The organism is Pseudomonas sp. RAC1 (assembly GCF_030658255.1).
GTDB lineage: Bacteria > Pseudomonadota > Gammaproteobacteria > Pseudomonadales > Pseudomonadaceae > Aquipseudomonas > Aquipseudomonas boreofloridensis.
In genome coordinates, this window is the sequence record NZ_JAUTXS020000038.1 from 341,275 (window position 1) to 456,135 (window position 114,861).

Annotated in this window: 101 protein-coding genes (2 of these 101 cut by a window edge); 64 read left to right on the forward strand and 37 right to left on the reverse strand. The window is 61.9% G+C overall.

The window, feature by feature from the left end; genetic code table 11:
- A protein-coding gene (locus tag Q7C30_RS18900; RefSeq protein WP_317872380.1) for an ATP-binding cassette domain-containing protein crosses the window boundary here: on the forward strand, window positions 1-1,846 show its 3' portion. The gene continues 86 nt to the left of window position 1, outside the view; 1,846 of the gene's 1,932 nt are visible here — the last part of the coding sequence; the start codon falls outside the window, past its left edge; its stop codon occupies window positions 1,844-1,846.
- Between the two features lie 57 nt (window positions 1,847-1,903).
- Here the strand turns inward: Q7C30_RS18900 and Q7C30_RS18905 are convergent, their stop codons facing one another.
- Window positions 1,904-2,344, reverse strand: a complete 441-nt coding sequence (locus tag Q7C30_RS18905; protein WP_317872381.1) for a universal stress protein — start codon at window positions 2,342-2,344, stop codon at window positions 1,904-1,906.
- 107 nt (window positions 2,345-2,451) lie between these two features.
- Between Q7C30_RS18905 and Q7C30_RS18910 the strand changes: the two genes are divergently transcribed.
- From Q7C30_RS18910 to Q7C30_RS18940, 7 genes are all read left to right on the forward strand, one after another.
- Window positions 2,452-2,889 carry a hypothetical protein gene (locus Q7C30_RS18910; protein ID WP_317872382.1) on the forward strand — a complete coding sequence of 146 codons (438 nt, stop codon included), beginning with the start codon at window positions 2,452-2,454 and terminating at the stop codon, window positions 2,887-2,889.
- A gap of 466 nt (window positions 2,890-3,355) precedes the next feature.
- Window positions 3,356-5,503, forward strand: coding sequence for a fatty acid oxidation complex subunit alpha FadB (gene fadB / locus Q7C30_RS18915; RefSeq protein WP_317872383.1), 2,148 nt, complete (start codon window positions 3,356-3,358; stop codon window positions 5,501-5,503).
- A gap of 31 nt (window positions 5,504-5,534) precedes the next feature.
- On the forward strand, window positions 5,535-6,710 hold the full coding sequence (gene fadA / locus Q7C30_RS18920) for an acetyl-CoA C-acyltransferase FadA (protein WP_039578792.1): 1,176 nt from the start codon (window positions 5,535-5,537) through the stop codon (window positions 6,708-6,710).
- A gap of 77 nt (window positions 6,711-6,787) precedes the next feature.
- Window positions 6,788-7,039, forward strand: a complete 252-nt coding sequence (locus tag Q7C30_RS18925; protein WP_317872384.1) for a DUF1653 domain-containing protein — start codon at window positions 6,788-6,790, stop codon at window positions 7,037-7,039.
- 100 nt (window positions 7,040-7,139) lie between these two features.
- On the forward strand, window positions 7,140-9,749 hold the full coding sequence (gene topA / locus Q7C30_RS18930) for a type I DNA topoisomerase (protein WP_317872385.1): 2,610 nt from the start codon (window positions 7,140-7,142) through the stop codon (window positions 9,747-9,749).
- A 121-nt stretch (window positions 9,750-9,870) separates the two neighbouring features.
- Window positions 9,871-10,392 (forward strand): DUF6586 family protein, encoded by a 522-nt coding sequence (locus tag Q7C30_RS18935; protein ID WP_317872386.1) that lies wholly within the window; start codon window positions 9,871-9,873, stop codon window positions 10,390-10,392.
- Window positions 10,393-10,443: 51 nt separating this feature from the next.
- Window positions 10,444-10,677: a hypothetical protein gene (locus tag Q7C30_RS18940; RefSeq protein WP_029613032.1), complete on the forward strand. Its 234-nt coding sequence runs from the start codon at window positions 10,444-10,446 to the stop codon at window positions 10,675-10,677.
- Window positions 10,678-10,725: 48 nt separating this feature from the next.
- Here Q7C30_RS18940 and sulA read toward each other — a convergent pair whose 3' ends face one another.
- Window positions 10,726-11,202, reverse strand: coding sequence for an SOS-induced cell division inhibitor SulA (sulA, locus tag Q7C30_RS18945; RefSeq protein ID WP_317872387.1), 477 nt, complete (start codon window positions 11,200-11,202; stop codon window positions 10,726-10,728).
- A gap of 13 nt (window positions 11,203-11,215) precedes the next feature.
- A complete protein-coding gene (lexA, locus tag Q7C30_RS18950) occupies window positions 11,216-11,824 on the reverse strand; it encodes a transcriptional repressor LexA (RefSeq protein WP_317872388.1) in 609 nt (202 codons plus the stop codon).
- A gap of 241 nt (window positions 11,825-12,065) precedes the next feature.
- Between lexA and Q7C30_RS18955 the strand changes: the two genes are divergently transcribed.
- Window positions 12,066-12,779, forward strand: a complete 714-nt coding sequence (locus Q7C30_RS18955; RefSeq protein ID WP_317872389.1) for a TetR/AcrR family transcriptional regulator — start codon at window positions 12,066-12,068, stop codon at window positions 12,777-12,779.
- Window positions 12,780-12,961: 182 nt separating this feature from the next.
- On the forward strand, window positions 12,962-13,960 hold the full coding sequence (gene nagZ, locus Q7C30_RS18960) for a beta-N-acetylhexosaminidase (RefSeq protein ID WP_317872566.1): 999 nt from the start codon (window positions 12,962-12,964) through the stop codon (window positions 13,958-13,960).
- A 39-nt stretch (window positions 13,961-13,999) separates the two neighbouring features.
- Here nagZ and Q7C30_RS18965 read toward each other — a convergent pair whose 3' ends face one another.
- The 3 genes from Q7C30_RS18965 to mfd are packed head-to-tail and all read right to left on the reverse strand — an operon-like array spanning window position 14,000 to window position 21,344.
- Window positions 14,000-17,296, reverse strand: coding sequence for a DEAD/DEAH box helicase (locus Q7C30_RS18965; RefSeq protein ID WP_317872567.1), 3,297 nt, complete (start codon window positions 17,294-17,296; stop codon window positions 14,000-14,002).
- A 13-nt stretch (window positions 17,297-17,309) separates the two neighbouring features.
- Window positions 17,310-17,885, reverse strand: a complete 576-nt coding sequence (locus Q7C30_RS18970; protein ID WP_317872390.1) for a CsiV family protein — start codon at window positions 17,883-17,885, stop codon at window positions 17,310-17,312.
- A 9-nt stretch (window positions 17,886-17,894) separates the two neighbouring features.
- Complete coding sequence (gene mfd, locus Q7C30_RS18975; RefSeq protein WP_317872391.1) at window positions 17,895-21,344, reverse strand: transcription-repair coupling factor; 3,450 nt, start codon at window positions 21,342-21,344, stop codon at window positions 17,895-17,897.
- Between the two features lie 166 nt (window positions 21,345-21,510).
- On the opposite strand from mfd, the gene Q7C30_RS18980 reads away from it, so the two are divergent.
- Window positions 21,511-22,974: a glyceraldehyde-3-phosphate dehydrogenase gene (locus Q7C30_RS18980; RefSeq protein ID WP_295482145.1), complete on the forward strand. Its 1,464-nt coding sequence runs from the start codon at window positions 21,511-21,513 to the stop codon at window positions 22,972-22,974.
- Window positions 22,975-23,226: 252 nt separating this feature from the next.
- Complete coding sequence (gene sthA / locus Q7C30_RS18985; RefSeq protein ID WP_029613024.1) at window positions 23,227-24,621, forward strand: Si-specific NAD(P)(+) transhydrogenase; 1,395 nt, start codon at window positions 23,227-23,229, stop codon at window positions 24,619-24,621.
- A gap of 48 nt (window positions 24,622-24,669) precedes the next feature.
- Here sthA and Q7C30_RS18990 read toward each other — a convergent pair whose 3' ends face one another.
- Together Q7C30_RS18990 and Q7C30_RS18995 are read right to left on the reverse strand one after the other, a co-directional pair.
- Window positions 24,670-25,386 (reverse strand): glycerophosphodiester phosphodiesterase, encoded by a 717-nt coding sequence (locus tag Q7C30_RS18990; protein ID WP_317872392.1) that lies wholly within the window; start codon window positions 25,384-25,386, stop codon window positions 24,670-24,672.
- Window positions 25,387-25,418: 32 nt separating this feature from the next.
- Window positions 25,419-26,003: a PilZ domain-containing protein gene (locus tag Q7C30_RS18995; RefSeq protein WP_317872393.1), complete on the reverse strand. Its 585-nt coding sequence runs from the start codon at window positions 26,001-26,003 to the stop codon at window positions 25,419-25,421.
- A gap of 93 nt (window positions 26,004-26,096) precedes the next feature.
- Between Q7C30_RS18995 and Q7C30_RS19000 the strand changes: the two genes are divergently transcribed.
- Genes Q7C30_RS19000 through Q7C30_RS19010 form a run of 3 tightly spaced genes read left to right on the forward strand, consistent with a single transcriptional unit; the run spans window position 26,097 to window position 29,338 of the window.
- On the forward strand, window positions 26,097-27,347 hold the full coding sequence (locus Q7C30_RS19000) for a lipoprotein-releasing ABC transporter permease subunit (RefSeq protein ID WP_039578767.1): 1,251 nt from the start codon (window positions 26,097-26,099) through the stop codon (window positions 27,345-27,347).
- A gap of 7 nt (window positions 27,348-27,354) precedes the next feature.
- The gene (lolD, locus tag Q7C30_RS19005; RefSeq protein ID WP_317872394.1) at window positions 27,355-28,038 is read left to right on the forward strand and encodes a lipoprotein-releasing ABC transporter ATP-binding protein LolD; all 684 of its coding nucleotides are present in this window, start codon (window positions 27,355-27,357) and stop codon (window positions 28,036-28,038) included.
- A 55-nt stretch (window positions 28,039-28,093) separates the two neighbouring features.
- A complete protein-coding gene (locus tag Q7C30_RS19010) occupies window positions 28,094-29,338 on the forward strand; it encodes a lipoprotein-releasing ABC transporter permease subunit (RefSeq protein ID WP_295482138.1) in 1,245 nt (414 codons plus the stop codon).
- A 19-nt stretch (window positions 29,339-29,357) separates the two neighbouring features.
- Here the strand turns inward: Q7C30_RS19010 and Q7C30_RS19015 are convergent, their stop codons facing one another.
- Window positions 29,358-30,695, reverse strand: coding sequence for a heavy metal sensor histidine kinase (locus Q7C30_RS19015; protein ID WP_317872568.1), 1,338 nt, complete (start codon window positions 30,693-30,695; stop codon window positions 29,358-29,360).
- Window positions 30,692-31,372 carry a heavy metal response regulator transcription factor gene (locus Q7C30_RS19020; protein WP_029613018.1) on the reverse strand — a complete coding sequence of 227 codons (681 nt, stop codon included), beginning with the start codon at window positions 31,370-31,372 and terminating at the stop codon, window positions 30,692-30,694. Before Q7C30_RS19020 ends, Q7C30_RS19015 begins: the two co-directional genes overlap by 4 nt.
- Before the next feature lie 192 nt (window positions 31,373-31,564).
- On the opposite strand from Q7C30_RS19020, the gene Q7C30_RS19025 reads away from it, so the two are divergent.
- Both Q7C30_RS19025 and queF read left to right on the forward strand, forming a co-directional pair.
- The gene (locus tag Q7C30_RS19025) at window positions 31,565-32,035 is read left to right on the forward strand and encodes a cupredoxin family protein (protein ID WP_116888621.1); all 471 of its coding nucleotides are present in this window, start codon (window positions 31,565-31,567) and stop codon (window positions 32,033-32,035) included.
- A 68-nt stretch (window positions 32,036-32,103) separates the two neighbouring features.
- Window positions 32,104-32,934: an NADPH-dependent 7-cyano-7-deazaguanine reductase QueF gene (gene queF / locus Q7C30_RS19030; protein ID WP_317872395.1), complete on the forward strand. Its 831-nt coding sequence runs from the start codon at window positions 32,104-32,106 to the stop codon at window positions 32,932-32,934.
- Between the two features lie 41 nt (window positions 32,935-32,975).
- Here queF and Q7C30_RS19035 read toward each other — a convergent pair whose 3' ends face one another.
- Together Q7C30_RS19035 and Q7C30_RS19040 are read right to left on the reverse strand one after the other, a co-directional pair.
- Window positions 32,976-33,239 carry a DUF4404 family protein gene (locus Q7C30_RS19035; protein WP_317872396.1) on the reverse strand — a complete coding sequence of 88 codons (264 nt, stop codon included), beginning with the start codon at window positions 33,237-33,239 and terminating at the stop codon, window positions 32,976-32,978.
- Between the two features lie 122 nt (window positions 33,240-33,361).
- Entirely contained in the window at window positions 33,362-33,925 is a 564-nt protein-coding gene (locus tag Q7C30_RS19040) for a hypothetical protein (protein WP_029613014.1), read from the reverse strand.
- 199 nt (window positions 33,926-34,124) lie between these two features.
- Between Q7C30_RS19040 and Q7C30_RS19045 the strand changes: the two genes are divergently transcribed.
- The 3 genes from Q7C30_RS19045 to rssC all read left to right on the forward strand — a co-directional run bounded on the left by Q7C30_RS19045 (window position 34,125) and on the right by rssC (window position 36,844).
- Window positions 34,125-34,832, forward strand: coding sequence for a VacJ family lipoprotein (locus Q7C30_RS19045; RefSeq protein ID WP_317872397.1), 708 nt, complete (start codon window positions 34,125-34,127; stop codon window positions 34,830-34,832).
- Window positions 34,833-35,180: 348 nt separating this feature from the next.
- Window positions 35,181-36,365, forward strand: a complete 1,185-nt coding sequence (gene rssB, locus Q7C30_RS19050; RefSeq protein WP_039578750.1) for a two-component system response regulator RssB — start codon at window positions 35,181-35,183, stop codon at window positions 36,363-36,365.
- Window positions 36,362-36,844 carry an anti-sigma factor antagonist RssC gene (rssC, locus tag Q7C30_RS19055; protein WP_029613011.1) on the forward strand — a complete coding sequence of 161 codons (483 nt, stop codon included), beginning with the start codon at window positions 36,362-36,364 and terminating at the stop codon, window positions 36,842-36,844. Before rssB ends, rssC begins: the two co-directional genes overlap by 4 nt.
- A gap of 10 nt (window positions 36,845-36,854) precedes the next feature.
- On the opposite strand, the gene Q7C30_RS19060 is transcribed toward rssC, so the two are convergent.
- The 3 genes from Q7C30_RS19060 to dusA form a co-directional block, all read right to left on the reverse strand.
- Window positions 36,855-38,756, reverse strand: a complete 1,902-nt coding sequence (locus tag Q7C30_RS19060; RefSeq protein ID WP_317872398.1) for an alkaline phosphatase D family protein — start codon at window positions 38,754-38,756, stop codon at window positions 36,855-36,857.
- A gap of 61 nt (window positions 38,757-38,817) precedes the next feature.
- On the reverse strand, window positions 38,818-39,744 hold the full coding sequence (tal, locus tag Q7C30_RS19065; protein ID WP_029613010.1) for a transaldolase: 927 nt from the start codon (window positions 39,742-39,744) through the stop codon (window positions 38,818-38,820).
- A 138-nt stretch (window positions 39,745-39,882) separates the two neighbouring features.
- Complete coding sequence (gene dusA / locus Q7C30_RS19070; protein WP_317872399.1) at window positions 39,883-40,887, reverse strand: tRNA dihydrouridine(20/20a) synthase DusA; 1,005 nt, start codon at window positions 40,885-40,887, stop codon at window positions 39,883-39,885.
- 822 nt (window positions 40,888-41,709) lie between these two features.
- Between dusA and Q7C30_RS19075 the strand changes: the two genes are divergently transcribed.
- Window positions 41,710-43,155: a hypothetical protein gene (locus tag Q7C30_RS19075; RefSeq protein WP_317872400.1), complete on the forward strand. Its 1,446-nt coding sequence runs from the start codon at window positions 41,710-41,712 to the stop codon at window positions 43,153-43,155.
- Window positions 43,156-43,398: 243 nt separating this feature from the next.
- Here the strand turns inward: Q7C30_RS19075 and Q7C30_RS19080 are convergent, their stop codons facing one another.
- From Q7C30_RS19080 to Q7C30_RS19110, 7 genes are all read right to left on the reverse strand, one after another.
- Window positions 43,399-43,986, reverse strand: coding sequence for a nucleosidase (locus tag Q7C30_RS19080; protein WP_317872401.1), 588 nt, complete (start codon window positions 43,984-43,986; stop codon window positions 43,399-43,401).
- Window positions 43,987-44,020: 34 nt separating this feature from the next.
- The gene (locus Q7C30_RS19085) at window positions 44,021-45,385 is read right to left on the reverse strand and encodes an ATP-binding protein (protein WP_317872402.1); all 1,365 of its coding nucleotides are present in this window, start codon (window positions 45,383-45,385) and stop codon (window positions 44,021-44,023) included.
- 59 nt (window positions 45,386-45,444) lie between these two features.
- On the reverse strand, window positions 45,445-46,113 hold the full coding sequence (locus Q7C30_RS19090) for a response regulator (protein ID WP_317872403.1): 669 nt from the start codon (window positions 46,111-46,113) through the stop codon (window positions 45,445-45,447).
- Window positions 46,114-46,129: 16 nt separating this feature from the next.
- On the reverse strand, window positions 46,130-46,993 hold the full coding sequence (locus Q7C30_RS19095; protein WP_317872404.1) for a hypothetical protein: 864 nt from the start codon (window positions 46,991-46,993) through the stop codon (window positions 46,130-46,132).
- A 1-nt stretch (window position 46,994) separates the two neighbouring features.
- The gene (locus Q7C30_RS19100; protein WP_052192094.1) at window positions 46,995-48,122 is read right to left on the reverse strand and encodes a spermidine synthase; all 1,128 of its coding nucleotides are present in this window, start codon (window positions 48,120-48,122) and stop codon (window positions 46,995-46,997) included.
- The gene (speD, locus tag Q7C30_RS19105) at window positions 48,119-48,604 is read right to left on the reverse strand and encodes an adenosylmethionine decarboxylase (protein WP_029613004.1); all 486 of its coding nucleotides are present in this window, start codon (window positions 48,602-48,604) and stop codon (window positions 48,119-48,121) included. The genes Q7C30_RS19100 and speD overlap by 4 nt, the downstream gene beginning before the upstream one ends.
- Before the next feature lie 324 nt (window positions 48,605-48,928).
- On the reverse strand, window positions 48,929-50,479 hold the full coding sequence (locus Q7C30_RS19110; RefSeq protein WP_317872405.1) for a PAS domain-containing protein: 1,551 nt from the start codon (window positions 50,477-50,479) through the stop codon (window positions 48,929-48,931).
- A 311-nt stretch (window positions 50,480-50,790) separates the two neighbouring features.
- Between Q7C30_RS19110 and Q7C30_RS19115 the strand changes: the two genes are divergently transcribed.
- On the forward strand, window positions 50,791-52,854 hold the full coding sequence (locus Q7C30_RS19115; protein ID WP_116888569.1) for a TonB-dependent receptor: 2,064 nt from the start codon (window positions 50,791-50,793) through the stop codon (window positions 52,852-52,854).
- Here Q7C30_RS19115 and Q7C30_RS19120 read toward each other — a convergent pair.
- Together Q7C30_RS19120 and Q7C30_RS19125 are read right to left on the reverse strand one after the other, a co-directional pair.
- Window positions 52,838-54,949 (reverse strand): EAL domain-containing protein, encoded by a 2,112-nt coding sequence (locus Q7C30_RS19120; protein ID WP_317872406.1) that lies wholly within the window; start codon window positions 54,947-54,949, stop codon window positions 52,838-52,840. The two genes, Q7C30_RS19115 and Q7C30_RS19120, sit on opposite strands and share 17 nt — an antisense overlap.
- A 215-nt stretch (window positions 54,950-55,164) precedes the next feature.
- A complete protein-coding gene (locus tag Q7C30_RS19125; protein WP_317872407.1) occupies window positions 55,165-55,683 on the reverse strand; it encodes a hypothetical protein in 519 nt (172 codons plus the stop codon).
- A gap of 394 nt (window positions 55,684-56,077) precedes the next feature.
- Here Q7C30_RS19125 and Q7C30_RS19130 point away from each other — a divergent pair, with 394 nt between their 5' ends.
- A complete protein-coding gene (locus Q7C30_RS19130) occupies window positions 56,078-57,319 on the forward strand; it encodes a M20/M25/M40 family metallo-hydrolase (protein ID WP_317872408.1) in 1,242 nt (413 codons plus the stop codon).
- A gap of 17 nt (window positions 57,320-57,336) precedes the next feature.
- Here the strand turns inward: Q7C30_RS19130 and Q7C30_RS19135 are convergent, their stop codons facing one another.
- From Q7C30_RS19135 to Q7C30_RS19155, 5 genes are all read right to left on the reverse strand, one after another.
- Window positions 57,337-57,663 carry a hypothetical protein gene (locus tag Q7C30_RS19135; RefSeq protein ID WP_029612039.1) on the reverse strand — a complete coding sequence of 109 codons (327 nt, stop codon included), beginning with the start codon at window positions 57,661-57,663 and terminating at the stop codon, window positions 57,337-57,339.
- Window positions 57,664-57,672: 9 nt separating this feature from the next.
- A complete protein-coding gene (locus Q7C30_RS19140; RefSeq protein WP_039578721.1) occupies window positions 57,673-58,455 on the reverse strand; it encodes a DUF4253 domain-containing protein in 783 nt (260 codons plus the stop codon).
- A 178-nt stretch (window positions 58,456-58,633) separates the two neighbouring features.
- Window positions 58,634-59,146, reverse strand: coding sequence for a hypothetical protein (locus Q7C30_RS19145; protein WP_317872409.1), 513 nt, complete (start codon window positions 59,144-59,146; stop codon window positions 58,634-58,636).
- 93 nt (window positions 59,147-59,239) lie between these two features.
- A complete protein-coding gene (locus Q7C30_RS19150) occupies window positions 59,240-60,871 on the reverse strand; it encodes a methyl-accepting chemotaxis protein (RefSeq protein WP_317872410.1) in 1,632 nt (543 codons plus the stop codon).
- Between the two features lie 133 nt (window positions 60,872-61,004).
- Entirely contained in the window at window positions 61,005-61,718 is a 714-nt protein-coding gene (locus tag Q7C30_RS19155) for an SOS response-associated peptidase family protein (protein WP_317872411.1), read from the reverse strand.
- A 92-nt stretch (window positions 61,719-61,810) separates the two neighbouring features.
- Here Q7C30_RS19155 and Q7C30_RS19160 point away from each other — a divergent pair, with 92 nt between their 5' ends.
- From Q7C30_RS19160 to Q7C30_RS19215, 12 genes are all read left to right on the forward strand, one after another.
- Window positions 61,811-62,239, forward strand: a complete 429-nt coding sequence (locus Q7C30_RS19160) for a S24 family peptidase (RefSeq protein WP_317872412.1) — start codon at window positions 61,811-61,813, stop codon at window positions 62,237-62,239.
- Window positions 62,229-63,506, forward strand: coding sequence for a Y-family DNA polymerase (locus Q7C30_RS19165; RefSeq protein ID WP_317872413.1), 1,278 nt, complete (start codon window positions 62,229-62,231; stop codon window positions 63,504-63,506). Before Q7C30_RS19160 ends, Q7C30_RS19165 begins: the two co-directional genes overlap by 11 nt.
- 140 nt (window positions 63,507-63,646) lie before the next feature.
- Window positions 63,647-65,776 carry a TonB-dependent siderophore receptor gene (locus Q7C30_RS19170; RefSeq protein ID WP_317872414.1) on the forward strand — a complete coding sequence of 710 codons (2,130 nt, stop codon included), beginning with the start codon at window positions 63,647-63,649 and terminating at the stop codon, window positions 65,774-65,776.
- Between the two features lie 118 nt (window positions 65,777-65,894).
- A complete protein-coding gene (locus Q7C30_RS19175) occupies window positions 65,895-66,554 on the forward strand; it encodes a DUF2491 family protein (protein WP_317872415.1) in 660 nt (219 codons plus the stop codon).
- Between the two features lie 12 nt (window positions 66,555-66,566).
- Window positions 66,567-66,992 carry a DUF350 domain-containing protein gene (locus Q7C30_RS19180; RefSeq protein ID WP_029612047.1) on the forward strand — a complete coding sequence of 142 codons (426 nt, stop codon included), beginning with the start codon at window positions 66,567-66,569 and terminating at the stop codon, window positions 66,990-66,992.
- A gap of 17 nt (window positions 66,993-67,009) precedes the next feature.
- A complete protein-coding gene (locus Q7C30_RS19185; RefSeq protein ID WP_317872416.1) occupies window positions 67,010-67,744 on the forward strand; it encodes a DUF1190 domain-containing protein in 735 nt (244 codons plus the stop codon).
- Window positions 67,745-67,746: 2 nt separating this feature from the next.
- Complete coding sequence (locus tag Q7C30_RS19190; protein ID WP_317872417.1) at window positions 67,747-68,904, forward strand: glutathionylspermidine synthase family protein; 1,158 nt, start codon at window positions 67,747-67,749, stop codon at window positions 68,902-68,904.
- 318 nt (window positions 68,905-69,222) lie between these two features.
- Entirely contained in the window at window positions 69,223-69,705 is a 483-nt protein-coding gene (locus Q7C30_RS19195) for a formate dehydrogenase subunit gamma (RefSeq protein ID WP_039578702.1), read from the forward strand.
- Window positions 69,702-71,252: an NADH-ubiquinone oxidoreductase-F iron-sulfur binding region domain-containing protein gene (locus Q7C30_RS19200; RefSeq protein ID WP_317872418.1), complete on the forward strand. Its 1,551-nt coding sequence runs from the start codon at window positions 69,702-69,704 to the stop codon at window positions 71,250-71,252. The genes Q7C30_RS19195 and Q7C30_RS19200 overlap by 4 nt, the downstream gene beginning before the upstream one ends.
- Window positions 71,249-74,137, forward strand: coding sequence for a formate dehydrogenase subunit alpha (gene fdhF, locus Q7C30_RS19205; protein ID WP_317872419.1), 2,889 nt, complete (start codon window positions 71,249-71,251; stop codon window positions 74,135-74,137). The genes Q7C30_RS19200 and fdhF overlap by 4 nt, the downstream gene beginning before the upstream one ends.
- On the forward strand, window positions 74,134-74,337 hold the full coding sequence (locus Q7C30_RS19210) for a formate dehydrogenase subunit delta (RefSeq protein ID WP_029612051.1): 204 nt from the start codon (window positions 74,134-74,136) through the stop codon (window positions 74,335-74,337). The genes fdhF and Q7C30_RS19210 overlap by 4 nt, the downstream gene beginning before the upstream one ends.
- Window positions 74,338-74,457: 120 nt before the next feature.
- Entirely contained in the window at window positions 74,458-76,269 is a 1,812-nt protein-coding gene (locus tag Q7C30_RS19215; RefSeq protein ID WP_317872420.1) for an ABC transporter ATP-binding protein/permease, read from the forward strand.
- A gap of 87 nt (window positions 76,270-76,356) precedes the next feature.
- On the opposite strand, the gene Q7C30_RS19220 is transcribed toward Q7C30_RS19215, so the two are convergent.
- On the reverse strand, window positions 76,357-78,021 hold the full coding sequence (locus Q7C30_RS19220) for an electron transfer flavoprotein-ubiquinone oxidoreductase (RefSeq protein ID WP_039578690.1): 1,665 nt from the start codon (window positions 78,019-78,021) through the stop codon (window positions 76,357-76,359).
- A 544-nt stretch (window positions 78,022-78,565) separates the two neighbouring features.
- Between Q7C30_RS19220 and Q7C30_RS19225 the strand changes: the two genes are divergently transcribed.
- From Q7C30_RS19225 to Q7C30_RS19265, 9 genes are all read left to right on the forward strand, one after another.
- Window positions 78,566-79,315 carry an electron transfer flavoprotein subunit beta/FixA family protein gene (locus Q7C30_RS19225; RefSeq protein WP_116888555.1) on the forward strand — a complete coding sequence of 250 codons (750 nt, stop codon included), beginning with the start codon at window positions 78,566-78,568 and terminating at the stop codon, window positions 79,313-79,315.
- 1 nt (window position 79,316) lies between these two features.
- Complete coding sequence (locus Q7C30_RS19230; protein ID WP_295485105.1) at window positions 79,317-80,246, forward strand: FAD-binding protein; 930 nt, start codon at window positions 79,317-79,319, stop codon at window positions 80,244-80,246.
- A 94-nt stretch (window positions 80,247-80,340) separates the two neighbouring features.
- On the forward strand, window positions 80,341-81,162 hold the full coding sequence (locus Q7C30_RS19235; protein ID WP_295485107.1) for a transporter substrate-binding domain-containing protein: 822 nt from the start codon (window positions 80,341-80,343) through the stop codon (window positions 81,160-81,162).
- Between the two features lie 9 nt (window positions 81,163-81,171).
- Window positions 81,172-81,525, forward strand: a complete 354-nt coding sequence (locus tag Q7C30_RS19240; protein ID WP_029612056.1) for a DUF4398 domain-containing protein — start codon at window positions 81,172-81,174, stop codon at window positions 81,523-81,525.
- A complete protein-coding gene (locus Q7C30_RS19245; protein ID WP_317872421.1) occupies window positions 81,522-82,334 on the forward strand; it encodes an OmpA family protein in 813 nt (270 codons plus the stop codon). Before Q7C30_RS19240 ends, Q7C30_RS19245 begins: the two co-directional genes overlap by 4 nt.
- A 157-nt stretch (window positions 82,335-82,491) precedes the next feature.
- A complete protein-coding gene (locus Q7C30_RS19250) occupies window positions 82,492-83,934 on the forward strand; it encodes a PLP-dependent aminotransferase family protein (protein ID WP_039578677.1) in 1,443 nt (480 codons plus the stop codon).
- 60 nt (window positions 83,935-83,994) lie between these two features.
- Window positions 83,995-84,504 (forward strand): hypothetical protein, encoded by a 510-nt coding sequence (locus Q7C30_RS19255; protein WP_317872569.1) that lies wholly within the window; start codon window positions 83,995-83,997, stop codon window positions 84,502-84,504.
- A 106-nt stretch (window positions 84,505-84,610) separates the two neighbouring features.
- Window positions 84,611-84,865, forward strand: a complete 255-nt coding sequence (locus Q7C30_RS19260; protein ID WP_029612058.1) for a YkgJ family cysteine cluster protein — start codon at window positions 84,611-84,613, stop codon at window positions 84,863-84,865.
- Between the two features lie 31 nt (window positions 84,866-84,896).
- Window positions 84,897-85,502 carry an START domain-containing protein gene (locus tag Q7C30_RS19265; RefSeq protein ID WP_295485125.1) on the forward strand — a complete coding sequence of 202 codons (606 nt, stop codon included), beginning with the start codon at window positions 84,897-84,899 and terminating at the stop codon, window positions 85,500-85,502.
- A gap of 54 nt (window positions 85,503-85,556) precedes the next feature.
- On the opposite strand, the gene Q7C30_RS19270 is transcribed toward Q7C30_RS19265, so the two are convergent.
- From Q7C30_RS19270 to gltA, 3 genes are all read right to left on the reverse strand, one after another.
- The gene (locus Q7C30_RS19270) at window positions 85,557-86,168 is read right to left on the reverse strand and encodes a hypothetical protein (RefSeq protein WP_317872422.1); all 612 of its coding nucleotides are present in this window, start codon (window positions 86,166-86,168) and stop codon (window positions 85,557-85,559) included.
- Window positions 86,169-86,188: 20 nt separating this feature from the next.
- Window positions 86,189-86,935 carry a hypothetical protein gene (locus Q7C30_RS19275; RefSeq protein WP_317872423.1) on the reverse strand — a complete coding sequence of 249 codons (747 nt, stop codon included), beginning with the start codon at window positions 86,933-86,935 and terminating at the stop codon, window positions 86,189-86,191.
- A 172-nt stretch (window positions 86,936-87,107) separates the two neighbouring features.
- The gene (gene gltA, locus Q7C30_RS19280) at window positions 87,108-88,397 is read right to left on the reverse strand and encodes a citrate synthase (RefSeq protein ID WP_029612062.1); all 1,290 of its coding nucleotides are present in this window, start codon (window positions 88,395-88,397) and stop codon (window positions 87,108-87,110) included.
- A 351-nt stretch (window positions 88,398-88,748) separates the two neighbouring features.
- Here gltA and sdhC point away from each other — a divergent pair, with 351 nt between their 5' ends.
- From sdhC to brnQ, 10 genes are all read left to right on the forward strand, one after another.
- The gene (gene sdhC, locus Q7C30_RS19285) at window positions 88,749-89,135 is read left to right on the forward strand and encodes a succinate dehydrogenase, cytochrome b556 subunit (RefSeq protein ID WP_116888551.1); all 387 of its coding nucleotides are present in this window, start codon (window positions 88,749-88,751) and stop codon (window positions 89,133-89,135) included.
- Window positions 89,129-89,497 carry a succinate dehydrogenase, hydrophobic membrane anchor protein gene (gene sdhD, locus Q7C30_RS19290; RefSeq protein ID WP_039578662.1) on the forward strand — a complete coding sequence of 123 codons (369 nt, stop codon included), beginning with the start codon at window positions 89,129-89,131 and terminating at the stop codon, window positions 89,495-89,497. The genes sdhC and sdhD overlap by 7 nt, the downstream gene beginning before the upstream one ends.
- Before the next feature lie 3 nt (window positions 89,498-89,500).
- Window positions 89,501-91,273: a succinate dehydrogenase flavoprotein subunit gene (gene sdhA, locus Q7C30_RS19295; protein ID WP_317872424.1), complete on the forward strand. Its 1,773-nt coding sequence runs from the start codon at window positions 89,501-89,503 to the stop codon at window positions 91,271-91,273.
- 11 nt (window positions 91,274-91,284) lie between these two features.
- Window positions 91,285-91,989 carry a succinate dehydrogenase iron-sulfur subunit gene (locus tag Q7C30_RS19300; protein ID WP_029612065.1) on the forward strand — a complete coding sequence of 235 codons (705 nt, stop codon included), beginning with the start codon at window positions 91,285-91,287 and terminating at the stop codon, window positions 91,987-91,989.
- Window positions 91,990-92,230: 241 nt separating this feature from the next.
- On the forward strand, window positions 92,231-95,062 hold the full coding sequence (locus tag Q7C30_RS19305) for a 2-oxoglutarate dehydrogenase E1 component (RefSeq protein ID WP_317872425.1): 2,832 nt from the start codon (window positions 92,231-92,233) through the stop codon (window positions 95,060-95,062).
- A 42-nt stretch (window positions 95,063-95,104) separates the two neighbouring features.
- Window positions 95,105-96,334 (forward strand): 2-oxoglutarate dehydrogenase complex dihydrolipoyllysine-residue succinyltransferase, encoded by a 1,230-nt coding sequence (gene odhB, locus Q7C30_RS19310; RefSeq protein WP_317872426.1) that lies wholly within the window; start codon window positions 95,105-95,107, stop codon window positions 96,332-96,334.
- Between the two features lie 96 nt (window positions 96,335-96,430).
- On the forward strand, window positions 96,431-97,867 hold the full coding sequence (lpdA, locus tag Q7C30_RS19315) for a dihydrolipoyl dehydrogenase (protein ID WP_029612067.1): 1,437 nt from the start codon (window positions 96,431-96,433) through the stop codon (window positions 97,865-97,867).
- Window positions 97,868-98,037: 170 nt separating this feature from the next.
- On the forward strand, window positions 98,038-99,204 hold the full coding sequence (gene sucC / locus Q7C30_RS19320) for an ADP-forming succinate--CoA ligase subunit beta (protein ID WP_029612068.1): 1,167 nt from the start codon (window positions 98,038-98,040) through the stop codon (window positions 99,202-99,204).
- Window positions 99,204-100,088: a succinate--CoA ligase subunit alpha gene (gene sucD, locus Q7C30_RS19325; protein ID WP_016393102.1), complete on the forward strand. Its 885-nt coding sequence runs from the start codon at window positions 99,204-99,206 to the stop codon at window positions 100,086-100,088. The genes sucC and sucD overlap by 1 nt, the downstream gene beginning before the upstream one ends.
- A gap of 367 nt (window positions 100,089-100,455) precedes the next feature.
- Entirely contained in the window at window positions 100,456-101,769 is a 1,314-nt protein-coding gene (brnQ, locus tag Q7C30_RS19330; protein WP_029612069.1) for a branched-chain amino acid transport system II carrier protein, read from the forward strand.
- 283 nt (window positions 101,770-102,052) lie between these two features.
- Here brnQ and Q7C30_RS19335 read toward each other — a convergent pair whose 3' ends face one another.
- Window positions 102,053-102,328 (reverse strand): hypothetical protein, encoded by a 276-nt coding sequence (locus Q7C30_RS19335; protein ID WP_029612070.1) that lies wholly within the window; start codon window positions 102,326-102,328, stop codon window positions 102,053-102,055.
- 151 nt (window positions 102,329-102,479) lie between these two features.
- On the opposite strand from Q7C30_RS19335, the gene Q7C30_RS19340 reads away from it, so the two are divergent.
- The 5 genes from Q7C30_RS19340 to Q7C30_RS19360 all read left to right on the forward strand — a co-directional run bounded on the left by Q7C30_RS19340 (window position 102,480) and on the right by Q7C30_RS19360 (window position 107,284).
- Window positions 102,480-102,971 (forward strand): PaaI family thioesterase, encoded by a 492-nt coding sequence (locus Q7C30_RS19340; protein ID WP_317872427.1) that lies wholly within the window; start codon window positions 102,480-102,482, stop codon window positions 102,969-102,971.
- The gene (locus Q7C30_RS19345; RefSeq protein WP_317872428.1) at window positions 102,968-103,426 is read left to right on the forward strand and encodes a PaaI family thioesterase; all 459 of its coding nucleotides are present in this window, start codon (window positions 102,968-102,970) and stop codon (window positions 103,424-103,426) included. The genes Q7C30_RS19340 and Q7C30_RS19345 overlap by 4 nt, the downstream gene beginning before the upstream one ends.
- Window positions 103,427-103,511: 85 nt before the next feature.
- Window positions 103,512-105,419, forward strand: a complete 1,908-nt coding sequence (gene htpG / locus Q7C30_RS19350) for a molecular chaperone HtpG (RefSeq protein ID WP_317872429.1) — start codon at window positions 103,512-103,514, stop codon at window positions 105,417-105,419.
- A gap of 63 nt (window positions 105,420-105,482) precedes the next feature.
- Window positions 105,483-106,208 (forward strand): dienelactone hydrolase family protein, encoded by a 726-nt coding sequence (locus tag Q7C30_RS19355; RefSeq protein ID WP_029612074.1) that lies wholly within the window; start codon window positions 105,483-105,485, stop codon window positions 106,206-106,208.
- A gap of 71 nt (window positions 106,209-106,279) precedes the next feature.
- Complete coding sequence (locus Q7C30_RS19360) at window positions 106,280-107,284, forward strand: amidohydrolase family protein (protein ID WP_317872430.1); 1,005 nt, start codon at window positions 106,280-106,282, stop codon at window positions 107,282-107,284.
- A 64-nt stretch (window positions 107,285-107,348) separates the two neighbouring features.
- Here the strand turns inward: Q7C30_RS19360 and Q7C30_RS19365 are convergent, their stop codons facing one another.
- A complete protein-coding gene (locus Q7C30_RS19365) occupies window positions 107,349-108,044 on the reverse strand; it encodes a type 1 glutamine amidotransferase domain-containing protein (protein ID WP_317872431.1) in 696 nt (231 codons plus the stop codon).
- Window positions 108,045-108,395: 351 nt separating this feature from the next.
- Between Q7C30_RS19365 and Q7C30_RS19370 the strand changes: the two genes are divergently transcribed.
- From Q7C30_RS19370 to Q7C30_RS19390, 5 genes are all read left to right on the forward strand, one after another.
- On the forward strand, window positions 108,396-108,710 hold the full coding sequence (locus Q7C30_RS19370; RefSeq protein ID WP_317872432.1) for a DUF3077 domain-containing protein: 315 nt from the start codon (window positions 108,396-108,398) through the stop codon (window positions 108,708-108,710).
- 132 nt (window positions 108,711-108,842) lie between these two features.
- The gene (locus tag Q7C30_RS19375; protein WP_317872433.1) at window positions 108,843-109,358 is read left to right on the forward strand and encodes a hypothetical protein; all 516 of its coding nucleotides are present in this window, start codon (window positions 108,843-108,845) and stop codon (window positions 109,356-109,358) included.
- A gap of 187 nt (window positions 109,359-109,545) precedes the next feature.
- Window positions 109,546-110,805, forward strand: a complete 1,260-nt coding sequence (codB, locus tag Q7C30_RS19380; RefSeq protein WP_317872434.1) for a cytosine permease — start codon at window positions 109,546-109,548, stop codon at window positions 110,803-110,805.
- A gap of 136 nt (window positions 110,806-110,941) precedes the next feature.
- Window positions 110,942-112,183, forward strand: coding sequence for a cytosine deaminase (codA, locus tag Q7C30_RS19385; RefSeq protein WP_317872435.1), 1,242 nt, complete (start codon window positions 110,942-110,944; stop codon window positions 112,181-112,183).
- 158 nt (window positions 112,184-112,341) lie between these two features.
- Complete coding sequence (locus Q7C30_RS19390; RefSeq protein ID WP_295483089.1) at window positions 112,342-113,079, forward strand: hypothetical protein; 738 nt, start codon at window positions 112,342-112,344, stop codon at window positions 113,077-113,079.
- A 63-nt stretch (window positions 113,080-113,142) separates the two neighbouring features.
- Here the strand turns inward: Q7C30_RS19390 and fabB are convergent, their stop codons facing one another.
- Entirely contained in the window at window positions 113,143-114,363 is a 1,221-nt protein-coding gene (gene fabB, locus Q7C30_RS19395) for a beta-ketoacyl-ACP synthase I (protein ID WP_039578624.1), read from the reverse strand.
- 11 nt (window positions 114,364-114,374) lie between these two features.
- Window positions 114,375-114,861, reverse strand: partial view of a 3-hydroxyacyl-[acyl-carrier-protein] dehydratase FabA gene (gene fabA / locus Q7C30_RS19400; protein WP_029612079.1) — the 3' portion only. It continues 29 nt past the right edge of the window; 487 of the gene's 516 nt are visible here — the last part of the coding sequence; the start codon falls outside the window, past its right edge; its stop codon occupies window positions 114,375-114,377.

Sequence of the window (114,861 nt, forward strand, 5' to 3'; positions counted from 1 at the left end):
CGAGCGGGTGTGCATCATCGGTCGCAATGGCACTGGCAAGTCCAGCATGCTGCGCCTGGTCAAGGGTGAGCAAAAACCCGACGAAGGTGACATCTGGCGTGCCCCCGGGCTGAAAATTGGCGAGCTGCCGCAGGAACTGCCGGTGGCCGACGACCGCAGCGTGTTTGACGTGGTGGCCGAGGGTCTGGATGGCGTTGGCGCCTTGCTCGCTCAATACCATCACCTGAGCCAGAACATCCAGGGCGACGACGACCTGGACAAGCTGATGCACGTCCAGCACGAGATCGAGGCCCGCGATGGCTGGCGTCTGCAACAGGTCGTGGAAAGCACCCTGAGTCGCCTGCAACTGCCGGCGGACAAGACCCTCGCCGAGTTGTCCGGCGGCTGGCGTCGACGTGTCCTGCTGGCTCAGGCCCTGGTGTCCGAGCCCGATCTGCTACTGCTCGATGAGCCGACCAACCACCTGGACATCGGCGCCATTGCCTGGCTGGAAGAGGCCCTGAATGGCTTCAACGGTGCCGTGCTGTTCATCACCCACGACCGTTCCTTCCTGCAGAACCTGGCCACCCGCATCCTCGAACTGGACCGTGGCGGACTGATCGACTGGAACGGCGACTACGCCAGTTTCCTGGTGCACAAAGAAGCGGCGCTGGCCGCAGAAGAGACCGCCAACGCGCTGTTCGACAAGCGTCTGGCCCAGGAAGAGGTCTGGATCCGCCAGGGCATCAAGGCCCGGCGTACCCGCAACGAAGGGCGGGTGCGCGCCCTCAAGGCGCTGCGCGTGGAGCGCGGTGAGCGTCGTGAGCGCCAGGGTCGGGCGAACATCCAGATCGAGGTCGCGGACAAGTCTGGCAAGCAGGTAATGCTGCTGGACAACGTCAGCTTCGCCCATCCCGAAGGCCCCAAGCTGGTCAAGGATTTCTCGATGGTGCTGCAGCGTCAGGACCGCATTGGCCTGCTCGGCGCCAACGGCACTGGCAAGACCACCTTGCTCAAGCTCATGCTCGGCGACCTGGAGCCCACCAGTGGCAAGGTCGAGCGCGGCACCAAGCTGGAGGTCGCCTACTTCGATCAGATGCGTCACCAACTCGACCTCGAGAAGACGGTGATCGATAACCTGGCCGAGGGCCGCGACTTCATCGAAATCGATGGTCAGAACCGGCATGTGCTGAGCTACCTCGGCGACTTCCTGTTCAGCCCGCAGCGTGCGCGCACACCGGTCAAGGCCTTGTCTGGCGGCGAACGCGCACGGCTGCTGCTGGCCAAGCTGTTCAGCAAACCGGCGAACTTGCTGGTGCTGGACGAGCCGACCAACGACCTGGATGTGGAAACCCTGGAGTTGCTCGAAGAGGTGCTGGCCAACTTCAAGGGCACCGTGCTCATGGTCAGCCACGACCGGGCCTTCCTCGACAATGTGGTGACCAGCACCCTGGTGTTCGAAGGGCAGGGCAAAGTGCGGGAGTATGTCGGGGGCTACGAGGACTGGATTCGTCAGGGCGGCTCGCCCAAGTTGCTGGGGGTGGCCGAGAGCAAGGGCGGCAAGTCCGCGCTCAATAGCGCTGTGGTGGAGAAGGTCGAGGTGGCTGACGTGCCCGAACCTGCTGTCGCCCAAACCGCCGACAGCGGCAAGAAAAAGCTCAGCTACAAGCTGCAGCGCGAACTGGAGATGCTGCCTGGGCAGATCGATGCACTGGAGCAGAAGATGGCTGTCCTGCAGGAGCAGGTAAGTGCTTCGGACTTCTACCAGCGGCCGATTGCTGAAACCTCGCAGGTGCTGGCCAAGCTCGAACAGTTGCAGGCTGAGCTTGACGCGCTGGTCGAGCGCTGGGCTGAACTGGAGGGCTGAGCGGACCCTGGCACTGCATTCGCGACCTGAGTCACGAGGGCAGTGCCAGCACGGGCATCAGTCCTTTTTCAGCAGTCGCACGGCCAGCACATCGCACGGTGCGCCGTGCAGGACGTCATTGGCCGTGGAGCCCAGCAGCAGCGCCAGGCCATGACGGCCATGGCTGCCGACCACGATCAGGTCGCAGGCTTCATCGGTGGCCAACTGGTGGATCTCCTGGCGAGGCTGGCCATATTTCAGGTGCGAATCACCGCGATTGATGTCGGGATACTTGGCGTACAACCGGTCCATGCGCTCCTTGGCCTGGTCGAACTGCTGCTGTTGCAGTTGCGACAGGTCCATCGGTACGTCGCCACCGAATGCCATGGCCATGGGCTCTACGATATGCACCAGCGACACCTTGGCGCCGGTCGGTTCGGCGAGCTTCATGGCGCGCTTGATCACCGGGTCGCATTCCTCGGTCAGGTCGACGGCGACCAGAAGATGTTCGTAGGACATGAGCGGGACTCCTGAAAATCGCGATAGTAAAAGTATGGTCGCTTTCTGGCCCGGCGAGATGAAATGACCAAGCCGCGCCTGTGCAACGCATTATGGGGGATACAGATATGACGGTATGGCTGGTGGTGTCAATCCTTGCGCTGATTCTCAGCCCGCTGGCCTGGCTGCGTCCCTCGCGCAAGCAGAGCGAGCAAATGAACCTGCGGCTGGAGGGCCGGCGCATGGGTCTGGCCATGCAGCTCAGCCCGCAGAAATGGCCGCATTGGCTGGAAAGCGAGCCGCCCAGTCCATGCCCCCAATACCACCGTGCGCGGCGCAGAGGGCATGAGGATACCTGGTGCTACTGGCAGGTGAGCCCCGGCGTGTGGCTGAACACCTGGCGTGAGCCCTGCGAGGAACCGCGCTTGGCACAATGCTTCGCGCGCTTGCCTGCCACCGTCTATAAGGTGGAGGCTGATAGCCGCATGATCGCGCTGTGCTGGAGTGAGCGTGGCGACACGGCTGTTCTTCAGGACATCGCGCATACCCTGGAAGCACTCGCCTGAACCTTTCCCCAGTCCTGGCAGCCACGTCGATCCCGCTGATCCTCAGGGCAAAAAGGCCAGGCTTGCGCCCCGTCAACAGCGAAAGCGCCTGCAACTTCATCGGCGCGTTCATGCTTTCGTCTGAGCTGACTTCTTTTCCTACGCCATTTTCACCGCATCACGCCTGAATTGCCGTGATGAATGGTGAGCAATCAGGCTCATCCTGTTTTTTCAAATCTGTAACAAAATGACTGGAAAGTCGCTTTTTTCGGGGGCTTGTGGGTATTTGACAACTTCGGCCTTTTCGGAGAATGTGTGCGGACCCAAATCAAACGGGCGTATGAATTGAGCGTTTGTATGTTCACATCGCTCGTCCAGAATCCCGACCAGCGCGCTGACGGGTGTGCCTGGCAGTAGGTCTTGCAAGCGACCCGGCTGCCAGCGTTCGGCGTGTACAGTTCAGCTTCCATATCGTGGAGATCAGTTGATGATTTACGAAGGTAAAGCCATCACGGTTAAGGCTCTTGAAAGCGGCATCGTCGAACTGCGCTTCGACCTCAAGGGTGAGTCCGTCAACAAATTCAATCGCCTGACCCTGAACGAGCTGCGCCAGGCAGTCGATACGATCAAAGCCGATGCGTCCATCAAGGGCGTCATCGTCAGCAGCGGCAAGGACGTGTTCATCGTCGGTGCCGATATCACCGAATTCGTCGATAACTTCAAGCTGCCCGAGGCCGAACTGGTCGCCGGTAATCTGGAAGCCAACCGCATCTTCAGCGACTTCGAAGACCTGCAGGTCCCGACCGTGGCCGCGATCAACGGCATCGCTCTGGGCGGCGGTCTGGAGATGTGCCTGGCCGCCGACTACCGCGTAATGGCCAGCAGCGCCAAGATCGGCCTGCCGGAAGTCAAGCTGGGCATCTACCCAGGCTTTGGCGGCACCGTGCGTCTGCCACGGCTGATCGGCTCGGACAACGCCATCGAGTGGATCGCCTCGGGTAAGGAAAACCGCGCCGAAGACGCCCTGAAAGTGGGCGCCGTCGATGCCGTGGTCGCGCCTGAACTGTTGCAGGCCGGTGCCCTGGACCTGATCAAGCGCGCCATCAGTGGCGAGCTGGACTACAAGGCCAAGCGCCAGCCAAAGCTTGAGAAGCTCAAGCTCAACGCCATCGAGCAGATGATGGCCTTCGAGACGGCCAAAGGCTTCGTCGCCGGCCAGGCTGGGCCGAACTATCCAGCGCCGGTCGAGGCCATCAAGAGTATCCAGAAAGCTGCCAACTTCGGCCGTGACAAGGCCCTGGAGGTTGAAGCCGCCGGTTTTGCCAAGTTGGCCAAGACCTCGGTGGCCGAGAGTCTGATCGGGCTGTTCCTCAACGATCAGGAACTCAAGCGCAAGGCCAAGGCCCACGACGAGATCGCCCACGATGTGAAGCAGGCGGCCGTGCTCGGCGCCGGCATCATGGGTGGCGGCATCGCCTACCAGTCGGCGGTCAAAGGTACGCCGATCCTGATGAAGGATATCCGCGAGGAAGCGATCCAGTTGGGCTTGAGCGAAGCCTCCAAGCTGCTCGGCAACCGCGTCGAAAAAGGTCGTCTGACCTCGGCGCAGATGGCCGAGGCGCTCAACGCCATCCGCCCGACCCTGTCCTACGGCGACTTCGCCAACGTCGACATCGTCGTCGAGGCCGTGGTCGAAAACCCGAAGGTCAAGCAGGCGGTGCTGGCCGAGGTGGAAGGGCAGGTCAAAGACGATGCCATTCTGGCCTCCAATACCTCGACCATCTCCATCAACCTGCTGGCCAAGGCGCTCAAACGCCCGGAAAACTTCGTCGGCATGCACTTCTTCAACCCGGTGCACATGATGCCGCTGGTCGAAGTCATCCGCGGCGAAAAGTCCAGTGACGTGGCGGTCGCCACCACCGTGGCCTACGCCAAGAAGATGGGCAAGAACCCGATCGTGGTCAACGACTGCCCGGGCTTCCTGGTCAACCGCGTGTTGTTCCCTTACTTCGGCGGCTTCGCCAAGCTGGTCAGCGCAGGCGTGGACTTCGTGCGCATCGACAAGGTCATGGAGAAGTTCGGCTGGCCCATGGGCCCGGCCTACTTGATGGATGTGGTCGGCATCGACACCGGCCACCACGGCCGCGATGTGATGGCCGAGGGCTTCCCCGACCGCATGAAAGACGAGCGTCGCTCCGCCGTCGATGCCCTGTACGAGGCCAATCGCCTGGGTCAGAAGAACGGCAAGGGCTTCTACGCCTACGAAACCGACAAGCGCGGCAAACCAAAGAAGGTCGCCGATGCGTCGGTCCTGGAAGTGCTCAAGCCCGTGATCTACGAGCAGCGTGAAGTCAGCGACGAAGACATCATCAACTGGATGATGGTGCCGCTGTGCCTGGAGACCGTGCGCTGCCTGGAAGACGGCATCGTCGAGACGGCCGCCGAAGCGGACATGGGCCTGGTCTACGGCATTGGCTTCCCTCCCTTCCGTGGCGGCGCGCTGCGCTACATCGACTCGATCGGTGTGGCCGAGTTCGTTGCCTTGGCCGACCAGTATGCCGATCTGGGTCCGCTGTACCACCCGACTGCGAAGCTGCGTGAAATGGCCAAGAACGGTCAGCGTTTCTTCAACTGAACGGCCACTGAGCTAGAGCGAGAATATTGATATGAGCCTCAATCCAAGAGACGTGGTGATTGTCGACTTCGGTCGCACGCCCATGGGTCGTTCCAAGGGCGGCATGCACCGCAACACCCGCGCCGAAGACATGTCGGCGCACTTGATCAGCAAGCTGCTGGAGCGCAACGACAAGGTCGATCCGAAGGAAGTCGAGGATGTGATCTGGGGATGCGTCAACCAGACCCTGGAGCAAGGCTGGAACATCGCGCGCATGGCCTCGCTGATGACCCCGATTCCGCATACCAGCGCTGCGCAGACCGTCAGCCGACTGTGCGGTTCGTCGATGAGCGCGTTGCACACTGCCGCCCAGGCGATCATGACCGGGAACGGAGATGTGTTCGTGGTCGGCGGTGTCGAGCACATGGGGCACGTCAGCATGATGCACGGGGTCGATCCTAACCCGCATCTGTCACTGCATGCGGCCAAGGCCTCCGGCATGATGGGCCTGACTGCCGAAATGCTCGGCAAGATGCACGGCATTACTCGCGAGCAGCAAGACCTGTTCGCGCTGCGCTCGCATCAGTTGGCTCACAAGGCTACGGTCGAGGGCAAGTTCAAGGACGAAATCATCCCGATGCAGGGGTACGACGAGAACGGTTTCCTCAAAGTCTTCGATTACGACGAGACCATTCGTCCGGAAACCACCCTCGAAGGTCTGGCGGCGCTCAAGCCTGCGTTCAACCCCAAAGGCGGTACGGTCACCGCTGGCACGTCGTCGCAGATCACCGATGGTGCTTCGTGCATGATCGTCATGTCCGGCCAGCGCGCCATGGACCTTGGCATCCAGCCGTTGGCGGTCATCCGCTCGATGGCCGTGGCCGGTGTCGACCCTGCGATCATGGGTTACGGTCCGGTGCCATCGACCCAGAAAGCCCTCAAGCGCGCGGGCCTGAGCATCGGCGACATCGACTTCTTCGAGCTCAACGAAGCCTTCGCCGCACAGGCACTGCCAGTGCTCAAGGATCTGAAAGTGCTCGACAAGATGGATGAGAAGGTTAACCTGCACGGCGGCGCCATTGCCTTGGGCCATCCGTTCGGTTGCTCCGGTGCACGGATTTCCGGCACCCTGCTCAACGTCATGAAGCAGAATGGCGGCACGCTGGGCGTGGCCACCATGTGCGTCGGCCTGGGCCAGGGCATCACCACTGTCTTCGAACGCGTCTGATCGCGTCGCAGGACAGCAGCCGGGGCCCTGTGCCCCGGTTTTGTTTTTTACAGGGTTTGTGCGCGAGAGGACGTGACATGCAGATACAGCCAGGTGTGTACCGGCATTACAAAGGGCCTGAGTACCGTGTCTTCAGTGCCGCGCGGCATTCCGAGAGCGAAGAGTGGATGGTCTTCTACCAATGCCTGTATGGTGATTACAGCTTTTGGGTGCGGCCTCTCTCGATGTTTCAGGAGTCGGTCGAGGTTGACGGCGAGCAGGTGCCGCGCTTTGCTCTGCTCAGGGCTGAAGACGGGCTCTTGGCACGGGGTGCAAAGGCCGTCGAGTGATCGACCGCGCTTGACCTCACTCCTACGCCACTATATATAGCGGTGCCGCGTGCGGCACCTGACGCGTTTTTCATCTTCAGATTCAGGAATACTCCGATCCATGGGCAAATCGCTGGTCATTGTGGAATCCCCGGCCAAGGCCAAGACCATCAACAAGTACCTGGGCAACCAGTACGTGGTGAAGTCGAGTATCGGCCATATCCGAGACCTTCCCACCAGCGGTTCGGCCAGTACGGCCAAGGAGCCGGCTGCCAAGCGCGGCAAGACCGCTGCTCAGGCGTCGACCCTGACGCCGAAGGAGAAGGCTCGCCGGCAACTGGTGGCGCGCATGGGTGTCGATCCGGAGGCGGGCTGGAAAGCTCAGTACGAGATCCTTCCCGGCAAGGAAAAGGTGATCGACGAACTGCGCCGTCTGGCCAAGGATGCCGACACCATCTATCTCGCAACCGACTTGGACCGCGAAGGGGAAGCCATTGCCTGGCACCTGCGCGAAGCCATCGGTGGTGATGACAGCCGCTACAAGCGCGTGGTGTTCAACGAGATCACCAAGAAGGCCATCCAGGAAGCGTTCTCGCAACCGGGCGACCTCGACATCGACCGTGTCAATGCCCAGCAGGCGCGTCGCTTCCTCGATCGCGTGGTCGGCTACATGGTGTCGCCGCTGCTGTGGTCGAAAATCGCCCGCGGCTTGTCTGCCGGTCGTGTGCAGTCGGTGGCCGTGAAGCTGGTGGTCGAGCGTGAACGCGAGATTCGTGCCTTCAATCCCGAGGAGTACTGGGAAATCCACGCCGATCTCGGTACCGCGAAGAACGCCAAGGTGCGCTTCGAGGTCGCCCGTGAACGCGGCGAGGCCTTCAAGCCGCTGAATCAAGCCCAGGCCATGGCCGCGCTGGAGAAGCTCAAGGCTTCCAGCTACAGCGTGATCAAGCGTGAAGACCGTCCGACCAGCAGCAAGCCCTCGGCGCCGTTCATCACCTCCACGCTGCAGCAGGCTGCCAGCAACCGCCTCGGTTTCGGGGTGAAGAAGACCATGATGATGGCCCAGCGTCTTTACGAAGCGGGCTACATCACTTACATGCGAACCGACTCCACCAACCTCTCCACCGATGCGGTGGAGATGGCGCGCAGCTACATCGAGAGCGAGTTCGGCAAGCAGTACCTGCCAGCGGCGCCGATCGTGTATGGCAGCAAGGAAGGTGCCCAGGAGGCGCACGAAGCCATCCGGCCTTCCGACGTCACGACCCATCCCACCAAACTCAGTGGCATGGAGCGCGATGCCGAGCGCCTGTACGAGCTGATCTGGCGCCAGTTCCTCGCTTGCCAGATGCCGCCTGCGCAGTACCTGTCCACCAGCGTCACCGTTGCTGCCGGTGAGTTCGAGCTGCGCGCCAAGGGTCGCATCCTCAAGTTCGATGGTTACACCCGTGTGCAGCCCCAGCAGACCAAGCCGGGCGAAGACGATGTGTTGCCGGACATGGCCCAGGGCGAGTCGCTGGCGTTGCTTCAGCTCGATCCTAGCCAGCATTTCACCAAGCCGCCTGCGCGCTTCACCGAAGCGAGCCTGGTCAAGGAAATGGAGAAGCGCGGTATCGGTCGCCCTTCGACCTATGCAGCCATCATTTCCACCATTCAGGATCGCGGCTACGTGACGTTGCACAACCGCCGCTTCTACTCCGAGAAGATGGGCGACATTGTCACCGAGCGCCTGTCCGAGAGCTTCTCCAATCTGATGGACTATGGCTTCACCGCCGGCATGGAGGAGAACCTCGATGACGTCGCCCACGGCGAGCGTGACTGGAAGAACGTGCTTGATGAGTTCTATGGCGACTTCAGCACGAAACTGCTGACGGCCGAATCCAGCGAGAATGGCATGCGGGCCAATCAGCCGACCCTCACCAACATTCCGTGCAAGGAATGCGGGCGGCCGATGATGATTCGCACCGCTTCCACTGGTGTGTTCCTGGGCTGCTCGGGCTACAGCCTGCCGCCGAAAGAGCGCTGCAAGGCGACCGTCAACCTGGTTCCAGGTGATGAGATTGCCGCAGACGACGAGGGTGAATCCGAATCCTTGGTGCTGCGCGGCAAGCATCGCTGCCCGATCTGTTCGACGGCGATGGATGCTTACTTGCTGGACGAGAAGCACAAACTGCACATTTGCGGCAACAACCCAGACTGCCCGGGCTACGAAATCGAAGAGGGCAGCTACCGGATCAAGGGCTACGAAGGCCCAAGCCTGGAATGCGACAAGTGCGGCAGCGAGATGCAGCTCAAGACCGGCCGCTTCGGCAAGTTCTTCGGCTGCACCAATCCGGCCTGCAAGAACACCCGTAAGCTGCTCAAGAATGGCGAGGCCGCGCCACCGAAGATGGACAAGGTGGACATGCCTGAGTTGCGCTGCGAGAAGGTCGACGATACCTATGTGTTGCGCGACGGCGCCTCCGGGTTGTTCCTGGCTGCCAGCCAGTTCCCGAAGAACCGCGAAACCCGCGCGCCCCTGGTCCTGGAAATCGTGCCGCACAAGCATGAGATCGACCCCAAGTACCATTTCTTGTGCGAAGCGCCGCAGAAAGACCCGGACGGCCGCCCGGCAGTGATCCGCTACAGCCGCAAGACCAAGGAGCAGTACGTTCAATCCGAAGTCGACGGCAAGCCGACCGGTTGGAAAGCGTTCTATGACGGCAAGGCGTGGAAGGTCGAAGACAAGCGCTGATGCTTCGATGACATGGAGGGGCCGCTTGTGTGCCTGTCACGGATGACGTGATGAGCGCGCTCGCGGCCCCGATCATTTATGATGCAAGCCCATTGCCTTGCAGTCAGGGAGGTCATTGAACATGGCCCAGGAACTCTACACGCGCACCAATCAGAAGCTGTTCTTCGCGGGGCTTGCCCTGGAATCCATGGCCAAGGCTGAGCAGAGCGGCGCGATGAACGCTCAGGGGCTGATCCAGGCAGAGCGTGAGTCTGCGCTCTTTCATTTGTATGGCGCGCTTTTAGGGCTGTGCCACGAAATCGCCGGATTCTACCGCCTGCCTCAGGCCGCAGCACCGCGTGCCGAACTGTTGCTCAGCGATGAAACGCTGAGCGCTGTGGCCATTCCGGAAATGGCCGAGATGCTGGAACTGGCACGCCAGCCGCAGACTTGGTTAGCCCAATTGCTTAGCGCTTATGCCGATTTGTTCCAACCACCGGTCGAGAGGAAAATCGCCAAGATTGATGTGACTCAGCCTTTGATTCAGGCGGTCAATCTCGACGATTGCGAGGAAGTTGCGGTTTCGCGCGTTGAGTTGGAAAGATGGCGTCAGGCGTTGAAAGGGCTTGCAAGACGTTTCCGCGACGCGTTGAGTGAGTGCTGACAGACTGCGTGGCTGGTACACTACTCGCCTTTCGTGAACAGCAGGCCCCTTATGTCAACGTCCTTTCTAGAAATTGTCGAATTGCCTGATGGTCGCATCGAGCTGCGTCGTGCCGAGGACGAAGGTTCGTTGGTCACTCTGGATTTTTCCGAGGATGCCAAGGTGTTCTTGCAGGGGCAGCACGTTGAAGTGGCCAAGGCGATGCTCAGCGTGGGCGTGCAGATGGCTGGTAAATTGATTGAGGGTGAGTTCGAACGCGATGAAGGGCCGCGCGTTCTCCACTGAACCTTGACTCAGCCGTCATCAAAATCTCACACAGTCAAAGCCTGAACATTAGCCGAGGCGGATGTTCAGGCTTTGTGCGTTTCCACAGGTGGCTGCGTGAATGAGCTGCTGGCGGTTGCTGGCATTGATGTTGCCAAGCCAACTGACCACGGTATGGCTGTGACCCAGGCGCAAGGCCTCACAGGCTAATTGCAGTGCGCTTTGGCTGTTGCCAGGTTGCAGCAGCAGGATCCGCTCCCGGTTGAGCCCAGCATGGCGTAGCCAGGCCTGAGTCAAGCTCGAGGGCGGCGCGATCAGGGTGAGCCAGCGCGCATCATCCACATCGCTCAGTTCGCGAAGGATAGGAGCCAGCAGGCTGTGACAATGCCCTGGGGCGCCGCGCAGTGACAGTTCGCTGAACAGCTCGGGCCGGTTCGCCATGTGCGGCAGTTCGCGGCTCTTCAGGCCAGGCAGCACGGGCTGTGCGAGGAAGGCTTCGAACAAGGGCAATTGTGCGGGCTGCGTTGAGTGGGCGGACTGCTGCATGACGCCTCCAGGATCAGCGGCGTATGACGCCGACGCTCAAGCCCTCGATCACCAGTTCCTGATCGTTCAGGTTCACTTCGATCGGGGCGAATTCAGGGTTTTCGGCGATGAGCCAGACCTTGCTGCCTTCGCGCTTGAAGCGCTTCACGGTGACTTCGTCTCCGATGCGGGCAACGACGATCTGGCCGTTGCGTGCTTCGCGGCAGGTATGCACCGCGAGCAGGTCACCGTCGATGATGCCGATGTCCTTCATGCTCATGCCGTGGACGCGCAGCAGGTAGTCGGCGCGGGGATGGAAAAAGGCCGGGTTGATGTTGCAAGATTCTTCGATGTGCTGCTCAGCGAGGATCGGTGCGCCGGCGGCGACGCGGCCGATGATCGGCAAGGCATTGTCTTGCGGTTTGCTTTCAACGCCTGGGATGCGAATGCCGCGGGAAGCCCCCGGGGTCATTTCGATTGCACCTTTGCGCGCCAGCGCCTTGAGATGTTCCTCGGCGGCATTGGGGGACTTGAAGCCCAGCTCCTGAGCGATTTCCGCGCGGGTGGGGGGGAATCCGTTGTCTTCGAGGCAACGTTTGATGAAAGCCAGGATCTCGGCTTGGCGTGGCGTGAGTTTCAGCATGGCGAGTGGCTCTGTCTTTTTATACAGTGACTGGGATTATATACAGTGGATGGCAAGCTGCAAGCTGCAAGCGCCAAGAAAAATCCATGCGCGCCTGTGATGTCATGGCAACCCCTCGTGTTCCGTGGCTTGCAGCTCTTTCTCGGGTAGTGGAAATTACTCGACCGATGGGTCACTGAATCTTGACAGCGTCACGCCTGAAACGTATGTTTCAAACAACTGTTTGTCAGGCGGATAAGTCATGGCCCAATCGGAAACCGTTGAACGCATTCTCGATGCTGCCGAGCAGCTGTTCGCCGAGCGAGGTTTCGCAGAGACCTCGCTGCGTCTGATCACCAGCAAAGCAGGTGTCAACCTGGCGGCGGTAAACTATCACTTCGGTTCCAAGAAAGCGCTGATCCAAGCGGTGTTTTCGCGTTTCCTCGGGCCGTTTTGCGCCAGCCTGGAGCGTGAGCTCGAGCGGCGCCAGGCGCAGCCAGAAGCCAAGCCAAGCCTGGAAGAACTGCTCGAGATGCTCGTGGAGCAAGCTTTGGTCGTGCAGCCGCGCAGCAACAATGACCTGTCGATCTTCATGCGTCTGTTGGGCCTGGCCTTCAGTCAGAGTCAGGGGCACCTGCGGCGCTATCTGGAAGATATGTATGGGAAAGTGTTTCGACGCTACATGCTGCTGGTCAACGAGGCCGCTCCGCGCATCCCGCCTCTGGAGCTGTTCTGGCGCGTGCACTTCATGCTGGGTGCTGCCGCGTTCAGCATGTCCGGTATCAAGGCGTTGCGGGCTATCGCTGAAACCGACTTCGGCATCAACACGTCGATCGAGCAAGTCATGCGTCTGATGGTCCCCTTTCTGGCAGCCGGTATGCGCGCCGACACCGGCGTGACCGATCAGGCCATGGTGGCCGCGCAACTGCGTCCGCGCAGCAAAAGCCCGGCCACTGGCACACCGGCCAAGGCGTGAAGGCTGGGCGGGGCAGGGCGCATCCGCTAAGCTAGCGCCCATGCCGTTACCCTCTGCTTGCCCGCCCCCCCTACCCATTCGTTTATCAACGGTTCCAGAGCCGGGGATGGCGAGCGCCTGCGCTGCCGTCCTGTATCACTTCGGTCTGAATCTTCAATGAAGGACTCCGTATGACTGCCAGCCTGCAAGGCTCACTGATGGTGGATATCGCCGGTCACTGGCTGACCGCCGAGGACCGTCAGCTTCTGCGTCAACCTGAAGTGGCGGGCCTGATCATTTTCGCCCGCAACATCGACAGCCCTCGGCAGGTGCGCGAGCTCTGCGCGTCGATACGGGCCATCCGACCTGACCTGATCCTGGCGGTCGATCAGGAAGGGGGGCGGGTCCAGCGTCTGCGTCAGGGGTTCGTGCGCCTGCCGGCGATGCGCGCGCTGGCCGATAACGCCAATGCCGAGTATTTGGCCGAGCAATGCGGCTGGCTGATGGCGACCGAGGTGTTGGCCGTCGGCTTGGACCTGAGCTTCGCGCCGGTGCTGGATTTGGATCATCAACGCAGTGCAGTGGTGGGCAGCCGGGCCTTTGAAGGCGATCCGCAGCGTGCCACGCGACTGGCCGGTGCCTTCATCCGTGGCATGAATGCCGCAGGCATGGCCGCCTGTGGCAAGCATTTTCCGGGTCACGGTTGGGCAGAGGCCGACTCGCACGTGGCCATTCCGACCGATGAGCGCAGCCTTGAGCAGTTGCGTCAGGCCGATCTGGTGCCCTTCACGCGTCTGAGCGGTCAGCTGGCAGCGGTCATGCCCGCCCATGTGATCTACCCACAGATCGACAACCAGCCCGCCGGGTTCTCGCGGCGCTGGCTGCAGGACATCCTGCGCGGTGAGCTGGGCTTTGAAGGGGTGATATTCAGCGATGACTTGTCCATGGCCGGCGCGCACGTGGTCGGCGATGCGGCCAATCGCATCGAGGCAGCGTTGAGCGCCGGTTGTGACATGGGACTGGTGTGCAATGATCGGGCTGCGGCGGAGCTGGCGCTGACGGCGGCGCAGCGCTTGAAGGTGAGACCATCGCCGCGCATCGTCGGCATGCGCGGGAAGGGTTTCGCGTCCACCGACTACAAACAGCAACCGCGGTGGCTGGAGGCGCTGGCCGCTTTGAAGGACGCGCAATTGATCGAGTAAGCCGATTGCGATTTTACCCGCAATACGGCCTGGGTCCGCTCAACGTCCGCGTTTGCCCGGCAGCGGCGCGAACAGCGCCTCGATTTCTTCGTCACCCAGGCGCCACTGTCCGGCTTGACCGCCATCGAGCAGCCCGGCCGCCAGCGTCGCTTTTTGCTGTTGCAGTTGCTGGATCTTCTCTTCCACCGTGCCGCGGGTGATCAGCTTGTAGACGAACACCGGCTTGTCCTGACCGATCCGATAGGCCCGGTCCGTAGCCTGGTTCTCGCTGGCCGGGTTCCACCACGGATCGTAGTGGATCACCGTATCGGCTGCGGTCAGGTTGAGGCCGGTGCCGCCTGCCTTGAGGCTGATCAGGAACACGTCGCTGTCCCCGTTCTGGAATTGCTGGACCGGCGCCCGCCGATCGTGCGTTTCCCCTGTCAGCAGGCTGTAGCGGATGGCACGCTTGTCCAGTTCGGCCTGAACCAGTGCGAGCATCGAGGTGAACTGCGAGAACAGCAGTATCCGGCGGCCTTCGCTGATCAGTTCTTCGAGCATCTGCAGCAGGCTGCCCAGCTTGCCTTTGTCCGCCTGGTTGCCCTGGGCGTTCACGCCTTTGACCAGGCGCAAGTCACAGCAGACCTGGCGCAGCTTGAGCAGGGCGTCGAGGATCACGATCTGGCTGCGAGAAGCGCCGTTGAGGGCGATTTCGTCGCGAACCTTCTTGTCCAGTGCCACCCGCACGGTCTCGTAGGTGTCGCGCTGAGCATCGCTGAGGTCGACCCAGTGCACCATCTCGGTCTTGGGTGGCAACTCGCGCGCCACTTGTTCCTTGGTGCGGCGCAGGAGGAAGGGCCTCACCCGAGTGGCGAGGTGGTTCAGGCGCTCGGTGTCACCCTGGCGCTCGATGGGCGTGCGGTAGTCTTGGTTGAAGCGCTTCTGGTCGCCCAGCCAGCCGGGCATCAGGAAATGGAAGATCGACCACAACTCGCCCAGATTGTTTTCCACTGGCGTACCGGTCAGGCACAGGCGTTGGTCGGCGTGCAATTCGCGAGCAGCCTGGGCGGCCTTGCTGGTACTGCTCTTGATGTTCTGCGCTTCGTCCAGCACCAGCAAGTGCCAGTTTTGTGCTTGCAGATGCTGAAGGTCACGTGGCAAAAGGGCGTAGGTGGTCAGCACCAGATCGTAGTCGCCAAGCGTGGCGAACGCCCGTGATCGGCTGGGGCCATGCAGGGCGAGAACCCGCAGGTCCGGGGCGAAACGCTGGGCTTCGTCGAGCCAGTTGGGGATCAGGCTGGTGGGCATGACCGCCAGTGCAGGCTGGTCCAGACGCCCGGACTCTTTCTCCAGCAGCAGGTGGGCAAGGGTCTGCAGGGTCTTGCCTAAGCCCATGTCATCGCCCAGGATGCCGCCGGTGCCCATTTCGCGCAGCGCCTGGAGCCAGTTCAGGCCTTGCTGTTGATAAGGTCGCAGCTCAGCCGTCAGGCCCTTGGGCGGCAACACGTCGAGGTCGCGTGCATCGCGCAGGCGCCGGCCAAGGTCGCGCAAGTGCTCGCCACCTTCCCAATGCAGGGGCAGGTGCTCGATATCGTTCAGGCGCGCGACATCGGCGCGCTCCAGGCGCAGGGCGGAACCCACAGGGCCTTCGTGCAAGTAGAGCTCACCCAGCGTGCCCATCACCGCTTTGATTCGGCCGTAGGGCAGGGCGACGCGCATAGCCGGGCCGTCCAGGCCACCACGGTTGAGATCCAGTAGCAGGTGTTCCTCGTCGCTGCGCCGCGCCAGTTCGCTGGGGCGCAACAGTTCCGGGTTACTGCGCAGCAATTGCAGGATGATCGGCAGCAGGCTGTGGCGCTGACCGTCGACGACGATACCCAACTCCAGCTCGAACCACTCGTGGGCGGGCGCTTCCTCGACCGTGGCGTACCAGTCCTGCACCTCGTTGAGGTTGAAGGCGAAGTCGCGGTGCATGTCCACTGTCCAGCCGGCTTCGCGCAGCGCTGGCAGGTCCTCACGGGCGAAGTGCAGCCAGGCTTCGTCGTCGGGTAACTGAAGCATGTCGCCCGCGCTGTCGGGCAGCGCTTTGCTTTGTCGGGTGGCGGCCTTGAAACCCAGCTTGCGCAGGGTTTCGCGCAGGTGCTTTTCCTGCTTGGGCTGCCGGGCGATGCGCTGGCTGACGCTGCCGACCAGGCGGCTGAGGGGTTTGTCGTCGTTGCCCGTCGCACGGATGCCATCGTAGTCGAACGAAAGGGCGGCGCGATGCTGCATCTGACGCTGCATACGGCCAGTCTTGGGCGTGTAGGCACTGAATTCGACGCTGCCGAGGGTCAGATGCGCAGTGGGCTGTATGTCGTCCACCCGCTCCTGCTTGACGGTGCTCGGTGTCGGCAGTTGGTGGTTCAGGGCCTTGAGTTTATGGCTCAGGGGCACGATCAGGTGCTCCGGTACGTCGGGAGCGATGGAGAGTTGTTGAGCGGTGTGCGGGTCCAGCGTGTGTCGAAGGGTGCCGACTTGGGCGGTGGTGGTGTCCACGTAGAACAGGGGGATCAGTGGCAGTACATGCAGGGGGGCGTCCGCGCTGTGCCACAGCCCTCGATACTCGCCATTGTCCAGGCGAACCCAGCGGAACTCGGCCTCACGTTCCTCGCCCAGGTTCAGCAGTGGACCGCCTTCGGTGTACAGCAGTCGTCCGGTCTGGGCGATCTGTTGCAGCAGCTCGCCGCCTTCTCTGCCTTTGAGCGGAAAACCGCGCTCTTGGCCGTACGGCATGTTCTGTGCGCCCAGCTGGCGCAATATGCGCAAGTCCTCATCCTTGACGTACGTTGGGGTGTCATAAAGCAGTTCACTCAATGAATGGAGGCGGTTGTAGCGAATGACCTCGCCCTCCCGCGTGCCTTTTCGCACGCGCACTGCACAGCCTTGATCGTCACGGTCGAGGATTTCGTAGCACACCATTCTGCCGCGTCGATCTTGGCTCTGGCGTGCAGCCGCCGGCGGCTGCCCCAGGACCTGTAACCAATGCTCGAGGTGCAGCGGGAGGGTGTCGTTCTTGGCGACGTCCTCGGCGTAACGTTGGGCGAGTGTGAAGAGTAGCGCTGCGCAGTGCTTGCAATTCAGCGCCACAGGACAGCTGCAGCGACCGTCGATCAGCACCTGGCGGTTAGGCGCGACGGAGAAATCGACGCGTTGTTTGTAGCGGCTGGTACCACTGCCAATGCACACGCCTTCGATGCGCAACTGCTCATGGGAGAGGATCTCGGCACGCCCCTGCTCGGCATAGCGCTTGCCGCGTTGCAGCGTGTTTTCGCTGAAGTTGCGGTGCCAGCTCAGGTTCTGTGCGAACAGATGCTCCAGTTCTTTCACGGCCTCACTGCTCCATCATTTCCGGGTCGGGCATCGGTGGTTTGCGCATGCCCACCGGTGCGACCTTGATAAGCAATGCCAGGTGACCGCCGTCGAGGAAGGTGAGTTGGCCATTCTTCACGTTGCTGTTGCTCTGCTTGAACTGCTCGCTGCGCAGTACGCTGCCGTTGCCGTCCAGTTCGTTGACCCAGAAATTGGCGTCGATCCGGGTGAAACGACCTTCGGCAATGCTGAGATTGCCTTCGATGGGAAAGTGGCCGAACTGCTCTTCGCCTGTGCCAAGCGCGATACGGCTCGGCTCGCTGCCGACCTGCTGTTGCCAGGCCTTGTGCACCAGCACGGTGTAGTCGGCAGTCGCCTCCAGGCGCGTGGCTTCATCGGCCAGTGCCAGCGGGCGTTCGGCATCCGGGGTCAAGCGCGCAGCGCCCGCGCTCCAATTCTCGGGCGCGAAGGGGCTGGTGACGGCTGGAACCGTATTTTGCCGCAACAGCAGCATTTCCACCTGATACGGGCCTTCGGCGAAGGCCGCCGCCGGCGCGGTCAGCGTCAGCAGCAGGGTCAGGTAACCAATGGCGCGCATGGAGCTTCCTTAATTCGATTGTGGGGCCAGGCGCTCGAACAGCGCCTCCAAAGTATTGAAACGTTCTTCCGGACGCTCCATCGGCACCAGGAAGCGGAACTGCGTCGCGCCCTCGAACTTGTAGCGCTTGGGCTGGCTCTGGATCAGCTTGATCAGGGTCAGCGGATCGACCGGCGTTTCGGCCTCGAACTCCAGCTTGCCGCCGTTGGGACCGGCGTCGACCTTCTTGATGCCGAGCTTTTCAGCCTGCAGCTTGAGCAGTGTCAGGCGCATCAGGTGCTTGGTCGGCTCGGGCAGCAGGCCGAAGCGGTCGATCATTTCCACTTGCAGATCATTCAAGCCTTCTTCGTCGGTGGCCGAGGCGATGCGTTTGTACAGGATCAGCCGCGCGTGCACGTCGGGCAGATAGTCTTCGGGGATCAGCGCGGGCAGGCGCAGGTTGATCTCCGGGCCTCCGCCCAGGGGTTGTTCAAGGTTGGGCTGGGTGCCCTTGCGGATCGCCTTGACCGCCCGTTCGAGCATCTCCATGTAAAGCGTGAAGCCCACGGCCTGGATCTGGCCGCTCTGGCCTTCGCCCAGCAGCTCTCCGGCACCGCGGATCTCCAGGTCGTTGGTGGCCAGGACGAAGCCTGCGCCCAGGTCCTGGGTGTTGGCGATCGCCTCCAGGCGCTTTTCGGCGTCGGTGCTGATCTGCTGACGCGGCGGCGTCAGCAAGTAGGCGTAGGCCTGGTGGTGGCTGCGCCCGACGCGGCCGCGCAATTGGTGCAACTGCGCCAGGCCGAACTTGTCGGCGCGTTCGATGACGATGGTGTTGGCACTGGGCACGTCGATGCCGGTTTCAATGATGGTCGAGGCGATCAACACGTTGAAACGCTTGTGGTAGAAGTCGCTCATCACCTGTTCGAGTTCGCGCTCGCGCATTTGCCCATGGCCGATGCCGATACGCGCCTCGGGCACCAGCTCGGCGAGGTCGGCGGCGCATTTCTCGATGGTCTTGACGTCGTTGTGCAGATAGTAAACCTGGCCGCCACGCAGCAGTTCGCGCAGCAACGCCTCCTTGACCGTACTTTTGTTCTGCTCCATGACGAACGTGCGCACCGACAGGCGTCGCGCCGGCGGGGTGGCGATGATCGACAGGTCGCGCATGCCGGCCACGGCCATGTTCAGGGTGCGCGGGATCGGCGTGGCGGTCAGGGTGAGGATGTCTACCTCGCTGCGCAGCGCCTTGAGCTGCTCTTTCTGGCGCACGCCGAAGCGGTGCTCTTCGTCGATGATCGCCAGGCCCAGGTCCTTGAAGCGCACATCGTCCTGAAGCAGCTTGTGGGTGCCGATGAGAATGTCGATCTTGCCTTCGGCGAGGTCGGCTGCAGCGCTGGCGACTTCCTTGGCCGACTTGAAACGGCTCATCACTTCGACCTTTACCGGCCAGTCGGCGAAGCGGTCGCGGAAGCTGTTGTAGTGCTGCTGGGCGAGCAGGGTGGTGGGCACCAGCACTGCCACCTGGCGGCCGCTGTGCACCGCAATGAAAGCGGCGCGCATGGCCACTTCGGTCTTGCCGAAGCCGACATCGCCACACACCAGGCGGTCCATGGGCTTGGCAGCGAGCATGTCCTGGCGCACCGCTTCGATCGCCGCTTGCTGGTCCGGCGTTTCCTCGAACGGGAAGCCGGCGCTGAACGTGGCATAGTCGGCGGACGGGTCGGCGAAGGCATAGCCTTTGCGCGCGGCGCGGCGGGCATAAATGTCGAGCAACTCGGCGGCCACGTCGCGCACTTGCTCTGCGGCTTTGCGCTTGGCTTTCTGCCAGGCTTCGGAGCCAAGCCGGTGCAGCGGCGCCAAGGCGTCGTCGCTGCCAGTGTAGCGTGCGATCAGGTGCAGGTTGGCCACCGGGACGTAGAGCTTGGCGCCCTCGGCGTACTCCAGGGTGAGGAATTCGGCAGCCTGGCCGTCGATCTCCAAGGTGGCCAGACCCAGGTAGCGGCCCACGCCGTGGTCGATGTGCACCACCGGCGCGCCTTCGCGCAGTTCGGTGAGGTTCTTGATGACCGCGTCGTTGGCCGCTTCGCCGCGCTTGTCGCGGCGCCGGCGCTGCATCACCCGCTGGCCGAACAACGGGCTCTCGGCGATCAGGGCGATGGCAGGATCGTCCAGCAGCAATCCTTCGTCCAGCGGGGCGATGGTGATCGCCAGGCGCTCACTGGCGGTGATGAAATCGGTCCAGCCTTCGACGGTGTGCGGACGCAGCTTCAGGCGTTCGAGCAGTTCCAGCAGCACCTCGCGACGCCCGGCCGATTCAGCCGTGAACAACACGCGACCCGGGAATTGGTCGAGGAAATTCGCCAGTTCGGCCAGTGGCTGGCTGGCCTTGGCCTCGATGGCCAGGCTGGGCAGGCTGCGTGCGGGGAAACGCACGCGGCCAGCGCCGGCCTCCAGTTCGTCGCGGCTGACCACCACCCGCGGCCACTGCTTGAGTCGGGCGAAGCAGTCCTCGACCGGCATGAACAGCTCGGCCGGTGGCAGCAGCGGGCGGCTCAGATCACCACGGCGCTCCTCGTAGCGGGCGCGCACGTCGTTCCAGAATACCTCGGCGGCCTGTTCCACGCCGGGTAGGGAAAATACCTGGGTGTCGCTCGGCAGATAATCGAACAGGGTGGCGGTTTCTTCGAAGAACAACGGCAGGTAGTACTCGATGCCCGCGGGGATGATGCCGCTGGTCAGGTCCTGGAAGATCGCGCTGCGGCGGAAGTCCACGTCGAAGCGTTCACGAAAGCGCGCCTTGAAGCGCGTCACTTCGTCTTTCTGCATGGGAAATTCGCGGGCCGGTAGCAGCCGCACTGAGTCGACCTTGTCGATCGAACGTTGGGTTTCCGGATCGAAGGTGCGCAGCGTCTCGATTTCGTCGTCGAACAGGTCGATGCGGTAGGGGGCCTTGCTGCCCATGGGGAAGAGGTCGATCAGCGCGCCACGCACGGCGAATTCACCGTGCTCGTAGACCGTGTCGACGCAGCGGTAGCCGCTGGCTTCAAGGCGCGTGCGCATCTGCTCGACGTCGATCTTCTGCCCCACGTCCAGGACCAGACTGCCCCCGAGCAGGAAGCGGGTGGGGGCCAGGCGGTGCAGGGCAGTGCTGATCGGCACCACCAGAATGCCGTGGTCCAGTTCCGGCAGGCGGTACAGGCTGGCAATGCGCTGGGAGATGATGTCCTGGTGCGGGGAGAACAGATCGTAGGGCAGCGTTTCCCAATCGGGGAACGGCAGCACCGGCAGCTGCGGTGCGAAGAAGCGCAGCTCCTGTTCGAGGCGGTCGGCGGCCTGGCTGTCGGCGGTCAGCAGCAGGGTGAAGCGGCCAGCGCTGCTGGCGGCTTCGGCGATGGCCAGGCTGAGGGCGGCTCCGGGCAGGTTGCCCCAGGTTTGTTTGCCGGCCGTGGCCGACAGTGGCGGTAGGCGCAGAACTGACACGGAAGATCTGACTCCAAGCGTGCGGCAAAGGGATTGATTGTACTGACGCCACCGTCTGCTGTCAGGTTCCAAAGGCCGCGAAGGCGCCTGTGCGCGGCGCCGACAGGCACTCATTGCCGGTTACGCGACGGGGCGGCATAATGTAGCCCCTTTTTTCTGTCCCTACATGTGGAAGGTTCCCGTGACTCAGAAGCCCGACCAGTGTCTTGGTGAGTGGATCGATCGTGAAGCCCTGGCTGAAGCGATGATCCCGCTTATCGGTCAGCTCTACCGCAATAACAATGTGGTGAGCTCGATCTATGGCCGTAGCCTGATCAACCGTTCGGTTATCTCGATCCTCAAGGCCCACCGCTTTGCGCGTCACCGTCAGACCGACGAGACCGAACTGTCCGTACACGAGACATTCCCGCTGCTCAAGGCCATGAGCGAGCTGAAACTGGGCGCCGCTTCGGTCGACCTGGGCAAGCTGGCCAACAAGTTCAAGCAGCAGGGCAACGGCCGCAGCGCCGAGCAGTTCGTGCGCGACGAACTGGCCGATGTGGTCGGTCAGCAAAATGTTTCGGCACGCAAGGGCACCGACGTCGTGCTCTATGGCTTCGGTCGCATTGGCCGCCTGCTGGCGCGCATCCTCATCGAGAAGACCGGTGGCGGCGACGGCCTGCGCCTGCGCGCCATCGTCGTGCGCAAGGGGGCCGAGAACGACTTGGTCAAGCGCGCCAGCCTGCTGCGTCGCGACTCGGTGCACGGCCCGTTCGATGGCACCATCACCATCGATGAAGCCAACAACACCATCACCGCCAACGGCAACCTGATTCAGGTGATCTACGCCAAGAATCCGAGCGAAGTCGACTACACCCAGTACGGCATCGATAACGCACTGATCGTCGACAACACCGGCGTTTGGCGTGACGCCGACGGCCTGGGCCAACACCTGGCCTGCCCGGGCGCCGGTCGCGTGATCCTCACCGCACCGGGCAAGGGCGCGCTGAAGAACATCGTGCACGGCATCAACCACGGTGAAATCACCGCTGACGACAAGATCATCTCCGCCGCTTCCTGCACCACCAACGCCATTGTGCCGGTGCTCAAAGCGATCAACGATGAGTACGGCATCGTCAACGGTCACGTCGAAACCGTTCACTCGTTCACCAACGACCAGAACCTGATCGACAACTTCCACAAGGGCAGCCGTCGTGGTCGCGCTGCGCCGCTGAACATGGTCATCACCGAAACCGGTGCCGCCACCGCCGCCGCCAAGGCGCTGCCGGTGCTCAAAGGCAAGCTGACCGGTAACGCCATTCGCGTGCCGACGCCAAACGTGTCCATGGCCATTCTCAACCTGAACCTCGAGAAAGCCACCAGCCGTGAAGCGTTGAACGAGTACCTGCGCCAGACCGCCATGCACTCGGAACTGCACAAGCAGATCGACTACGTCAGCTCCCAGGAAGTGGTCTCCACCGACTTCGTCGGCTCGCGCCATGCCGGTGTGGTGGATGCCGAAGCCACCATCTGCAACGACAACCGCGTTGTCCTGTACGTCTGGTACGACAACGAGTTCGGCTACAGCTGCCAGGTGGTCCGCGTGATGGAAGACATGGCTGGCGTCAACCCGCCAGCGTTCCCACGCTGATACGCGTGTGAAGTCTTGAACGAACGGGAACCTGCGGGTTCCCGTTTTTCGTGCGGTGCCGGTTGCGCGCTCGGCTGAGTGGCAGGTGCTGTACATGTAGTGCAGGCAGTGTTGGCCTACGACGCGACCAAGGGTTAATGTGCGCAGCGTTCAGGCTTGATTAGACTGCACCCGAATTTTTTTCATGGCGCTGCGGCGTCATGGCGAGCCCCGTGGCCAACCGGCTGACGGGCCAGTTCTGAAGGAGTACGCATGGCTGTCTACAACTACGACGTGGTGGTGCTGGGTTCCGGCCCGGCCGGTGAAGGCGCGGCAATGAATGCCGCCAAGGCAGGTCGCAAGGTGGCGATGGTCGACAGTCGTCGCCAGGTCGGCGGCAACTGCACCCACCTGGGTACCATTCCGTCCAAGGCACTGCGTCATTCGGTGCGGCAGATCATGCAGTTCAATACAAACCCGATGTTCCGGGCCATCGGCGAACCGCGCTGGTTCTCCTTCCCGGACGTGCTCAAGAGTGCCGAAAAGGTGATCGCCAAGCAGGTCGCTTCGCGCACCGGCTACTACGCGCGCAACCGCGTCGATGTGTTCGTCGGCACCGGCAGCTTCGCCGACGAGCAGACGGTCGAAGTGGTCTGCCCCAATGGCGTGGTGGAAAAGCTCAACGCCAAGCACATCATCATCGCGACTGGTTCGCGTCCGTATCGTCCGGCCGACATCGACTTCCATCACCCACGGGTGTACGACAGCGACACCATCCTCAGCCTCAGCCACACCCCGCGCAAGCTCATCATCTACGGCGCTGGGGTGATCGGTTGCGAATACGCCTCGATCTTCAGCGGTCTGGGCGTACTGGTCGAGCTGGTGGATAACCGTGGCCAATTGCTGAACTTCCTGGACTCGGAAATTTCCCAGGCGCTGAGCTACCACTTCAGCAACAACAACATCACCGTGCGTCACAACGAAGACTACGAGCGGGTCGAAGGGCTGGACAACGGCGTGATCCTGCACCTGAAGTCGGGCAAGAAGATCAAGGCCGATGCCTTGCTCTGGTGCAATGGTCGCACCGGCAACACCGACAAGCTGGGCCTGGAAAACATCGGCATCAAGGTCAATAGCCGCGGGCAGATCGAAGTGGACGAGAACTACCGCACCGGCGTGACGAACATCTACGGTGCCGGCGACGTGATCGGCTGGCCGAGCCTGGCCAGTGCCGCCCATGACCAGGGCCGTTCGGCGGCCGGCAGCATTGTCGACAATGGTAGCTGGCGCTTCGTCAACGATGTGCCGACCGGCATTTACACCATTCCCGAGATCAGTTCGATCGGCAAGAACGAACAGGAGCTGACTCAGGCCAAGGTGCCATACGAAGTGGGCAAGGCCTTCTTCAAGAGCATGGCCCGTGCGCAGATCGCGGGCGAGCCGCAGGGCATGCTGAAGATTCTGTTCCACCGCGAGACCCTGGAAATTCTCGGCGTGCACTGCTTCGGTTACCAGGCTTCGGAAATTGTGCACATCGGTCAGGCGATCATGAGCCAGCCGGGCGAACTGAACAATCTGAAGTACTTCGTCAACACCACCTTCAACTACCCGACCATGGCCGAGGCCTATCGGGTCGCGGCATACGACGGGCTGAACCGGCTTTTTTGAGCGGCTCCGGCCGGTGGCCTGAGCCGGTCGGGGAGACCGATTTCAGCCCTACCCGAGGGTGGTCTTGGCCAAACCGGGAAAGTCTGTGATTAGGCTGTCCACGCCAAAGTCGGCGAGTCGGCGCATCAGTGCCGGCTCGTTGACCGTCCATACCGACACGTGCAGACCCTGGCGCTGGGCCTTGATCAGGCGCTCGGGTGTGCACAACGTCCAGTTCAGCGCCAGCAGGTTACATCCGTAGTTCTGCGCGACCTTCAATGGGTCGAGCCAGGCGTACTCGGCGACCAGTCCGCGCGCGATGTCCGGCACCAGCTCTTGGGCCGCGCCCAACACTTCCCGTGAACTCGAGGTGATGGTCACCTTGTCGAGCAGATCGTACTGCTGGGCCAGTTCGCGAATGGCCAGCACCGTGGTAGCGGCGCGCGTACGAGATGCACTTTTGACTTCAAGCTGCCAGTGCTCGAAGGCGCACTTTTCGAACAGTTCTTCCAAGCGCGGAATAGGGCAGGGCTGTACATGGCCCGGACCGCCTTGGCGGGCATCGTAGGTGGCAAGGTTGGCGGCGCTGTGTTCGACCACCTTGCCGCGGCGGCCCGTGGTGCGCTTGAGGGTCGGGTCGTGGATCACCATCAACTGGTTGTCGGCCGACAGGTGCAGGTCCAGTTCGCAGCGGTGCACGCCGTGCGACAGGCACTGGCGGAAGCTGGTCAGGGTGTTCTCGGGTGCTTCGCCCTTGGCGCCGCGATGGCCGTAGATCAGGGTCACGTTCATTCCTTCAAGTCGGGAGAGGGAAAAGTTCAGGGTTGCGGGTCTTGCCGTTCCAGTTGCTGGCGGCGCTGCTGTTGCTGGCGCTGTAGGATATAGCGGGCCAGCAACTGGCGTTCGGCATCGCTCATGTCGGTGAATTCGGTGCCGACCTCGAATTGGCCGTCAGCCCGTGGATCGCAATGGGTGATGCGTCCGCGCAAGAGCAGGCCATGGGCGCGTGGCATGAGCACCATCTTCACTTTCACCCGGGTGCCCGGGGCAATCCTCTGCGCCTGAACGCTGTCGATGCCGCCCTCGGAGATGATCACCCGTTGCGGCTCGCCGATTTCGCCGAGCAGGGTCTGCGCCACCACTGCGCTGAGCAGATCGAGGCGCTTGTTCTGCGCGCGCAGAAAGGCGGCCAGGGTGCGGTCCTTGTCGCTGAGCTGGCGTAACAGGTGCTGGGCTTCAAAGTCGGACAAGTGCAGTTCGCTGAGCAGGTTGAACAGCGGCGAATCATCCAGCAACAGTTCTGTATCAAGGGCTTGCGCCGCGCTCAACGGGCTGATTTGCAGTGCGATCCGATCTTCGATGCGGTAGTATTCGCGCCGATCTTCTTCGTCTAGTGTCGTCATGGCGAACCCATGGTTGCGGCAGTGGTCCGAGTGTAAAGCCGCCACAGGCGCCTCGCCACAAGGACGTTCCCTTTCCTGCGAACAAGCCCCGACATGTTCAGACCTCTCTTCGTATTCATCGGCACCCGCTACACCCGTGCCAAGCGCCGCAACCATTTCGTCTCGTTCATTTCCCTGACCTCGATGATCGGCCTCGCCCTGGGCGTGGTGGTCATGATCGTGGTGCTGTCGGTGATGAACGGCTTCGACCACGAGATGCGCACCCGCGTGCTGGGCATGGTTCCGCATGCCACCGTGGAAGGCGATCAGCCCATCGCCGATTGGCAGGCCCTCGCTCAACAAGTAAAGCAGAATCCGCATGTCCAGGCGGTGGCGCCTTTCACCCAGATGCAGGGTCTGTTGACCCATGACGGCAAGGTGCAGAAGATGCTGCTCAACGGCATCCTGCCCGAGCGTGAGCGTGAGGTGTCGATCATCGACAACTTCATCAAGCAGGGCAGTCTCGACCGCCTGGCGCCGGGTGAGTGGGGCATCCTGATCGGTGACAAGGCGGCCGACAAACTGGGCGTCAAGGTCGGCGACAAAGTCACGTTCGTCGCGCCGGAGGTGAGCATCACCCCGGCCGGCATGTTCCCGCGCATGAAGCGCTTTACCGTGGTCGGCACCTTCCACGTGGGTGCCGGCGAAATCGACGGGTACCTGGGGCTGACCAACTTGTCCGACCTGTCGCGCCTGCACCGCTGGAAAGCCGATCAGGTGCAAGGGCTGCGGCTTAAATTCGACGACCTGTTCCAGGCGCCTCGCGAGGCCTGGAACATCGTCAAGCAGTTGGGCGAGCAGCAGTACTATGCCCGCGACTGGACCCGCACCCAGGGCAACCTGTACCAGGCGATTCGCATGGAGAAGTCGATCATCGGCCTGTTGCTGCTGCTGATCGTCGCGGTGGCGGCGTTCAACATCATTTCCACCCTGGTGATGGTGGTCAACGACAAACGCGGCGACATCGCCATTTTGCGTACCCTCGGTGCCACGCCACGACAGATCATGGCGATCTTCATGGTCCAGGGCACGGTCATCGGCGTGGTCGGCACCTTGATCGGCGCCGTGGTCGGCATCCTCGCCGCGCTCAACGTCAGCGCGGCCATTGCCGGCATCGAGACGCTGATCGGGCACAAATTCCTCAACGCCGACGTGTATTTCATCGATTACCTGCCGTCGCAGATCATCGCCCAGGATGTGTGGATGGTCTGTGGTGCGGCGCTGGCCCTGAGTTTCCTCGCCACCCTGTATCCGGCCTGGCGTGCTGCGCGCACCCAGCCTGCAGAGGCGCTACGTTATGAGTGAGTCGCGCATGAGTGATCAAGCCGTACTGAGTTGCCGCAACCTGGGCAAGTCCTATGACGAGGGCCCGGAGTCGGTGCAGGTGCTGTCCGGGTTGAGCCTGGAGCTGCATCCGGGCGAGCGGGTGGCCATTGTCGGCAGTTCCGGCTCGGGCAAGAGCACGCTGCTCAACCTGCTCGGCGGGCTCGACACACCGTCCCAGGGCAGCGTTTGGCTGGCCGGCGAAGAGCTGTCGGCGTTGGGCGAGCGCGATCGCGGCCTGCTGCGCAACCGCGCGTTGGGCTTCGTGTACCAGTTTCATCACCTGCTGGCCGAATTCACCGCCCTGGAAAACGTCTGCATGCCGCTGCTGATCGGCCGCACGCCGATTCCCGAGGCCCGCCAGCGCGCCACCGCATTGCTCGAGCGCGTGGGCCTGGGGCATCGCCTGAATCACAAGCCTGCCGAGCTGTCCGGTGGCGAGCGCCAGCGTGTGGCGATTGCCCGTGCGCTGGTCAACCAGCCGGGTCTGGTGATGCTCGACGAGCCCACCGGCAACCTCGATCACCACACGGCCATGGGCATTCAGGAACTTATGCAAGAGCTGTCGACAGCGTCGCGCACAGCGTTCCTGGTGGTGACCCACGACCTCAGCCTGGCACGCAAGATGGACCGTGTGCTGAGCCTGGAAGACGGTCGCCTGGTCTCGATCTGACTGCACGGGGCTGCCTGCGCGGCCCCATCCTCTGTTCAACTGGATGTTCGCGTACATGTTCAGACCCTTGCCCTTGTTCATCGGTGCCCGCTACACCCGTGCCAAGCGCCGCAACCACTTCATCTCGTTCATTTCCATGACTTCGATGATCGGCCTGTCACTGGGTGTGCTGGCGATGATCGTGGTGCTGTCGGTCATGAACGGCTTCCAGCGGGAGATGAGTTCGCGCGTGTTGGGCCTGGTGCCGCACGCCAGCATTCTCGGCATTCAGCCGCTGGATGACTGGCGCAGCGTGGCCACGGCCGCGCTGAAGAATCCAGCCGTGGTCGCCGCCGCGCCCTTGACCGAAATGGAGGGCATGCTTTCCTACAAGGGCGCCATGCAGCCGATCCAGGTCAGTGGCATCGACCCGGCCGAGGAGGGCCAGGTGTCCATCGTCGGCGAGCATATCGTCCAGGGCTCGCTGCAGGCGTTGCAGCCGGGCGATTATGGGGTAGTGCTCGGTGAGCTTACGGCGCGTCGCTTTCGCTTGAACACCGGCGACAAGGTCACGCTGATCGTTCCGGAGGTGAGCAGTGCGCCGGGCGGCATCACCCCGCGCATGCAGCGCCTGACCGTGGTCGGCATCTTCAAGGTCGGTGCCGAGCTGGACGGCTCGCAGGCCTATATCCACATTGCCGATGCCGGTCAGATGCAACGCTGGGCGCCCGACCAGGTGCAGGGCGTACGCCTGAAATTGCATGACTTGTACGCGGCGCCGCAGGTGTCCAAGGCGATCGCCACCCGCCTCGGCACGGCCTATCGTGCCGACGACTGGTCGCACACCCAGGGCAGCCTGTTCAGTGCGATGAAGATGGAGAAGACCATGATCGGCCTGTTGCTGCTGATGATCATCGCGGTGGCAGCCTTCAACATCATCGCCACGCTGGTGATGGTGGTGAACGACAAAGGCGCGGACATCGCCATCCTGCGCACCCTAGGCGCTACGCCGGCGCAGATCATGGGCACCTTCATGGTTCAGGGCAGCCTGATCGGCATCGTCGGCACCTTGATCGGCGGTGTGCTGGGCGTGATCGGCGCGCTCAACGTCAGCGCTATCGTCGGCTGGCTGGAGCGTACCAGCGGGCAGCACATCTTCACCTCCGACCTGTACTTCATCAGCAGCCTGCCGTCGCAACTGCAGTGGGGCGATGTGGCGATCATCTGTAGCGCCGGGCTGGTGATGAGCTTCCTCGCCACCCTGTACCCGGCGTACCGGGCGTCGCAGATCGAGCCGGCGATGGCCCTGCGCTACGAGTGAGGCCTGCCCTGGCGCTACCTCAGCATGGCTGGGGCAGTTCGATCACGAAATGTGTCCAGCCTTGGCGGCAGTGCGCGCTTATCGAGCCGCCATGGGCCTGGACGATCGAGCGGGTGATCGCCAGTCCCAGTCCCGCGTGCTCGGTGCTGCCTTCATGGCGTGCCGGATCCTCTCGATAAAAACGGTCGAACACGCGCGCCAGGGCGTGCTCGGTGATGGCCGGTCCGGTGTTGGCCACGTCCACGCGCAGGCCGGATGACACGCTCACCTCGACCGTTCCGCCTGGCGGCGTGAAACGCAGGGCATTTTCCAGCAGGTTCGACAGCGCCCGGCGCAGCATGTGGCGATCGCCCAGCAGGTGCGCCTGGCCTTGGCGGCGCAGGGTGATGGCGGCGTCCTCGGCCAGTGCGGCGTAGTAGTCGAGCAGGGCATCGACCTCCGCTGCCAGGTCCAGCCGCTCTCGGTTAGGCATGAGCAAGCCATGGTCGGCCTTGGCCAGATACAGCATGTCGTTGACCATTTGCGCCATGTGCTGCAGCTCTTCGAGATTGTCGTGCAAGGCCTCACGGTACTCGTCCAGGCTGCGCGGCCGGGTGAGCGTGACCTGGGTGTGCGTGAGCAGATTCGACAGCGGCGTGCGCAGCTCATGGGCAATGTCGGCGGAGAAGGCCGAGAGGCGCACGAAGGCATCTTCCAGGCGCTGCAGCATGGCGTTGACGGTCTGGCCAAGCTCGGCCAGTTCCTCCGGCAGTTGCGCCACCGGCAGACGAGTGGTCAGCGAGCGGGCGTTGACACTGGCCGCCACCACTCCCATCTGGCGCAAGGGGCGTAGTCCCCGCCTGACCGCCCAGGCGCCGAGTAGGGCGGTGACCAGCGCGGACAGGCCTACTGTCAGCCAGATCAATTGCTGCATGCGCTCGAGAAAGTGCTGGTGATGGGTGATGTCCAGAAACAGCGTGACCTGCCCGCCTATTACGCGCTCGGAAAGGCTGCGGTAGGCGATGCTGTCCCTGTGCAGAGTGGCCAAGCCCGGCTGGCGAGGTTCCTCGGGCAAGCCGGTGCGACTGTCGAACCACAGCGTGTCATCGTTGCCGCGGATGCGCAGGGCCAGGTCTGCCTGGTGGCTCAGTTCGCTGCGCAGCACTGGCACTTTGGCCTCCAGTGCGCGTGGGGAGTCGACATGGGCAAGGGCGGTACGCAGTTGCGAAAGGCGGGCGCTGAGCAGCTGCTGATCGAGCTCGACGAAGTGCCGTTCGCTGGCCTGGCTGAACAGCAGTCCAGCGGTCAGCGAAACGGCTGCAGTGCAGGCGGCGAACAGCAGGGCCAGGCGTCCTCCCAGTGACAGGCGCGGCATCAGTCGGCACGCTCTTCGAGCACGTAGCCCATGCCGCGTACGGTATGGATGAGCTTGCCGGGATGGCCTTCGTCGATTTTCAGGCGCAGACGCCGGATCGCGACTTCGATGACATTGGTGTCGCTGTCGAAATTCATATCCCACACCTGCGAGGCGATCAGCGATTTGGGCAGCACCTCGCCCTGGCGGCGTAGCAGCAGTTCGAGCAGGGCGAACTCCTTGGCGGTAAGGTCGATACGGCTACCGGCACGCTCGGCGCGGCGGCGCAGCAGGTCCAGGCGCAGGTCGGCGAGGATCAGGACATTGTCCTGGCTCGGGCTCGAGCCGCGTCGCAGCAGGCTGCGAACCCGGGCGAGCAGTTCGGAGAAGGCGAAGGGTTTGACCAGGTAGTCGTCGGCGCCCAATTCCAAGCCATGGACACGGTCGGCCACGGCATCGCGCGCGGTGAGAAACAGCACGGGCGTGTCCAGTCCGGCCTGGCGCACGGCCTGGAGGATCTGCCAGCCGTCGCGGCCGGGTAGCATCACGTCGAGAATCAGCAGGTCGTGATCGCCGGTGAGGGCAAGAAATTCTCCGGTTTCGCCATCGTCGGCCAATTCCGTGGCAAAGCCCGCTTCGCTCAGGCCCTGGCGCAGGTATTGGCCGGTGCGGGCCTGGTCTTCGACGATCAACAGTTTCATGGGGTGTCCACACACAAGAGCGTTGGCCTGCTCGCGCCGTGGGCGCGCTCGGCTGCCAAGGGAATTGACGACGATGATACGTGAGCCAACGTCAGCGTGCCCAAGCTGACAGCGTTGTAATCTGCCGGTCAGCCCGCCGCCAGCGCGCTGACCGTAGAGTGGCGCCATTGTCCACCTACGCCAGGAGTCACCATGAAATCTCTGATCCTCAGTGCTGCCTTCGCCTTTGTCAGCCTGCCGGCGCTTGCGGACGGCGCCAAGTCGTTCGCCTTCGGCGAGCCTGCTCCAGCCAGCACAGCCACCCGTACCGTGCAGGTAGTGCTCAAGGATATCGCCTTTGAACCAGGCAAGTTGCAGGTCAAGGCGGGGGAGACGGTGCGCTTCGTGTTGATCAACGAAGGCAAGCTGGTTCACGAGTTCAACCTGGGCGATGCGGCCATGCACGCCGAGCATCAGAAGGAAATGGCCGCCATGGCCGGTATGGATCATGGACAGATGGACCACGCTGCGCACGGCCATGACGCGGCCAATACCGTGCTGGTCCAGCCAGGACAGCGTGCCGAGCTGACCTGGACCTTCCGCCAGTCGGCGCCCATCGAGTTTGCCTGCAACGTGCCAGGCCATTACCAGGCGGGCATGGTCGGTCAGTTGACCATCGAGTGACAGCGGCGCCCAAGGCGGGCGGCAAAACCGGTAGAATGGGCGCATTTCCGCGTTTTCAGGTCAGAGACATGCATCCCGCCGCCGAACACTCCCCGCTGGGCAAGTCCAGCGAATACATCGCCATCTACACGCCCTCGCTGCTGTTCCCGATCCCCCGAGCGGCCAAGTGGGCCGAACTGGGCGTCACTGCGCAAACGCTGCCGTGGCAGGGCGTGGACTACTGGAACTGCTTCGAGCTGTCCTGGCTGCTGCCTTCAGGCAAGCCAGTGGTGGCCATCGGCGAGTTCGCCATCCCGGCCGACTCGCCCAGCATCATCGAATCCAAGTCGTTCAAGCTCTACCTCAACTCGTTGAACCAGACGGTGTTCGCCTCTGCCGAGGAACTGGTGGCGTGTCTTGAGCAAGACCTCTCTGCCGCCGCCGGTAAACCGGTGCGTGTGCGGGTGCGGAGCTTGGACGACGTGCAAAACGAGGGGGTCATGGCCCTGCCAGGGCAGTGCATCGATGCGTGGGATGTGACCATCAGCCATTATGGCGAACCACAGCCCGAGCTGCTGCGCTGCGATCCTGACCGCGTGGTCGAAGAAACCTTGCACAGTCATCTGCTCAAATCCAATTGTCCCGTGACGGGTCAGCCGGACTGGGGGAGCGTGGTGGTTGAGTACAAGGGCAGGGCGCTGGATCCTGCCAGCCTGCTGACCTACCTGGTGAGCTTCCGCCAGCATGCCGATTTCCACGAGCAGTGCGTGGAACGGATCTATCTGGATCTGCTGCGCCTGCTGCAGCCAGAGCACTTGACGGTGTATGCACGCTACGTGCGCCGGGGCGGGCTTGATATCAATCCTTATCGCAGCACCGCACCGATCAGCCCGCGCAACGGCAGGCTGGTGCGCCAGTAAGTTCATCTTCGGGGGCCGCACCCGCAGCCCCAAGCGGCGTATCAGATACCCATGCTGTGCAGGCGAGTGATGATGTCGCGCAGCGTGGCAGTGAGGTCGGGGTGATTGACTTCGAAGTGCTCGACGGCGAGATTCACGCCATCAACCAGATTGTTGTCTGGCGAGACTTCTTCGAGCTTGATTTGCGCCTCGATCTGTCGTGCTTCCTCGCGCAGGCCGGCGAGTTCCTCTTCCGACAGCGGTACGTTTCGATCCAGTTGCTCGCGCAGGCTGTTCAGGCGTTCTTGCAGTTCGCGGGCGGGCATTGGCTGTTCTCCATCAATGACTTGGCAAGCCATGGACCTCGGCGCAGGCGCAAAGGTTCTGACCTGACTGCAAGCGTAATCCACTTGCTGACGCTTTGCATGATCGGCATCAAGCCGCGATGTCAGGGTTTTTCACCCTTGCGTCGACGGTGGGCAATGTCTGCCAGGCAGGTGTCGAGCGCTTCGAGATGGTCGATCACCGAGTGCACGCCCAATCCGAACAGTTCAAGGGTGGACTTGCCGCGCGCCAGTTCCTGCTCCTGCACGCTCATGGCCTGCCACCGGTTCGAGGTCTGATCGCACGATGGGCTGCAGGTGGCCAGGCCCACGGTCCACAGTCCTGCATTCAGGCCTGCCTGCAGCAGGCGCGGTTCGCCGCTCACCAGGACGCATCCGTCCAGGCGGGCACTGCTCAGTGACATCAACGCTTGCCAGCAGGCGTTCGGGGAAGGCCAAGGCGAGCCATTGGCGGCGTGGCCGGGTAACCAGCTCGGCAGCACAGCGGTCAGCGCAGTGCTGTGCTCGCTGTCCAGTTCATCGAGCCAGATGCAGGGCACCTGTTGCGCGTGCAGCGACGCCAGGGTGTCGAGAGCGCCGGGGGCGGGCAGGGGGCTACCCTTCGCAGCCTGGACCAGGCAGCCGCGCAGGCCGAACAACACGGCAGTGGGGGCGGGGGCTTCGTGCATGGCAACATCCCTGAAATATCGCCCACGCTAGAGTCTCTATGTGACGGTGGTGTGACAGTCACATGAAGAGCGAGATGAACACTATGCGATCAAGCAAGATATGCCATGCTCGCCGCCAGCCAGATTGCCCGTATACTGGCGCCCTATCGCGCAGCGCCATCCGGTGCTTGCCGCCGTGAAACCCGATGGAGAAACAGCTATGCAGAGGATCGGTGCCGATGTGATCGAGCGAATCACCCAGGCCTGTGTCTGTGCCAGCCTGCTGCTGGCGCCGATGGCCGCCACCCAGGCGGCCACCGAGGACGACCCATGGGAAGCGGTCAACCGACCGATCTTCCGCTTCAACGACGTGATCGATACTTACGCGCTGAGGCCGTTGGCCAAAGGCTACGAGGCCGTGACCCCGCAGTTTCTCGAAGACGGCATTCACAACGTCTTCCGCAACCTGGGCGATGTCGGCAACCTGGTCAACAATGTGTTCCAGCTCAAGCCTCATGCTGCGGGTGTCGACACGGCGCGGCTGATCGTCAACACCACCTTCGGCCTGGGCGGTTTCTTCGATGTCGGCACCCGCATGGGTCTGCAGCGCAGCGATGAAGACTTCGGCCAGACCCTCGGCTACTGGGGCGTGCCCAGCGGGCCTTATGTCGTCATCCCGCTGCTGGGGCCGAGCACCGTGCGCGATGGCTTGTCCAAGTACCCGGATTCCTTCACCGAACCCTACCGCTACATCGACCATGTGCCGACGCGCAACTCGATCTTCGCGCTCGATGTGGTCGATACCCGCGCCAGCCTGCTCCCGGCGGAGAAGCTGATACAGGGCGACAAGTACATCTTCATCCGCAACGCTTACCTGCAGAACAGGGAGTTCAAGGTCAAGGATGGCGAGGTCGAAGACGACTTCTGACCCGTCCACAGGAAAGGCGATCTTAGGATCGCCTTTTTCGTCGGCGAATGTGGGCACGGCGCGCACTTCACAAGGTGACAACGCCCCGTTCAAACGGCTTGGCTATATCCATTAGTGAGCCAAAACCTGGTCTCCAATAACCTCAGGTGATTAGGCCTGCGCACTCCATCCTCGCATGCTTGAAACGCCCAGCGGATGGGAGTACCGTCTGCGCCTTACAGGCACCTTTGCGCGTCGCCGGATAGCCTTGCTGTCCACCTCGCGCGCAGCGGTCATCAGTATTCCAAGTAGTCGACCGTCGTCCTTGCCGATGTCCGCTACGCCAACCAATCGGCGCCGTTCGCCCACATGCAGAAAACCCGTGCAACGCTGCTGATAATCGATGACGACGACGTGGTCCGTGCAAGCCTCGCCGCGTATCTGGAAGACAGTGGCTTCAGCGTCCTTCAGGCCATCAATGGCCAACAGGGGCTTCAGGTCTTCGAAGAACACCAGCCTGAACTCGTTATCTGCGATCTGCGCATGCCTCAGATGGGCGGGCTCGAGTTGATCCGTCGCATCACCGAGCAGGCTCCGCAAATGCCGGTGATCGTGGTGTCCGGTGCCGGGGTGATGAGCGATGCAGTCGAAGCCCTGCGCCTGGGCGCGGCCGACTATCTGATCAAGCCGCTGGAAGACCTCGCCGTACTCGAGCACTCGGTGCGCCGCGCGCTGGACCGCTCGCGGTTGATGCTGGAAAACGAGCGCTACCGCGAGAAGCTCGAAGCGGCTAATCGTGAGTTGGAAGCCAGTCTGCATCTGTTGCAGGAAGACCAGACCGCCGGGCGTCAGGTGCAGATGAACATGCTGCCGGAAAAGCCTTGGACGGCGGGCGACCTGTCGTTCGATCACCAGATCATTCCCTCGTTGTACCTGTCGGGCGACTTCACCGACTACTTCCGTGTCGATGAGCGTCGAGTAGCGTTCTACCTGGCGGACGTGTCCGGCCATGGCGCTTCGTCGGCATTTGTCACTGTGCTGCTCAAGTTCATGACCACCCGCTTGTTGTTCGAATTCAAACGCAACGGCAAGATGCGCGACTTTAAGCCATCCGAGGTGCTGGCGCACATCAACCGTGGGCTGATCAACTGCAAGCTGGGCAAGCATGTGACCATGGTCGGCGGAGTGATCGACGAGGACACCGGACTGATGACCTACAGCGTAGGCGGCCATCTGCCGTTGCCCGTGTTGTATACCCCAGGTCAGGCACGCTACCTCGAGGGGCGTGGCTTGCCGGTAGGGCTGTTCGACGAAGCCACCTATCAGGACCATGTGCTGGAATTGCCGCCGCGCTTCAGCCTTACGCTGATGTCAGATGGCATCCTGGACCTTTTGCCTGGGGCCACACTCAAAGACAAAGAGGCAAACTTGCCGGAGATTGTCAAAGACGCGCAGGGCAGTCTGGACGGACTGCGCAGTCGATTCGGATTAGCTACGCTTGGGGAGATGCCGGATGATATCGCCCTATTGGTGTTGAGCAGGAACCTTCCATGAGTACCGGTAGAATCCAGTTCGCCGAGCAGAATGGTACCTTCGTACTGAAATTCGTCGGTGAAGTGCGCCTGACCTTGTGTTCAGCCCTGGATGCGACGATCGAAAAGATCTTCACGGCGCTGAATTTCTCGGCCATCGTCATCGACCTGACCGAGACCGAGAGCATCGACAGCACCACCTTGGGTCTGCTGGCCAAGTTGTCGATCCTGTCGCGTCAGAAGGTCGGCCTGCTGCCCACTGTGGTGACCACAAACCCAGATATTTCCCGGCTGCTGCAGTCGATGGGCTTCGATCAGGTGTTCAATATCGTCGATCGGCCCCTGCCGTGCCCAGACTGCCTGAGCGATCTGCCTTCCCAGGACGAGAACGAGGAAGTCGTGCGTGCCAAGGTCCTGGAGGCGCACAAGATCCTGATGGGCCTGAACGACTCCAACCGCGAAGCGTTTCGTGATTTGGTGAGTGCGCTGGAGCGGTCCTGACCTGTGCGCGTCAATGCTCGGGTCTGTGGGTTCTGACGAACTCGGTGGCCTCGCTTGCATCGGCGTTCAATTGAAGCACCCGTACCGGGCGCCCCTCATCATCGAAGAACACCTGCCCTAACCCCGAACCGTTCCACAAGCGCTCTCCCGCCTTGCTGCGGCTCGGCAGGCGTGGCACCACTTGCATCGCGCGGCGCTGGGTGAAACCGTTGAGCGGTGAGCGCGGGGCATACAGCCAGCGATTGAGCCGATCCAGCACGTCCAGAAGCCTGCGTGGAAAGGTGTTCTTGATGCCGCTGCTGGTCACTTGCCAGAGGTGCGGGCTGCGCTGGCGATGTCGGATCAGTACTTCGTACACGAAGGAATAATGCACATCGCCGGAGAGAATCACGTAATGGCCGGGTGTGCGCGAGTGCCTGAAGATGTTCAGGATCACCTGCGCGGCACCGCGGTGCGCCATCCAGTTCTCGGCGTCGACCAGCAGCGGATAGCCCAGCGTGCTGAATACCCGCTGTACCGTCTCGATCAGCTTGACGCCGAAGATCGGCGCGGGTGACACGATGATTGCCGACGGATGATCGAGCAGGGTTTGCTGCAATTCGCACAGGGCTTCCCAATCGAGCAGGCCCGAGGGCTTCTTCAGGTCGCGCTCGCTGCGCCAGCGTCGGGTACGGGTGTCCAGAACGCGCAGAGGTGGGTCGCAGGGCAAGTCGTAATGCCAGGACTGAAAGCGCAGCAGAGCGTCTATCAAACTGTCTTGCAGCGAGGCGATGAGCTGTCGCTGCCCAGTGTCCTCGGTCAATCGCTGCAAGGTCTGGATCAGAGGTGAGCAGGCCGTTGGGTCGTTTCCCCAGCCTTGGCACACAAGGTATCCGATGAGGGCATTGCCGATGATCCGCCGGGAAAAAGGATGACCATAGGCGGTCTGCTCCCATTGCGCCGACAGGTTCCAGTCATCGGTGATGTCATGGTCATCGAAGATCATCAGGCACGGCAGATGCGCCATCACCCGTGCCACGTGGTCAAGTCCGTCGCGGAAGTCTTCGATCAGGGGTTGTTCAGCTTGATAGCGCTGCCGATCTTCAGCCGAAAGGCCTTCTGGCATCACGAGCGAGATCAGCGTCCAAGGCGTCGGTGACCACACCAAGAGATACATGGCCATGACTTCGGCCCACGTCACCAGGTGGTTGTCGGCATTGCTCGAGGAAAAGATCGGCTTGCGCTTGCCGCGGAAGAAGCGGCGCCGCAGCGGCTCGTTGCCCTCGTGTGACGGCAGCAGGTCGGCGCGGTGGTAGTAGCCTGCCGGGTGGCGATACAGAGCCTCGCCGCTGTTGACCAGCGCGCCGTCGAGGGCTTCGTCGAACAGGCCCAAGCACTCGACCAGCCCGTGGATGGCCTTGAGGGTAGGGCCGGCTACGTCGTCGGCATAGACTTGATCGCCCGTCATTAGCAGCAGGGCAGGGCGCTGCTGCGGTGCCAGGCTCTCCGATAGCAAGCGATCGGCGCATAGCAGGCCGTCGGGCGCAGAATGGTGGGGCTTGCGACAGGAGCCGTGGAGCAGGTTGTCCACGCGTCTGCGCAGCACGAAATTGGGCAGATGCCTGCCAGGATAGAGCAGGTGAGGCGCCCAATCGGCGATACCCAGGCCGTTGTCCAGACGCAGGTCGTACTCCAGTTCGACGTCTTCGGGCAGTGGCGCGTCGAATTGCACCTCAAGCAGGTGAACGAACGCATGGCGCCCCATCGCAACCCGTTGGCACTGCTGTAGGGGGTCGATTGGTAGGCCTGGCAGTACGAATTGCGGATTCAGTGGGCGCGAGCCGACCAACCAGATAGCCAGGCGTTGCGACTCCAGGCGTCGAAGCACAGGGCCAGCGAGGACTGCGGGCAGTGAAGAATTCATCGAGACCATCAAATCAAAACGGGCGGAAAATACTGAGTATTTCCCGCCCGTTGCACAATCAGCAGATGTATCAGGCTTTTTCCGCCATGACCTTCTCGAGCTTTTCCTGATCGCGTGCGAACTGACGGATGCCTTCGGCCAGTTTTTCGGTAGCCATGGCATCTTCGTTCATCGCCCAGCGGAACTGGCCTTCGTCCAGCACCTGCTTGGCTTCGCCGGCTGAGCCCGGCTTGAGGATGCGCGGCAGTTCGCCCTGGTCGTCGCTCAGTTGCTGCAGCAGTTCCGGACTGATGGTGAGTCGATCGCAGCCGGCCAGTTGCTCGATCTGCCCAACGTTACGGAAGCTGGCGCCCATGACCACGGTGTCGTAACCGTTGGTCTTGTAGTAGTCGTAGATGCGCGTGACCGATTGCACGCCTGGATCCTCGGCACCGGTGTATTCCTTGCCGGTGCTCTTCTTGTACCAGTCGTAGATACGACCTACGAACGGCGAGATCAGGAACACTCCGGCATCGGCGCAGGCCTGGGCCTGTGCGAAGGAGAACAGCAGGGTGAGGTTGGTCTGGATGCCTTCTTTTTCCAGCTTCTCGGCAGCGCGGATGCCTTCCCAGGTGGACGCCAGCTTGATCAGCACGCGATCGCGCTTGATGCCAGCCGCTTCGTACAACGCGATCAGTTGACGCGCCTTATTCAGCAGCGCCGGCTCGTCGAACGACAGGCGCGCGTCGACCTCGGTGGAAATGCGACCCGGAATGACCTTGAGAATGCCCGCACCGACCGCGACCGAAAACTTGTCGCACGCCAGTTGCACATCACCCTTGGCATCGCTGCGCACCTGCTTGAGCAGGTCGGCATAACCTTCGATGGCGGCGGCCTTGAGCAGCAGCGACGGGTTGGTGGTGGCATCGACCGGCTTGAGGCGAGTGATGGCCTCCAGGTCTCCGGTGTCGGCGACGACGGTGGTGAACTGCTTGAGTTGTTCCAGCTTGGAAGTCATGGGCGTGCTCTGTCCTGTGAGTGTCTCGACATTACCCCAGCCCAGACAGCCGCTCAAGGCCGAACACGAGGGGTGTCCGAGGCGCGAGGGGCGCAGGGCGAATCCCTGTTCGAGTGCGCTCCGTGCCCAGGGTTCCCCTTACCGGCCCTGCAGCAACTGAGCCGCCTGTTCCACGACTTGCAAGGGCGCTGCGGCCTTGTGGATGTCGGCCGACAACAACTGACGGAAGCGCCGCGCCCCTGGGAAGCCTTGGCCGAGGCCGAGGATGTGTCGAGTGATGTGATGGACGGCCCCACCGGACTCGACGTGCGCTACCAGGTACGGCATCAACCGTTCCATCACCTCGCTGCGGCTCACGACAGGTTCCTGGCTGCCGAACAACTGCTGGTCCACCTCGGCCAGCAGGTAAGGATTATGATACGCCTCGCGTCCTAGCATCACGCCATCGAAGGTCTGAAGGTGCTCGCGGCATTCCTCCAGGGTTTTGATTCCGCCGTTGAGTATCAGCTCAAGGTCGGGAAAGTCCCGCTTGAGCTGCGCGGCCACGTCGTAGCGCAGCGGTGGAACCTCACGGTTTTCCTTGGGCGAGAGGCCCTCGAGGATGGCGATGCGTGCATGCACGGTGAAGCTCTTGCAACCGGCATCGCGGACCTGGCCGACGAAGTCGCACAGCTCGGCGTAGCTGTCGCGGCCATTGATACCGATGCGGTGCTTGACCGTCACCGGAATCTGCACTGTGTCGATCATCGCTTTCACGCACTCGGCCACCAGCGCGGGGTGGCCCATCAAGCACGCGCCGATCATGTTGTTCTGCACCCTATCACTGGGGCAGCCGACGTTGAGGTTGATCTCGTCGTAGCCGGCCTCTTGCGCCAGGCGCGCACAGGCTGCCAGTTCGGCAGGGTTGCTGCCGCCCAGTTGCAGGGCCAGCGGGTGCTCCGAGACGTCGTGGCGCAGGAAACGGGCGGCGTCGTTGTGCAGCAGGGCGCCGGTGGTGACCATTTCGGTGTAGAGCAGGGCGTGGCGCGAGAGTAGGCGCAGGAAATATCGGCAATGGCGGTCGGTCCAGTCCATCATGGGTGCCACGGAGAACCTTCTAGATGGCTCAACGCGCGTAATTACTGGCTTGGATGGCTCTATCATGCGGTCTCCGGAGGTGCGTGTTTCCAGTGCGTTTTAGCGGGTTTGCAGGGGTTCTAAGCGCAGGCGGCGCGGCCTACCGCTTGCCAACGGGCTCATCCCCCCGCGACAAAGGCTATGTCGCCTTGGCAATGATCAAAGGGCACAGACGTACTGACGGCACATGGAGTGACATCGGCCAAGGATGAATCGAAAAAAGGGCGCAAGTTTACACGCAGACGTAAACCTTCGCCCGCAAGAATACCTTGGATGTCTGAACCTGAGGGCGGGAGACAGCACACCGCTAGCCGGATGCATCTGGGCGCTCCAAAAAGTCTTCTTCGCTAGCAATGTCCCCCGAGACCTTAGCCTATGCCAGAGGTCGCGATCAGCGACCCCAGCAGGGCTCGTTCCTCACCTGCCAGTACGACGCCTTTTCCATGGAACCGACTGAACTCGCCAACCACTCACACTCAGCCCACTGCATGATTCATGCGAATCATTCTCCTGTCCGATTCACGCTCGAGTCAGTGCTAGGGCCGCACGAAGGAAGAATCGCTGGCATAACTCGTACGCGCTCTGACATCCCTGGCAATGGCTATTCAATAATGAGGCCTATCTGATGGATATCAACGGATCTCACGTCGCACATCTTCACACCCCTGATAGGGCACATGCTGAAACCGCCCAGCATGCTGTGCAGGCCCAAGGCGTCGGCGCCATAACCGACCCTGCAGAGCGCACCGCTGTACGCGATTACATCAAGATCGCTTTGCGCAGTATCGTCTGCCCGTGTCGCCCCAAGCGACCCCCGCTGAGGCTGATTTGGCACGAGCACAGCACGAGATGCTGGATTCGATCGCGGACAGCCGAAGTGAGCGGCTTTTGCAAGAAGGCGAGAACCTCGCGGCAATCCGCTGCACGATGGAAAATGCTGGCCGGCTCGATCGTTATGCGACTCACGGAACCGCCCTGGTGGGCGGTCTTCCCTTTACCGGCGTCGTGGCCGCCCAGTTTGCCAAGCCCGAGATTGTCAGCGATGTAACCAAGTTCGTGTTCGGCGAAATCGACAATGGACTGCTCAAAGCCACGGCCGAGGGCGGGGTAGGGGGTATGGAGGCCCACTTTCCGGATGAGTTCTTCCAGCGCCTGTTCGCGGAAGCGAAAGCGGACGCCTTCTTTCTCAAAGCACCCGCAGACAAACTTCACCCTGACGTGGCCAGGGGACTGGAAGCCAAACAGCTGGGATCTATTGGCGAAGCGCTTGAGGATGCCAAGCAGATTCAAACCTACCTGGTCGGTGCGGTCATTACCGGGACCGTAGCGGCGTCGTTGAGGTTATCCGGTCGGCCCGAGGCTGCAGATCTGTTCAATAAAATCGCGGTACCGCTGCGTAACTATGCATCTGGACTCGCCACGGCCAACCTCAAGCATAACGCTCAGACCGCTCGGCAAGAGCGGGGTGAAGCATTGTTGTTCGGCTTGCGTGATGCGGGAACTTCACTCGACACGGCCGATCAGGCCAGTGTGCGTCGCACGCTGGAGGGTGAACAAGACTGGTTCTCTGTCTACAAGGCTGCAAAGCAAGGCAGTGTGTTGTCGGCCATTGGGCACGGAGGGCAGCGACTGGGCAACATGCTCCTTGGCGTGCCCGCCAATGCGCTTGACGCTGCGGGCAAAGCGCTCATCAACGCCAATAGCTTTGGCGGCGGGTACTTTGGCTTGGGCGCGACGTTCGCAGGTCGCGCAGCGGCCGAGCACATGGGCGCCAACGCGGTTTCCGGTCCTGCTGCCCAGACCGTTGTGCGGACCTCCATCAATACGCTTGGAACCGGCGCTGCGTTCGGTATCTGGGCCTTCGTTGCATCGATGACGAGCACACTCTCTGACAAGGGCAAGGCTTGGCTTAACGATGACAATCACGCCAAGCCAAAAGAAGCGCTGCGTTCTGCTCCCCGCGCCCTGGGTAACGCCGCGTTGACTGGCGCGCAATTCGGATATGGCGTGGGGCGTGCGGGAGGGCATCTGGGCGCGCAAGTCGCCCGTCGCGGTTTGGAGACCGGAACGCAAGTGAGTCGTAGTGTGGTGGAAACAGGGCAACGCGCCTTTGCGGCTACCGGCAGAATGACCGATGAGCTAGCTGCCAGTGCCAGCACCCTCACTCGAAGGATCCGTAGCCAACGACCCACCGACGATCTGGAGTCTCAGGTGCGCAACGCCGATACCCAGGCCGAGACTCATGAAATGCAGACGCCCGGCAATGCCAACCGCGGCGGCGCCGGTACGGCTTAACTGCACTGTCGTTCCCGCGGCGGTGGCGCCTCTCGGCTCGGCGTCGCGGGGCGACTGCGATAGTGACTAGATTGGATAGACGTTCAGGGGAGCAGGTTATCCTGAGTCTCCAATTTCACGCGGGTGTGATCATGGGCCTGACTGTTCCCACGTAAGCGGACGAATTGCAATTGCCGTCCGCGCGGATCTATTCACACCTGCCTGAGAAGTGGGGTCGCGTTCGCAAGTCCAACGTCTTTCGATTCACGTCTGGGCAAACAACACCTTGCCAAACGCCTGCGCCGCCAGGTGCACCTGCACCGACCAATCGTCTGCCGCCTCGCTGCCCGCGTCATCGGAAATGTATTTCAGGCACAGAAACGGAATGCCCTCTTCGCGAGCGATCAGCGCCAGGACATAACCTTCCATGTCCACAACGTCATAGGGCGCATCGCCGTGATTGGTCTCGAAGCTATCACCTGTACCGCAGGTGCCCAATGGGATCCCGGGCAGTGACAATCCCTGCTCCAGAATCACCGGCACGTTGGTCAAGGGCGTCTGGTAGCGGGCGAAGCCCAAGGGCGTGACGTCCATGTCCCGTTGCACGAAACGCGTACAACACACCAGCTCACCTTTGCCGTAACGCGGGCTGCCAGCGGAGCCGAGGTTGACGATCAACTTGGGCTTGCGTGTCTGCAGGGCCTTGGTCAGTGCAATGGCGGCATTGACCTTGCCGATACCGGTGAATACCGCATCGACGTGGCTGAATGCATCGGCGGCTTCCGCTTCGAGCGCAAATACGAACAGCGTATCGGCCAAGGCAACGTGGGTGGTGTCATCAATGTGGATCACGGTGAAAGTTTCCTAAGCATTAGAGTGAAGCGTTCTAGATTCTTTTCGGCAGCGTTACCGTCACGCCCAGTCCCCGTCCGTGCAAGCCCTGCGACAGCACGATCGTACCCTTGTGCACTTCGATAATCCGCTTGACGATGGGCAAGCCCAGCCCACTGCCTTGCCCATCCCCTGAGGCCGCCGTGCCCCGATAAAACCGTTTGAAGATCACCTTTTCCTCTTCGGCCGTGATCCCCGGACCATCGTCCATGACCGACACCACGGCATGCGGGTCATGGTGCTCGACCCGCACGCTGACATGGCCACCGGCAGGCGTATAGCGAATCGCATTACTCACCAGGTTTCTCAGCAAAATCTTCAGCCACACTTCGATACCGATGATCCTGACGGGCGTTTGATCGAGCGACAGGCTGATGCGTTTGTCGAAGGCCTGAACCGCAAGATCGGCCTCCACCGCCTCGGCCACGGTCGACAAGTCCACCGGGTAGAATTCTTCGATCAAGGCATCGCTGTCCAAGCGCGCCAGCAGCAGAATCTGCTCCATCAGTGTGGTGATACGGGTCACGCTGCGGTTGATTTGCTGCAGGCCGTGCGCCTGGAACTGAGGGTCGGTGGAGCGCAGCACCACTTGTACATGGGTGCGCAAGGCGGCGAGTGGGGTGCGGATTTCGTGGGCGGCATCACCCGTCAGGCGGCGCTCGGCCTCCAGCGCGTTGCGTAGGCGCTCAAGCAGCAGGTTGAGTTCGCCGACCAGCCCGTGGACCTCGACGGGCACACGGGCCAGGGCAATCGGCTCGAGGTTCCGATCGGAGCGTTTGTGCACTTCTTCCTGCATCGCCTGCAGCGGCGACAAGCCACGGGAGACGCTGAACCAGATCATCAACGCCAGTAGGGGAAAGGCCGGCAGTAGAGGAAACAGGGCATAGATCAGCAGTGTGTTGATGGTATGGCGGCGATAGCTGATGTTCTCACCGACCCACACGTTCATCTCGCCTTGCTGCATGTTCAGCACGCGCCACTGGGCATTCGCCGTCTTGAGCGAGCTGAAGCCGTCCGGGGCGTGGGTGAAACCTTCGGGCATGTTGGCGCTCGATAGCACCGCCTCGCCGTTTTGCCACAGCGTATAGGCCAGTACCCCGCCTCGATGCAGCAGGGGCAGGCCTTTGATCGCTTCGCGGCTGGCTTCGATGGTCTGTTGCGTGACGTCTGCGCTGCGGCCAAGTCGCTCATCGCGGGTGGCAACCGACAGGATGTTGAGCGCAGCCTGACCAAAGTCGAGCATGTCCTCATCGAAGAAGCGCTCGATCTTGTTCGTGGACAAGTAGTAGGTGAAGGCGATCACCATCAACCAGGTCACGACGAAGCTGCCTAGCAACCACGCCAGCAAGAGCCTGCGCACCGACGGCTTGTGCGTCGTTGTGCGACTGAATGACTTGAACGATCCGACGTGCATCGACGCTAGCCCATTTTCTCTTCGGCGATGGTATATCCCATTCCGCGCACGGTCCGGATTAAGCTGTTGTTAGTTTTGCGTCGTACGTGGTGCACGTGAACTTCGATGGCGTTACTTTCGACATCCCCGCTCCAGCCATACAGCTTGCTCTCCAGTTGAGCGCGCGACAGCACCTTGCCTTTGTTCTCCAGCAGCAGACGCAACAGTGCATATTCGCGCGGTGCGAGGTTGATCGGGTCGTCGTCCACCGTCACGGTATGCGTCGAGGGGTCCAGACGCAGGTTGCCGTGGATCAGTTGCGGCACTGCACGGCCCAGCGCGCGACGTGCCAGGGCGCGGATGCGGGCCAGCAATTCTTCGAAGTCGAAGGGCTTGGTCAGGTAGTCGTCGGCGCCGTAATCGAGCCCCTTCACGCGGTCGGCCACTTCATCCCTGGCCGTGAGCAGCAAGACCGGCACTTTGGAGCCGCGGTTGCGCAGTTCATGCAGCACCTCCAGGCCACTGCATCGTGGCAAACCGATGTCGAGAATCACCAGGTCGAACTCATCGGTCGCCAGCGCCTGTTTGGCCAGCAAGCCATCGGTCAACCATTCGACCCGGTCGCCTTCCTGACGCAGACCTAACTGAATGCCATCGCCCAACAGCAAGTCATCTTCAACGAGTAGTACGTGCATGCTCTAGCCTTCTTCGCTACGTCAGCAATCCCCAGATACTCAGCGCCGTCTCTGCCAGCAACAGCGCCACGATCAACCACTCCACGCGCAGCTCCTCAAGCACATGGCGATGCTCGCTGAGGCGGTCGGTGGCCAGTTCGTACAGGTCCTGCAGCACTTCGATGCGATCGTCGACGCTGACCAGACGATCGTGCACTTCAGTTTGCATGGCCAGCTCATTGTAGAGCCTGCGCACCGCACTGCTCAGGCCCGTGGGCGCTTTTTCCAGTCGGGCCTCCAAGCGCGTGTAGGCGATACGCCAGCGTGTGGTCCGTGTCACGCACGCATCGACGTGGCGTGCTCGCGCCTGGTGCCGTTTCTGCGGCAACTGGGTCAGTTCGATGTCGTCATCGGCGGTGCTCCAGGAGGCCGCGATCTCCGTTTCCAAACGCCGCAAGCCACCTTCGTACCAACTGAAGGCGACGATCCCGGCGAGCAGTTCCGTGCAGCGCTCTGGGTTGCCGATGATCAGCGCCCGGCCAGGCCGCCAGAGTATGCGCTCGCCAAAGGACATCGTCTCCAGTGTTGGCTGATCGGCGTCCTCGTCGGTCCTCATCCAGGCTTCCAGGTGCTGGCGCCAGGCGTGACTGGTCTGCAGGCCGGCCGCCGCAAACACCACCAGCAGTTCATCCGCTGCACTGTCTTCAGGCAAGGCCTGCAGGGCAGTCATGGGGCTACGTTGCAGCAGGGCGGCGTGCGTCGGGTGCGGATCGTCGAACTGCGCCAGGCACTGCGACGCCGATGCCTGCACGGCAACGCCTGGCATGAACTTCACCCGATGCAGCACGCAGGCGCTGGGCGTGGACAGGTCCGTGGCCGGTAGGGCGTGTGGCGCGGTCATTTCAATAGGCCTTGAGGGCTGGGAACTGAGTCGGTCCGAACTCGATTTCCTCGATGTCGGGCGGGGCGACGAAAGTGACGCCGTCTTCCAGCAACGGTCCGGGCTGAGCCATCAGGAAGCGTGTTTCCTTGTCCATCACGAAGCACGCCTTGAGGTAATCACCTTCAAGGTGGTCCAGCCAGGTCAGGCCGAGCTTGCGCTCGATGCGACGGTCCAGATCGGCGGCCTGCCAGTGAGCAGGGTCCACCCAGTCCGACGCCAGCAGGAAGCCCCACGACGCCAGGAACGAGGGTACCGCAGCGCGGTAGCTGTGGACCTGACTGAAGACGCTGCGCAGCGTGCGCGCCAGTGCCGCATGAGGTTTGTCGTCGCTGTGGGAGAATTCCAGGCCTTGCACCGCGACCACGCCGCCTGGGCGCAGACGAGAATGCAGCAGTTCGTAGAACTGGCGTGTGTACAGCGCCTGCGCCGGACCGTTGTCGAGCATGTCGACGACATCGATGATGACCACGTCGTACAGCGACGCGTCATTTTCCAGGTAAGCCCTGCCATCGGCCGTCACCAACTCACAGCGAGGGTCGTCGAACGCGCCCTGGTGCCACTGGAACATATGGGCTCGGCACAGCTCCACCAGCTCTTGGTCCAGATCGACCATCACCGCGCGGCGGACACTGGCGTGCGACAGCACTTCACGCAACGTGGCGCCTTCGCCGCCGCCGATGATCAGGACATCGCGCGGCTCATCGTGGGCCAGCATCGCCGGCTGCACCAGCAGCTCGTGGTACAGCGACTCGTCGCTGGCAGCGCTCTGGATCGCACCATCGATCATCAACACGCGGCCGTAGTTGTAGGTGTCGGCGATCAGGATGTTCTGCCAGGCCGTACGGCCCTGGTAAAGCACCCGACGCACGCCATAGAGATAGCTGTCGAACAGATCGCTGTTTTCCAGGGCCGTGATCGCGCTGTCGCCTTCGCGCGCAGGGTCTGGCGGGTAGAAGTAGAAGTGGTTCGGTGGCAGTGCGGGCAGGGTGCCGGCGACGTCCTCGGGGACCAGGTACTTCAAGTCGACGTCATAGCGGTCCGGATCGATCTGTTGCGCGCGGGCAGGCTGATCGTTGAGCGAACTCATCGTGCGCCCCCTTGCTCCGAGCCGATGGCCCAGCGCAGCGTCGGGCTGTCGTCGTTGATCGCGCCTGCACCGCTCAGGGTACGGTTGACCATGCCCACACGGTGCCCTTCCAGCCCGCGGTCCATGCTGGAGATGATGTGACGCTGGCTGCCCAGCCGCTCGCTCAGCACGCGCACGGCCTGGGCGCCGTCGAGTACATCGCCGCAGGTGAAGACGTCGATGGCGGCGTACTTGTATTCAGGCCAGGTGTGGATGGCCAGGTGCGATTCGGCGATGACCACCACGCCGGAAATTCCGATAGGGCTGAACTTGTGGAAGGTTGAGGTGACGATCGTCGCGTTGGCTTCGCGGGCCGCCTGCAACATGCTGTCTTCGATCCATTTGATATCGTCGAAACGTGCGTCGTTGCAGTCGTAAAGTTCGATGACCAGTTGCTTTCCAAGTGCAGAGCTCGGGCGGATTTCTGAGGCTTCATTCAACATGGACGTGTCCCGTTCTAGGTGGGTGTGATGACCGGCGCCATGCTAGGTGGGCGTTGCTTAAGGAACGCTTAAGGTGAGGATGAAGAAAAGTTTAAGCCGTCGACGCACGTTTTTTTCAAGGTCACGAACGGGAGGAATCCGCGTTTTAGTGCTCGGCAAATATTTTTGTGTTGGGCGCCACGTTGGAGAGGCGCATGAAGTTATCGGCGCAGCACAGTGCCGTGCCATAAACTGCGCACAGTTCTTTACATTGAGCACCCGGTGCGATGCCAAGTTTGGCCGGTGCCTAAAGTTCAGCTGAACAGGCTTGAGACAGCAGTCGCCTCACACTTTGAAGCGCACTTCGATACTGCTCAAGCCACTTGAGCGATCCAAGGTAATGGCGTCTTCCCCGTACCCGGAGTAGCTCTTGACCAACCGCATGCCGAGCCCGGTTCCGCTCGGTTTCGGATAAGACTCTGGAAAGCCGGTGCCTTCGTCCGTGACCTTGATGCGTGCATCTTCGGCATCGCGCTCGATGGTGACGGTGATCTTGCCTTGACCATACTTCAACGCGTTGGTGACCAGTTCCGAGACCACCAGTCCGAGCGGCGCCATGCGCTCCGGGGGCAACTGGAAGTCGTCGACCGACCACTCGATGTGCGGTTCGCCAAAGGCCGTTCGGATATCGGACAACAACGAGCGCAAGTACGCCGGCGCACTCAGGGCGTCGCAGTGAGCATCCTGATACAGATGTTCATGCACATTGGCGATGGTCATCACCCGATTGGCCGCGATCTGCAGTTGGGTCTGGACGGCTTCCTCCATCGACAGATTGGCTTGCAGCAGCAACAGACTGTTCACCAGATGAAGACTGTTTCTCACACGGTGATGGGTTTCGGCCACATGCAGGCCGCTTTCGGTGAGTTTGGTGTTTTGCGCCTCGATCAAAGCGGCGAACCGCACTTCCTGCTCATGGCGCTCGGTGATGTCCCTTGAGACCGCGATGATCTTGTCGATCTCGCCGTGCGGATCAAGCACCGGAGCAGCCGTGACATCCCACCATCGTGGCTCGCCTCTGGCCGTTGGGCAGAACGATTCGAAGCGCACCGATTCGCCATTACCGACGCGCACCAGCGCGTCCTCGATCACCTGTTTCGAGCACTCAGGCCACAGTTCGATCCACGGCTTGCCGGCGATGTCGGCGAGGTCGCGGATCTGCATCCGGCACAACCCCGCCTCGTTGAAGAACTCCACTTCACCAGTGCGCGAGAGAATCTTCACGCAGTCGGGACTGGCATTGAGCACACTTTCCGAATAGGCATGCGGTGAGTTGGCCTCTTCTTTCGTCGCCAGACGCTCGACGGCCATCGAGATGATGTTGGCCAGCCCCTCGAGAAACACCACGTCGCTCTCGATGAAGTCATCGCCGTCACGGCTGTCTGCCTCCAGTACGCCGAAGATGCCCGCTGTGCCCCGCACTGGAACGTTGATGGCCCGCTCGATGCCGTACTCGTTGAGCAGGGCAGGGGTTCTGAACCTTAACTCCTGACCCAGGTGGTTGGAAATGACCGGCCGGCTCGTGGTGTACGCATAGCCCGCTGGGCTGGCTTCGTCGGACCCGACCGCCGCGTTGCCGATATCGGCGGGCTTCCAGCCGACTCCGTGGGTCAGGCGAAAGGCCGAGTGGTCGTCGTTGGGTTGCAGGACTTTGGCAAAGGGCGTGTCCATCCCCAGCGCCGCCGTTTCACAGGCTCGTGTCAGCAAGTCATCGAGCGAGGTCAGGGTCAGCGCTTGCACTGCAAAGCCAACGACCAACTCATGCTGCCTGCGCAGCCGGGTATGCGAAATCTGCAGAGCGGCACGTACGATTTCGTCAGGCGACAGGTGGGGCATAGAGAGCATCCGGCGTTGGATTGATGAGTCGAGCGAACGGGCGGGGAATCATCATGGCGGCACTTGGCATCCAGGTGTCCGGCATCGTCAGTGAATGGCAAAACATGGCGCAATCTACACCCATCGTTTGGCGGGCACTAGCCATCTGCCATTGGCTTAGTCACTCAAAATATCCAAGCGTTTCCAACTGAGCTAAATCGTATCGAATTGATGCCGTTATGATATAACGTATTTTCGAAAAGCAGGCCTAGACCTGTCCCTCTATAACCTGCGCCCAACTCGCGCCTGCACCCCGTACACCAGGAGCTTCCATGCGATTCACCCCGGCCTCCCTTGCCATCTTCACGGCAATGGTCTCCCCTGACTTGTTCGCCGAGCCGACCGGCAATTCCACCATCGTCCTCGGCGATGTAAACATTACCCATACGGCTGCAGCCGGCGTCGGTAGCGCCTTGAGCACCGAAAATGTGCTGACGTCGGTCGATGTGCTGGGTGGCGATCAGGTCCAGGACAAGAACGTAATGAACAGTTGGCAACTGCTGGGACAGATGCCGGGGATTCAACTCACCGAAACCGGGCAGGGCGCGGAGTCGGGCAAGGTCACGTTCCGCGCGTTCAACGGCGAGGGCTACATCAATGGGATCAAGACCCTCATCGATGGGGTGCCAAGCAACGTCAACAGCGGCAACCAGCGTTTCATCGACATGGTCTTCCCGCTGGACATCGAGTACATCGAAGTGGTGCGCGGCACCAACGACCCGCGCTATGGGCTGCACAACATCGGTGGCAACATCAACTTCGCCACCCGCCAGGGCGGTAACTATACCGACAGTCGCCTCACCTACGGCAGCTTCGATACCCGTGAGGTGCAACTGGCAATCGGCCGCGAGGAGGGCAATTTCGCCCAGAACTACATCCTCGCCAAGCAGGACAGTGACGGCTACCGCGACCACAGCAACTCCAACAAGTACGCGCTGGGCGGCAAGTGGTTCCTCAGCAACGACGAACAGAATTTCCGCGTCGGCCTCATCGCCCGCCTGTACCACCATCAGGCCCAGGAGCCCGGCTTTCTCACCCGCGAACAGATGCACGCCAGCCGCACCCAGTCACCGGACAAGAACGGCAACGATGGCGATGACCGCGACATGAAGCAGTTGAGCCTGCACACCGACTGGCAGCTCAACGACGACCTGAGCCTGAGCAGCAAGCTGTACTACAACAGCTACAACGACGACCGCACCATTACCTTCACCGACTACCGTCCAGGCAATGCCCCGCGCCAACGTCGGCAGTGGGACGAACAGCAGCGCGGCATGCTCAGCAACCTGACCTGGCGCGCCAACGAGCACCTGACGCTCGATGGCGGCATCAACTACGAAGAACAGGACAACGCGTACCGTCGCCTGCGCTACAGCTATGGCGTGCCGACCGACTTCGATGTCAGGCCCGCCCGCGTGCAGAACGATGACAGCTACACCCTGCGCAACATCGGCGGTTACCTGCAAGCCGTGATCCAGCCCACCGATGCGCTGAAGATCATCCCGGCGATGCGTGTCGACAAATTCTCCGGCAACACCGAGCTGCTCGGTGGCGCCAAGGCCTCGCTGCAGGACTACGGCTGGATTCGTCAGCCCAAGCTGAGCGTGATCTACAGCCTCACCCCCGAGATCGACGTGTACGCCAACTGGGGGCGCACCTTCCAGATTCTCACCGGCTCCACCGCACCGGCCTACATGACCCCGGGGCAGACGTCCTACGATCCATCGATCAATACGGGCAAGGAGGTCGGCATCAAGTTCCAACCGTTCCCGGGCGCGCAGGCACGCGTTGCGCTGTGGCAACAGGATGCCACCGACGAAGTGGCGAACATGCCCAGCACCGGCACCACGGTTGGGCTGGGCGAGACCCGTCGGCGCGGTGTGGACATGCAGATCAGCGCGCAGTTGGACGAACAGTGGACGGTGTGGGCTTCACACGCCATCCAGGAAGCCAAGGTGGTCAAGGCATTCTCGGCGTCCGGCCAATCGCTGTCGGGTAAACAGGTGTTCTCCACCCCGCGCTACATCAGCAACCTGGGTGCCGACTATCGCTACAACGACGACTGGAAGTTCGGCGTACAAGGCCGGGCGCAGGGTAGCTACTACATCGACGAGTTGAACGAACAGGGCAAGTACGGCGGTTTCGTGGTGGTGGACGCCAGCGTCAGCTATCGCCTCAGCCCCTCCACCAGCGTCGATCTGCAGGTCAAGAACCTGCTGGACCGTCAATACGAATACGTCTGGTACGACAACTTCTTCTGGGGCGGCGACGACCAGGCGATGTTCTCACCGGCACCGGGTCGTTCGGCGTTCGTCTCGCTCAACATGAAACTGTGATCGACGCGCTGTCGTCACCAGGGCCTGCTGCCAGGGGGCGTCGCCCTTGGGCGGCGAGCGCCTCGAGCAGTTGCGCCGCCGGCAGCGGTTTGCCCAACAGATAGCCCTGCAGGGCATGGCAACCCAGCCGCGTGAGCAACGCTTGCTGCTCCTGGGTTTCCACGCCTTCGGCGACGATCTTCATGCTCAGCGTCTGGCCCAGGGCGATGATGGCCGAGACGATTGCCTCGTCTTCATTGCCTTGGACCAGTTCCTTGACGAAACCGCGATCGATCTTCAACTCGTTGGCCGGAAAGCGCTTGAGGTAAAGCAGGCTGGAGTAGCCGGTGCCGAAGTCGTCGATGGAGATATTCACGCCGAGCTCGGCCAGCTTGTCGAGGATCTCCAGGCTGGCTTCGGCGTTGCGCATGGCGGTGGACTCGGTCACTTCCAACACCAGGTGCCGCGGCGCCAGCGCGTATTTTTCCAGTGCGGTGCGCACCACCCCCAGCAGGTCGGCCTGGGCCAGCTGAATCGTCGACAGGTTCACCGCCACGCTCCAACCGTCATGGCCTTGATCGTGCCATTGGCGCATCTGCCGACAGGCTTCATCGATCACCCAGTTGCCGATCGGTATGATCAGCCCGGTTCGTTCGGCATGCGGCAAGAAGCGGTCCGGCGGTACCAACCCCGAGCCTGGACGGTGCCAGCGCACCAAGGCTTCGACGCCGACCATATGGCCGTCAGCGGCGATGAACTTGGGCTGGTAGTGCAGAACGAACTCACCACGTTCCAGCGCCAGGCGCAGGTCGTGCTGAAGCTGCATCTGTTCATGGGCGTTCTTGTTCATGGTGCGTTCGAAGAAGCAGTACCCCGCACGTCCCAGTTCCTTGGCGTGGTACATCGCTGCGTCGGCATTGACCATCAGTTCGTGGGCCGTCAGGCCGTTGTCGGGAAACAACGCAATCCCGATGCTGGCCGAGATATGCAGGACATGACCTTCGAGGCTGTAGGGGCGGCCAATCGACTCGACCAGTTGCTGGGCGAACAACGCGGCGTCTTCGGGTTCGCGGTGGTGAATCAGGAATACGAACTCGTCGCCACCCAGGCGCGCAGCCGTGTCCTCCGGCCGCTTGCTGGCCAGGATGCGCTCGGACACCTGCACCAGCAGAAGATCGCCCACATGGTGCCCATAAGCATCGTTCACGGCCTTGAAGCCATCCAGGTCCATCAGCAACACCGAAAATAGGTCTTGATGCGGCGTGGCCTTGTGAATGGCCTGGTTGAGGCGGTCGTTGAGCAGCAGTCGATTGGGCAGGCGGGTCAGGTTGTCGTGCAGCGCCAGTTGCAGCAGCTCGCTGTTGGCCTGATCCAGTGAGAGGGACAGCAAGTTGCTGCGCACATCGAGCACGGACACGATCAGCGCGATTGCCAGCACGGCCAGGCTGACGACGATCACGACGACGGCAAGCCATTTGACGTCGATACCGCTGTTGGACGCTTCGCAGTAGCTGCCCAGTGGAAACTGCGCCGCTGCCATGCCGGTGTAGTGCATACCGACGATGGCGCAGCCCATGAGCAGCGAGGCGCCGATACGGGCCCAGGCTTCGCCGCGGGCTCCCCTGCGCAGGCGAAACACGATCCACAAGGCCGCGCCTGAGGCCAGCACCGCGATCAGGATCGACAGCATGAAGATCCACGGGATGTAGATCACGCTTGGCCGCATCAGCAGGGCGGCCATGCCGGTGTAGTGCATGGCCGCGATGCCGGCGCCCATCAGCAGGCCGCCGAGCACCAAGCGAATCCACGGCAGGTTTTTCTGGCACACCAGCCACAGCGCGAAGGCCGAGGAAAACACCGCGATGAGCAGTGACAGCAGGGTCAGCGGAATGTCGTAGCCCAGAGGAATCGGCAGATCAAAGGCAAGCATGCCGATGAAGTGCATCGCCCAGACACCGAAGCCCATGGCAAAGGAGCCACCGGCCAGCCAAAGCCCTGCGGCCTTGCCCGTCGAGCTGGCAACACGTCCTGCCATTCTGAGCGCCGTGTAGGAGGCGAGAATGGCGACAATCAGAGAGAACGCTACCAGGACGGGGTTGTGGCTGCTGGGAAGCATAGGATACCGAGACGTAGGAAAAATCGCCGTGAACGCGGCGATAGCGTCTGGCCATTATCGGATGAATCGTTTGTCCTGGTAAATCGATTGCGTCTATGGGAGTGGCACAACCGTGCAAGAAGTTCTCGATCAAGTGGCGACCTGCTCACGCCTCATGATGGAGGGGATGAGCGTATGCGCGCGCCGTTTTACTGCCTAGCGCTGAGTTGTCGTATTCAAAACACCGACCTCATGCTGGCCGTCAATCGGGCAACCAGTTTCAGGTTTTTCTGAATGGCTTCTGCCTCCAGTCGGCCCAGCGGTAGATCGCTGGCGGCCACCAACAGGCCCAGCTTGGTGCCGTCGATCGTATGAATAGGCGTGGTGAACAACCCTTCGATGGTGGATGCGCCAAACGCAGCCAGGGGCTGCGGCGTCCACTTGGCAGGCGCCGAGGTCAGCGACGGGTCGCCGCTGCCCAGCAGCTTGTCGAGTGCCTCGAGTTGCGACACGGCAGTGGTCTGACCATGGAAGCTCAATTCGATCTGGCGGTTCTCCATGAAGCCGAGCCAGAGCGAAGGATTCGACTTGCGCAGCGCCAGGTAGCGCACGCCGGTCAATTGAGCAGCAAGTTGCAATACGGCGGTAATGGACTCGTTCTTGTCTATCTCGGCCATCTCGGCACTTAGCAAATCCGATCGGCGATGATCGGCTGAAGGGACATTCATCTCATGAATACTTTTAAGTTTGCACATTCGTCCCACCTTCTTCCATGGCGAGTTCTGTGCAGTTGGGTGTCAGCTCAATACTTGAACGGAGTGGACAGTCATTATTCAGTCAATCGCCATCCGCGACGTACCCGGCTTTTGAGAGGGCACATGACCGCGCTGCGTCGAGCCTGGAGGATCGAACGCTTCGCTGGTGGGATGATCAGCAGCACGATTCGATAATGGCACTTCAGTAATCGTTCCATTCTTTTTTATTTTTTTAACCGCGTGATTATCACTCGCATCTTAGCCTTCTGTGCAACCTGTTCAACGAATCAGATGCTGTAACGATTTATGTATTCAGTTAGTTGAGCCAATAAACTGGCGTCAAAACAGGCTATGGTCAAAACTGCATGTTCGTAACTTTTATCAAGGATCGAAAATGCTCACTCCACGCTCAATAGGTGGCGCCATCATTAGCCTTGCGTGCCTGCCGCTCTATGCACTTGCCGCCGATTTCACGCCCGCACAACGCCTCGAGCATGCCCAGGCCGAGCAGCAAGCCTATCTGGCCACCGTGCAGCAATTGGTCGATGTCGACACCGGTACCGGACAGGCCCCAGGTCTGAAGACTGTCAGTGACCTGCTGGTCGAACGCCTCAAGGCGCTGGGTGCCGACGTGCAGACTCGCTCAGCCAATCCTTCTGCGGGCGACAACATTGTCGGCACGCTCAAGGGCACGGGCAGCCAGTCGTTTCTGCTGATGGTTCACTACGACACGGTGTTCCTGCCAGGCACGGCAGCCAAGCGGCCGTTCAAGGTGGCGGGCGATCGTGCCTATGGGCCTGGCGTGGCCGATGCCAAAGGCGGGGTGGCGATGATCCTGCATGCGCTGAAGCTGCTGCAGGACGAGCAGTTCAAAGGCTTCGGCACGCTGACCGTGCTGTTCAACCCGGACGAGGAAACCGGTTCGGCCGGTTCGAAAGCGCTCATCGCTGAACTCGCCCGCCAGCATGACTACGTATTCTCGTACGAGCCGCCGGACAAAGATGCCGTGACGGTCGCCACCAACGGCATCAACGGCTTGTTGCTGCAGGTCAAGGGTACGTCGTCCCACGCAGGCTCCGCACCCGAAGCCGGCCGCAATGCCGCCATGGAACTGGCTCACCAGTTGTTGCAACTCAAGGACCTCGGCGATCCCGCCAAGGGCACCACCGTCAACTGGACGATGCTCAGGGCTGGAGACAAGCGCAACATCATTCCCGACAGCGCCTCGGCCGAGGCCGATATGCGCTACTCGGACGTGAGTGAAAGCGAGCGGGTGCTGGCCGATGCCCAACGCATCGTGCGCAGGCAACTGATCGAGGGCACCGAAGTCAGCCTGCGTCTGGACAAGGGGCGACCGCCACTGGCGAGAAACGCCGGTTCCGAGCAACTGGCCAAGACTGCCGAAAAGCTCTACGGACAGATCGACAAGCGCATCGAACCCATCGCCATGCGTTTTGGTACCGACGCCGGCTATGCCTATGTGCCGGGCAGCGCCAAGCCGGCGGTGTTGGAGACGCTGGGTGTGGTGGGGGCCGGCCTGCATGCCGAGGATGAATACATCGAGCTGTCGAGTATCGCCCCGAGACTGTACCTGACCGTCTCGATGATCCGGCAGCTGTCTGCCACAGCGCCCTGACGGCATTGCGAGAGAGGTCAGGGCGTGTCTGCGCGCGAGCGGCGTATCTGCTGGGCCAAGGTGTAGGCCGCCCCACGCAGTTCGTCGAATCGATCATTCAACTCGACATGCCCTGGCTTCCAGGAAAAGCCGTTGCTGTCGTAATGCTGCCCGAGGACCACATCATTGAACGAACCCATGCCGCCGTAGGCTGATAGCAGAAAGTCCGCGCCGCCGCCGTCACCGGCGAGCAGACGGGTCCGTGCCCGGCGCATCCATTGACTCCAGTGCTGGTCGCCATCGCCTTCGAGCAACAGGGCCAAGCGTTCGAGTACATGCACCAGTGCCTGGGTATCCGCATTCATCGGCAGTGATCACTCCACATAGCGCACCCACAGGTGCGAACGTCCCTCGATACCGGCGCGCAGCGCGTCCAGTCGTACCTCGTGCTGTTCAGCCGGAACGTTGTACAGCGCGCACAGGTCTGCCGCAACGCGCGCTGCTTGCGCTGCATCAGGCGCTTCGGCCCGTGTGAAGCCCAAGTACGAGGCACCGACCCCCATCAGGGTATAACCGTGGGTCTGTTGCAGGTGCCGGGCCAGCGCGCAGTTCTGCGCAGGGTCCAGGTCGCTTTCGAAGTAGCCGTTGGGGAACGCGGCCAGGGCCTGCCAAGGCTGCTCGACTGGCGCCGCCAGCGCGAGCATGGGCTGATCGATCAGCATCAGCGGTTTGGCTTGATAGGCCAGCCAATGCTCCAGCGCGGCGTCATCCAGGGTCAGGCCATGGGCACAAAGGGCCTCGAACGAGAGGGCATCCGCCTGGCGCAGAAGAATGCGCAGGCAAGGGGCGAACTCTGCCTTGGTGGTGGTGTAACCCAGGTACTGGCCGTTCTCGAAGCACTCGGGCGGCAATTGCCCCAGATCCGCCTCGCTCACGGCGTCGAGATTCGAAGACAGCCGTGCATGGCCGCTGGTGTAGAGCGCTTGGGGCAAGTCATCCAGCGAAAACAGCACTGTGCAGCCTGAGTGACGGGCAGCGATCTCGCGGCCTGCTGCCGACAGTTCGTCCATGCGCGTCAGGCCGTCGAGGCGGTAGGCATCGCACGTGCGCGAAGACGGGTTGTGGGCGCTGTCGTTGCCAAGAAACTGAATGATCATTGCGCCTGCTCCGCGGGGTGTTCATGGTTCTGTCTGAATCCGTGCCGGTAAGGAACCGGCTGCGCCATTGAACGAAACCACGGCTCGCCTGGCAACGGCACTGGCCAGGGCGCACAACAGATTGTTCAGCAATCACAAGCGCCAGTGCCGCCTGTCACTGAAGCCTGTGGGCGGCGCACTAGTGGGTGGCGTTCAGCGTGCGCTCGATGAGTTTGATCACTGTGTCGCGCTGCTTGGCGGCGAGAAAGTAGGCGGGCAGGTTGGCGATGTCGCCGTAGACACCGCGCCGAGGTCGATCGGTGGCGCGCACGTACTCGACGATTCGCCGTGCATGGTCTCGGTCCCAGGCCCAGAGCAGCCTGCCGCGAACCGACCATTGCCACCAGGCGTCCTGGGGCCAGTTCAGCAAGTGAACGAAAGGCGCCTGGCACGTCTGGCATTCGATCACGCCACGGGTGAGGGGCACGTAACCCTGCCCGTGGCTCGAACCGTGCAGCAGGTGCTGGCTGGAACTGCCGGCAGGCGCCTGCCATGGCAGCAACTGCGGGTAGCGCTCCACCACGTACCAGCCGCCCCAGCGACGTGCCGGTCGATCGGTCGGCAGAACGGTGGTGAATTCGAAGGGTTCGATGAACAGGGCCTGCCCCTGGCAATGGGGGCAGGTCGCCTCCAGGCGATCGCGATGACTCATGGGTAACCTTGATGAACTCGACAGCGCCGGGCCGAGGCTAGCAGCGGTCCGAACGAGCTGCAACGCTGTGCTCGGACCGCAGCGCCGTCGAACTCACAGCACGAACACATTCACCTGCCGCTCCAGTCCTTGGGCCAGACGCTGCAGCGCGCCCGCCGTTTCGCTGGTCTGCTCCACCGCCTGGCTATTGTGTTGCGACATCTGGGCGATGCGCTCGACGTTACGCGCCACATCCTGGCTGGCGGCGGTCTGTTCGCGCAGGGCCAGGGAGATCTGGTCGACCACACGGACCACGTCGGCAGAGGACTGGCGTATGGTGACGATCGCTTCGCCGGCCTGTTGCGCCAGGGCCACGCCGCCTTTGACCTGCTCCACACCCACATCCATGCTGCTCACCGCATCGCGGGTGCCGAGCTGGATCTTCTTCACCATGTCGGTGATTTCCTGGGTGGAGTTGGCGGTGCGCTGCGCCAGCAAGCGCACTTCATCGGCGACCACCGCGAAGCCGCGGCCCTGCTCACCGGCCCGTGCCGCTTCGATAGCCGCATTCAGTGCCAGTAGATTGGTCTGCTCGGCGATGCTCTTGATCACCCCGACGATGCTGGAGATCTGTTCGGCGTGCTGGTCCAGTTCGCCGATCTGGCCGGCCGAGGCCTGCACCGTGTCGGCGATCAGGCGCATGCTCTGCAGGGTCTCCTGAATCACGCTGCCGCCTTCGGTGGATTGCCGTCCCGACTCGCTGGACAGCGCGTGGGCATCGCCAGCGTTGTCGGCGACATGATTGATGCTGACGGTGAGCTGCTCCACCGTGGCTGCCATGGACGACGCCGAATGCGACTGCTCCTGGGCCGAAGCCGACAACTGCAGCGAGGCGCTGGAGATGCTCTGCGAGGCGCTGACCAACTGCTCCGCGCCCTGACGGATCTCACCGATCATGCTGCGCAAGCGGGCCTGCATCGCGGACAGTGCCTGCAGCAGGGTGCCGATCTCGTCACGTCCGCTGCCGTCGATGGCGTTGTCCAGACGTCCTTCGGCGATGCGCTGGGCAACGTCAAGCGCCTGACCCAGGCGGCGACTGAGGTTGCCCGACAGCGACCAGGCGATGAGCATCGCCAGCACCACGGCGGCCAGGCCGCCGCCAACCAGGATCGCGACCGCATCGCGCTTGGCGTCGTTCATCGACGCGGTGCGCTGGTCTTGCAGGGCTTTCTCGCTGGCGCGCAGTTCGCCGATCACTTCGCGCATGGCGTCCATCTTCGCCCGACCACGGCCCGCGGCGATCTGCTCGGCCAGTGCGGAGAAGGGTTGAGCCCCTTGGTTGACCTGCTCGCGCAGGGACAGGCTGGATTGGATATCGTCCTGTAGCCATTGCCCATACAGCGCCTGCAGACGCTCCAGGCGCGCCTGCTGCTCGGGATTGTCGGCGGTCGCCGCCTTGATTTGATCGTGATAATCGGTGAAGCCTTTTTCGCCTGCATGCATGGGCGTCAGGAAGCTGTCCTGGCCGGTCAGGGCATAGCCGCGCATGCCGGTCTCGATGTCGATCAGGCTGCGCAGTACCGCGCCCGATTGGTTCAGTACCTCATAGCTGTGGATGTTGCGCTTGACGCTGCTGCTGACCTGATCGAAGCCACGCAGCGCGGCCAGTACCAGAACCAGAATGATCAGCAAGATCAGCGCGAAGCTGGCGTAGAGCTTTTTGCGAAGACTGAGGTTGGCAAACATCGAAGGAGGGCTCCCGAAAGCACGGACGGATCGCCTCGCCCCGCGCAATGCGGGTAGTGGCTGTTTGATACTCAAACGGCATCAGTGCTCCGACGAGACTTGTACAAGGAAAGTTCGCTGTACAAGTAAATATTCATTGTTGATGTGTTTTGCCACACGTTTGGAGAGGTTCGATGAGGTGAGCCCCTTCATTGCGTACGTTGCCCACTGCATGACCGACGGCATGCCAGCGAAACGCGGTATCGGGCTTGCCGCCGCTATGCACGATCTCCAGCGCCCGTTGCAGCGACGTGGCTGGATCGATCCATTCGCGTGCCAGCGCTGCCGTCAGCACCACAGGTTTACGCCCATGAATATCCGCAAGCCGCCCATCGGCCGGCGCAGTGACAATGACGAAGCCTTCACGCACATCGGCCAGGTCATGGCCTGGGGCTTCGGCCAGTGCGGCGAAGAACAGCGGCTCACCCTCGGCGGCCTTTACGTACCAGGGCTGCTTGTTCCGGGCATCGTGTACGGCCACCGACCATTCATACCAGCCGCTGGCCGGCGCCAAGGCCCGTCCGCCTGGCCACAGCCTGCTGAAAAATCGGCCATTGCCGAGGGTTTCGGCGCGGGCGTTGATCGGCACGGGGCCTCTGTCGCGAGCCCAACGTGGCACCCAGCCCCAGGGCAGGTCGTCCACCTGCACGCCGTCGGCCACCGGACGGATGATCGGCGCACGGCTGCGCGGGGCGACGTTGTAGCGATTGATTCGCGCGTCGTCGTAGCCATTGATCACCACCAGGTCCAATGACAACTGCTTGAGGTAGTGATCCATGGATTCATAGATCGAATAACGTCCGCACATGGGTGACCTCTACGTTTGTCGGCCTGCGATTGACCGACCTGCTGCTGGCTAGTTAACTGTATATGCATACAGTCTGCCCTGAGTTCGACACCATGACCATCACCTTCCTGGGTACGCCGACCGGCGGACCCGACCTGCATCCACGCTACGCCTTTCGGGTGCCCGCTGGCTTCCCATCGCCGGCAGACGACCACTTGGAGCGGCACATCTCGCTGGATCAGTTGTTCGACCTGCGCGCACCGCATGTCTATCTGGTGCAAGTGGAGGGCGACAGCATGCGCGGCGCGGGGATTTTTTCCGGCGATATCGTCATCGTCGACCGTGGCCGAGAGGCCGAGCATGGCGACATCGTCATTGCCGCGTTCAATACCGAGCCGGTGTGCAAGCGCCTGTTCCGTCGTGAAGGCGTGGTGATACTACAATCGGAAAATCCGGCTTACCCGCCTCGGCACGTGCTGGAAAGCGACGAGTTGGTGGTCTGGGGTGTGGTGCGTTACAGCGTGCGTGATCATGCGCAGTGATCAGGTGTTCGCGTTGATCGACTGCAACTGCTTCTATGCCAGTTGCGAACGTGTGTTCCGGCCTGACCTTGCGCGGGTGCCGATCGTGGTGCTGAGCAACAACGATGGTTGCGTGATCGCCCGGTCTTACGATGCCAAGCCCTTCGTGAGGATGGGCGAGCCGTATTTCCAGACACGGGAAAAGCTGCGCCGCCACGGGGTCGTGGCGTTTTCCTCGAACTACGCGCTGTATGGCGACATGAGTGAGCGGGTCATGTCGTTGATCGAGTCACAGGTGCCGGCGGTGGAGGTCTACTCGATCGACGAATGCTTTGCCGACCTGAGCGGTGTCCCGGGTGATCTGACCACCTTCGGCCGGGCCGTGCGTTCGAAGGTGATGAAGGGCACGGCGATCCCGGTGGGCGTCGGTATCGCCCGGACCAAGACCCTGGCCAAGCTGGCCAATCATACGGCCAAGCGTCTGCTGGGGCAGACGGGCGGGGTGGTCGACATCACCGAGGACTTCAAGCGCGACTGGGTGCTGCGCAACACCGATGTCAGAGAGGTCTGGGGTATTGGCAAACGCATGGCCTTGCACCTGCAAGGCATGGGCATCCACACCGCGATGGACTTGGCCCGGGCCGACGCGCCGACCTTGCGCGACACGTTCAGCGTGATGATCGAGAAGACCGCTCGGGAGTTGCGCGGTATTTCGTGCCTGGCGCTGGAGGACGCCGAATCGCCCAAGCAGGAAATCTGCTGCAGTCGTATGTTCGGTACCCGCCAGACCGAACTCGAACCCATTCGCCAGGCGGTGGCTACCTACACCGGACGGGCAGCGGAAAAGCTGCGACGCCAGGGATCGTTGTGCCGGCAACTGCGGGTCAGCATTCGTACCGGCATGTTCAATACGGGCGAACGGCACCATGCTCAAGGGGCACTGGTGCAGTTGCCCTATGCCACTAACGACACCTTGCTGCTCACTCGCTCGGCGACCGAGGCGTTGCAACGGATCTACCGCGAGGGCTACCGCTACAGCAAGGCCGAAGTCCTGCTGCTGGACTTGTGTCGGCCGGGTGAGGTCACCGACGATCTGTTCACGCTGGCGCAGCCTGAGGCAGATGGCCGTCTGATGGGCGTGGTGGATGCGATCAATGGACGATTCGGCCGAGGTACCCTGAGGACGGCCAGCGTGCCCCTGGCGCCCGAATGGGCGATGCGTAGAGACTTGATGAGCCCGTCGTATACGACACGTCTGGATCAGCTGTGGAAGGTCTATGCGCGCTGAGGCGAGCATCGAAGGTGGCTTGAGAAACGATTATGGCGAAGCGTGTACGTAAATATTTGCAACTAAGAAGTATTTGCATATAGCATCTCGCCGCTTTTGCACTCACCTGTCATTTATCGTCTCGTCTGGAACCCCCATCGATGCGTCGCATGATCGTCTCGCTGTGCCTGCTCAACGCCGCTGCGCCCCTGGCGCTGGCTGCCGAACTCCCGTCTGCCACCGGTAACGTCGAACTCGACGCCGTCAACATCAACGCCGACGCTGGCGACTACGAGCGCGCCGACGGTCCGGTACAGGGCTATCGGGCCAGCCGCTCGGCCTCGGCCACGCGGACCGACACCTCGCTGCACGAAACGCCGCAGTCGATCAGCGTGGTGCCCAAGGATGTGCTGGACGATATTGGCGCCACGCGCCTGCAGGATGCGCTGGACTACGCGGGCGGCGTAGGCCGGGCCAACAACTTCGGTGGCCAGGGCCTGACGACGTTCACCGTGCGCGGCTTCACCACCGGCGAGTTCTATCGCAACGGCTTCCCGATCAACCGCGGCTACCCCAACGCCCCCGACGCCAACACCATCGAGCGCCTGGAGGTGATTCGCGGGCCGAACACCGCGCTGTACGGCCGCGGTGACCCAGGCGGCACCTTCAATGTGGTCAGCAAGCAGCCGCTGGCCGAGCGCAAGATCACCCTCGGCAGCCAGTTCGATGACCAGGGCATGCACCGTGCCACGCTGGATGCCAGCGGCCCGCTGAACCAGGACGGGTCGCTGGCCTACCGCCTGAACCTGCTGGGCGAGGGCGGCGACAGTTTCCGCGACGATGTGCGTGGCGAACGCTATGACGTGGCGCCGGTGCTCAGCTGGCAGGTCAACGACAGCACCAAGATCACCTTCGAAGGTGATTTCATGCGCAACAATCGTCCGCTGGACCGTGGCCTGCCGCGCTACCCGACCCAGACCGGCAGCCTGTCGCGCGACACCTACCTGTGGGAGAAGGGCAGCGACAACCTGCTGCACAACGACAACAACATGGCCCAGGTGCGCTTCGAGCATCAGCTCAACGATAGCTGGACCCTGGGCGGCGGTTTCCAGTTCCTCGACGGCTCGCTCGAGGGCAACGCCGTGGAGGCCAACGGCGCCCCAGCCGACGGTCGCACGCTGCAGCGCAACTTCAACTACCGCAAGCTGGAGTGGACCGATCGCGACTGGCAGCTCAACCTCACCGGTCACTTCGACACGGGTAGCTTCAGTCACACCTTGCTGACTGGCATCGAGTACGAGAACTACGACTACAACTCGATCATTCAGCGCTCGTCGGCGGCCCGCGGCACCTATCCGATCGATCTCTACAATCCCGTCCTCGGCCAGCCGCGTCCCGCGCTGACCCGCGTCACCACCTGGGATAAAGAAAACCTGCAGACCTGGGCCGCCTTCATCCAGGATCAAGTGACCCTGACCGAACGCCTCAAGGCCCTGGCCGCTGTGCGTTTCGAGCGCTTCGAGCACGACTACGACAACAAGCTGAACAACGCCGGCGACTTCACCAAGGCCGAAAACAGCGTCACCCCACGCTTCGGCCTGATGTACGACCTGACCGACACCGTAGCGGTGTACGCCAACACTGCGCGCTCGTTCAAGCCCAACACCGGCACACCGGCCGGTGGCGGTGGCTTCGATCCAGAGAAGGGCAAGTCCTATGAAGTGGGCGTCAAATGGGAGGCCCTGGAGCGCCAACTGAGCGTGGACGCGGCGCTGTATCACATCGTCAAGGAAAACGTGCTGACCCTGGACCCGGCCAACCCCGCCAACAACCTGGCCGCCGGCGAAATCCGCAGCCGTGGCCTGGACCTGAACGTGACCGGCAACATCACCCCGGCATGGAAAGTTATCGGTGGCTACGCCTATGTCGATGCCGAGGTCACCAAGGACAACCGCCTGGCCACCGGCACGCGTCTGGCCAACATTCCGCGCAACAGCTTCAGCCTGATCAACACCTATGAGTTCCAGGACGGCTTCGCCAAGGGGCTGGGGTTGGGCTTCGGGGTGAAATACGTGGACGATCGCAAGGGCCAGACCGAGAACGTCACGTACACCATGGACCGCTACAGCGTGGTCGACCTGCTCAGCTACTACAAGGTCAACGAGCACGTGCGCCTGAACCTGGACGTGAAGAACCTGTTCAACAAAGGCTATGACGAAGCCGCGTGGAACAACTACGTCTATCCTGGTGCACCGCGTACGGTGCAGGCGGGCGTCGCCTACACCTTCTGAGGCGTTGTGGCATTGGCGTGTCGAGGGAAAAGCAGTATCGTGGCGCGCCCCAGAGATCACCGCAGCGCCAGGGAGTCTCGATGCTGCTTTGTCCCTCCACTGTTCGCCGAACCCTGCCATGGGTTGGCTGAAACGTCTGCTCGGTTTCCAGGCGCCACGCCGGGAGACCGGGAACGTTGCGCTCGCGCAGCTGCCGTTCGGCCTGGCCAGCGGCGCCACGCTGACCCTCGATCCTGCCCTGGGCCCACGGCTGTCCGGTCACGCCCATCTGTTGCTGCCCCCAGGGCCACAGCCGGTGTGGGCAGTGGGCGAAGTGCCGCTCGACGCGTCGATGCGTCTGGCGCGCTTCTACCTGGACGACGAGGACTACTGGCTGCAAGTGGTGATGAACGGCCCGCGTGCGTCGCAGGCCGGCGACATCGTGCTGTTCGGTTACCACAGCGTGCAGCCGATCGCCGACGATGAGGCGTTCAAGCGCCTGGCGGGTGCCTCATCGATCGTCGGCCTTGCACACGTGGTGCATGATGGCGAGATCTTCGCTCGCCAATGGGGCACCGATCCCGGCCAGGCCCGACTGGTGCCCTTGACCGAACGGGTCAGCAACCCGGAGACCCGCTACCTGGTGCGTCACCTGTCGATGCTCTACGCGCGCGATACGGGCCTGCCCGAGCGCCGGGAATTTCTGCTGTTTTCAGTGGAGGAGGATGCGGCGGGCAGCGTCTGCCTCAGCACTTCACTGGGCATTACCCTGTACCCCACGGACTTTAACGTCACCTGACAAGGAACTCGCATGCTCGAAGCCCTGCGCCACTCGATCAACGCCCAGGCGTTCATTGCCTTCACCCTGTACATCGGCCTGGCCCTGGTGCTGTTCTGGCTGTTCCAGTTCATCTACACGCGCCTGACCCCGCACCGCGAGTTCGCCCTGATCCGCGACAACAACAGCGCCGCCGCCGTCGCCCTGGGCGGCGCGCTGATCGGCTTTTCGCTACCGGCCAGCAACATCATCACCTACAGCATCGGCCTGCTCGATGTGGTGATCTGGGTGGTGATCGGCGCCGTGGTGCAACTGCTGGCCTTCTCCATCGCCAGTTGGGTGCTCAAGGGCCTGGCCGCGCGCATCGCCAAAGGCGAAATGGCTGCCGCGATCTACGCCGCCGCCGTGGCCATCAGCGTCGGCCTGCTCAACTCGGCGTGCATGACCCCGTCGGTCTGAGCCAGGAGGAACCGGACATGAAACGCAGTTCTCTCAAGCTGGTGCTGGCCGGCTCGCTGCCGCTGACCCTGACCGCCTGCGGATGGGGCGAGGACACCTACGAGGTCAGCCAGCGTGTCGACTACGCGGACGTCGAGGCGTGCGTCGCCGACAACGTACCGCGTCGCGACTGCGAACAGGCCTCTCAACAGGCCCGGCTCGAACAGCAGAAAAATGGCCCGAGGTATGCCAGCAAAGCCGAGTGCGAGGCCGTGTACAGCCCCGGCGGCTGCGAAACATACGACCTGACCCATTACCAGCCGCAGTTGGACGGCTTCGCCTTGCAGACCACCGGCGAAGTCAGCCAGGCGCAGCTCGATGCCGCCAACAACGACCCGAGCTTGCACGCCCAGACCAGCGGCCTGGGGCGCACGGCCACGGGGGTGATCGCCGGCATGCTGCTGAGCAAGGTCGTCGCGCCGGACAGCCGCCGTTACAGCGCACAGCCCCTGTATCGCTATGGCACCGGGCCTGACGATTTTCGTCGCGACGTGGTGCGGCAACGCAAGGACGAGGCGCAGGCAGCCAGCAGCGGATATTCGGGCGGCGGTGGCTACAGCGGTGGCGGTGGCTCTACCGCCAGAAACGATGACTACACGTCCTCCAGCCGTCGCCAGGTGGCGTCTTCGGTGATCACCCGCAGCGGCTTCGGCAGCGCGGCGCTGGCCCGCGGTGGTTGGGGCGGCAAGTCGTTCAGCTTCTTCGGCGGCTGAGCATGCGCCGCATCGCCCTGGCCGAACGTCCAGACTGGCGCGCCACCGCCGAGCGCGAGGGGTTCGCCTTTCATACCTTCGACGGTGAGCGCTACTGGGACGAGCGCGCCTACTATCGGTTCAGCGAAGCGCAGGTGGTGCGCGACCTGCAGGCGCCTACTCAAGCATTGCACGCGTTGTGCCTGGACGCCGTGGCGCGGATCGTCGACAGCGAAGCGCTGCTGACGCGCCTGGCGATCCCGCCGGCGTACTTCGATCTGGTGCGCCAGTCATGGCGTTCGCGTGATCCGCACCTGTACGGCCGCTTCGATTTCAGTTACGACGGCCGTGCGCCGGCCAAGTTGATCGAAGCCAACTACGACACACCCACCTCGCTGTACGAGGCGGCCGCGTTTCAGTTGATCTGGCTGGAGGAGCAGATCCAGCGCGGGGTGCTGGCGCCGCACGCCACCCAGTTCAACCGCATCGCCGAAGACTTGGTGCAGGCGTTCTCGACCTTCGACCGCCAGGGCATCTTCCATTTCTCGACCATCGCCGAATCCGTGGAAGACCGGGGCACCACCGATTTTCTGCGGCGCATGGCCGAACATGCGGGCATCGCCACGCGGCACATCGATCTGCAGGACATCGGCCTGGACGCGCGTGGGCGTTTCGTCGATCTGCGTGGCGAGCCGATCGCGCGCCTGTTCAAGCTGCATGCCTGGGAGCACATCTTCCATGAGCCTTTCGGTCCGGCGATCCAGGCCAGTGGCACGCAGTTCGTGGAGCCGGCGTGGAAGTCGCTGCTGTCCAACAAGGGCCTGCTGCCGCTGTTGTGGGAGTGGCATCCGGGGCACCCGAACCTGCTACCAGCCTATCTGGACCCAGACCCTCTGCAACCAGTACCCAAGGGCTGGGTGCGCAAGCCGTACTTCTCCCGCGAAGGGGCGAACGTCGATATCCGCACCGATGACGATCAGCGGGTGTTCGAGGACGGTCCTTACGATGATGCGCCCTACATTCTCCAGCGCTTTGCGCCGCTGCCCAGGTTCGGCGACAGCTACACGCTGATCGGCTCATGGGTCATCGGTGACCGGGCGTCCGGCATCGGCATCCGCGAGGACGATACCTTGATCACCAAGGACAGTTCGCGTTTCGTGCCCCACGTGGTGCTGGACTGAGCGCTACCTCGACAACTTGACCATCTGATACCCGCACGTCGGCTACCCGCATGTCGGCTACCCGCATGTCGGAACCCGAATGTCGGATACCCGCATGTCGCTTTCAAGACGTGCTCCGTCGTTTGCGCGCAACCTGTTCGCCTTATCGGTGCCATGCTTATCAGGATGTCCGCAGACCAGGTGCGCACAGACGCACCGGCACGGACGAGGAGGGCGGCCGTGATCCTGTGACCGTGACAGGCCCGGCACGCCACAGCAGAACACCGCCGGACGTCCGTCTGCATGGAGCGACGACGCCGGGTTGCCGAGGTCCGCTGCATGCCTGATGAGACGCTTGACCTGCCCTTGATTCACCGCGTACTGGACAGCCACAAGGAGGTGCCGGGCGCGTTGCTGCCGATCCTCCATGCCATCCAGCACGGTTTGGGCTACGTGCCCGACGCCGCCGTTCCCGAGATCGCCCACGCCTTGAACCTCAGTCTGGCCGAGGTGCGCGGGGTGATCAGCTTCTACCACGATTTCCGCACCTCGCCGCCGGCGCGCCACACCTTGCGCCTGTGCCGCGCCGAGTCGTGCCAGAGCCGGGGCGCCGAGGCCCTGGCCGCACAGTTGCGCGAGCAGCTCGGTCTGGACGACCACGGCACCAGTGCCGATGGCGCGCTTAGCCTGCGCCCGGTGTACTGCCTGGGTGCCTGCGCCTGTTCACCGGCGCTGGAGCTGGACGGTCAGGTGCACGCCCGACTCACCCCTGAGCGCCTGCGCGCGCTGGTCCAGGGCTGCATGACGGAGGCAGGCGCATGATCACCTTGCACCTTCCCTGTGATTCGCTGGCCCGCGCCGTGGGCGCCGACCAGGTGGCCGAGGCCCTGGAGAGCGAAGCGGCACGCCGGCAACTGCCGCTGCAGATCCGCCGCACCAGTTCGCGTGGCTTGTACTGGCTGGAGCCGCTGCTGGAGGTGGACAGCCCGCAAGGCCGCCTGGGCTTCGGACCGATAGGTGCCGAGGACGTGCCAGGCCTGCTGGACGCGTTGACCGGCGACGCCACCCATGCGCTGGCGCTCGGCCCGGTCGAGCAGATCCCTTACCTGAAGACCCAGCAACGCCTGCTGTTCGCCCGCGCCGGCATCACCCGGCCGTTGTCGCTGGACGACTACACGGCCCATGGCGGTTTCGAGGGCCTGCGCCAAGCGGCGTTGCTGGACGGTGACGCGGTGGTCGCCGCCGTGCTCGACTCGGGGCTGCGGGGGAGGGGCGGGGCGGCGTTTCCGGCCGGCATCAAGTGGCGCACCGTGCGCCAGGCGCCGGCGGCGCAGAAATACATCGTCTGCAACGCCGACGAGGGCGACTCGGGCACCTTCGCCGACCGCATGCTGATGGAAGGCGACCCCTTCCTGCTGATCGAAGGCATGATCATCGCGGGCCTGGCCGTCGGTGCCAGCAAGGGCTATATCTACGTGCGCTCGGAGTACCCGGATGCCATCGCTGCGCTCAACGAGGCCGTGATCCTGGCCCGCGAGGCGGGGTACCTGGACGTCAACGGCAGCGGCGTGGCCTTCGAGCTGGAGGTACGGGTCGGTGCTGGTGCCTATATCTGCGGTGAAGAGACCGCGCTGCTGGAGTCGATCGAGGGCAAGCGTGGCATCGTTCGCGCCAAGCCGCCGTTGCCGGCACTGGAGGGCTTGTTCGGCCAGCCAACGTTGGTGCATAACGTGCTCACCCTGGCTTCGGTGCCGATCATCCTGGCCAAGGGCGCGGCGTTCTACCGCGACTTTGGCATGGGCCGTTCGCTGGGTACCTTGCCCTTCCAACTGGCGGGCAACGTCCGTCATGGCGGTTTGGTGGAGCGCGCCTTCGGCCTGACCCTGCGCGAGCTGGTCGAGGGCTACGGCGGCGGCACCGCCAGCGGCCGACCGTTGAAAGCCGCGCAGATCGGTGGGCCGCTGGGCGCCTGGGTGCCGCCGTCGCAGTTCGATACGCCGCTGGACTACGAGGCCTTCGCTGCCATGGGAGCGATGATCGGCCACGGCGGCGTGGTGGTAGCCGACGACACCCTGAACATGGCCAGCATGGCGCGCTTCGCCCTGCAGTTCTGCGCCGAGGAATCCTGCGGCAAGTGCACCCCGTGCCGGATTGGTTCGACCCGCGGCATGGAAGTGGTCGACCGGTTGATCGCCAGCAGCGATTCGGCGGCCCGTGAAGACCAGGCGCACCTGCTGCGTGACCTGTGCGACACCCTGCAATACGGCTCGCTGTGCGCCATGGGCGGCATGACCGCCTATCCCGTCGCCAGCGCCCTCAAGCATTTTCCTGCCGATTTCGGTCTGGCCAGCCCGGAGGCCGCGCAATGATCAACTACTTCGACCCCGCCAACAGCGACATGGACCTGGGCACGCCTGCCCGTGACAGCGAGGTGCAGGTCAGCCTGAACATCGACGGCCGTGCCATCAGCGTGCCGGCCGGTACGTCGGTGATGCGCGCGGCGGCGCTGTTGGGCACCAGCATTCCCAAACTGTGCGCCACCGATACCCTGGAAGCCTTCGGCTCGTGCCGCATGTGCATGGTCGAGATCGACGGCATGCGCGGCTATCCGGCTTCGTGCACCACGCCGGTCAGCGACGGCATGGTGGTGCGCACCCAGACCCCGCGCCTGGCCGACCTGCGGCGCAATGTCATGGAGCTGTACATCTCCGATCACCCGCTGGACTGCCTGACCTGTTCGGCCAACGGCAACTGCGAGCTGCAGACCGTCGCCGGCCAGGTGGGCCTGCGCGAGGTGCGTTATGGCTATGAGGGCGCCAATCACCTGACCGAGGCGAAGGACGTTTCCAACCCTTACTTCGACTACGAGCCGAGCAAGTGCATCGTCTGCAGCCGCTGCGTGCGCGCCTGTGAAGACATTCAAGGCACCTTCGCGCTGACCATCAGCGGCCGTGGCTTCGAATCGCGGGTGGCGGCGGCCGGTGGCGACAACTTCCTGTCTTCGGAGTGCGTGTCGTGCGGTGCCTGCGTCCAGGCCTGCCCGACCGCGACGCTGACCGAAAAGAGCCTGGTGCAGATCGGTCAGCCGGAGCGCGCGGTGATCACCACCTGCGCGTATTGCGGCGTCGGCTGCTCATTCCGGGCGGAAATGAAGGGCGATCAGTTGGTGCGCATGGTGCCGGACAAGAATGGCGGCGCCAACCACGGCCACGCCTGCGTCAAGGGTCGTTTCGCCTGGGGCTACGCCACCCATCCGGACCGTATCACCCAGCCAATGATTCGCAAGCGCCTGGAAGATCCCTGGCAGGAAGTCAGCTGGGAGGAAGCGCTGAGCTACGCGGCCAGCGAGTTCCGGCGCATCCAGCTCAAGTATGGGCGCGATTCGATTGGCGGCATCACCTCCAGCCGTTGCACCAACGAGGAAGCGTACCTGGTGCAGAAACTGGTGCGTGCTGCCTTCGGCAATAACAACGTCGACACCTGCGCTCGGGTCTGCCATTCGCCGACCGGCTATGGCCTGAAGCAGACCCTGGGCGAGTCGGCCGGTACCCAGAGCTTCGATTCGGTGATGCAAGCGGACGTGATCCTGGTGATCGGTGCCAACCCTACCGATGCCCACCCGGTGTTCGGCTCCCAGCTCAAGCGTCGGCTGCGCCAGGGCGCCAAGTTGATCGTCATCGATCCACGCCGCATCGACCTGGTCGATTCGCCCCATGCCCGCGCCGAGTTGCACCTGCAACTGCGTCCAGGCACCAACGTGGCCATGCTCAACGCCTTGGCCCACACCTTGGTCAGCGAAGGCCTGCTCGATCAGGCGTTCATCGAGGCGCGCTGCGAAGGCGCGGACTTCGCTCGCTGGCGCGAATTCGTCGGCTTGCCGGAGAACGCGCCCGAAGTGCTGGGCCCGGTCTGCGGTGTGCCCGCCGAGCAGATCCGCGCGGCGGCCCGGTTGTACGCCGAAGCCGGTAACGCGGCGATCTACTACGGCCTTGGGGTCACCGAGCACAGCCAGGGCAGCACCGCCGTGATGGGCATCGCCAATCTGGCGATGGCCACCGGCAACATCGGCCGCGAAGGCGTCGGGGTCAACCCGCTGCGCGGCCAGAACAACGTGCAAGGCTCCTGCGACATGGGCTCGTTCCCCCACGAGCTGCCGGGCTATCGGCACATCTCCAACGAGACCGTGCGCGCCGAGTTCGAGCAGGCCTGGGGCGTGACCCTGCAGCCCGATCCGGGCCTGCGCATCCCCAACATGTTCGAAGCCGCGCTCGATGGCAGCTTCAAGGCGCTGTACTGCCAGGGCGAGGACATCGCCCAGAGCGACCCGAACACCCAGCACGTCACTGCCGCCCTGATGGCCATGGAGTGCGTGGTGGTGCAGGACATCTTCCTCAACGAAACCGCCAAGTTCGCCCATGTATTCCTGCCGGGCAGTTCGTTCCTGGAAAAGGACGGCACCTTCACCAACGCCGAGCGCCGCATCTCACGGGTGCGCAAAGTGATGGAGCCGATGGCCGGCAAGGCCGACTGGGAAGCCACCGTGGCCCTGGCCAACGCCTTGGGTTATCGCATGGACTACCGTCATCCTTCCGAGATCATGGATGAAATCGCCCGTCTGACGCCCAGCTTCCATGGCGTCAGCTACGCCGAGATCGAGCGCCGCGGCAGCCTGCAGTGGCCCTGCAACGACGCGGCGCCCGAGGGCACGGCGACCATGCACATCGATCAGTTCGTGCGTGGCAAGGGCCGCTTCATGCTCACCGGCTACGTACCGACCGACGAAAAGGTCAACGCGCGCTATCCGCTGTTGCTGACCACCGGCCGTATTCTCAGCCAGTACAACGTCGGGGCGCAGACTCGGCGTACCCACAACGTCGCCTGGCATGACGAGGACCGCCTGGAAATCCACGCCAGCGATGCGGAAAGCCGTGGCATCAGTGACGGCGACTGGGTGGGCGTGGGCAGCCGTGCCGGCCAGAGTGTCCTGCGCGCTCGGGTGAGTGCGCGGGTCGCACCGGGGGTGGTCTACACCACCTTCCACTTCCCCGAGTCCGGCGCCAACGTGATCACCACCGACAACTCCGACTGGGCGACCAACTGTCCGGAGTACAAGGTCACTGCGGTCGAGGTGGTGCGCGTGTTCCAGCCGTCGGAGTGGCAGAAGCGCTACCAGCATTTCAGTGACGAACAACAGCGCCTGCTCAAGGAGCGGCGTCAGGCCGAGGGGCAGGAGAAAGCCGAGGTGCGTCGATGAGCAATGACAGCCTGGTCAAGATGGCCAACCAGATCGCCCACTACTTCGACAGTGAGCCGGATCGCACCTTGGCCGTGCAGGGGGTGAGGCAGCACCTGCAGAGCTTCTGGACCCCGGCGATGCGTCGCCAGTTGAGTGAGTGGATCGAGGCCCATGCGGGGGAGGGGCTGGATTCGAAAGTGCGCGAAGCGTTGAGCTAGTCGGTACAGAGCCGCCCTGATCGCTGACAGGGCGGCTCCCCTCGAACATGAAACCTCCGTCATCTTCCCTCGGCGCGCCCGGTGCTAGGCTCGGGTAAATTCTCGCCGCGGACTTTTCCTATGGACATGAACTGGCACCAGGCCCTGCAACAGAGCCTGAGCTGGCTGGCATTCGCCTTTTCGATCACTGTCGTCGCGTTCATTGGCGCCGCTGTGCTGGCGGTGCGTTTTACCCGCTGGGGCCAGCAGTTCTGGCAATTGGCGGGTGCTTACTTCAATTTCAGGCGCAGTTGGCGGCCATTGTCGATGTTCGCGCTGTTGCTGTTGCTGACGCTGTTTGCGGTGCGCATGAACGTGCTGTTCTCGTTCTGGTACAACGGCTTCTACGACGCTTTGCAGAGCCTGGATCAGAGCGCCTTCTGGTACTTGCTGGGCGTATTCGCCGTGCTGGCGAGCATTCATGTGGCACGCGCGCTGTTCAGCTACTACGTCACGCAATCGTTCAACATCCACTGGCGCGTCTGGCTGACCGAACGCCTGACGGCCGACTGGATGCAGGGGGATGCCTACTATCGTGGGCAGTTCCTCGAGCAATCCGTGGATAACCCGGACCAGCGTATCGAGCTGGACATCAGTGCCTTCGTATCCGGCTCGGTGTCGCTGGCGCTGGGGGCGGTCGGCGCGCTGGTATCCCTGGTGGCGTTCACCAGCATTCTCTGGGGGCTGTCGGCACCGCTTGCGGTCGCGGGTGTCGAGGTGCCGCGGGCGATGGTGTTCGCGGTCTACCTCTATGTGCTGATTGCCACCTGGATCGCCTTCCGTCTTGGCCAGCCATTGATCCGGCTGAACTTTCTCAACGAGAAACTCACGGCGAACTTTCGTTATGCACTGATGCGCCTGCGTGAAAACGCCGAGAACGTGGCCTTTTATCAAGGTGCCCAGGTCGAGCGCGGAACCCTGCTGGGTCGCTTCTTCGCACTCATCGGCAATGTCTGGGCCTTGGTCTGGCGGACGCTGAAGTTCAATGGTTTCAACCTCGGCGTCGGGCAAGTGGCGGTGGTGTTTCCGTTCATCCTCCAGGCCCCACGTTTCTTCAGTGGGGCCATCAAGCTCGGCGATGTGATGCAGACCGCGCAGGCGTTCGGACAGGTCCAGGATTCGCTGTCGTTCTTCCGTGAGTCCTACGATACCTTTGCCAGCTACCGCGCCACCCTGGACCGTCTCACCGGCTTCGTCGATGCCAACCGCCAGGCCGTAGCGTTGCCGCAACTCACGACTCGCGAGTTGTCGCGTGCGTTGGCCATCGAAGGGTTGCAGGTGTGTCGCCCTGATGGGCAGCGCTTGATCGCCGACCTTGACCTGCACCTGCAGGCTGGACAGGCGCTGCTGATCAAGGGCCCATCGGGCAGCGGCAAGACCACGCTGCTGCGAGCGCTGGCTGGCCTCTGGCCCTATGCCGAAGGTCAGGTCGGACGGCCGCTTGGGCACTTGGCACTGTTCTTGTCGCAGCGACCGTATCTGCCGCTCGGCGATCTGCGCGCTGCCATCGCCTATCCAGCGCCCTCGAGCCCGGAGCAGGACGCGAAAATGCAGCAGGTGCTGCGTCATGTGAGCCTGGCGCATCTGGCCGAGCGGCTGGAGGAAAGCCGAGAGTGGTCGCGCATTCTGTCGATCGGTGAGCAGCAACGTCTGGCCTTCGCGCGGGTGTTGTTCAATCAGCCGCACGTGGTGTTTCTCGATGAGTCCACCTCGGCGATGGACGAGGGGCTCGAACATGCCCTGTACTCGATGCTGCGTCGCGAGATGCCGGAAACACTGCTGGTCAGCGTCGGTCACCGCAGTACCTTGGCGAGCTTTCACAGCCACCGTCTGGAGCTGGATGGGCGGGGTGGTTGGGCGATGGTCGAGCAGGAAGCGGTCGTACTGTCCTGAATGTCGGTCTGTTGCGCAAGACTTTTCAGCGCTCCAAGTAAAAGCCCCCAGACATCGCTGTCTGGGGGCTTTTGCTTGGAGGCGAATTTACATGTTGGGGTAGTTCGGCCCGCCAGCACCTTCGGGGGTGACCCAGGTGATGTTCTGTGACGGATCCTTGATGTCGCAAGTCTTGCAGTGCACGCAGTTCTGCGCGTTGATCTGGAAGCGCTTGCTGCCGTCTTCCTGGGTGACCACCTCGTACACGCCTGCCGGGCAATAGCGCTGGGCGGGCTCGTCGTACAGTGGCAGGTTGGTGGCGATCGGCACATTTGGATCGGTGAGTTTCAGGTGGCAGGGTTGTTCCTCTTCATGGTTGGTGCTGGAGAGGAAGACCGAGCTGAGTTTGTCGAAGCTGAGTTTGCCGTCGGGTTTCGGATAGTCGATGCGGGTGGAGTCGGCCGCAAGTTTCATGCAAGCGTAGTCCGGCTTGGTATCGCGCAAGGTGAACGGCAGCTTGCCAGCGAACCAGTTCTGATCGATGTAGTTGAACGCCGCGCCGAACAGCGGGCCGAACTTGTGCATGGCCGGGCCGAAGTTACGGCTGGCGTACAGTTCCTCATACAGCCAGCTGGCCTTGAACGTCTCGACATAGCGATCGAGGGTGTCGCCGCCTTCGCGGCCGGCCAGCAGGGCTTCGGCCACCGCGTCGGCGGCGAGCATGCCGGACTTCATCGCGGTGTGGCTGCCCTTGATCTTGGCGAAGTTCAGCGTGCCAAGGTCGCAGCCGATCAGCGCACCGCCGTTGAACACCATCTTGGGCAGCGAGTTCAGGCCGCCTTTGCAGATGGCGCGCGCGCCGTAGCTGATGCGTTTGCCGCCTTCGAGGTATTGGCTGATCACCGGATGGTGTTTCAGGCGCTGGAATTCGTCGAACGGCGACAGGTAGGGGTTGGCGTAGGAGAGGTCGACGATCAGCCCGACCACCACCTGGTTGTTCTCCAGGTGATAGAGGAAAGAGCCGCCGGTGTTTTCGGCGCTGACCACGTCCAGCGGCCAGCCGGCAGTGTGCACCACCAGCCCCTGCTCGTGCTTGCTCGGGTCGATCTCCCAGATTTCCTTGATGCCGATGCCGTAGTGCTGCACATCGGCTTCGCTGTCCAGGTTGAAACGCTTGATCAGTTGCTTGCCGATGTGTCCGCGGCAGCCCTCGGCGAACAGGGTGTACTTGGCGCGCAGTTCCATGCCCGGCGTATACAGGCCTTCCTTGGGGTTGCCCTCACGGTCCACGCCCAGATCGCCCGTGACGATGCCGCGCACCACACCGGCGTCGTCGAACAGCGCTTCCTGGGCGGCGAAGCCTGGATAGATTTCCACGCCGAGGTTTTCGGCCTGTTGCGCCAGCCAGCGGCACAGGTTGCCCAGCGAGATGATGTAGTTGCCCTGGTTGTGCATGGTCTTGGGCACGAACAGGTCGGGCACCTTGACCGAGCTGCCCGCGTCTTTGAGCACATAGATGTCGTCGCGTTTGACTTCGGTGTTCAGCGGCGCGCCGAGGGCTTTCCAGTCGGGGAACAACTCATTCAGCGCGCGGGGCTCGAACACCGCGCCAGAGAGGATGTGGGCGCCCACTTCGGAGCCTTTCTCGACCACGCAGACGCTGATCTCGTTACCGGCTTCGGCGGCCTTCTGCTTCAGGCGGCAGGCGGCGGACAGGCCCGCCGGACCTGCGCCGACGATGACCACGTCGAATTCCATGTATTCGCGTTCCACAGGTTCTCTCCTACTCAAGGCTCGTCGCGTTTGCTTTGTCTTATGGGTGTCTCGAATGCCCGCTCACGGTGGGGGCAGCGGTAGCCGTGCCAGAGGCGGACTACACCGTATTGTCTTGGCCGCGCATTATATCTACACCACTTGGCGGGTCCAATACAAACGTTTGTTTGAATATGCCGCAGCCCAGTAAAATCACAGGTGTGCGGCTGGAGGCTGGCCGATTTGCCGTATTGACCCGATTGGGTGTTACGGTCAAGATACGAGCGGTTTTACGCTCGCCGTAGGCTGATCGTCGGGCGCAGGTGCACCTCTAAAAGCCAGGCGTGGAGCAGGGTTTTCCGGCCAAAACCCGTCGTGTAGTGAAGTCTACACGGCACGACAGGAAATGACCCGAGGGTTTTGCCTTCCGGGTCGCCACGAGACTCAGCAGTCACGGCAAATTTCCTCGCCCTCGGAACGTTTTCAGAGGTGTCCTTGTACCCACGCGCATTCGCCGGGCACGCCCCAGGCGACATTCTTTTCACCGGAGAGTAACGAGGAATCCATGAAGGTTCTTGTAGCTGTCAAACGAGTGGTCGACTACAACGTCAAGGTTCGCGTCAAAGCGGACAACTCCGGCGTCGACCTTGCAAACGTCAAGATGTCCATGAACCCCTTCTGCGAAATCGCCGTTGAAGAAGCCGTGCGTCTGAAAGAGAAGGGCGTAGCGACCGAGATCGTCGCCGTCGCCGTCGGGCCGACCGCCGCCCAGGAGCAACTGCGTACTGCCCTGGCCCTGGGCGCTGATCGCGCCATCCTGGTCGAGACCGGCGAAGAGCTCAACTCTCTGGCCGTTGCCAAGGCGCTCAAGGCCATCGTCGACAAGGAACAGCCGCAACTGGTCATCCTTGGCAAACAGGCAATCGACAGCGACAACAATCAGACCGGTCAGATGCTCGCTGCGCTGACGGGCTACGCCCAGGGCACCTTCGCCTCCAAGGTCGAAGTGGCTGGCGACAAGCTCAACGTCACCCGCGAGATCGATGGCGGTCTGCAGACCGTCGCGCTGGCGCTCCCGGCGATCGTCACCACCGACCTGCGTCTGAATGAGCCACGCTACGCGTCGCTGCCCAATATCATGAAGGCCAAGAAGAAGCCGCTGGAGACCGTCACGCCGGACGCGCTGGGCGTATCCACTGCCTCCACCACCAAGACCATCAAGGTCGAAGCCCCGGCTGCCCGCAGTGCAGGCGTCAAGGTCAAGTCGGTGGCCGAACTGGTCGAGAAGCTGAAGAACGAAGCGAAGGTAATCTGAAATGACTATCCTGGTTGTCGCTGAACACGAAAACGCCGCACTGGCGCCTGCCACCCTGAACACGGTCGCTGCTGCGGCCAAGATCGGTGGCGATGTGCACGTGCTGGTCGCAGGTCAGAATGTGGCCGGCATTGCCGAAGCTGCTGCCAAGATCGCTGGCGTGGCCAAGGTCCTGGTGGCCGACAATGCCGCCTACGCCCACGCCTTGCCAGAAAACGTCGCGCCCCTGATCCAGGAACTGGCCAGCGGCTACACCCACGTGCTGGCCCCGGCCACCACCAATGGCAAGAACATCCTGCCGCGCGTCGCTGCACTGCTGGACGTCGACCAGATCTCCGAGATCATCGCGGTCGAGTCCGCCGATACCTTCAAGCGCCCGATCTACGCGGGTAACGCCATCGCCACCGTGCAATCGAGCGCTGCGGTCAAGGTCATCACCGTGCGCACCACCGGCTTCGATGCCGTGGCCGCAGAAGGTGGTTCGGCGGCTGTGGAGGCGGTCGCGGCCGCTCACGATGCAGGCAAGTCGTCGTTCGTGGGCGAGGAGTTGGCCAAATCCGACCGTCCGGAGCTGACTGCCGCCAAGATCGTCGTCTCCGGCGGTCGTGGCATGGGCAATGGTGACAACTTCAAGCATCTGTATACCCTGGCCGACAAGCTCGGTGCCGCGGTCGGCGCGTCGCGCGCTGCAGTGGATGCGGGCTTTGTGCCCAACGACATGCAGGTCGGTCAGACCGGCAAGATCGTCGCACCGCAGTTGTACATCGCCGTCGGTATCTCCGGCGCGATCCAGCACCTGGCGGGGATGAAAGACTCCAAGGTGATCGTCGCCATCAACAAGGACGAGGAGGCACCGATCTTCCAAGTGGCCGACTACGGTCTGGTCGCCGACCTCTTCGAGGCGGTGCCGGAGCTGGAAAAGCTGGTCTGATCCAGACGCTTCACTTATAAAGAAGCCCGGCCCTCGCCTTGAGGGTCGGGCTTTTTTCATGGTGGGTCCGTGCGGTGTGGTCAAGGAGAGGGCAATGAAGTTGGGCAAATCCGGCCGCTGGCTGATGTGCATGATGGCCGTGACGGCTTCGCAGGCGATGGCGGCTGGCAAATGCGAGAAGCTGGTGGCGACCGGTAGCCCGGACGCGCCGCCTTACTCCTGGCAAGACCCGAAAGACCCCAGGCATTTGATCGGCGCCAACGTCGACCTGTTGCGCCAGGTGGCAGGCGAGCTTGGCGTGAAGGTCGAAGTACTGAGCGCCGGACGCCGGGATCAGGCGCTCGAAGAGGTTCGCAGCGGGCGCATGGACGTGCTGCTGGATACGCCCATGCAGGTCGCTCAGCTGACCGCACTGGACTACATTCATCCGCCACTGCAACTCAACGAATACCTGGTCTGGACCCGTCATGACGCAACCGTGACGCTGGACGGCCCAGCTGACCTTGCCCGCTACCAGGGTAGCGTGTCGGAGAAGGCTCGGCTGACCCCGGCCTTCGAGGCCTTCGCCAAGGCTCAGCTCAAGCTGGTGCCCTCGCAGAACCTGACTCAAGCCTTGCAGAAGCTGGTGTTGGGCCAAGTGGATTACGTGCTGGCCGGGCGCTATTCGGGCATGGCCATGATCCAGAGTCTGGGGTTGGGCAGTGACCTCATCGCTCGGGACCTGGTGGTGGACCGGCCTGGGCTGTACTTGGCCGTGTCCCACAACTCGGCCTGCAATGACGCCTGGTTGCGTGGGCAATTGGCGAAAAAGCTGACAGAATTGCCGGTCTCTGGTGCCTCCGAGGCGGTGCTGCAACAGAACGTGGAGCGCTGGAAGGCGCAGATGCAGATGACCGCTGACGCCCCCAAACAGTAGGAAGATTGCGTGAGAACCCAACCCCTGATCCTGGCCCTGGCCGTCGTCGGCCTCGCCGGTTGTGCCAATGACCCGGCCCCCAATGAGCAGATGCGCCTGTCCGAACAAGCCCTTGAGCAGGCCAGGGCGGTTGGCGCTACCGACCAGGTCGACACCTTCAAGCTGGCGGAAGACAAGCTGGCGCGGGCCAGATCCAACATGACCAGCCAGGACTTTCGCGACGCTCGCATGCGCGCCGAACAGGCCGAGCTGGATGCGCGCCTGGCCGAAGCCCAGGTGCTGACGGAAAAGAGCGCCGAGCAATTGAAGGTGGTTGACGCGCGCGTCAAGCGCCTGCGCAAACAACTGGAGGTGCAGCCATGAATGGCAACCTCAAGCCTTTTGCCACCTTGGTATTACTGGCGTTTGTCGGCCTCCAGGGCTGCGCGAGCCAGCGCAGTGAGTCCGCGTTGGTCGATGCGTCCACCGCCTTGCAGAAGGTCAAGGATGACTCCGATGTACTGCGCAGTGCGCCGCGCGATGTGATTCGCGCCGGTGAATCGCTGGCGCGGGCCGAGCGCCTGGCAGGTTATGTGGGCACCGGCAGTGACGTGCGCCATTACGCTTATCTCAGCCAGCGCTACAGCGAGATCGCCCGCGAGCATGCCAACCTGGCGCTGAATCAGGAGCGTCTGGCCAAACTCGATTTGGAGCGTCAGCGTCTGCAACTGGCGTTGCGCGAGGCGAAACTGGACAGTGTTCAGCAGCAGGGTAAATGGGTCGAATCGCAGATCGCCGCACTGGCCTCCGAGCAGGGCGAGCGCGGTCTGGTCATGACCCTGTCGGACGTGCTGTTCGACACCGGCGAAGCGCAGTTGAAGAGTTCGGCCAGCCGCACCGTGCTCAAGCTGGTGCAGTTCCTCCAGCTCAACCCGCGACGCGTGGTGCGCATCGAGGGTTATACCGACAGCACCGGAACGCCGGAAGACAACCTGAAGCTGTCGCGCGATCGCGCCCAGTCGGTGGCGGACATGCTGGTTGACCTGGGCATCGATGAGAAGCGCATCGAGGTCCAGGGCTATGGCGATCAATATCCGGTCGAGGTCAATGCGTCGGAGCGGGGCAGGGCGCAGAATCGCCGGGTCGAGATTGTCTTTTCCGACGACAAGGGCAGGCTTGCACCGCCACGCTGAGGCGGTTGACGCGGCGATGGGTTGTTTTGGCTATCACGCAACTGTAACGGCGACTATCCTCTGATCTGTCCCAGTACACTTTGCAACTGTTCCGGTATTCTGTCTGGACTGTGAGTGGCACAAAAACAACGAATCTGTCCGCGTCTCGAGAATCACCATGACCAATCTGCTGTTGTACCAGCGCATCGCCCAGCAACTGGCCGAGGACATCCGTCGCGGTGTCTACCAGCCAGGTGAGCGAGTGCCGTCGGTGCGCAAGATGAGCGCACAGCTCAACGTCAGTCACGCCACGGTGTTGCAGGCCTATGCCAATCTCGAGGACCAAGGGCTGATTCGCGCCCGGCCGCAGTCCGGCTATTACGTCCACCAGACGCCCGCCTTGACTGCGCCGACCCCCGACATCGCGCGGGTCGAGCGTCCAGGGCTGGTCACGCGGGCCAGTATCATCCAGCAGGTGTTGACCGAAGCGCGCCGCGACGGCGTGTTTCCCTTCGGCGCAGCGGTTCCTCACGTGGACTACCTGCCCGTGCGCGCACTGCATCAGCAGATCGCCAAGGTCACTCGCTTCCACAGCCCGCGCGCCTTCAGCTATATGTTCAGCCCAGGGTTCGAGCCGCTGCGTCGGCAGATCGCCATCCGTATGCGCGATGCCGGGGTGCTGGTCGACCCGCGCGAGGTCATCGTCACCCATGGCTGCGTGGATGCGCTGCAGATGTCGCTGCGCGTATTGACCCGTCCCGGCGACCTGATCGCTGCTGAATCGCCGACCTATTACGGCCTGCTGCAATTGGCTGACCTGCTGGGTCTGAAGGTCATCGAGATCCCCAGTGACCCGTCCACCGGCATCAGTCTGGAGGCCTTGCAACTGGCCGCCAACCAGTGGTCGATCAAGGCGCTGGTGCTCACGCCACGCCTGAGCAACCCGCTGGGCGGCACCATGCCCGAGGAGCGTCAAAAGCAGTTGTTGCGCCTGGCTTCGGACTTCGATATTCAGATCGTCGAAGACGATATCTATGGTGAGCTGATGTTCGAACAGGGCCGGACCAAGGCCCTCAAGGCCTTTGACCGACTGGATCGGGTGATCTACTGCTCGAGCTTTTCCAAGACGCTATCGCCCGGTGTGCGCGTCGGCTGGATGATTCCGGGACGCTATCAGGATGAAATCCAGCGACTGCAGACCTTCACCACCCATTCGGCCTGCAGTGTCACGCAGATGGGCGTGGCGGCCTACCTGGAAAATGGTGGTTACGACCGCCACCTACGCTTCATCCGCCAGGAATACCGCAAGAACCTCAGCGCCTATCAGTTGGCGGTACAGCAGCATTTCCCCGAGGGCACACAGATGACTCGGCCCACGGGCGGATTCATTCTGTGGGTCAGTCTTCCGGGGCGGGTCAATACCCAGGAGCTGCATGTGCGGGCGCTGGAGCAGGGCATCAGCATCGCGCCCGGGCTCATCTTCAGCAACACCGAGCAGTTCAACCACTGCATTCGCTTGAACTGCGGGATTCCCTGGAACAGGGAAGCCGAGCGTGCAGTCATGACGTTGGGGCTGTTGGCCCAGCAGTTGTGTCGAGAATCGTCTATGGCCATTTTCTAGCTTGTCATATGCGCGTTTAACGGGGAGCATAGGCATTTTGATGCCATGCCTTCGATCGCTATGAATGCCTTCCGTCTTTCTGCACTGCTGTTGTGTCTAGCGTGCCCCTTGTTGCCCGGCACTGCGGTGCATGCTGCGCAGGCGCCAGCTGCGAGTGAGGCCGCGTCGGCTAAGACGGGTGGTGCCGCTGCCAAGCCTGCAGTCAAGCAGGCTGCCAAGCCGGTCGCGAAGAAGCCGGCGAAGACGCCGAGCAAATCGGCAGCCAAGGCCAAGCGCAAGGCGGCCAAGAGCAAGTCCGTCGGTAAGGCTGCCACCCAGCCGCTGCCCAATCCTAAGCTCGACCTCAGTTTGCCGAGCGATATGGTGAGAAATCTCAAGCCGGCTGTAGGTGCCACGCCTGCACCCCGAAAGACGTTGTTGCCGGCCATGTTCCCCGACAAGTCTGCCGGTGATGACAGCCCGTTCCAGCTCAATGGCAGGCTGATCAGTAATGAGATGCAGCTTCAGTTGCGTAACGACAGCCGTCGTGACGTGGAGGGCGCTGCCATCGAATTCGAATTCCGTAACTGACTGTCGAGTCACGGCGGATTTCATCGAGTCGGCAATTTCAAACGTATGTTTGAGCGGTTAGTATCCAGGGATGTCCGTCCCGTTCTGCTCCAGGAGTGCAGTTGTCATGAAATGCCGTGAGGGCTGCGGTGCTTGCTGCATCGCCCCGTCCATCAGTTCGTCGATACCCGGAATGCCGCATGGCAAGCCGGCAGGCGAGCGCTGCTTGCATTTGTCCTTGGATAACCTCTGTGCTTTGTTTGGCAAGCCCGAGCGGCCGAAAGTCTGTGCCGGATTCAAGGCTGAGGTGGACATCTGTGGGAGTGATCGCGACGAGGCGATCAGGATCATCGGCTGGCTGGAGCGAATGACGGCGGCGTGACATTGGGCTCTTCGACAAAAGGAACAAGATGATGAGATCGATCAAGCGCGTTGTTTTGCTGTGTGGCATGGGCGTTCTCCTGGCGCCGGTAGCCTGGGCGGAGAACTGGCAAGTGGCCAAGGACGAGGAGGGCATTCAGGTGTCCCTCAGCGAAGTGGCTGGCTCGAAGTACAAGGCCTATCGTGGGGTCACCGTCATCAAGGCGCCATTGGCCAAGATCAAGGCGCTGCAGGAGGATGTGGCGAGCTCTTGCGCGTGGGTGCATGAATGCAAGTCACAAAAGCTGCTCAAGCATGAGGGCGACCAGAGCTGGACCTATACGCAGTTCAATACGCCGTGGCCGGTGACGCCGCGTGACTCGATCCTTCATGTGACCACCGTGCAGGAAGCGGACGGCAGCCTGATGCGCAAACTCGAAGGTGAGCCCAAGTACCTGCCTGAAGAGAAGGGCTTCGTGCGAGTCGCCCAGGTGGAGGGCTTCTGGAAGCTGGTGCCCAAGGGTGACAGTACCGAGGTGACCTATCAGGTGCACACGGAGCCGGGCGGCAGCGTGCCGTCATGGTTGGCCAACAAGTTCGTGGTCGAGGCGCCGTTCAATACGCTCAAGGCGTTGCGCGAGCGGGCTGAAGCGCGCTGATCGAAGAGAAATCCGCCCCATCGCGTGGGGCGGACGTTCCGTTAGGCATGTGGTTTACAGCAATTGAATCTCCTTCAGTCGCTGAGCGCCCAAGGCTTTTACGACTTTCATCCTGACGTCGGCATAGTCGGCCGTCTGGCTGAAGCTTGCTTCGTTCAATTTGGCGACTACAGGGGCCTGTGGCGACGCATAGTGCTGCTGGTTGATCCAGTCATACTCAGGTGATGGTGCGCAGTTGAAGAGTAGGCTCATCAGGTTAAAGCGGTCCCGCGCGGTGATCCGAACGATCGCCAGCTTCACTTGAAACAGGCCGCCGCGCTGTCGCGTGGTGTAGGCATGCATCGTCTGTCTCGCCTCTGTTGATAGGCTGTCCAATACGTCTGCACTGGCGGCGTGGTCTATCAACGACTTGACGCTGAAGGTATCGGTGAGTGTCTTGGCCTTGTGAAAAGACGAGATGAGTCCCCAGTGAAGGTTGTTCAGGCTTGTCAGGCACGTCGTCGCCCATTCGCTGGCGGCCTCGAGCGCGTCATGTTGCCGGCTGGCGTAGAGTTGTGCCAGTAAGAGGCTGTCCAGTATGTCCTGTCGGTCCATGGCGGTGATCGAGCAGGGTACGGACACAATCGCCTCGGCTACTCGATAGAGATCGCTTGGGTGGTCGTCCATGATGTCTTCCTGTCAAACCATCAGAAATTCAGCGAGTCGAAGAATTTGTCCGTGCTACCACCGAGCTTTTGCTTGATCTTGCTTTCGACGTCTTTGTAGAACGAGTAATTGAGTGTCCACTCATTGGCGCAGTGATTGAGGCTGACCTGGCTCAAGGTCCAGCTCCAGAACCAGAAGCCCCCGCTATCCTTGCTGTGTTCAAACACCATCGCGTGGTTGTACATGACCACATCGTCACCCTTCTGCAGGGTGGGCAAGATGTCGAAGGCGCCGGATGCACCTGAGCTGGAAGACGTCTGCAGCTTGCTCAACACTTCGCCGTCGCCCTTCAGTGCATTGATGGTGGCGCTGGTCAGGTCGGCAATAATGGCGGCGTTCGGGCCGGCGGCCAGTTTGACCAGTTCAATCGCCACGTTTTCCATGGTGATTTCGAGGTTGCTATTCTTGTATTGGGTCAACTTGTTGTCGGAGCCTACCCAGCCCACATGTTTGAGCGCTTCGTTGTAGGCCTCATACCATTCCATGCGCTGTTGTATATGGTTGAATTTGCTGTCGGCTACGCGTTGCGCAAGCTGCGTCGAATACTTGACTGCTTCTTTGAAGTGCGTATCCAGGCCCGAGGTGAAGGCGATCAGTTGTGATTGAATGACGCCGGCCTTCGCGTCTGTGCCCGGTGTTGTGGGGGTATCGAGGGTGGTGGGTGCGTCACGCCGCACGCGTGGGGCGGGGAGCTGGTCGATGAAGGCTAGGCTTTTTTCGATAGTCATTAGTTTGTCCTGCTGAGGCTGTGTGAGTTCGCACGTTCTGACGTGCGCTCGGATCGTCTCGTGTCCGCTGGCGACACATCAGCAGGAAGGGTTTCGTTGGATTGGGTCGTTCAGTAGAAACGAAAAGCCCCGGCAAGTTGCCGGGGCTTTTCGTTCGACGCGCAGTGATCGTTTACTTGCGATCTTTCAGTGCGGTCAGGTCACGCTGCGGTTCGCCGGTATACAGCTGGCGAGGGCGCCCGATCTTGTACGGGCCGGACAGCATTTCTTTCCAGTGCGAGATCCAGCCTACGGTGCGGGCCAGGGCGAAGATCACGGTGAACATGCTGGTTGGAATGCCGATCGCCTTGAGGATGATCCCCGAGTAGAAGTCGACGTTCGGGTACAGCGAGCGCTCGATGAAGTACGGATCGGTCAGGGCAATCTCTTCCAGGCGCATGGCCAGTTCGAGTTGCGGATCGTCTTTGATGCCCAGTTCGCGCAGCACTTCGTCGCAGGTCTGCTTCATTACGGTGGCGCGCGGGTCGCGGTTCTTGTAGACGCGGTGACCAAAGCCCATCAGCTTGAACGGATCGTTCTTGTCCTTGGCCTTGGCGATGAAGGCATCGATGTTCGAGACATCGCCAATTTCATCGAGCATGGTCAATACGGCTTCGTTCGCACCACCGTGGGCAGGGCCCCACAGCGCTGCGATGCCGGCGGCGATACAGGCGAACGGGTTGGCGCCCGAGGAGCCTGCCAGGCGCACGGTGGAGGTGGAGGCGTTCTGCTCGTGGTCGGCGTGGAGGATGAAGATCCGGTCCATCGCCTTGGCCAGCACCGGGCTGATCGGTTTGATCTCGCACGGGGTGTTGAACATCATGTGCAGGAAGTTCTCCGCGTACGACAGGTCGTTGCGCGGGTACATCATGGGCTGGCCCATGGAGTACTTGTAGACCATCGCGGCCAGGGTCGGCATCTTCGCCACCAGGCGCACGGCCGAGATCTCGCGGTGCTGGGGGTTATTGATGTCCAGCGAGTCGTGGTAGAAGGCCGATAGGGCGCCGACCACACCGCACATGACGGCCATGGGGTGCGCGTCGCGGCGGAAGCCGTTGAAGAAGGTTTTCAGCTGTTCGTGAACCATGGTGTGGTTCTTGACGTTGCTGACGAACTTGGCCTTCTGCTCGGCGTTCGGCAGTTCGCCGTTAAGCAGCAGGTAACAGGTTTCCAGGTAGTCCGACTGCTCGGCGAGCTGTTCGATGGGGTAGCCGCGGTGCAGCAGTACGCCCTTGTCGCCGTCGATGTAGGTGATCTTGGATTCGCACGAGGCGGTGGCCATGAAGCCCGGGTCGAAGGTGAAGTGACCGGATGCCCCCAACCCGCGGACGTCGATGACATCGGGACCAACGGTGCCGGTTAAAATGGGCAGCTCTACGGGGGCTGCGCCCTCGATGACCAACTGCGCTTTTTTGTCAGCCATGTGGCCTCCTATTAATGCTTGAAATCATCAGTCAGACCCCCCACGCAGGGCCCGCACCACTATAGAGGGATAAATTCAGATGTCAATTTGCCTAAAGGCTGGTTGAAACCCTCTCCAAGCCCATGATTTTCACGAAATTGCCGGCCATTTACGCCTTTTGTTCACTAAAGGCAATGCGCTATTCGGGCTAGCCCCTCACGTTGTCATAAGCAGCCTAACTGTCTATACTCGGCAGCCGACTCCCAGGGGCTTTCCAGCCCGCCCTGCTGGGTGTCGTGTTCTCTCCGGTGGTGGGTACCTGACCAGTACACTTACCAACAACTTTGCCCTGTTCCCTAGGGGCTCTTCAGTGTGAAAAAAGCCGTGAAAAGCCAACGACCTGTAAACCTAGACCTAAGGACCATCAAACTCCCGATCACAGCCTACACGTCCATTCTTCATCGTATTTCCGGCGTCATCCTGTTCCTCGGCCTTGCCATCATGCTGTACGCACTGGGCAAGTCGCTGGGTTCCGAGGAAGGCTTTGCCGAGGTGAAGGCGTGTCTGACCAGTCCGCTGGCCAAGCTGGTGACCTGGGGCCTGCTGTCCGGCCTGCTGTATCACCTCGTCGCAGGTGTTCGTCACCTGATCATGGACGTGGGTATTGGCGAGACGCTGGAAGGCGGCAAGCTGGGCTCGAAAATCGTGATCGTCATCTCTGTGGTGCTGATCGTTCTGGCGGGAGTTTGGGTATGGTAACCAATGTCACGAACCTGTCGCGTTCGGGCCTCTATGACTGGATGGCGCAGCGCGTTTCTGCGGTCGTTCTCGCGGCTTATTTCATTTTCCTGATCGGCTACCTGGCCGTGCACCCTGGGCTCGACTACGCCCAGTGGCACGCACTGTTCTCCAACAACGCGATGCGAATCTTCAGCCTGCTGGCGCTTGTCGCGCTGGGCGCTCACGCCTGGGTCGGCATGTGGACTATTGCCACTGACTACCTGACACCGATGTCTTTCGGCAAATCGGCGACGGCGATTCGTTTCCTGTTCCAGGCGGTATGCGGCGTTGCGATGTTCGCTTACTTCGTCTGGGGTGTGCAGATTCTCTGGGGTATCTGATTCATGGCTAACATTCCAACCATTTCCTTCGACGCCATCATCATCGGTGGCGGCGGTGCTGGTATGCGCGCTGCGCTGCAGCTGGCTCAAGGCGGCCACAAGACTGCCGTGGTCACCAAGGTCTTCCCGACCCGTTCGCACACCGTATCCGCCCAGGGCGGCATCACGTGCGCCATCGCTTCGGCCGACCCGAACGATGACTGGCGCTGGCATATGTACGATACCGTCAAGGGCTCCGACTACATCGGTGACCAGGACGCTATCGAATACATGTGCCAGGAAGGCCCGGCTGCGGTCTTCGAACTGGACCACATGGGCCTGCCGTTCTCGCGTACCGAAACCGGTCGTATCTACCAGCGCCCATTCGGTGGCCAGTCCAAGGACTTCGGCAAGGGTGGCCAGGCCGCGCGTACCTGCGCTGCGTCCGACCGTACCGGTCACGCCCTGCTGCACACCCTCTATCAGGGCAACCTGAAAGCCGGCACCACTTTTCTCAACGAGTACTACGCCGTTGACCTGGTCAAGAACCAGGACGGCGCGTTCGTCGGTGTGATTGCGATCTGCATCGAAACCGGCGAAACCATGTACATCAAGTCCAAGGCCACCGTACTGGCCACCGGCGGTGCTGGCCGTATCTACGCCTCCACCACCAACGCCCTGATCAATACCGGCGACGGTATCGGCATGGCGCTGCGCGCCGGCGTGCCGGTGCAGGACATCGAGATGTGGCAGTTCCACCCGACCGGCATCGCCGGCGCTGGTGTACTGGTCACCGAAGGCTGCCGCGGTGAGGGTGGTTACCTGATCAACGCCCACGGCGAGCGCTTCATGGAGCGTTACGCGCCGAACGCGAAAGACTTGGCTGGCCGCGACGTGGTCGCCCGTTCCATGGTCAAGGAAATCATCGCCGGCAATGGCGTGGGTCCGAACAAGGATCACGTCCTGCTCAAGCTCGATCACCTGGGCGAGGAAGTGCTGCACAGCCGCCTGCCAGGTATCTGCGAGCTGTCCAAGACCTTCGCCCACGTCGACCCGGTGGTCGCGCCGGTACCGGTGGTCCCGACTTGCCACTACATGATGGGCGGCGTTGCCACCAACATTCATGGCCAGGCCATCACCATGGACGCCGACGGCCAGGATCGCATCATCCCGGGTCTGTTCGCCGTGGGTGAAGTGGCATGCGTATCGGTACACGGTGCCAACCGCCTGGGCGGCAACTCGCTGCTCGACCTGGTGGTGTTCGGCCGTGCTGCCGGCCTGCACCTGGAAAAAGCCCTGAGCGATGGCGTCGAGTACCGCGATGCGAGCGACACCGATGTCGACGTGGCGCTGAACCGCCTGAACAAGCTCAACGAGCGTACCAGCGGCGAAGACGTCGCCAGCCTCAAGCGCGAACTGCAAAGCTGCATGCAGAACTACTTCGGTGTATTCCGTACTGGCGAATACATGCAGAAGGGTATCGAGCAGTTGGCCGGTCTGCGTGACCGCATCGCCAACGTCAAGATCAACGACAAGTCCCAGGCCTTCAACACCGCGCGCATCGAAGCGCTGGAGCTGCAGAACCTGCTGGAAGTCGCCGAAGCTACCGCCATCGCGGCCGAAGCCCGTAAAGAGTCGCGCGGCGCACACGCCCGTGAAGACTTCGAAGACCGTGACGACGAAAACTGGCTGTGCCACACCCTGTACTACCCGGGTGAGAAGCGCGTAGCCAAGCGTGGTGTCAACTTTGCGCCGAAGACAGTGCCTGCCTTCGAACCAAAAGTCCGGACTTACTAAGGGTGGCCGCTATGTTGAAAGTCGAAGTTTATCGTTACAACCCGGACACCGACTCGGCGCCCAAGATGGAGTCGTTCGACGTCGATACCGGCGGCAAGGACCTGATGGTGCTGGACGTGCTGGCGCTGATCAAGGAAAAGGACGAGGGCTTCTCGTACCGTCGCTCCTGCCGTGAAGGCGTGTGCGGTTCCGATGGCATGAACATGAACGGCAAGAACGGCCTGGCCTGCATCACCCCGTTGTCGGGCGTGGTCAAGGGCAACAAGCTGGTGCTGCGTCCGCTGCCGGGGCTGCCGGTCATTCGTGACCTGGTCGTCGACATGAGCATCTTCTACAAGCAGTACGAGAAGGTGAAGCCGTTCCTGCAGAACGATACGCCGGCACCGGCCATCGAGCGTCTGCAGTCGCCGGAACAGCGCGAGAAGCTGGACGGTCTGTACGAGTGCATCCTGTGCGCCTGCTGCTCGACCTCCTGCCCATCGTTCTGGTGGAACCCGGACAAGTTCCTGGGCCCCGCCGCGCTGCTGCAGGCCTACCGTTTCCTGGCCGACAGCCGTGATACCAAGACCCAGGAACGCCTGGCGTCGCTGGATGACCCGTTCAGCGTATTCCGCTGCCGCGGGATCATGAACTGCGTGAACGTCTGCCCGAAGGGTCTCAACCCGACCAAGGCGATCGGCCACGTACGTAACATGCTGCTGCAAAGCGGCACCTGATTCGAATGTTGCACCAGCAGTAAGCCGACGCGCGGGTGGTGAGCCCGCGCCGAGGTAAAACCGGAGCAAGGGCCCACAAAGCCCGCGCTCATTACCTTTGAAGATATGAGACCAGCAGGGGCTTCCGGGCTGGTACCCGGAAAATCTGCAGGATCCAGGTGGCGTGGTTGGTCGCTGTGTTCGGACTTTTCCAGGTTTTCGTGGTTCTTGTCGATCCGTCCCCTAACGAGGGTGACCAAGCATGCAAGAAAGCGTGATGCAGCGCATGTGGGAAAGCGCCCACCTTTCAGGTGGTAACGCTGCATATGTGGAAGAGCTCTACGAACTCTACCTGCACGACCCTAACGCTGTGCCAGAAGAGTGGCGCACCTACTTCCAGAAGTTGCCCGCCGACGGCAGCACCGCTACCGACGTCTCGCACTCGACGATCCGCGATCATTTCGTACTGCTGGCGAAGAACCAGCGCCGCGCTCAACCGGTATCTGCCGGGAGCGTGAGCAGCGAACACGAGAAGAAGCAGGTTGAAGTGCTGCGACTGATCCAGGCCTATCGTATGCGCGGTCATCAGGCTGCCAAGCTCGACCCCTTGGGGTTGTGGCAGCGCCCTGCGCCCGTAGACCTGTCGATCAATCACTACGGCTTGACCAATGCCGATCTTGATACGACCTTCCGTGCCGGCGACCTGTACATCGGCAAAGAGGAAGCGAGCCTACGCGAAATCGTCGATGCCTTGCAGAAGACATATTGTCGCACCATCGGCTCCGAGTTCACCCACATCGTCGATTCCGAGCAGCGCAGCTGGTTCCAGCAGCGCCTGGAAAGCGTGCGTGGTCGTCCTGACTTCTCCGTCGACGTGCAGACTCACCTGCTCGAGCGCGTCACCGCCGGTGAAGGCCTGGAGAAATACCTGGGCACCAAGTATCCGGGCACCAAGCGTTTCGGCCTGGAAGGCGGCGAGAGCCTGATTCCGATGCTGGACGAAATGATCCAGCGCTCCGGCTCCTATGGCACCAAGGAAGTCGTGATCGGCATGGCCCACCGCGGTCGTCTGAACGTGCTGGTCAATACCTTCGGCAAGAACCCGCGCGAGCTGTTCGACGAGTTCGAAGGCAAGAAGATGAACGAGCTGGGTTCCGGTGACGTGAAGTATCACCAGGGCTTCTCCAGCAACGTCATGACCAGCGGCGGCGAAGTCCACCTGGCCATGGCATTCAACCCGTCCCACCTGGAAATCGTCTCGCCGGTGGTGGAGGGCTCGGTTCGTGCCCGCCAGGACCGTCGCAACGACAGCGTCGGTGACAAGGTGCTGCCCATTTCCATCCACGGTGACGCGGCATTCGCCGGTCAGGGCGTGGTCATGGAAACCTTCCAGATGTCGCAGACCCGCGGTTTCAAGACCGGCGGCACTGTGCACATCGTGATCAACAACCAGGTCGGCTTCACCATCAGCAACCCACTGGATGCGCGTTCCACCGAGTACGCCACCGACGTTGCCAAGATGATCCAGGCGCCGATCCTGCATGTGAATGGCGACGACCCGGAAGCCGTGCTGTTCGTTACCCAGTTGGCCATCGACTATCGCATGCAGTTCAAGCGTGACGTGGTGATCGACCTGGTCTGCTACCGCCGTCGCGGTCACAACGAGGCTGACGAGCCCAACGGCACCCAGCCGCTGATGTACCAGCAGATCAGCAAGCAGCGCACCACCCGTGAGCTGTACGCCGACGCGCTGATCCAGGCTGGTCGCATCGACAGCGAGCGCGCCCAGGCCAAGATCGACGAGTACCGCAGCGCGCTGGACAACGGCCTGCACGTGGTCAAGAGCCTGGTCAAGGAGCCGAACCGCGAGTTGTTCGTCGACTGGCGTCCGTATCTGGGCCATGCCTGGACCGCGCGTCACGACACCCGCTTCGACCTCAAGACCCTGCAGGAACTGTCGGCCAAGCTGCTCGAGCTGCCGGAAGGCTTCGTCGTCCAGCGTCAGGTCGCCAAGATCTACGAAGACCGGCAGAAGATGCAGGCCGGTGGCCTGCCGATCAACTGGGGTTACGCAGAGACCATGGCCTACGCCACTCTGCAGTTCGAAGGTCACCCGATCCGCATGACCGGCCAGGACATTGGCCGTGGCACCTTCTCGCACCGTCACGCGGTGCTGCACAACCAGAAGGACGCCGGCACCTACGTACCGCTGATGAACCTGTTCCCGGGCCAGCCGCGTTTCGAACTGTACGACTCCTTCCTTTCGGAAGAGGCCGTGCTGGCGTTCGAATACGGCTACTCGACCACCACGCCGAACGCGCTGGTGATCTGGGAAGCCCAGTTCGGCGACTTCGCCAACGGTGCGCAGGTGGTGATCGACCAGTTCATCACCAGCGGCGAACATAAATGGGGCCGTCTGTGCGGTCTGACCATGCTGTTGCCGCACGGTTATGAAGGGCAGGGCCCGGAGCACTCCTCGGCACGCCTTGAGCGTTACCTGCAGTTGTGCGCTGAGCAGAACATCCAGGTCTGCGTGCCGACCACGCCAGCGCAGATCTATCACCTGCTGCGTCGTCAGGTCATCCGTCCGCTGCGCAAGCCGCTGATCGTGCTGACGCCCAAGTCGCTGTTGCGCCACAAGCTGGCTGTATCGACCCTGGAAGACCTGGCCGAAGGCTCGTTCCAGACCGTCATTCCGGAAATCGATGCGATCGAGCCGGCCAAGGTCGAGCGTCTGGTGCTGTGCAGCGGCAAGGTCTACTACGACCTGCTGGAAAAACGCCGTGCCGAAGGCCGCGAAGACATCGCCATCCTGCGTATCGAGCAGCTGTATCCGTTCCCTGAGGACGATCTGGTCGAAATCCTGGCGCAGTACACCAACCTCAAGCATGCGGTCTGGTGCCAGGAAGAGCCGATGAACCAGGGCGCCTGGTACAGCAGTCAGCACCACATGCGTCGCATCCTGGGCCGCCACGACAAGGCGCTGGTCCTCGAGTACGCCGGCCGCGACGCCTCTGCCGCGCCTGCTTGTGGCTACGCGTCCAAGAGCGCCGAGCAGCAGGAAAAACTGCTGCAAGACGCGTTCACTGTCTAACGCCTTCGCGCACCTGAAACCGAATTTAAGGAAACACTGATAATGGCTATCGAGATCAAAGCCCCAACCTTCCCGGAATCGGTTGCCGACGGCACCGTTGCCACCTGGCACAAGAAGCCGGGCGAAGCCGTCAAGCGTGACGAGCTGATCGTCGACATCGAGACCGACAAGGTCGTCCTGGAAGTGCTGGCCACCGCCGACGGCGTGCTGGGCGACATCGTCAAGGGCGAGGGCGACACCGTCCTGTCCGACGAAGTACTGGGTTCGATCGTTGAGGGTGGCGCAGCTGCCGCTGCACCTGCCGCCGCCGCTGCGGCACCGGCTGCCGCTCCGGCTGCTGCCGCCGCTGACGCTGGCGAAGATGACCCGGTTGCCGCGCCTGCCGCACGCAAGCTGGCCGAAGAGAACGGTATCGATCTGGCCTCTGTGAAGGGCACCGGCAAGGGCGGTCGTGTGACCAAGGAAGACATGGTCGCGGCCATCGCCAACAAGAAGTCCGCGCCTGCTGCTGCTCCGGCCGCCAAGCCTGCCGCTGCCGCCGCTGCCCCGGTCGTCGTCGCTGCCGGCGATCGCACCGAGAAGCGCGTGCCGATGACTCGTCTGCGCGCCAAGATCGCCGAGCGTCTGGTCGAAGCGCAATCGAACATGGCCATGCTGACCACCTTCAACGAAGTGGACATGACCGAAGTCATGGCCCTGCGTTCGAAGTACAAGGACCTGTTCGAGAAGACCCACAATGGCGTGCGCCTGGGCTTCATGTCGTTCTTCGTCAAGGCCGCCACCGAGGCGCTCAAGCGCTTCCCGGCAGTCAACGCATCGATCGACGGCAACGACATCGTCTACCATGGCTACGCGGACGTCGGCGTAGCCGTGTCCAGCGACCGTGGTCTGGTGGTGCCTGTGCTGCGTAACGCCGAATCGATGTCGCTGGCCGAGATCGAGAACGGCATCGCCACCTTCGGCAAGAAGGCCCGCGACGGCAAGCTGTCCATCGAAGAGATGACTGGCGGTACCTTCACCATCACCAACGGTGGTACCTTCGGTTCGATGATGTCGACCCCGATCGTCAACCCGCCGCAGGCTGCGATCCTGGGTATGCACAACATCATCCAGCGTCCGATGGCGATCAACGGCCAAGTGGTCATTCGCCCGATGATGTACCTGGCGCTGTCCTACGACCACCGTCTGATCGATGGCAAGGAAGCCGTAACCTTCCTCGTCACCATCAAGAACCTGCTGGAAGATCCGTCCCGCCTGCTGCTGGACATCTAATCGCACAGTTGCAAGCGGCAAGCGCCAGGCTTCCTGACTAAGCCTGCCGTTCCAGCCGCTTGCAGCTTGAAGCTTGAAGCTAAAAAGGAATCTTTTATGACCCAGAAATTCGACGTAGTGGTGATTGGTGCGGGTCCTGGCGGCTATGTGGCTGCCATCAAGGCTGCCCAGCTCGGTCTGAAGACTGCCTGCATCGAGGAATACACCGACGCCGAAGGCAAGCTGGCCCTGGGCGGTACCTGCCTGAACGTCGGCTGCATTCCCTCCAAGGCGCTGCTCGACAGCTCCTGGAAGTACAAAGAAGCGAAAGAAAGCTTCAACGTCCACGGTATCTCCACGGGTGAAGTGAAGATGGACGTCGCCGCGATGATTGGCCGTAAGGCCGGCATCGTCAAGAACCTGACCGGTGGTGTGGCCACCCTGTTCAAGGCCAATGGCGTGACCTCGATCCAGGGCCACGGCAAGCTGCTGGCGGGCAAGAAAGTCGAAGTCACCAAGGCTGATGGCAGCAGCGAAGTCATCGAAGCAGAGAACGTGATTCTCGCTTCCGGCTCGCGCCCGATCGACATCCCACCGGCGCCAGTCGACCAGAAAGTCATCGTCGACTCTACCGGCGCGCTGGAATTCCAGGCCGTGCCTAAACGCCTGGGCGTAATCGGTGCCGGCGTGATCGGTCTGGAGCTGGGTTCGGTCTGGGCTCGCCTGGGCGCAGAAGTGACTGTCCTGGAAGCTCTGGACACTTTCCTGATGGCCGCCGACACCGCGGTTTCCAAGGAAGCCCAGAAGACCCTGACCAAGCAAGGTCTGGACATCAAGCTGGGTGCGCGCGTCACCGGTTCGAAAGTCACTGGCGAAGAAGTCGAAGTCACCTACACCAACGCCGAAGGCGAGCAGAAGATCACCTTCGACAAGCTGATCGTCGCCGTGGGCCGTCGTCCTGTGACCACTGACCTGCTGGCCGTCGACAGCGGCGTCAATATCGACGAGCGTGGCTACATCTACGTTGACGACTACTGCGCCACCAGCGTCCCAGGCGTCTATGCCATCGGCGACGTGGTGCGTGGCCTGATGCTGGCGCACAAGGCCTCGGAAGAGGGCATCATGGTCGTCGAGCGCATCAAGGGTCACAAGGCCCAGATGAACTACGACCTGATCCCGTCGGTGATCTACACCCACCCGGAAATCGCATGGGTCGGCAAGACCGAGCAGGCATTGAAAGCCGAAGGCGTTGAGGTTAACGTGGGTACCTTCCCGTTCGCGGCCAGCGGCCGTGCGATGGCGGCGAACGACACCGGTGGTTTCGTCAAGGTCATCGCCGATGCCAAGACCGACCGTGTGCTGGGCGTTCACGTGATCGGCCCATCGGCTGCCGAGCTGGTTCAGCAGGGCGCTATCGCCATGGAATTCGGCACCAGTGCCGAAGACCTGGGCATGATGGTGTTCAGCCACCCGACTCTGTCCGAAGCGCTGCATGAAGCCGCGCTGGCTGTGAATGGCGGCGCCATTCACGTGGCCAACCGTAAGAAGCGTTAATTATAAAAACCACGGCGGGCTGCCCGTCGTGGGTCTTGCGCGCAAGATCCACCGCGGAATGTCCGCCGGACCGGGCCACCGGAACAATCCGGGGTTAACGGTCACAGGTGGCGCGGCGCTGGAAACAGCGCAGCGCCGAAGCGCAGTACCTAACGAAGACGGTAAAAAGCATGAATCTTCACGAGTATCAGGGTAAACAGCTGTTCGCTGAGTACGGCCTGCCAGTTTCCAAGGGTTTCGCGGTCGATACCCCTGAACAAGCCGCAGAAGCCTGCGACAAGATCGGTGGTTCCGAGTGGGTGGTAAAAGCCCAGGTTCACGCCGGTGGTCGCGGTAAAGCGGGTGGCGTCAAGCTGGTTCGCAGTAAAGAAGACGCCAAGGCGTTCGCTGCGCAGTGGTTGGGCAAGAATCTGGTGACCTACCAGACCGATGCCAACGGTCAGCCAGTCTCCAAGATCCTGGTCGAGTCCTGCACTGACATCGCCAAGGAGCTGTACCTGGGCGCTGTCGTGGATCGCTCGAGCCGCCGCATCGTGTTCATGGCCTCCACTGAAGGTGGCGTGGACATCGAGAAGGTCGCCCACGACACCCCTGAGAAGATCCTCAAGGCTACCATCGACCCGCTGGTCGGCGCTCAGCCGTTCCAGGGTCGCGAGCTGGCGTTCCAGCTGGGTCTGGAAGGCAAGCAAGTTCAGCAGTTCGCCAAGATCTTCGTAGGCCTGGCCAAGCTGTTCAAGGATCACGATCTGGCCCTGCTGGAAGTGAACCCGCTGGTGATCAAGGCCGACGGCGACCTGCACTGCCTCGATGCCAAGATCAACATCGATGCCAACGCCATGTACCGTCAGCCCAAGCTGAAGACGTTCCACGATCCGTCGCAAGACGACGCCCGTGAAGCCCACGCTGCCAAGTTCGAACTGAACTACGTCGCGCTGGAAGGCAACATCGGCTGCATGGTCAACGGTGCTGGCCTGGCCATGGGTACCATGGACATCGTCAACCTGCACGGCGGCAAACCGGCCAACTTCCTCGACGTGGGCGGTGGTGCTACCAAAGAGCGCGTGACCGAGGCGTTCAAGATCATTCTGTCCGACAGCAATGTCGCGGCCGTTCTGGTCAACATCTTCGGTGGTATCGTGCGCTGCGACATGATCGCCGAAGGCATCATCGGTGCAGTCAAAGAAGTCGGCGTGAAAGTGCCGGTGGTTGTTCGCCTTGAAGGCAACAACGCCGAACTGGGCGCTAAAGTACTGGCAGAAAGCGGTTTGAACATCATTGCGGCAACCAGCCTGACCGACGCTGCTCAACAAGTTGTCAAAGCTGCGGAGGGCAAGTAATGAGCGTCCTGATCAATAAAGACACCAAAGTCATCTGCCAGGGCTTCACCGGCTCGCAAGGTACTTTCCACTCCGAACAAGCCATCGCCTACGGCACCAAGATGGTTGGCGGCGTCACTCCAGGCAAGGGTGGCACTACCCACCTGGGCCTGCCGGTGTTCAACACCGTCAAGGAAGCCGTGGAAGCCACCGGTGCTGACGCTTCGGTCATCTACGTTCCGGCTCCGTTCTGCAAGGACTCCATCCTCGAAGCGGCCTTCGGCGGTATCAAGCTGATCGTCTGCATCACCGAAGGCATCCCGACCCTCGACATGCTGGACGCCAAGGTCAAGTGCGACGAACTGGGCGTGACCCTGATCGGTCCTAACTGCCCAGGCGTCATCACTCCGGGCGAGTGCAAGATCGGCATCATGCCAGGCCACATTCACTTGCCAGGCAAGGTCGGTATCGTTTCGCGTTCCGGCACCCTGACCTACGAAGCGGTCAAGCAGACCACCGACGCCGGCTTCGGCCAGTCGACCTGCGTCGGCATCGGTGGCGACCCGATCCCAGGCTCCAACTTCATCGACATCCTGAAGCTGTTCCAGGAAGATCCGAAGACCGAAGCGATCGTCATGATCGGCGAGATCGGCGGTTCGGCTGAAGAAGAAGCGGCTGCCTACATCAAAGCTAACGTTACCAAGCCGGTCGTTTCCTACATCGCGGGCGTTACCGCGCCTGCAGGCAAGCGCATGGGCCACGCTGGCGCCATCATCTCCGGCGGCAAAGGCACTGCGGACGAGAAGTTCGCTGCCCTGCAGGACGCTGGTGTCAAGACCGTGCGTTCCCTGGCAGACATCGGCAAGGCCCTGGCCGAGCTGACTGGCTGGGAAGCCAAGAAGTAAGCGACTCGCTGTACCCCCCACGCGCACAGAGGCCACCTTCGGGTGGCCTTTGTCGTTTCTGTCCTGCAGCTCTAGGATTTTTCCTCATGGTTAACAGGATCCTTCATACAGAAGCTTTCCGCGTCTCTGGAATAATCCCTACGTCATCGGTCGCTTAAACGACAAACATGTACGCACATCGGACAAGCCGCACCGCTACAGTGCGTTTGCTGGCCAAATTCTGTACCCTACGCGTCACTCTGTGCCCGTACCCCAAAAGGGAACGACACGCTAAACGGGTCTGGCTCATCAGGCCGGGCAGCATTTCCGCCATCCATGTGGAAATCCCCTCTCGAACCCCGATTTCAGCAGTGTGGTACTTCCTTAAATGAAAGTGTTAAAAGGCCAGGATATCCTGGCACTTGGCTTTATGACGTTCGCGCTTTTCGTGGGTGCGGGCAATATCATCTTCCCCCCTATCGTCGGCCTGCAGTCCGGGCCGCACGTGTGGATGGCGGCGCTGGGCTTTCTGGTCACGGCCGTGGGCCTTCCGGTCATCACCGTGGTGGCGCTGGCCAAGGTCGGCGGCGGCATGGATGCGCTGAGCAGTCCGATCGGCAAGTTCTGTGGTGGCCTGCTGGCTGCTGTCTGCTACCTGTCGGTGGGGCCGTTGTTCGCCACGCCGCGCACGGCGACCGTCTCCTTCGAGGTAGGCGTTGCACCCCTGACCGGCGAGAGCCCACTGGCGCTGTTCATTTACAGCCTGGTGTATTTCATCGTAGTGCTGGCGGTGTCGATGTATCCGGGCAAGCTGCTCGATACTGTCGGACGTTTCCTCGCACCGCTGAAGATCATCGCCCTGGCCGTGCTGGGTATCGCAGCCTTCATGCTGCCAGCCGGCGGTATCGGCGAGGCGCAACCTGCCTATGCCGCCGCGGCGTTTTCCAAAGGCTTCTCCGATGGTTATTTGACCATGGACACCTTGGGCGCTCTGGTATTCGGCATTGTCATCGTCAACGCCATTCGCTCGCGTGGTGTCGAGTCGCCGAAGTTGATCACCCGCTATGCCATCATCGCCGGGCTGATCGCTGGGGTCGGCCTGGCCCTGGTGTATATCAGTCTGTTCCGGCTGGGGGCGGGTAGCCACGAGATTGCTGCCGGCGCCAGCAATGGGGCTGCCGTGTTGCATGCCTATGTTCAGCATACCTTCGGCTCGCTGGGCAGTGGTTTCCTCGCCGTGCTGATCGCGCTGGCCTGCCTGGTCACCGCCGTAGGCCTGACCTGTGCCTGCGCCGAGTATTTCAGCCAGATGCTGCCGCTGTCCTATCGCGCGCTGGTGGTGATCCTCGCCGGGTTCTCGCTGCTGGTGTCCAACCTTGGTTTGACCAAGCTGATCATGTTCTCGATTCCGGTGCTCACTGCGATCTATCCGCCGTGCATCGTGGTAGTCGGGCTCAGCTTCGTCAACGACCTGTGGAATTCGCCGACGCGTATTCTCGCGCCGGTGATGCTGGTTTCGCTGATCTTCGGCATCGTCGATGCGATCAAGGGCAGCGACATCGCCCATATGTTGCCTGACTTCCTGGCACACCTGCCGCTGAGTGATCAGGGACTGGCCTGGTTGGTGCCTTCGGTCGCGACGTTGGTAGTTGCCGTGGCGTGCGACCGCCTTCTTGGCAAACCACGCGAAGCCTTGGCCTGACAGATCGAAGTGTGCCGGTGGTAACGGCTATACGTTACGCAGCCACTGAGTGAAGTGCCCATCAACAACCCTGCAATCTTCAGACTGCAGGGTTTTTTTATGCGAGTAAGCGACAGCCGCCAGGCGAGGGGTGCACGTGGAGAAGTTGCTCTGGCGCGAAACGCGCGCGTTCAGCAGTCGTTTCGGCAAGAACAAGAGTTTGCACTTCCCAAGTGAAGCGTTTCACCATTAAGTTGCGGCCATAAAAAAACCCGACATTGTCGGGTTTTTTGTTCTGCTTGAATTACTGCTTGGCAGGTTCAGCAGGAGCGGTGGTCGGCGCCGGATTGGACGGCTGAGCTTCCTCGACGGCCTTCTGCTGCGCTTCAGCCTGATCTTTGGCAGCTTCGGCATTTTCCTTGGCGGCGTCGTTCACTTTATCCTGGGCTTCGCCCATCTTTTCCTGGGCCTGCTCGGCATGTTTCTGTGCGTCCTGAGCTTTATCTTCGCTGGACTTGTCGCATGCAGCCAGACCCATGGCGGCGGCCAGCATCAGAGCAAAAGCGAAAGGTTTACGCATGGGATGTTTCTCCTTGTGGAATAAGTGAGTTGAAACCTTCGAGTTCGGCGGTGTGTGAGAAGTTCAATGCCGCGTGCAGATATATAAACACGCCACTCGCCTCGACTTTTTCCAGGCCCTGTGGGCCAGTACAACACGGAGCGCTCTGGTCATGAAGCCAACCCCTACAGAGCTCAGCACGCTGATGGCAATGTCGCAGCGATTCCTGTCGGCGCTGAGGCATTGCCAGCAGTTGCAGATGCGGGTGCAGCATGCCGATGCGCAGGGCATGACCTTGGTGCTGCCTTGGTCGGACAGGTTGGTGGGCAATCCGCAGACCGGCGCCGTGCACGGCGGGGCGCTCACCACGTTGCTGGACACCACCTGCGGCATGGCGACGCTGTGCGTGCTGCCGAAATTCGAAGTCTGTCCGACGCTGGACCTGCGTATCGACTACATGCACCCGGCCAAGCCAGGTTTGGACCTTTACGGTCATGCGCACTGCTACCGGGTGACCCGCGATGTGATCTTCACTCGGGGTAGCGCTTACCAGGACGACCCGGCGCAGCCGATCTGCCAGGTCGTGGGCACCTTCATGCGTCTAGGTGGTGAGACGCGCGCAGGCCTGAGTTTTGCCGCGCGCATGGGCGAGGGGCAGGCATGATCCCTGCGCCGATACGCCAGCAACTGACAGAGGCGCATGCACGCGGCGACTATGCGCCGTTATTGGCACTGATTCCCTACGCCGGGCTGATCGGCATCGAATGTCAGCGCGAGGGCGATGATCTGCTGTTTCGTCTGCCCGCCAACCCCGACAACATCGGCAACCCGCTGCTCCCGGCCATTCATGGCGGCGTGATCGCGGGTTTCATGGAGCTTTCAGCCGCCCTGTACCTGTTGGTCTTCAGTGAGAGCTTGAGCATTCCCAAGATCATCGACTTCTCCATCGATTACCTGCGCGCCGGCCATTACCGCGACACGTTCGCCCAGTGCCAGCTGTGGCGCCAGGGGCGGCGGGTGACCAATGTGTCGATCACCGCTTGGCAGGGCGAGCGCGGCTCGCCCATCGCCACGGCCCGGGCGCATTTCAAGATCCAGCCGCAGCCACCCTTGAAATAGCCAGCCATGCCCCCATCTGCTGAACATCCGCCCATCAGGCTCGACGCCTGGGGCGCAATGACCAACAGATCGGAGTGTGAAGACGATGAGTGTGGAGACTCAAAAAGAAACCCTGGGCTTCCAGACCGAGGTCAAGCAACTGCTGCACCTCATGATTCATTCGCTGTATTCGAACAAAGAGATCTTCCTGCGCGAATTGATCTCCAACGCCTCCGACGCTGCTGACAAGCTGCGTTTCGAAGCCCTGGCCAAGCCCGAGTTGCTAGAGGGCGATGCCGATCTGAAGATTCGCCTGAGCTTCGACAAGGAAGCCGGCACGGTCACCCTGGAAGACAATGGCATCGGCATGAGCCGCGCGGATGTCATCACCCACCTGGGTACCATCGCCAAGTCCGGCACGGCCGACTTCATGAAAAACCTCACCGGTGATCAGAAGAAGGACTCGCACCTGATCGGCCAGTTCGGCGTGGGCTTCTATTCCGCGTTCATCGTTGCCGACAAAGTCGATGTCTACAGCCGCCGTGCTGGCACTGCTGCCGCCGAAGGCGTGCACTGGTCGTCCAAGGGCGAGGGCGACTTCGAAGTCGCGACCATCGACAAGCCGCAGCGCGGCACGCGCATCGTCCTGCACTTGAAGCAGGATGAGCAGGAGTTCGCCGACGGCTGGCGCCTGCGCAATGTGGTGAAGAAGTATTCCGACCACATCGCGTTGCCGATCCAGTTGCCAAAAGAGCAATCGGCCGCAGCCGAAGGCGAAGAGCAGCCTGCTGAAGAGTGGGAAACCGTCAACCGCGCCAGCGCGCTGTGGACCCGCCCGCGTACCGAGATCAAGGACGAGGAGTACCAGGAGTTCTACAAGCATATCGGCCATGATTTCGAAAACCCGCTGGCCTGGAGTCACAACAAGGTCGAAGGCAAGCTGGAGTACAACTCGCTGCTGTACGTGCCGGCACGTGCGCCGTTCGACCTGTACCAGCGCGAAGCACCGCGCGGCTTGAAGCTGTACGTGCAGCGCGTGTTCATCATGGACCAGGCCGAATCGTTCCTGCCGCTGTACCTGCGCTTCATCAAGGGTGTGGTCGACTCCAACGACCTGTCGCTGAACGTCTCGCGTGAAATCCTGCAGAAGGATCCGATCATCGATTCGATGAAGTCGGCCCTGACCAAGCGCGTGCTGGACATGCTGGAGAAGTTGGCGAAGAACGAACCGGAACAGTACAAGGGCTTCTGGAAGAATTTCGGCCAGGTGCTCAAGGAAGGTCCGGCCGAAGATTTCGCCAACAAGGAAAAGATCGCCGGTCTGTTGCGCTTCGCCTCCACGCACGACGACAGCGGCGAGCAGAGCGTCAGCCTGGCCGACTACCTGGCTCGCGCCAAGGAAGGGCAGGACAAAGTCTACTACCTCACTGGCGAGTCCTACGCGCAGGTCAAGAACAGCCCGCACCTGGAAGTCTTCCGCAAGAAAGGCATCGAAGTGTTGTTGCTCACCGACCGTATCGATGAGTGGCTGATGAGCTATCTCACCGAGTTTGATGGCAAGAGCTTCGTCGATGTCGCCCGTGGCGACCTGGACCTGGGCAAGCTGGATTCCGAAGAGGACAAGAAAGCCCAGGAAGAAGTGGCCAAGGACAAGGAGGGGCTTGTCGAGCGTCTGAAAACGGCGCTGGGCGACAGCGTGGCCGAAGTGCGCGTATCGCACCGTCTCACCGACTCTCCGGCGATCCTGGCCATCGGCGAGCAGGACTTGGGTCTGCAGATGCGCCAGATCCTCGAAGCCAGCGGTCAGAAGGTGCCGGACTCCAAGCCGATCTTCGAATTCAACCCGACTCACCCGCTGATCGAGAAGCTCGATCACGAACAGAGCGAAGATCGCTTCTCGGAGCTGTCGCACATTCTGTTCGACCAGGCGGCCTTGGCCGCTGGCGACAGCCTCAAGGATCCGGCAGCGTATGTGCGCCGCCTGAACAAGCTGCTGGTCGAGTTGTCTGCTTGAGATGACGCACCGCAAAGCCCGCTTCGGCGGGCTTTTCTTTTGGTCAAGCCTGAGGAATGCATGATGAGCAAGGTAATCGTCGAGTCGCTGGTCTATCACCTGTCCGGCCGCAGCTATGAAAGTCGCCTGGTCTTTGAGCCTGGGGCGGCCGCACGGCCTGCATTGGTGATGGCACCGAACTGGATGGGTATCGGCGAAGTGGCTGAGCGCGTCGCCAAGGAAGTGGCCGAACAAGGCTACGTGGTCTTGATCGCCGACCTGTACGGGCAGGGCGTGCGTCCCTCGAATGCTGAAGAGGCGGGGGCGGCGATGATGCCGTTGAAGAATGACCGCGACGAGTTGCGCAAACGTATGCACGAGGCCCTGGCGCAGTTGCTCGGTCAGTCCAAGGCGCTCCTGGCGCCTGGTAAAGCGGGCGCGTTCGGTTTCTGCTTCGGTGGGTGCTGCGCACTGGAGTTGGCACGCAGTGGCGCGGACCTCAAGGCGACGGTGTCTTTCCATGGCACCCTCGATACGCCTAGGCCTGAAGACGCTTCGCGTATCAAGGGCTCGGTACTCGTGCTGCACGGCGCCTCCGACCCGCTGGTACCCGCCGAACAACTGCCGGCATTCGAGGCCGAAATGAACGCGGCCAAGGTCGATTGGCAACTGCTGAGCTATGGCGGTGCGGTGCATTCCTTCACCGATCCTACCGCCAACGTGCCGGGCAAGATGCAGTACGATCGACGCACCTCGGAGCGTGCGTTCCGCTCGATGCACAATCTGCTCGAGGAAGTGTTCAAGGCGTGAAGTGGCAGTCCTGAACGATCGGCCTGCGGCGGTGGTCTACGCTGCTTCGATTGTCATCAGGACGTTGCCCCATGATCGCCAGAGCACTGGCCTGCCTGTTGTTTTCCGCCAGCCTGTGCCCAACGGTGCAGGCTCGCGATTATCGCTACAGCGATGCCCACCTGCATTACGTCGACTTCTTCCAGGAAAGTGAAGGCATGCCCGCCTTGCTACGGGCCATGGATCAAGCAGGGGTCGATCACGCGATGATCTCCGGTATTCCGGTGGCGAAGAAATGGCACGAGGACGAGCCCAAGCGTCCTCGCTATTACGCAGGTGACGACGCCGAAGCGTACTGGTTCAGTGCCACCGACATTCACGTGGCTGCGGCGGTGCAGAAACTGCCCGCCGAACAGCGTAAACGCTTTCATCCATTTCTTTCCGGGATCAATCCCGTGGACAAGAACGCGGTCAGCCATGTCGAGCGCATGCTCGAACTGTATCCCGATTTCTGGCAAGGCATCGGCGAGGTGTTCACCCGCCACGATGACCTGACGGCGCTGACCAGCGGCGATACGCCCCGGGCCAACAACGAGGCGATGGCGCGAATTTATCACCTGGCTGCTGAGCGGGATCTGCCGGTGATGGTGCACTCCAACATCACCTCCAAACGCGAGCGTAACCCGCTATATCTGGCGGAGATCGAAGAGCCGCTGCGCGATCATCCGCATACCCGATTCATTTGGGCCCACGCTGGCACCAGTCTGGAGATCCATCGTCACCAGACCCAGATGGACTTCATTCTACCCACCCTCGAGCGCATGCTCGATGCCTACCCCAACCTCTACATCGATTTGTCCTGGAGCATGCGTCAGCCCTATCTGCTGGATGAACAGGGAAAACCCCGCAAGGCCTGGCTGGCGCTGGTGGAGCGCTTCCCGGATCGATTCATGTTGGGTTCGGATGTGGTGGGCCGGTTCGCCAGCGTAGGCGAGCAGATGCATGGCTTCGACGTGTTTCTGGATGCGTTGCCCGAAGCCGTGGCCCGTCAAGTGGCGAGGGACAACTTCCTGGCACTATTACCAAAGCGTCGATGAGCACGCTTATCGCCATGAACCGTGTTGCGCAGGTCAGTGTGTGCCTGCGCAACACCTGTGGTTATCAGGCGTGCGGCTCTTTGGCCAGGCGTTTGAGCAGTGCCTCGGCCGTGGCGTGCGATGAGGCAGGATTCTGACCGGTGATCAGATGGTCATCTTCGATCACGTAACTGGCCCAGTCGGCTGCCTTGGAGTACTTACCACCCTGGGCCTTGAGCATGTCTTCTACCAGGAATGGCACCACGTCCGTCAGGCCGACGGCGTGTTCTTCACTGTTGGTGAAGCCAGTCACGCGCTTGCCATCGATCACCGACGAGCCGTCGGGCGCCTTCACCTGCTTCAGTACGCCGGGCGCGTGGCAGACGGCGGCAATGGGTTTGTTGGCCGCATAGAACGCTTCCAGCAAGGTGATTGAGTCCTTGTCCTGCGCCAGGTCCCAGAGTGGGCCGTGGCCGCCCGGGTAGAACACTGCGTCGAAATCGTAAGGATCGATCTCGCCCAGCGGTACGGTGTCGGCCAGCGCCATCTGTGCCTGGGTATCACCTCGGAAGCGTTCGGTGGCTTCGGTCTGGGCATCGGGTTGGTCGCTCTTCGGGTCGAGCGGCGGCTGGCCGCCCTTGGGCGAAGCCAGGGTGATCTCGGCGCCGGCATCGACGAACACGTAATACGGCGCGGCAAACTCCTCGAGCCAGAAGCCGGTTTTCTGACCGGTATCGCCGAGTTGGTCGTGGGAAGTCAGCACCATCAGGATCTTGTACATGCGAGTGGTCCTCCAGATCTTCGTGGGCAGCGCGCTATTCGCCTGCGTTAGTGTGGGAGGTCTCAAGGGCTGGGACGTTCCATCGGATGGTCTCGGGCGGCATTCAGCTGAGGAGGCGACTTCGATTCGGGTGAACCTTCCGAGTGTCGCGTAGGGCTTTTCCCATGATGCTATTTCCTCGTGTTGAGCCGTTGTGCCTTGATCAGTGGCCCTCTAGGCTTCGTCTGCTTGCTGCATTTCCTCATCCTGCCTCAGCCCACGGGCAGAGACGCACGCCGGGTTCGCGTGAGTCTGGTTGAGCTAGGACGAGGAAGTGTGGCAAGCACTTCATGACGATTTCCAGGAGGATATATGGGCAGTGACGATCAATCATCCAAGGGGCCTGAGCTCAAGGTCATCAGCGCCATGGACCGCTTGCGCCGTAAGCCGAGGATGGACTGGGTGCAGGCGATACCTGGCCTGCCGGCCAAGGACACGCTCATGGAAATTTCCGCCATCATGGGTTGCGTGACCGAGCTCACCCGTCGGGCCATCAATCACCCCCGTGAAGCCGCCGCGTTGATGCGCGCCACCTTCTACCTCAGCGGCATGAGCAAGGCCATGATCGATGGGCAGGTGGCACAAATGCGCGGTGATCAGTCAGCGCCAGAGGGCCCCAAGTCCTGAAGCAATCACTCATGCCTGACAGCGTCGTTCTATCGGCCTGACTTGGCAATCCCCTTGCCGCAAGCGTCACCGCCAGTGACCGCGCTACAATGCGCCACAGACGAGTATCCAAGGGCTCAAGGTGATGTCGAAATGCTGAATACGAACGAAACGCGGGTTTTCATTCGTCGTTTTGGCTGGGTGATATTGCTCGCCCACATACTGGTAATGGCAACGCTGGCGGTCACGTGGATCATCACAACTCCCCTTACATGGCGCGGTCATGAGCACGTGCTCAAGGTTGCGTTCTTTGCGACCGTTTTTGGCGGAGTGGTCATGGGGCTCGCGTTCATGCTCGTCGTACGCGGGCGCAGTTGGGGCGTGTGGATCAATGTGGTGTTACTGGTGCTGTGCATGGCCCTCACGCTCGCGTTTCATGCCCCGGGTCACGGAATGGCCATCCTGGGGGTAGCGCTGATGCTCCCATTGTTGGCGATGCTGGTGATAAACAGTGGTCGTCATCGGCAGGCGGTCAAACGCTACGCCGTCTTTCGTCGAGACAGGACCCGATGGGCAATGACGATCAGCATTGCCAAAGAAAAGGGTATCGATCTGAACCAGGAGGCCGAACGTCTCTTTGGTGGTACCGGCGCAGAGCGCGACCATTGACCGCCTTTCAAACGTGCATTCACGCTTCACAGTAGGGCGTAAACGCCTTCATTTTTAAAGCGATGCACTGTGTGGAGTGTTCACATCAAGTGAAGCTGGCTAGCGCCTGAGCACTCGCGCGCTTTGGCCAGCCCGGCCCGTATCTTGCTCTGCCTGTTGGAATCCTCACTCTTGGACTATTCCAATCATGAGTTCATCCGGCGAATTTTCTCTGACCGAAGTCCCTCCAGCAGCCCGCAAGGGCCTGCTTCCCATTGCCATGATCCTGTTCAGCTTCACGTTCTTCACCGGCACCATGTTCGCCGGGGGCAAGCTCGGTATAGCGTTTACCTTCGCCGACATGCTCTGGATAGCGACGATTGGCAATATTCTGCTGGCCGCCTATGCCGCGAGCCTGGCGTTCATCGCCTCGCGCAGTGGCCTGAATACCGTGTTGATGGGGCGTTTCTGCTTCGGCGAGGCGGGCAGCCGCCTTTCCGACTTCTTGCTCGGTTTCGCAGAGCTGGGCTGGTACGCCTGGGGCACGGCAACGGTGGCGATCGTATTGGTCAAGCTGCTGGGGTTGGCAGAGGGCTTCACTCCGGCCTTGATGGTGCTGTTCGGGTTGGGCTTCAGTGTCACTGCGATCATCGGTTTCAAGGGGCTTGACGGGTTGTCACGCGTCTCGGTGCCTTTGATGTTCGCGTTGCTGGTGATCTCGATGGTCATCGCTACACGCGATGCGGGCGGGTTTTCCGGGCTGCTGGCCGTGGTGCCGCATGAGAGCATGAGCTTCTCGGCCGCCGTGACCATGGTGTTCGGTACCTTCGCCAGTGGCGCGACACAGGCCACCAACTGGACCCGATTGTCGCGCAACGCACGGGCTGCGGTAGCCGCCAGCGTGGTGGCGTTTCTCGTAGGCAACGGCTTGATGGTGGTCGCGGGGGCTTGGTGCGCGATGGTTTATCAGCAAGCTGATATCGTCGAGGTGATGATGCTGCAAGGGCTGTCGTTCGCCGCGGTGGTGATGCTGTGCCTGAATCTCTGGACCATTCAAGGCCCGACCCTCTATAACGTGGCAGCCGCCAGTTGCCACCTGGCACGCAGTGAACGACGACGCACCGCTACGCTGCTCGCCGCAGGTGTCGGCATTGTGCTGGCGATAGGCGGTATGTACGAGTGGCTGATTCCTTTCCTGGTTTTGCTAGGCTCGATCATTCCGCCGGTCGGTGGCGTGATCATGGCCGATTTCTGGTACCGCTATCGCGGCCACTACTCCACCTTGGCTTCGGTCAAGCTGCCGCGCTACAACCGCGCAGGTCTTTTCGCTTATGCTCTGGGCGCGGTGTTGGCCTATAGCTCGCCGTGGGTCGCACCGCTGGTGGGAATCGGCGCCTCGGCACTGTGTTATGTCGTTCTGCTTGAGTTCAGAGCGCGAATACAGCCTGCGGTCCAAGCCAAACGCTAGGCCTGTCCCGGGGCTGCTTAGACTCCCCCTGCGTTCGTCATCGTCAATACCTTCCATGCGCGATTATCACGCATGAATGCTTTTATCGCGCCGTTGCTCTGGCGCGAGCGTAATAGCCAAGGCCAGGAGTAACGCCATGAATATCATCAACGCCCGCCTGCGCGGCAAGACCGGGCTGTTCACAGTCCGGGTGAGCGGCGAGCGCATTGCCGCCATCGAGCTCCAACCGGCGAAGATTGAACCGAGCAGTGCCGAGGATATCGACGCGGCACAGAACTTGGTGATACCGCCTTTCATCGAGCCGCATATCCACCTCGATGCCACCCTGACAGCCGGTGAGCCGCGCTGGAACATGAGCGGTACGTTGTTCGAAGGCATTGAATGTTGGGCCGAGCGCAAGGCTATCACTACCCACGAAGACATCAAGGCGCGGGCCAAGAAGACCATAGGCGCGCTGGTGGATCACGGCATCCAGCATGTGCGCACTCATGTCGACGTCACCGATCCGACCTTGGTGGCGCTCAAGGCCATGGTCGAGGTGCGCGAGGAGGTGCGTCATCTGATCGATTTGCAGATCGTGGCGTTTCCTCAGGAAGGCATCGAGTCGTACGCCAACGGGCGGGCCCTGATGACCGAGGCGGTGGCGCTGGGCGCCGATGTGGTGGGTGGTATTCCGCATTTCGAGAACACCCGCGATCAGGGCGTGTCCTCGGTCAAGTTCCTGATGGACCTTGCCGAGCGCACTGGCTGCCTGGTGGATGTTCATTGTGACGAGACCGACGATGCGCAGTCGCGCTTTCTTGAAGTGCTGGCCGAAGAAGCCCGTGTGCGCGACATGGGGGCTCGGGTCACTGCCAGCCATACCGTGGCCATGGGCTCCTATGACAATGCCTACTGCTACAAGCTGTTTCGTCTGTTGAAGATGTCGGGCATCAACTTCGTATCCTGCCCCACCGAAAGCATTCATTTGCAGGGACGTTTCGACAGCTTTCCCAAGCGGCGCGGTGTGACCCGCGTAGCCGAGCTCGACCGTGCCGGGCTGAACGTCTGTTTTGGCCAGGATTCGATCGTCGACCCCTGGTATCCACTGGGTAACGGCAACATCCTGCGCGTGCTCGAAGCGGGTCTGCATATCTGCCATATGCTCGGCTACGAGGATCTGCAGCGCGCGCTCGACCTGATCACCGACAACAGTGCGCGTACCTTGAATCTGGGCGAGCGCTACGGCATCGCAGTCGGGCGCCCGGCGAACCTGCTGGTGCTGTCTGCCGCCGACGACTACGAGATGGTTCGCAGCCAGGGGCATGCGCTGGTCTCGATCCGTGCAGGCAAGGTACTGATGCGTCGAACGCCTGCGCGAGTCGAACGATTCGTCTGAAGGGCAGGGCGGTCAGCCTGGAGCTTCATTGCCAGGCCTGTGGTGCTTGCACTTAAAGCGGCGTGGGCACGTGCTGAGCGCTTGCCTCGGCAGCCGTTACTTGGCACGCTTGGCCCCGGTCTTCAACTGCGCGTGCCGCGCTACAAGGAACCGCCAAGGTGAGTTGGGAAAAAGTCGGAAAGGCCCTCGCGGGTCTGTTGGTCGCGGCGGGCGCTGTCGCCGCGTTGTACGTTTCGTTCAAGGATGAGGGTGGGTTGAAAGCCTATGTCGCCTACGAGGCACTGACCTATCCCAGTCAGTTCAACGAACGCATCGGCCAGGCCCGAGAGCAGCTCAAGTACGAGCGACTGTTCGCCGGCGTCGAAGCAGTGGCTAAAGGCGCACTGAATCGCGACCAGGTCGAGGCGCTGGTCAGCCAGGCTCAAGCGCCCTACATGCAACTGTTCGCCAAACCCTTCGAGGCAGGGTTGGTCGATCACCGTACTGGGCTGTTCGTCACCTTGCGCAATACCAGCGACAAGCCTGTACAGAAGGTGTTGATCCGTCTGCCGGCCAAGGGCTTGGTGCAGGTCCGCGATGATGCCGGTGATGACAGCATTCCCGAAAATGCCACCAACATTATTCAGATCCCTGCAATCGAGCCCGGTGGCGTATGTCGCGTATGGGTGTACTTCGATGCGGACTTCTCGCAGATCACCCAAGGGGGCATCAGCATCGTGCATGCCGATGGGCCGGCGACCCTCCAGGTCATGCGTGAGGTCAGTGGCTTCCAGGCGCTGATGGCGCGCTATGGCCAAGTGTTGGTTGGTCTGGCGGTGGTGCTGGGGGCGGTGGTGCTGATCCTGGCCTACACGTGCGCACGCCAGCGGCGTCGTTTGCGGCGTCTGCGCGGTTGATCGGCATCTCCTGAAAGCAAAACGCCCCGACCAGGTCGGGGCGTTTCAGGTGTAGCGACGGTCTTACTTGCCGGTCCAGCGCTTGAGCACCAGGGTGGCATTGGTGCCGCCGAAACCGAAGCTGTTGCTCATGACCGTATCGATCTTGGCGTTCTCTTCAGTCTTGCGCAGCACTGGCAGATCGGCAACCTCTGGGTCCAGCTCGTCGATGTTGGCCGAGCCGGCGATGAAGTTGTTTTCCATCATCAGCAGGCAGTAGATCGCCTCGTGCACACCCGCTGCGCCCAGCGAGTGACCGGACAGGCTCTTGGTCGAGCTGATCTTCGGTGCCTTGGCGCCGAACACTTCACGCACGCCCTTCATTTCGGCAACGTCGCCGACCGGGGTGGAGGTGCCGTGGGTATTGAGGTAGTCGATCGGTGTATCGACGGTCGACAGCGCCTGCTGCATGCAGCGGATGGCGCCTTCACCGCTTGGCGCGACCATGTCGTAGCCGTCGGAAGTAGCACCGTAACCGACGATCTCGGCATAGATCTTGGCGCCACGGGCCAGGGCATGTTCCAGCTCCTCGACCACCACCATGCCGCCGCCGCCGGCGATGACGAAGCCATCACGGTCGGCATCGTAGGCGCGCGAAGCCTGCTCGGGCGTTTCGTTGCGCTTGGTCGACAGTGCGCCCATGGCGTCGAACAGGAACGACTGGCTCCAATGCTCTTCTTCGCCGCCACCGGCGAAGACGATGTCCTGCTTGCCCCACTGGATCTGCTCCAGCGCGGTGCCGATGCAGTGTGCAGAGGTGGCGCAGGCCGAAGAGATCGAGTAGTTGATACCCTTGATCTTGAACGGGGTGGCCAGGCACGCCGAAACGGTGCTGCCCATGGTGCGGGTAACGCGGTAGGGGCCTACGCGTTTCACGCCTTTTTCGCGCAGGGTGTCCAGCGCTTCCATCTGGTTGAGGGTCGAAGCGCCACCGGAGCCGGCTACCAGGCCAGTACGCGGGCTGGACACTTGTTCTTCAGTCAGGCCGGCGTCCTTGATCGCGTCCTGCATCGCCAGGTAGGCATAGGCAGCGGCGTGGCCGACGAAGCGATAGACCTTGCGGTCGATCAGCTCTTCCAGATTCAGGTCGATGGAGCCGGAAACCTGGCTACGCAGTCCCATTTCCTTGTATTCCGGGTTGTAACGGATACCCGGACGGCTGTTGCGCAGGTTTTCGGTGACGGTAGCTTTGTCATTGCCCAGGCACGAAACGATGCCCAGACCAGTGATAACGACGCGGCGCATGCGAATAACCCTTAGAAATTGTCAGTGGAGGTGAACACGCCGACCCGCAGGCCTTCGGCGGTGTAGATCTCGCGACCGTCGACGCTGACCGAGCCATCGGCGATGGCCATGTTCAGCTTGCCTTTGAGGACGCGCTTGATCTGAATGTTGTAGGTGACTTTCTTGGCCGTCGGCAGTACCTGGCCAAAGAACTTCACTTCGCCCGAGCCCAGGGCGCGGCCGCGGCCCGGCAGGCCTTGCCAGCCGAGGAAGAAACCGACCAGCTGCCACATGGCATCGAGGCCCAGGCAACCTGGCATCACCGGGTCGCCTTCGAAATGGCAGGCGAAGAACCACAGGTCCGGGGTGATATCCAGCTCAGCGACCAATTCACCTTTGCCGTACTTGCCGCCTTCTTCGCTGATATGAGTGATGCGATCGACCATCAGCATGTTCGGGGCGGGCAGTTGCGCATTACCTGGGCCGAACAGCTCACCGCGACTGCAGCGCAGCAGGTCT

Bases quoted from the DNA above. Each gene is read 5' to 3' on its own strand.
- Q7C30_RS18905 (WP_317872381.1), bottom strand. From the start codon at position 2,344: ATGTCCTACGAACATCTTCTGGTCGCCGTCGACCTGACCGAGGAATGC.
- Q7C30_RS18910 (WP_317872382.1), top strand. From the start codon at position 2,452: ATGACGGTATGGCTGGTGGTGTCAATCCTTGCGCTGATTCTCAGCCCG.
- fadB (WP_317872383.1), top strand. From the start codon at position 3,356: ATGATTTACGAAGGTAAAGCCATCACGGTTAAGGCTCTTGAAAGCGGC.
- fadA (WP_039578792.1), top strand. From the start codon at position 5,535: ATGAGCCTCAATCCAAGAGACGTGGTGATTGTCGACTTCGGTCGCACG.
- Q7C30_RS18925 (WP_317872384.1), top strand. From the start codon at position 6,788: ATGCAGATACAGCCAGGTGTGTACCGGCATTACAAAGGGCCTGAGTAC.
- topA (WP_317872385.1), top strand. From the start codon at position 7,140: ATGGGCAAATCGCTGGTCATTGTGGAATCCCCGGCCAAGGCCAAGACC.
- Q7C30_RS18935 (WP_317872386.1), top strand. From the start codon at position 9,871: ATGGCCCAGGAACTCTACACGCGCACCAATCAGAAGCTGTTCTTCGCG.
- Q7C30_RS18940 (WP_029613032.1), top strand. From the start codon at position 10,444: ATGTCAACGTCCTTTCTAGAAATTGTCGAATTGCCTGATGGTCGCATC.
- sulA (WP_317872387.1), bottom strand. From the start codon at position 11,202: ATGCAGCAGTCCGCCCACTCAACGCAGCCCGCACAATTGCCCTTGTTC.
- lexA (WP_317872388.1), bottom strand. From the start codon at position 11,824: ATGCTGAAACTCACGCCACGCCAAGCCGAGATCCTGGCTTTCATCAAA.
- Q7C30_RS18955 (WP_317872389.1), top strand. From the start codon at position 12,066: ATGGCCCAATCGGAAACCGTTGAACGCATTCTCGATGCTGCCGAGCAG.
- Q7C30_RS18970 (WP_317872390.1), bottom strand. From the start codon at position 17,885: ATGCGCGCCATTGGTTACCTGACCCTGCTGCTGACGCTGACCGCGCCG.
- Q7C30_RS18980 (WP_295482145.1), top strand. From the start codon at position 21,511: ATGTGGAAGGTTCCCGTGACTCAGAAGCCCGACCAGTGTCTTGGTGAG.
- sthA (WP_029613024.1), top strand. From the start codon at position 23,227: ATGGCTGTCTACAACTACGACGTGGTGGTGCTGGGTTCCGGCCCGGCC.
- Q7C30_RS18995 (WP_317872393.1), bottom strand. From the start codon at position 26,003: ATGACGACACTAGACGAAGAAGATCGGCGCGAATACTACCGCATCGAA.
- Q7C30_RS19000 (WP_039578767.1), top strand. From the start codon at position 26,097: ATGTTCAGACCTCTCTTCGTATTCATCGGCACCCGCTACACCCGTGCC.
- lolD (WP_317872394.1), top strand. From the start codon at position 27,355: ATGAGTGATCAAGCCGTACTGAGTTGCCGCAACCTGGGCAAGTCCTAT.
- Q7C30_RS19010 (WP_295482138.1), top strand. From the start codon at position 28,094: ATGTTCAGACCCTTGCCCTTGTTCATCGGTGCCCGCTACACCCGTGCC.
- Q7C30_RS19020 (WP_029613018.1), bottom strand. From the start codon at position 31,372: ATGAAACTGTTGATCGTCGAAGACCAGGCCCGCACCGGCCAATACCTG.
- Q7C30_RS19025 (WP_116888621.1), top strand. From the start codon at position 31,565: ATGAAATCTCTGATCCTCAGTGCTGCCTTCGCCTTTGTCAGCCTGCCG.
- queF (WP_317872395.1), top strand. From the start codon at position 32,104: ATGCATCCCGCCGCCGAACACTCCCCGCTGGGCAAGTCCAGCGAATAC.
- Q7C30_RS19035 (WP_317872396.1), bottom strand. From the start codon at position 33,239: ATGCCCGCCCGCGAACTGCAAGAACGCCTGAACAGCCTGCGCGAGCAA.
- Q7C30_RS19040 (WP_029613014.1), bottom strand. From the start codon at position 33,925: ATGCACGAAGCCCCCGCCCCCACTGCCGTGTTGTTCGGCCTGCGCGGC.
- Q7C30_RS19045 (WP_317872397.1), top strand. From the start codon at position 34,125: ATGCAGAGGATCGGTGCCGATGTGATCGAGCGAATCACCCAGGCCTGT.
- rssB (WP_039578750.1), top strand. From the start codon at position 35,181: ATGCAGAAAACCCGTGCAACGCTGCTGATAATCGATGACGACGACGTG.
- rssC (WP_029613011.1), top strand. From the start codon at position 36,362: ATGAGTACCGGTAGAATCCAGTTCGCCGAGCAGAATGGTACCTTCGTA.
- Q7C30_RS19060 (WP_317872398.1), bottom strand. From the start codon at position 38,756: ATGGTCTCGATGAATTCTTCACTGCCCGCAGTCCTCGCTGGCCCTGTG.
- tal (WP_029613010.1), bottom strand. From the start codon at position 39,744: ATGACTTCCAAGCTGGAACAACTCAAGCAGTTCACCACCGTCGTCGCC.
- dusA (WP_317872399.1), bottom strand. From the start codon at position 40,887: ATGATAGAGCCATCCAAGCCAGTAATTACGCGCGTTGAGCCATCTAGA.
- Q7C30_RS19075 (WP_317872400.1), top strand. From the start codon at position 41,710: ATGCTGGATTCGATCGCGGACAGCCGAAGTGAGCGGCTTTTGCAAGAA.
- Q7C30_RS19090 (WP_317872403.1), bottom strand. From the start codon at position 46,113: ATGCACGTACTACTCGTTGAAGATGACTTGCTGTTGGGCGATGGCATT.
- Q7C30_RS19095 (WP_317872404.1), bottom strand. From the start codon at position 46,993: ATGACCGCGCCACACGCCCTACCGGCCACGGACCTGTCCACGCCCAGC.
- Q7C30_RS19100 (WP_052192094.1), bottom strand. From the start codon at position 48,122: ATGAGTTCGCTCAACGATCAGCCTGCCCGCGCGCAACAGATCGATCCG.
- speD (WP_029613004.1), bottom strand. From the start codon at position 48,604: ATGTTGAATGAAGCCTCAGAAATCCGCCCGAGCTCTGCACTTGGAAAG.
- Q7C30_RS19110 (WP_317872405.1), bottom strand. From the start codon at position 50,479: ATGCCCCACCTGTCGCCTGACGAAATCGTACGTGCCGCTCTGCAGATT.
- Q7C30_RS19115 (WP_116888569.1), top strand. From the start codon at position 50,791: ATGCGATTCACCCCGGCCTCCCTTGCCATCTTCACGGCAATGGTCTCC.
- Q7C30_RS19120 (WP_317872406.1), bottom strand. From the start codon at position 54,949: ATGCTTCCCAGCAGCCACAACCCCGTCCTGGTAGCGTTCTCTCTGATT.
- Q7C30_RS19125 (WP_317872407.1), bottom strand. From the start codon at position 55,683: ATGTGCAAACTTAAAAGTATTCATGAGATGAATGTCCCTTCAGCCGAT.
- Q7C30_RS19130 (WP_317872408.1), top strand. From the start codon at position 56,078: ATGCTCACTCCACGCTCAATAGGTGGCGCCATCATTAGCCTTGCGTGC.
- Q7C30_RS19135 (WP_029612039.1), bottom strand. From the start codon at position 57,663: ATGAATGCGGATACCCAGGCACTGGTGCATGTACTCGAACGCTTGGCC.
- Q7C30_RS19140 (WP_039578721.1), bottom strand. From the start codon at position 58,455: ATGATCATTCAGTTTCTTGGCAACGACAGCGCCCACAACCCGTCTTCG.
- Q7C30_RS19145 (WP_317872409.1), bottom strand. From the start codon at position 59,146: ATGAGTCATCGCGATCGCCTGGAGGCGACCTGCCCCCATTGCCAGGGG.
- Q7C30_RS19150 (WP_317872410.1), bottom strand. From the start codon at position 60,871: ATGTTTGCCAACCTCAGTCTTCGCAAAAAGCTCTACGCCAGCTTCGCG.
- Q7C30_RS19155 (WP_317872411.1), bottom strand. From the start codon at position 61,718: ATGTGCGGACGTTATTCGATCTATGAATCCATGGATCACTACCTCAAG.
- Q7C30_RS19160 (WP_317872412.1), top strand. From the start codon at position 61,811: ATGACCATCACCTTCCTGGGTACGCCGACCGGCGGACCCGACCTGCAT.
- Q7C30_RS19165 (WP_317872413.1), top strand. From the start codon at position 62,229: ATGCGCAGTGATCAGGTGTTCGCGTTGATCGACTGCAACTGCTTCTAT.
- Q7C30_RS19170 (WP_317872414.1), top strand. From the start codon at position 63,647: ATGCGTCGCATGATCGTCTCGCTGTGCCTGCTCAACGCCGCTGCGCCC.
- Q7C30_RS19175 (WP_317872415.1), top strand. From the start codon at position 65,895: ATGGGTTGGCTGAAACGTCTGCTCGGTTTCCAGGCGCCACGCCGGGAG.
- Q7C30_RS19180 (WP_029612047.1), top strand. From the start codon at position 66,567: ATGCTCGAAGCCCTGCGCCACTCGATCAACGCCCAGGCGTTCATTGCC.
- Q7C30_RS19185 (WP_317872416.1), top strand. From the start codon at position 67,010: ATGAAACGCAGTTCTCTCAAGCTGGTGCTGGCCGGCTCGCTGCCGCTG.
- Q7C30_RS19190 (WP_317872417.1), top strand. From the start codon at position 67,747: ATGCGCCGCATCGCCCTGGCCGAACGTCCAGACTGGCGCGCCACCGCC.
- Q7C30_RS19195 (WP_039578702.1), top strand. From the start codon at position 69,223: ATGCCTGATGAGACGCTTGACCTGCCCTTGATTCACCGCGTACTGGAC.
- Q7C30_RS19200 (WP_317872418.1), top strand. From the start codon at position 69,702: ATGATCACCTTGCACCTTCCCTGTGATTCGCTGGCCCGCGCCGTGGGC.
- fdhF (WP_317872419.1), top strand. From the start codon at position 71,249: ATGATCAACTACTTCGACCCCGCCAACAGCGACATGGACCTGGGCACG.
- Q7C30_RS19210 (WP_029612051.1), top strand. From the start codon at position 74,134: ATGAGCAATGACAGCCTGGTCAAGATGGCCAACCAGATCGCCCACTAC.
- Q7C30_RS19215 (WP_317872420.1), top strand. From the start codon at position 74,458: ATGGACATGAACTGGCACCAGGCCCTGCAACAGAGCCTGAGCTGGCTG.
- Q7C30_RS19225 (WP_116888555.1), top strand. From the start codon at position 78,566: ATGAAGGTTCTTGTAGCTGTCAAACGAGTGGTCGACTACAACGTCAAG.
- Q7C30_RS19230 (WP_295485105.1), top strand. From the start codon at position 79,317: ATGACTATCCTGGTTGTCGCTGAACACGAAAACGCCGCACTGGCGCCT.
- Q7C30_RS19235 (WP_295485107.1), top strand. From the start codon at position 80,341: ATGAAGTTGGGCAAATCCGGCCGCTGGCTGATGTGCATGATGGCCGTG.
- Q7C30_RS19245 (WP_317872421.1), top strand. From the start codon at position 81,522: ATGAATGGCAACCTCAAGCCTTTTGCCACCTTGGTATTACTGGCGTTT.
- Q7C30_RS19250 (WP_039578677.1), top strand. From the start codon at position 82,492: ATGACCAATCTGCTGTTGTACCAGCGCATCGCCCAGCAACTGGCCGAG.
- Q7C30_RS19255 (WP_317872569.1), top strand. From the start codon at position 83,995: ATGAATGCCTTCCGTCTTTCTGCACTGCTGTTGTGTCTAGCGTGCCCC.
- Q7C30_RS19260 (WP_029612058.1), top strand. From the start codon at position 84,611: ATGAAATGCCGTGAGGGCTGCGGTGCTTGCTGCATCGCCCCGTCCATC.
- Q7C30_RS19265 (WP_295485125.1), top strand. From the start codon at position 84,897: ATGAGATCGATCAAGCGCGTTGTTTTGCTGTGTGGCATGGGCGTTCTC.
- Q7C30_RS19270 (WP_317872422.1), bottom strand. From the start codon at position 86,168: ATGGACGACCACCCAAGCGATCTCTATCGAGTAGCCGAGGCGATTGTG.
- Q7C30_RS19275 (WP_317872423.1), bottom strand. From the start codon at position 86,935: ATGACTATCGAAAAAAGCCTAGCCTTCATCGACCAGCTCCCCGCCCCA.
- gltA (WP_029612062.1), bottom strand. From the start codon at position 88,397: ATGGCTGACAAAAAAGCGCAGTTGGTCATCGAGGGCGCAGCCCCCGTA.
- sdhD (WP_039578662.1), top strand. From the start codon at position 89,129: ATGGTAACCAATGTCACGAACCTGTCGCGTTCGGGCCTCTATGACTGG.
- sdhA (WP_317872424.1), top strand. From the start codon at position 89,501: ATGGCTAACATTCCAACCATTTCCTTCGACGCCATCATCATCGGTGGC.
- Q7C30_RS19300 (WP_029612065.1), top strand. From the start codon at position 91,285: ATGTTGAAAGTCGAAGTTTATCGTTACAACCCGGACACCGACTCGGCG.
- Q7C30_RS19305 (WP_317872425.1), top strand. From the start codon at position 92,231: ATGCAAGAAAGCGTGATGCAGCGCATGTGGGAAAGCGCCCACCTTTCA.
- odhB (WP_317872426.1), top strand. From the start codon at position 95,105: ATGGCTATCGAGATCAAAGCCCCAACCTTCCCGGAATCGGTTGCCGAC.
- lpdA (WP_029612067.1), top strand. From the start codon at position 96,431: ATGACCCAGAAATTCGACGTAGTGGTGATTGGTGCGGGTCCTGGCGGC.
- sucC (WP_029612068.1), top strand. From the start codon at position 98,038: ATGAATCTTCACGAGTATCAGGGTAAACAGCTGTTCGCTGAGTACGGC.
- sucD (WP_016393102.1), top strand. From the start codon at position 99,204: ATGAGCGTCCTGATCAATAAAGACACCAAAGTCATCTGCCAGGGCTTC.
- brnQ (WP_029612069.1), top strand. From the start codon at position 100,456: ATGAAAGTGTTAAAAGGCCAGGATATCCTGGCACTTGGCTTTATGACG.
- Q7C30_RS19335 (WP_029612070.1), bottom strand. From the start codon at position 102,328: ATGCGTAAACCTTTCGCTTTTGCTCTGATGCTGGCCGCCGCCATGGGT.
- Q7C30_RS19340 (WP_317872427.1), top strand. From the start codon at position 102,480: ATGAAGCCAACCCCTACAGAGCTCAGCACGCTGATGGCAATGTCGCAG.
- Q7C30_RS19345 (WP_317872428.1), top strand. From the start codon at position 102,968: ATGATCCCTGCGCCGATACGCCAGCAACTGACAGAGGCGCATGCACGC.
- htpG (WP_317872429.1), top strand. From the start codon at position 103,512: ATGAGTGTGGAGACTCAAAAAGAAACCCTGGGCTTCCAGACCGAGGTC.
- Q7C30_RS19355 (WP_029612074.1), top strand. From the start codon at position 105,483: ATGAGCAAGGTAATCGTCGAGTCGCTGGTCTATCACCTGTCCGGCCGC.
- Q7C30_RS19360 (WP_317872430.1), top strand. From the start codon at position 106,280: ATGATCGCCAGAGCACTGGCCTGCCTGTTGTTTTCCGCCAGCCTGTGC.
- Q7C30_RS19365 (WP_317872431.1), bottom strand. From the start codon at position 108,044: ATGTACAAGATCCTGATGGTGCTGACTTCCCACGACCAACTCGGCGAT.
- Q7C30_RS19370 (WP_317872432.1), top strand. From the start codon at position 108,396: ATGGGCAGTGACGATCAATCATCCAAGGGGCCTGAGCTCAAGGTCATC.
- Q7C30_RS19375 (WP_317872433.1), top strand. From the start codon at position 108,843: ATGCTGAATACGAACGAAACGCGGGTTTTCATTCGTCGTTTTGGCTGG.
- codB (WP_317872434.1), top strand. From the start codon at position 109,546: ATGAGTTCATCCGGCGAATTTTCTCTGACCGAAGTCCCTCCAGCAGCC.
- codA (WP_317872435.1), top strand. From the start codon at position 110,942: ATGAATATCATCAACGCCCGCCTGCGCGGCAAGACCGGGCTGTTCACA.
- fabB (WP_039578624.1), bottom strand. From the start codon at position 114,363: ATGCGCCGCGTCGTTATCACTGGTCTGGGCATCGTTTCGTGCCTGGGC.